The sequence below is a fragment of the Sporolactobacillus sp. Y61 genome (assembly GCF_040529185.1).
In the GTDB taxonomy this organism is placed as follows: Bacteria; Bacillota; Bacilli; order Bacillales; family Sporolactobacillaceae; genus Sporolactobacillus.
The window spans coordinates 288,358-403,700 of record NZ_CP159510.1; the positions used below are offsets into that span (position 1 = coordinate 288,358).

Genomic DNA, 115,343 nt, shown 5'->3' on the forward strand with positions numbered 1-115,343 from the left:
GATTCACTCAGTATTTTTCGCGGCACGTCATGCTGGTATTCACCCACACCGATGGATTCCGGGTCAACCTTGACAAGTTCTGCAAGCGGATCCTGCAGCCGCCTTGCAATAGAAACAGCACTGCGCTCTTCAACCTGCAGATTGGGGAATTCTTTCCGCGCCAGAGTAGAGGCCGAATAGACACTTGCTCCCGCCTCATTCACCATGATATAAAAAATTTTTCTGTCACGCATTTCCTTAAGGGTCTCCGCAATGAAAGATTCCGTTTCCCGGGATGCCGTTCCATTTCCGATGGCAATCAGATCGACATCATAGGTCTGAATCAACGAAAGAACCTTCCGTCTGGCCGCAGTCCGCTCTTCTTTCGGTGGCGTAGGATAAATCACGGATACGTCCATCAGTTTTCCTGCAGGGTCCACAACAGCAAGCTTGCAGCCGGTGCGGTAGGCGGGATCCACACCGAGAATCGTCTTTTCTTTCATTGGGGGCTGCATAAGCAGTCCACGAAGATTTTCCGAAAAGATATGTATCGCCTGCTGCTCCGCCCTTTGCGTCAGCTCCTGCCTGAGTTCCCGCTCTACAGCAGGGATAATCAGCCGTTTGCAGGCGTCCTCCGCAGCTTCGGTCAGATAACGGGCAGCGCTTGTTTTCCGGTTTCTGATCAGGAGCCGGCACGCGGTTTTCATCAGGTTATCCATCGAGGCATCAACTGAGACACGCAGGATTCCCTGCGCTTCTCCACGATTGACAGCGAGTATCCGATGCGGAACCATGCATTTGGCCTGTTCCCGATACTGATAATACATTTCGTAGACCTTTTTACTGTCCTTAGCCTGGTTCTTTCCCGGGCTGGTCGCGATCACGCCTTTTTCAAAAATCTCCCGGCGCGCCAGTGCACGAAGCTCAGCATTTTCTGAAAGCCGTTCGGCAAGTATGTCTTTTGCTCCCTTAATGGCTTCCTCAGCAGTGCGCACGCTCTTGTCTTCCGAAAGGTATTTCGCCGCCTCTTCAGCTACCGGGGTTTTAGGCAGTGATGCCAGCCACCCGGCCAGCCGCTCCAGTCCTTTTTCAGCAGCAGCCTGGGCACGTGTCCTCTTTCTGGGGCGATAGGGCAGGTAAAGGTCTTCGATGTCCCGGATCCGCTCTGCTTGCAAGAGCTTGCGTTTTAAGTCCGGATCCATCCTGCCCTGCTCTTCAATCTGTTTTATAACTTCTTCGCGGCGTTTTTCCAGCCGGCAGGCACGCACATAGGCTTCCTGTATGTCTCCGATACGGACTTCATCCAGACCGCCGGTCATTTCCTTCCGGTAACGGGCGATAAAAGGAATGGTATTGCCCTTTTCAAGCAGGCGGATCACCTGTTCAACCTGTTTTGTGCGAATAGCCAGTTGATCCGAAATTCTGCGGCAGATGTTTTCCATACATGTCCCTCCCGCTTTATTTTACCAGAATCTCAGTGAGCATACTCGCACTTCAGTGGTGAGATCTCTACTTTGATTGATCAAAAGGGGGAACTATTGTTCTATATTAAACGAAAGAATCTTTAAACAGCTTAGAAAGGAGGTCTCCTTCATGGCAACCCAAAGAAACAGAAATAAGAGGTTCATCCATTGAACTGGATAAACCTCTTATTTCCATCGGCGGATGATCAAAAATCCACCAGACTCAGGCTGATTTGAATGGCTTTATTGACATGACCCATCATTTCTTCATCAAGATGTGTAATCTTGTCAGTCAGACGCTGTTTATCGATTGTTCTGATCTGTTCCAGAAGAATAACCGAGTCCCTGTCAAAACCGTACTTTTTTGCGTCAATCTCCACATGAGTTGGAAGTTTTGCCTTCTGTATCTGTGCGGTTATCGCCGCAACAATGACTGTCGGACTGAACCGGTTTCCTATATCGTTTTGTATCACCAGAACCGGTCTGACACCACCCTGTTCCGAGCCCACTACCGGGGAAAGATCCGCAAAATAGACGTCGCCACGCTTTACTATCAAGCTCTCACACCCCGCTAACGGAGCGTTCCAGAGTAATCTCTGCCTCCTCTTCAGCAAGAAAAGCCTCAGAAGCGATGTTCAGATTTATTTTAGCCATCTCCATGTAGCCCTGTCGCATCAGATCACGGACATAGCCTTTATTCCGTTCGCGTACGTACATTCCGATCGCGCGATGGAGAAATTCGTTCCGATTCACGTTATCTCGACTGGCAATGCCATCAATTTCACTCAGCAAATGTTGCGGCAAACTCAGCATAATTTTTTCCAGATTCGACTCAGGCATGCCTGCACCCCCACCACTATGATCCGATTTTTTTATTTTTATCTAAAAATTATATTAACATGTTCCCAATCGGTTTGCAAAGCAGATTTCGGCAAAAATCGCCTGTATTATATATTTTTTTGAATTTTGTCATACTATTTCATGGATTCCTGCAGCATCTGTCCGGTTGACACGGCCTGCCGCTTAATCCAAAAGGCCAAGTACCGGATTCAGGACATCCGTCTTCTTACCGCCCTCATGAAAAATTCTCGGTACGCGCGGCTGGATCATACATGTCACTTCATAGTTGATCGTTCCCAGTTTTTTTGCGATTTCATCCGCGGTAATCTCCTCAGACCCCTCTCTTCCAATCAGTGTCACTTCTGTTCCGACAGGAAATTCATGAGGCAACCGGCACATCAGCTGATCCATACAAATTCTTCCGACAATCGGACATCTGTGACCTGCGACAAGAAGATCTGATCCGCTCAGCGCCCGAAGCCATCCATCGGCATAACCGATCGGAACCGTACCGATCCACTCGGCTGAAGGAGACTGATAGCTGGCCCCGTACCCGATGGATGTCCCCTTTTCTACCTTTTTCACATGCATCAGCCGGCTGTGCAGGGACAGCACGCGTTTCAGCGGAAAAGGCAGCTTCTTTATCATTTCCGGAGACGGAGAAAGGCCATACATCGATATGCCGTAGCGGACCATATTGAAAAGATGACGCTGTTCAGCCGGATATTTAAGGGTGGCCGCGCTGTTGCCGCAATGGATCACCTTCGGCCGGACGCCCAGTTCAAGAAACCAGTCAATCATCGTTTCAAAACGGTTATACTGTTCATTAAAATAAGTCTCATCATCCTGATCCGCGGTAGAAAAATGCGTAAACAGACCCTCTGCAGTGAACTTGCGGTCTGCCTGAATCACCTCAGCGAATGCCGCCGCCTCTTCTTTATTGCGGATGCCGATCCTGCCCATGCCCGTATCACAGGCAATATGGATCAGGACCGGATCAGACAGTGAAGCAGGGAGCGCTTCTTTTGCCTTCTCCACCCATTCTTTTTGAAAAACAGTCAGTGAAATTTTGTACCTGGCTGCGATTTCTGCGTCTTCCGGACGGATCGGAGACAAGACCAGTATGGGTGCTTTAATTCCCGCCTTTCGCAGTGCAAGTGCTTCATCAAAAATAGCAACAGCGAGCCAGCTGGCTCCGTTCTTCAGTGCCGTCTCAGCAATACGTACAGCACCATGCCCATACGCATTGGCCTTAACAACAGCCATCAGCATCGTTTCTTCAGGAATAAGCGCCCGCATACGTGCCACATTATAGCCGGCAGCGTCCAGATCTATGTCTGCCCACGTTTCCCGGTAGTAAGAGCTTTTCATGAATATGTCCCAGCCTTTATCTGCAAGTTAATAACCCGTTATCTCCGATATGCTGCCGGATTATTTTCGTATTTTATTGATATTCATCTGACTTGTGCCGAATCCCGCATGCATTTTTTACATACATGATTCGGGCAGCATCATGAGACATCACCTTTCTATTTAATCACTTATACAAAAAAAACGGAAGGGTCTGTCTTGTTCGGGGGACATGCAAGAGGTTCTAAAAAGAAAAAAACCCGCAGACCATTGCGGGTTGGGGGAGTCTCGTTTATTTAATAACCGTACCATTTACTGATTGCGCGATGGCTGTCATTTCCTCACGGGTCAGTTTTTCTGAAGCAAGGAAGTAATCTGTTCCGCCCTCCGACCAGGACAGCGTTCGTTCTCCTGCAGTGCCGACCGCAAAGCCGAGATTTGCCGGGTCGCCGGAAGCAAAGGTCGGAACAACGGAAAGGCCTCTTTTACTCTTTGTTTCTATCAGGGTAAAGGGCTTTTTCCCGCCGTATTGCAGAACATACTTTTCACCTGATTGGGTGACTTCCGGCTTCATGGCAGACAGTTTGGTTCCGGAAATCCGGGCCGTCGGATACTGAACTTTGAAAGAGGTCTTTTCGGCAGAGGTCTTCCTGCTGCCCTTTTCGATCTGCGATGCCGTCATGTTCTGCCGGACATCGAACGTTTTTTTATCTAGAGACGGATTGACTTTAAAATGGGTGAATTTAACCGACACGATCACATTCTGATCCTTATCCTTCACCTGAACATTGTCCGGCGTCAGATCTTTTTTCAGCGTAATCGTCTGGTTGGCAAGTTGTGTTGTATTATAATTCGTTTTTGTATCAAAAATATATTTATTGTCCTGTGCTTTAAATCCCGGATTCGGATCATTCAGGATGTCGTTTGCAACTGAGTGATACAGATAAGCCTGGCTGCGGTTATTCGGCCATGTACTCTCAAACTGATAACTCTTGTTCAGTTCCGGCGTCAGGACAAACACCCCGTCTTTATTTCTGATAATCATTTGTTTATTCGTCTTTTTGTCGTCGCTGAGTGCGACCCGGTACTGATTCGGCTTCTGAAAAGAAATATTGGCTTTATACGTCTGCTTCTTTCCATTATGCTGGAATGTCATTGTTGCGTCCGCCTGATAGCTGCTCAGTCTGTCCATTTTCTTTCTCAGGTCTCCGGTAACACTTTTTTCGGACTTTGCTCCGCATGCAGACAGAAGAACACTGAGCAGCAGAACGGTAATCAGTCCGACTGACGACCACTTTTTCATGTATATCCAACCCCTTTGCCTCATTTCGGTGACAAAGGAGGGGTTCTACACGTCGTATGCTGATAAAGCGCATGCAAGACGGGAGGAAGCTGTTCAATCAGGTCTGTCGCCAGGACATCAAGTGCAGAATGCCCCTCATGTACCAGGCTGTCCGCCAGCAGGCCATGTATATACACCGCATTACATACCGCATCCATCACCCTCTGATGCTGCAGAAGGAAGGCCAGAAGGATTCCGGTCAGGACATCGCCCGACCCCCCTTTGGCAAGGGCTGCGTTTCCTGTCGGATTCACCGTCTGGGTCCCGTCCGGCGCGGTGATGATCGTATACCTGCCCTTCAGTACCAGTGTCGTTCCGTATTTCTCTGTGAAAGCCTTAGATGCGCCGAATCGATCGCTTTCCACTTCACGGACCGTTGAACCAAGCAGCATCGCCATTTCTCCGGGATGCGGGGAGAGAATGACCGGGCTGTTTCTTTTCTTCAGTTCATCAAGCATGCCGGATAAATGATACAGCCCGTCCGCGTCAATCACGCAGGGAATCTGATCGTATTCCAGCACCTTTCGGACGAGCCGCGCTTTCTCCGGCTCCCTGCCGAGCCCGGGTCCGATTGCAATCCCCGACAGGTTGTGAAAATCCAGCTCATGCCGCGGCATGAACAGGGTCTCCGCAAGCCGTGCGGCAATGATTGGCCGGATCGGGTCCGGCACGCTGACTTTCAGCAGGCCGATACCGGACCTGAGTGCGGCTTTAGCCGCAAAAAATGCGGCTCCGGGCATCTGAGGCGCGCCGGCAATAATCAGTCCTCTGCCGTGCGACCCTTTATGAGAGAAAGGATCGCGCCGCGGCAGGGTCCGCCTGACTTCCTCCTCCGACCGGATGGTTCTTCTGACGCCGCATGCTCTGACGGAGACGTCCGGAATGCCAATTGAAAGAACACGGACCTTTCCAAAATGCCTGGCGGCAGGCTGAACAAACTGGGCCAGTTTCGGACAGGCCAGCGTCATGGTGACGTCGGCGTTCACGGCGCGATGGGTGAAGTTTTCCCCGTCCGCCGGTACCCCGCTCGGCAGATCCACCGACACCACTTTTCCCGCTGCCTGATTGATCCTGTCAATCACCCTGAGATAGCCAGGATACGGGCTGCCGTGAATTCCGGTTCCAAGCAGTGCATCGACAATCAGATCCGCCTGTCCGAGGCTCGTCAAAAATGCCTCTTTCTCCTCCTGGATCCGGCGTACTTTCCCGCCTGAGGCAAGGTAAGCCTTCATGTGGCAGGCGGCATCGCCTTTAATCTCCGACGGATCGGGTAAAATCCAGGTTTCGGACGTCACTGCCGTATTGAGCAGATAACGTGCCACAACGAATCCATCTCCGCCATTATTTCCCTTGCCGATGACAAGAACGACACGCATTCCTTCTTTCAACCCCGGGACGAGCGCCTGAAACACCGCCCGGCCCGCATTTTCCATCAGCAGCGGTCCTCCCAGCCCGATCTGCTGAATGGTGTAACGATCAATAGCTTGCATTTCTTCCCGTGATACGACGTGCACAATAGTCCCTCCCAGCGTAGTACACTATATGAGACAAGGTCCCTTAATATGCAGACTTGCCTGACGGGCTTTCAATCACAACAAAAGCTGCTGCGGTCTGCCCGGTATGTGTGATGGACACATGTATGGATTGTTTTTTATGCTGCACTCTGTGATCGTAAATCACCGGCTGACCTTCAGCGTTATTGAGTACACTCAGATCCTGAAAAGACAGCCGTCTGCCCAGCCCTGTACCTGTTGCCTTGGCATAGGCTTCTTTTGCTGAAAAACGTCCGGCAAGATATTCTGTCCGTCTGCTGCCCTTCAGCTTCATATAAACACTTTGCTCCTCCGGGGTCAGCACGCGGCGGATGAACGCCTGGTCATCTGTATGCTTTTCGATCCGATCCAGTTCCGTCAGATCGACACCGATTCCTGTAATCATCCGGATCGCCGTTCCCTTCTTCTTTTCATCCGTTGATTCTGTCCGCACGCTACTGAAAAAAGCATTTTTGGGCGAATATGTATCTATACCCTGTTCTCACTCGTCATTTTCATGACTACCCTTATCAAACATTTTACCCTATACTGGATAAAGAATCATGTCAAAAGGAGGAACATCCTTTGTTTATTCGAAACGAGCCTTTCAGATTTTTCCTGAAGCATTATCCCGTCACTTCACTGATTCTGGCGGTTAATCTTTTGATTTTCCTGGTTCTGTATATATCAGGTACCTGGCATGTGGCACCGGTTTTTGCCTATAACGTGTTTCAGTTTATGGTCGGTTCGAACGCCATGATCCTTCAGGGGGCCTGGTGGCAGCTGATCACGCCGATTTTCCTGCATATTTCATTCTCCCATTTCCTGTTTAATGCCTTCTCTATTTTTCTTTTTGCCCCTGCTCTGGAGGCGCTGCTTGGCAGACTGAAATTCCTTCTGGCCTTTCTTGGAACGGGAATTATCTCTAACATCGCCGTCCTTTTTCTTGAATCTCCGGGGTTCAGTCACAACGGCGCCAGTGGAGCCGTATTCGGACTGTTCGGTATTTACCTGTATCTGGTGATCTTCAGGAAGGAGTTGATCCCGCGGCCGGATCAGACAATCATTATTGTTCTTCTCGTTCTTGGACTGATCAGTTCTTTTCTGTATCCGAATATCGATATAAAGGGGCATCTGACCGGATTTCTTGCCGGACTTGCGCTTGCACCCCTGCTTTTTCTGAATGTACGGTTCAGGTCATCCCGAAAATGATGAGGAAAACGATTTTCCCTATGAAAATATTGAATTTCTCGTAAAAATTAGTCATACTGGAAGTAGATTCGCACTCACTGAAAGGAGATCTTTACATGGCATTCGTCATAACTTCCGCCTGTGAAAATGAAAAAGCCGGAGAATGCATAGAAACATGCCCCGTTGATTGTATTGTCGAAGGGAAGAAGCAAATGTACATCGATCCGGATGTCTGCATTGACTGCGGCGCCTGCGAAGCGGTCTGCCCGGTTGAAGCGATTTACCCGGAAGATGAAGTTCCGGACAATGAACAGAAGTACATTCAGATCAACCGTGACTTTTTCAAAAACAGATAAATGTTTCCTTTAAACCAGAATCCCGCTGTATCCGTTGCAGCGGGATTTATTTATGCCGTTCATCCGATGTCTGACTATGATGGGGAGAAGCGGAGACAATTTTTGCACTTTCAACAATCGCTGTCAGTATGGTTGCGCGGGACTGTTCGGTCATCAGACCCGCTTTGGTGTACATCAGTCCTGTCCGCTGCCGGACATAGTGCGGTTTCAGCCGGTTCAGACTTAAAGCCAGAACATCCGCCCGGCATTCATCACAATGGCAGGACAGATTAAGATACTGCCACTGACTGTCCAGCAGATCCTGAACAGCCTCTTCCATCATATTATGGACATTCATGGCCAGACCTTCTTTTCCCATTCTTACTCACCGTATTATACTCGCATCGTAACATAGAAGCGCGACAGACTCAAGATCGTAAAAACGGTGCTGGCCTGTGCGGGTGCCACATGAGCGTCAGGGGATCAATGCAGCCGGAAGTCGGCAGAGATTATTCCAGTATTTTGACTTTGACTGTCCGTCTTCCCCATTGGAGCGCCGTCTGATTATCCTTGAAAAAAACGTCAATCCTGCGTCCCTTAATCGCTCCCCCGGTGTCCCCGGCTACGGCATGACCGTAGCCTTCTACATACAGCTTTGTGCCGAGCGGAATCACCGCCGGGTCAACTGCTACAACCTTTGCATTGGGGTTTGCCCGCAGATTAATACCTGTTGCCGTTGTTCCGGAGCACCCGCTGCAAAAGGCGGTATAGGCTGTGCTGTTCGCATAAAATTCCCTGATGATGGTGACTTTCTCCCGTTCCTTTTTTTCAACTTTACCAGTGGGTGAGGACTTCCCCGTTTTTTTCGATGTTCCTCTCTTCAGCTCTTTGAATACCTGCTGATCCGGCCGGACGTTTTCCCCTTTTTTCTGCCGGATCAGCAGGTTTTCTATACTTTTCCATGTTTCAGGTCCGGTGACCCCGTCGACGGTAATTCCCGTTTTCTTTTGCAGTACGGAAACCCCCAATCCGGTGCCGCGGCCATATATTCCGTCTACTTTTCCCTCATAATAGCCGAGTTTTTTCAGCATCTTCTGAAGAGAACGGACTTCCTGCCCTGCTGAGCCTGACCGAAGCGGACGAACCTTCCCTATGACCGCATCAAAAGCCTGCCTGGTCTGCACATCCGACCATCCGCTTTCTGTCATCCCGCTCAGAAGCTGCAGATGTCTGACCTTCTTCCCGGAAAAAAATGCGATTCTGCCCGAGGGCGGATAGTGACCGATGGCTTTCAGCAGGGATTGGATCGTATAAATTTCGTCACGTTCCGGTCTGTAGAGATCTTCTGGAGCAACTTGTCCGGAGGTGACCTGAGGGACCATGAAAATTGAAGAACCAACCGTGGCCGCAACCGCCGCACTTTTTGCCAGAGCATTTCCGGTATACATAGGTGACTCCTCCTGTCTGTTGTTTTCTATCTACTTCTATGACAGGTGAGCATGCTCAATACTTTACAATCAGATGACAGGACAGCCGCCTTTATTCTCTCCGGCGTTATTTCTCCTTAAGGGCATGATCCACAGCCTGTTTCAGTATCAGATAATCCTGTGATCCTTCAACATAGTGTCCGTTGACAAACACAGCAGGCGTGCCTGGAACGCCGAGATCTTCAGCCAGCTGATTATCCTCTGCTATTTCTTTTTTATGCGTCTGGTTATCCAGAGCACTCTGGAAGGCCCTGACGTCAAGAGAAGGAACGGTTTTTTTGGCAATACGGGTCAGGAGATCTTTGGTGACCCAGTCTTTATCGGCGTTTTCATCACCCTGGGCTTCATAAAGCGCTTTGTGAAATACCCAGAAACCCTGAGGATTCTGGTGATAGACTTCTTCAGCCGCGCTGGCTGCCAGAACAGAGCCCGGTCCAAGTATGGTATAGTTGATAAAATAGAAGCTTGCCTTGTTAGTATCGATATATTCTTTCTTAAGCTGGGAGACCACATCCTGTTCAAAAACCTTGCAATAAGGACAACGATAATCAGCAAATTCAACGATTTTGACCGGCGCATTAGTACTCCCGATCAGTGGCTGTCCTTTATAATTAATTTGAACGGTTTGTTCGGTTCGATAGGCTGGCGGTTCTTTTTTTGCCTGGGGCTGACTTGACTCCAGATATTTGTAGATCATGATGGTGATCGCAGCGACCAGCACGACAACGACTACAAGGCTGAAAAGGACGATCCTCCGCCTTCTTAAAGCCATTTCCTGATCTCCGTTTTTCCGGGAACTCTTCTTATTTTTTCCAGACATGTGCGCACCCCTTTTTCCTGTATCACATCATTGGCCGATCTATGTCCTGACTGATCACTCATTTCGCTGATATAATGATTAACGAATATGCCCAGGCTGTAAACAGTGCGTCCGGGCAAGAGATACGCCAGACCCGGCTGTTGGAGTGAAACGATTGATGGATCAGATACAAGCCTTCTTTAATGCGTATGGATATCTTGCGGTTTTTATTTTTCTTTACTGTGGTCTGATCGGTATTCCCGCAGCTGAAGAATCCTTTATGCTTTTTGTCGGTATTACGCTCCGCGTCCCGGTTTCCGGATACACGCCCAGTGTGGTGCTCTGCGTCCTTATGGCGGCGCTGGGTTCGGCATCAGGGATGGCCACTGCTTATCTGATCGGCTACTATATCGGTGAGCCGTTCCTGAACCGGTATGGTAAATATATCGGACTGACACCAGAGCGATGGAAAGTGGCCAGGAATCGTTTCCAGAGGCATACCTTTCTCGCCATTATCGCCGGGTACTTTATTCCCGGGATCCGGCAGATTAATCCCTACCTTGCCGGAATCAGCCGTGCACGATTCCTTACTTTTCTGACAGCCGCTCTGACCGGTTCATCTATCTGGGCTTCCCTGTTTATTTTTTCCGGGTATTTTCTGGGCAGCCAGATTCACCGGTTTCTTGATTTCGGCCCCGAACACCTCATTGTGATCGGCGCCGTGCTGTTCATCGGCTTTGCGGTCACAACTTTCGTCCAGCTTAGAAAAAAATAGATCCTTCATCCTGCCGTGCCCTGCCGCTTCTTTCAAATTATAGCATGACAGGCTGAACCGTCTCTAATGATTGATCCCTCAATGAAAAAAAGCAGAAAAAAGCAGCCGGAAAACCAGCTGCCTGATCCCGGAGCATCTCTGTCCCGTCATTTAAAAAGTGAGGCGATGGCGTCAAAAATAGCACTAAAGAAGTTGCCGATGGCTGTCAGTACTTCTGCGAAGAAACCTTTAGCCTGGTCTGAACCGGCCACTTTATTGAGCTGATCTTTGACCTGCTGCATCTGGTCGCCTACCTGGTTCCAGTCGATGTGAATGGTTCGCATTTTATCAAACAGATCAATCAGCTTCTGGATATCTGCATCATTCAGGTTCACATTGACCTGGTTTACGGAATCGCGGACAATCTGTTCGACATCCGCGCGGGAATCCGGCGTGTTTTTCGCCATCTGATCCTTGATCTCTGTCACCAGTTCCGCTGCCTTCTGCTTGCCGACCCCGTCTTTATTACCGATTTCAGAAGTGACGACGACTTCCTCGTTGGCCACCTGTTTCTGCTTTTCCGGGATCACTTCCCCGGTCTTCACTTCATACGCTTTGATCATTCCGGTCAGCGCAGCGGTCCCCGAAACAGGAAAGGGCGCTGTGATATATACATCTGCATCTTTCACACCGGCCGTTGCCAGCGCATTGATGTACATGTCTTTCGTGACATAGGTAATGTTATGCGTCCTTGCACTCAAGCCTGAACCCTGTTTGCCCAAAGTAATTTTCGACGAACTGATGGCACGGGTTCCGATCTGAGACGGCGAGAGATACTTGTCGAGATACTTGTGCTCCTCACTGTTGGTGACTTCCACAATCTGTGCCGAATTCTGATCAATATCCATTTCGCTGATCATCGCTTTTCGCTGATCAGGTGTCAGATTTGCGCCAAGCGTGACGATGACGTCGCCCGGCGCGCTGTCGGCAAACGCCTGCGCCGGTCCGAATGCACTGATGACAATCATGGCAGTTAACGCCATCACGAGAAGTTTTTTCATAGCCTTTTCCCTCCGGTTGATCCCCTGCAAACTTTTAAATCACCTATTCTATTCGCCGCAAGCCCGGATTAATTGCACGTCATGAAACGAGCCGCATGCGGAGGATAGATTCATTTTACCATTCTCGAGCAGCGGCTCAAAGTCTGCCGGGACGTACCGAAAAAATGTCTGCACGGTATGGCCGTGCAGACACTGAATTCCATATCCCGTTTTTTAAAACTTACCTTCCTGCATCAAACTGATAAACTTTCGTTTCATAAGGCCGGAGCGTGACGCCCAGGTCATCGTCATAATTGCCGATCAGTTTCTTCTGTGCCGCTGCCTGCCCATAGTCACGGGAAAGTTCATGATCGGTAAAATTACTGATCACAAGCAATTTTTCCCCCTTATAGTGGCGCTGATAGGCAAACACTTCATTGTCATCCGGATCAAGCTCCTGATAGTCACCATAGACAATCAAGTCACTGTGATGGCGCAGCTGAATTAATTTTTGATAGTAATAGAAAACGGAGTCCGTATCTTTCAGTTCATCCTGGGCATTGATCTTCTCGTGATTCGCATTTACGGACAGCCAGGGCTCGCCATCCGTGAAACCGGCATTTTGTGAACGATCCCACTGCATCGGCGTGCGGGCATTATCCCGTGACTTAGTCGCCAGGTAACGCATCATGGTATCATGGTCCACCAGGCGTTCCTGGTCGACCAGCTGATGATACGCAGCGAGCGATTCAATGTCCTCATACTGGGACAAATCCGTGAAATGGGAATTGGTCATACCCAGCTCTTCGCCTTGATAAATGTAGGGCGTACCCTGCATCATATGAAGTGTCGTACCCAGCATCTTGGCGGAACGCACGCGGTATTCCGGGGTGTCATTTCCAAACCGTGAGACGGCCCGTGGCTGGTCATGATTGTTCCAGTATAAACTGTTCCAGCCCTTGCCGTCCAGTGCATACTGCCAGCGGGATAAGGAAGCTTTAAGGTCGGTCAGCTTCACGGGCTGATCATTCCATTTCCCAAGACGCGGATCAGGATTAGCCGCCAATGTCACATGATCAAACTGAAAGACCATGTTTAACTCTCCGGCGTCAAGCCCGGTGTACTGCACCGCATCTTCAGGTTTGGAACTCGGCATCTCCCCGACGCTCATGACATTGTAACGGGCAAGGACTTTGTCATGCATTTCTTTTAAATAGTCGTTCAGTTTCGCCCCATCCGCCACCAGCGGTTCGGCATTGCCGTACAGCGCATGTTCAGGATTAGGTGCATCCGGCAGGCCCTCCGGCTTCGAGATAAAGTTGATCACATCCATCCGGAAACCATCGACACCCTTATCCAGCCAGAAACGCATCAGTTCCCAGACTTGTTCACGCATGCGGGGGTTTTCCCAGTTCAGATCAGGCTGTCCTTCAGCAAAGAGGTGAAGATAATACTGCCCGGTCTGTTCATCATATTTCCAGGTTGAACCGCCAAAATAAGATCCCCAGTTATTCGGTGCTTTACCCTTCTTGCCGTCACGCCAAATGTAAAAATCCCGGTACGGATTATCCTTCGATTTTCTGCTCTCTTTAAACCACTCATGCTGATCAGAAGTATGATTGACAACCAGATCCATCAGAATTTTTATCCCTGATTCATGCGCTTTAGCAACCAGCGTGTCGAAAGTCTGCATATCACCAAATTTGGGTTGAATATCACGATAATCACTGATGTCATAACCATTATCTTTGTCCGGAGACTTGTAAATCGGATTCAGCCAGATCACATCTGCACCCAGTTTTTTAATGTACGGCAACCGTTTGATCACACCGCCCAGATCACCGATACCGTCACCATTACTGTCTTGAAAGCTGCGGGGGTAGACTTGATAGACAACTGCCCTCTGCCACCAGTTTTGTTTCTCCATAACATAAGACTCCTTTTTCTTATTAGATTTTTTTAAGCATCTGCATAATTTTTCTTAACAACGGTACTCGACTGCGGCTTGTCTTCATGAATGGCAGAAACCGCCACGACCCCAAGCAGCATGGCAATACCGGCGATCAGGATCATTCCCGGCATTGATTTCCCAATCAGCGGGAAGAAGGCAAAGCTGGCTACCGAAGCAATAATTTGCGGCAGACAGATTCCGCAGTTGAACAGCCCCATGTAGGCGCCTTCATTTTTGCCATTTAATGACGAAGTAAAGATGGAGAACGCCTCTGTCTGCATCGTCAGATAGCTGACGCCGATCAGACAGAACGGCAGAATCATAAGATATTGATTGTGCGTGAAAAAGACCAGGATAAAGCCGGCCGCACCACTGAGCAGGCCGACCCGCAGCCAGAATTTCCGCTTAAACTGACTGGTATGGGAAAGAACTAAAAAGCCCCATGCTACTGCAGCCAATGACGAAACACAAGTGAGAACGCCATACCAGTTTCCGGCGGCCTGATAACCGGCAGATGTTGGATCTGTCGTGCCCCATACATTTTGGGCAATGGCTCCCGTCGCGTAAGTCCAAAGATATTGGAAGGCAAACCAGTCAAATAACTGCACAAGTGATACTTCCCAGAATGCCCGTGGTGCGTTCCTGACCAGATGCCATAGCGAAGGACTGTCTTTATGCGCATTGGGCTTGATGTGATGATAAGTGGCATAGGTTTTCGGATCGTACTCCTTCACTGAAATAACCGTATAAAGCGAGGTCAACAGCAACACACCGGCACCAATATAAAACGCCAGCCGGACAGATAGCGGAACTTCACCGCGCGGCGCTGTATTGGCAACACCAAATACCGTCAGAACAAATGGAATAATCGTTGCAATAACGCCGCCCAGGTTACTGAAGGATTGTTGCCATGACCAGGCGAGATCCTTCTGTTTTTCATTCACCATATCCCCGATAATCATTTTGAACGGCTGCATGCAAACGTTGCTTGACAAATCCATAAACAGAATGGCGACTGCACCAAACAGCAACGCAGCAAATGAAGCATAACCAAACCCTAATGACCCGGAATTTGGCAAAAGGATCATGACAAGCGCAGCAACTGGTGCGGCAATCAGCAGATAGGGCATCCGCCGGCCCAATCTATTGGACCAGGTCTGGTCTGAATATTTTCCGACTAATGGCTGAACAATCATGCCTGCCAGTGGGGGTAAAATAAAAAAATAACCCAACTTGGTGGGATCCGCCCCGATTGTCTGAAAAATCCGTCCCATCTGTGAGAATTGCAGTGAAAAAGCCATATTGACACCAAAAAATCCAAAAGTCATCGCAAATATGGTCATCAGGGACAGCCGCGGTAAAGAATTGGATCTGCTGTGTGTATCCATGGTCATATACCTCCTCTTGATGTGTTAAAGTAAAGAATCTATTCAAAACAGGTTCTGTATGATCCTTAAAGGAATCGCTTACAATTAGAAATATAGCACTAAAAGCAAACGTTTGCAATACCTATACATCAATATTACAAACGTTTGCATAGTTAAGGCTTTTTATTGTCTAATTTACTTGCATGACTTATTATTTAAATAAAGGTATTCTTGTCATCGTACGGCCCATATGAAGAGAGGTAATTTCTATGCGTGTGACCATTAAAGATATCGCGGAAACGGCCAAAGTTTCCCCATCCACCGTTTCACGTATTTTGGCGGGTAAGACCGATAACTATGCTTCAAAAACCGTGAAACGGGTTTGCCGAATTGCGGTTCAGATGGGTTATCAGAAAAATACTGCAGCAAGAGAGCTGGTCACACGGAAAAGCAATGTGCTGGCGGTCATTGTCTCTGAAACCCGGACGAATTTTTCAGAGGAAATCATTCAGGGGATCCATCAGGTTGCTTTAGACAAAAATTTGAGCGTCATGATCGTTTATGCAGGAGAAAGTGATCAGGGCCGGCAGCATCGGGCCATTAAGACGGTTATTGAACGCGGCGTACGTGCCATCCTATTACTTGCCATTGTCCCCGGAGAAGACAATACCCGTCTCCTGCATGCCAGTCATATCCCTTTCATTTTTTTAGCCACGGCCCTGGGCAGGAAAGATCTCCCGTTTATTTCATCTAATGATTTTGATATCGGCTATCAGGCAACGGACTATTTACTGAAACGGGGGCATGTTAAAATTGGCTTTGCCGGCCTGAACCTGGGCACTTATGTCGGTGATTTACGCTTTCAGGGTTACCAGTATGCCTTTCAGAAAGCGGGCCTGGACTGGCAAAACGAGTGGATCAAGTCCGGCAGGTGGAGCTATCAGGACGGCGTACGCGCCATGAAGGCCTGGGGTAGAGGGACAGAACTTACCGCAATTATCGGGGCAAGCGACCTGGTTGCTATCGGCGTCATGAATACGGCCCTGGATTTAGGTATGGCGGTTCCCGATCAATTATCCGTTCTTGGCATTGACGGGACCTCCTTATGTCACATCGTACGGCCTGAGCTCACTGCAATCCGCCAGGCTTTTTATGAGATGGGACGGCGGGGTGTTCAGAGGCTTATGGATCACGCCGGCATTGAATCCGCATTTACATCTATTGATATCCTGCCGGGCGGCAGTGTCACTGCACCGCGGAGTTAGGGGCGCACTAAAAAACCATTGTACCGGGAGAGCTCTCCGTTACAATGGTTTTTAATTCTTTTCACTGATTATGGGGCGCCCTCAGGCGATGCATCAAGAGAGATGCGTGTTCTCCACCGACACTGCCTGATCCAACGTGTTCGTCGTTCCCCGACCGCGCATCAGTGCCAGTGCCCGTTTCTCCTTTTCTTTGTCAAATGCCTTCTCACTCTTGGATACGACAATCGTTGCGATACCGTTTCCGATCAGATTGGTGATGGCCCGTGCCTCACTCATGAAACGGTCGACACCCAGCAACAAGCCAAGTCCGGCAAGCGGAATGAGATCCATCGCTGTCAGCGTCGACGCCAGAACAATAAATCCGCCGCCAGTAACCGCTGCAGCACCCTTGGAAGTCAGCATCAGGATCAGAATAATCGCAATTTGCTGGCCGAGATCAAGCGGTACCTGAAAAACCTGGGCGAGAAAAATGACCGACATCGTCAGGTAAATCGACGTCCCATCCAAATTAAATGAGTAACCCGTGGGAATGACCAGCCCAACGACAGATTTTTCACAGCCGAGGCGCTCCATCTTATCCATCATTCTCGGCAGTGCGGCTTCTGATGAGCTGGTTCCGAAAACAAGCAGCAGTTCATCTTTGATATATCTCAGATAGGTGAAAAGATTGAATCCGGCAACCCTGCAGATCAGGAACAGTACAACGAAAATAAATAGCGCCATCGTCGCATAAACCGAAAGCATCAGTTTAATCAGCGGGCCAATCGTCTGCAGGCCGAAATTGCTGATGGTGTAGGCCATCGCACCGAATGCGCCGAGCGGTGCCGCGTACATGATGTATCCGATGATTTTAAAGAAGACATGCGAAACCTGATCAAAAAAGTCAACAAGCGGACGCCCGTGTTTGCCGAGTGCCGACAGGCCGAATCCGAACAGCACCGAGAAAAAGAGCACCTGGAGGATATCTCCCCGGGCAAAAGCATCGATCACATTTCCCGGAACAATATTGAGGAAAAATTCACCCCAGTTCATCTCCGATCCACCACTGGATGTGAATTTCGAGATATCCCCGCGGGGCATCTTATCCGGATCCAGACCTGACCCCGGTTTAAGAATATGAGACACAATGAGCCCGATGATCAGGGCGATCGTTGTCACGACCTCAAAATAGATCAGTGCTTTTCCCCCGACCTTGCCCACCTTCTTCATATCACCCATTCGGGATATTCCGACGACAATCGTCAGGAAGATGATCGGGGCAATCACCATTTTTACCGCCTTGATAAAAGTTGTTCCCAGTACTTCAAGATGGGAACCGACGTCTGGAAAGAAGGCGCCTGTAAGAATACCCGCGACGATCGCCACCGCTACCTGAAAGGTCAGGTTTTTCAATAACCGCACAAGAACATCTCCTCTGTTGATAACGTTTTCATTTTTTGCAAAGCAAAAAAAGGCTGATAATGTGAACTTTTTGTGTATTTATTATATCACATTTAATCAATTAATCCATACTGATATAATATTTCATTTGATTCCACAGAAGTGAAAATCAGTTCCCGTGCGGTGCAGAAAACAGGCCGGCATCGCTGCCAGGTGGCTCTGTAAATTAGACGGAGAAATTCCGCCTATCCTAGTAAAAAGAAAAAAGGCGAACTTCAATAGACGGAGGAATTCCGCCTATTGATTCAAAAAAATGAAAAGGGGGTATTTTTCATTGCCTAAACGGAATTTCTCCGCTTATCATACTCTGAAACCTGTTCTATTCTGCCTTTAAGCGGAAAATCTCCGCTTATTAAAGACGACTCCCATTTCCAATGATGATCCTGTTAATCATCTGCTTCATGCGGCTGGCGCGATCCATTCTGTTCTAAGCGTCACCCCATGATGACAGGATCAACACGTCGATTCAGGTTGGCTTTAAACTCGCCACAGCTTCTCAATTTTGGGCGATTTCAGCCGAAACGAAAAAGCCTGTCCCACACAGGAACAGGCAGCACCTATTCATCATTATTTTTCAGACGGAATTTCAAAATCAACTGCGAGGGAATCTACAAGTCCAATTTCTTTCATATAAGATACCACCGCCTGATGCTCCGGTGACGGAGTGTAGTGCTCATGGTCGGCTTTCGTCGGGAAGCGAACGGTCAGGCCCAGAGAATAGCCCTTGCTTCGCGTCGAGTAATTCTGCCCGGCCTGAATATCGATAATTCCCGGCAATTCATGGATTAAATGCCGCAGCCGCCGTGCGGCTTCCTCTTTCTGCGCTTCTGTTGTCCTGTCGCTGAACTTGAACAGCACTATATGTTCAATCAAGATAAACACCCCTTTTCATAAAATAGATGCTTCGTCTATCCATCATATCACGATTCTGGAGTCTGATGTCTTTTTATCGGGCACTGTGGCTATGCAGCCGGGCAAGGTCAGGCAGGATACGTTCTTTTTCTTTTACATACTGAATCAGCTCAACCGACATCGAGTACCGGCTCAGCGGCGTAATCAGATAAATACCGCGGAAGTACTGCATGGCCGTATCAATCAGTTCTTTTGCAATCGCGAGTCCCGTTTGTCTTTCTTGCGCTTTACCCTGCTCTGCGGCCAGCGCCATCCGCTGCCGAACCTCATCGGTCAGCTGAATACCCGGCACTTCGTTATGCAGAAATTCAGCGTTACGCGACGAGGTCAGCGGCATAATGCCAAGGTACACCGGGGCCGATACCCCGCTTAATGTCTGACTGATTTCAACGATCCGCTTTTTATCAAAGACCGGCTGAGAGATAAAATAGTCGGCGCCACAGTCGATCTTCCTTTTCAGGCGCTGAACGGCACGGTCGAGATTACGGACATTGGGATTAAAAGCCGCGGCAACTCGAAAATGCGTGGGATGACGGAGACTTTTTCCTGAATAAGAGATGCCCCGGTTAAACTTTTTCACCAGTTCAATTAATTGCATGGAGGACAGATCATAAACAGAGGTCGCTCCGGGAAAGTCACCGATCTTTGTCGGGTCTCCAGTCACAATCAGCAAATCATGAAGTCCCAGGATATCCAGCCCCATCAGATGGGACTGAAGGCCAATCAGATTGCGGTCACGGCAGGTCAGATGAATCAGCGGCGGGATGGTAAAATGCTCTATAATCAGCCGCCCGATTGCTGAGTTACTGATACGCGGTGACGCCAGCGAATTATCGGCCATGGTGATCGCATCAGCGCCTGCATCCTGCAGGGCCCGGACCCCTTTAAAGAACTTATCAGTCTTTAAGTTGCGCGGGGTGTCGTATTCGACAAATACAGAACGGCCACTGATCGCTTTTTTATAAAGCGGCGTCTCGAGATCATTTTCCCGGACGGTGATCTGAATCGATTCGACGGGTTCGGTAACCGATTTAGTTACCAGTGGCTCAAGTTCGGAAATGCCCTGCCTGAAAGCTGCGATTTGTACCGGTGTCGTCCCGCAGCAGCCGCCAAGCAGCCGCACTCCTTCATTTCGGAATTTTACCGCATATTTTTTAAAATATTCCGGCTTGGTCTCATAATACAGCTTTCCGTCACGGTAATCCGGAAGACTGCCGTTCGGGTAAGCAGACAGGAAAGCGTGCTTCGGAAGCGGGATGCCGCTCAGAGCCTGAACCATATGAAACGGACCCAGTCTGCAATTTGTCCCGACGATATCGGCTCCGAGATTTTCAAGTTCGGACAGGGCGGAGGCAAAAGGAAGTCCATTTAGCAGAACACCGGGCTCCTGCATTGACACATGGGTGATAATCGGCCGATCGGTCATCTTTCGCGCGATCTTCAGCACATGACGCAGTTCATCAAAATCATAATAGGTTTCAAGAAGCAGACCATCTACACCACCGTCAAGAAGCGTTTCCGCCTGTTCACGAAAGCTATCTGTAATCTCGCTGAGGCTCGAGGGCTGCTGCCTGAGGCCGCGAATCCCCCCAATCGTACCGACCACAAACGTTTCCGGCCGGGCTGCACTTCTGGCCAGTTGAACAGCCGCCGTATTGATGGACCTAACCTCCTTTTCAAGTCCGTACCGCGCCAGTTTAATCGCGTTCGCCCCGTACGAATTAGTCTGAATCAGATCTGCTCCTGCGTTGATATAAGCCTCATGGACGTGGCGGATATCATCTGCATGTGAAAGATTCATTTCCTCAAAACATCGATCAATGCCATAGGAATAAAGCAGAGTCCCCATCGCGCCATCACCGATCAGTATTCTTTTCTTTAATTCATTCAAGATAGATGTCCGCAAGACACTCCACTCCTTACTGCGCCATTCTTACTTTTTCTTACTGCTGAAAGACCCCTCCGGAGGTCACAGATCAGGTCCTCTGAGTCTTCAAGGCCGACGGACAGCCGAAGCAGTCCGCTGCTGATTCCGGCGTCTTTCTGTTCATCCGGTGAGAGCTCCGCATGGGACATTCTCGGCGGATAAGACAGAATCGACTCAACAGCACCAAGGCTGACTGCGAAAACCGGGATTTCGACCCTGTCAACGAAAAGCCGCGCACCGGCCTCATTCCCCAAATCAAACGACAGAACCGCACCTCCGGATTCTGACTGACGGGCCTGCACGGCGTGCCCCGGGTGGTCAGGCAGGCCGGGATAATAAACATGCCTGACCTCAGGCTGCTCAGCCAGAAATCCGGCAATTTTACGGGCAGATGCCGCCGACCGGCGAATGCGGACGTCCAGCGTTTTCAGTCCTCTGAGCAGAAGCCAGGCGTCCTGTACACCGAGGACGGCACCCAGCGCGTTTTGCAGAAAATACATTTTTTCCGCAAGTTCCTCACTTCCCGCCACGGCAAGCCCGGCCACAACATCGCTGTGACCGGAAATGAATTTGGTTGCGCTGTGGAGGACCAGATCGGCGCCAAGCGCAAGCGGACGCTGAAATACCGGACTCATAAAGGTATTGTCTGCGAACGTATAACATCGATGGGCTCTGGCAATCTGCGAGATTGCGTGTATATCCGTAATCCTGAAAGTCGGATTGGACGGCGTTTCAATATAAATCACTTTCGTATTCGGTCGAATGGCCCGCTCGACCGCATCCGGATCTGTCATATTGACAAAAGTATGTTCGATGCCAAGCCTGCCCAGAACCTGCGTCAGAATCCGAAACGTCCCGCCGTACACATTCTTCGGAACCACCGCATGATCACCGGAAGAAAGCAGCAGAAAAGCTGTCGAAATCGCCGCCATGCCGGAGGAGAAAGCAAACCCGCGGACACCGCCTTCAAGACGGGCAATGGCCTGTTCCAGCACTTCCCGCGTCGGATTGCCTGATCGGCTGTAGTCATACTTTCCGAACTGATCAAAACTTTTCTGATGAAACGTCGATGACAGGTAGACCGGTACATTCGCCGCACCGGTCTGTTTATCAACTGCCACCGACTCCCGGATCAGCCGTGTCGAAAATCCGAAAGAATCAGCCATGAACCGCCGCCCCCTTCTGTAAAGACCGGAACGCCTGATCCAGATCAGCAATCAGATCATCCGGGTGTTCAATTCCCGCCGACAGGCGAAGCAGCCTGTCGGACAGACCGTATTTCAGCCGCAAAGCTTCGGGAATATCGGCATGCGTCTGTGTCGCCGGATAGGTGATCAGACTTTCCACACCTCCCAGACTCTCAGCAAAAGTAATCAAGTGAAGGGCTTTGAGAAACGGCTCAATATACGCTTTCTTCGTCAGTTCGAAGCTGACCATGCCGCCTTTTCCCGGATACAGCACTTTTGTGACAAAAAGCTGCTTTCCAAGCCAGGCAGCAAGACGCCCGGCATTCTCCTGGTGCTGCCTCATGCGCAGGGCCAGTGTCTTGAGACCGCGTATCAGAAGCCACGAATCAAACGGATCCAGAACCGCACCACAGGAATTGTGATACACTCTCAGCCGTTCTGTCACTTTTTCCGAATTGGATACAACCAGTCCGGCCAGTACATCGTTATGCCCGGCCAGGTACTTGGTTGCACTGTAGACGACCAGGTCTGCCCCCTCGGCGATCGGTTTCTGCAGCACCGGAGTATAGAAGGTATTGTCTACAATCAGCAGTAAATGATTTTTCTTCGTGATATAAGAAAGTTCAGAGATATCGACTTCATGCATCAGCGGATTCGTCGGTGTTTCAATGAACAGCGCTTTAGTCTCCGGACGGATGTCAGCCGCAAGTTCTTCAACGCTTTCGCCGTCCCAGTAAGTAAAGGAGAGGTGAACCTGTTTTGCGAGGATTTCAAACAGACGGTACGTGCCGCCATAAAGGTCACGCGAGGCAATAATGTGGTCACCTGAACTGAAGAGTGAAAAGACAAGCTGAATGGCACTCATACCAGAACTACAGGCAAAACCTTCCTGCCCGCCTTCGATTTCGGCAATCGCCTTCTCGAGGACGGATCGTGTCGGATTTCCTGTTCTGATATAATCATAGCCCTTGGAAATGCCAATGCCCTGATGCCTGTATGCCGTCGATAAATAAATCGGTATATTCACCGCTCCTAACTGGTCAAACCCATTCCCAATCTGCGTCAGCTTCGTTTCCGTCTGATAGTTTGACATGCTCAGTTCCCCCTTTATATATTCAGGGATATCCGGTGCCCGGCTAAAAAATAACAGCCTTCTTCGGAAAGAAGAAGGCTGTTTCACCAGGTTTCTTCTTATCCCTCAGACTCCTTGTTTGGTCTGCTGGAATTAGCACCTTGTCGCCTGCTTTCGGCGACGGTTGCTGAAGCGTCATCGGGCCAGTCCCTCGACTTCTCTTGATAAGAATGGTTTTATTCATTCGTTTTCAGTTGATAATTAGTTTACAATACTTGAATGGTATTTTCAAGATCTGTTTTCTATCCTTATGCAGAACAGTCAGATTTCATGATGCAGGAAACCAATGATCGACCCGTTCAGCTGGGTCAACCGTTCATTTTTTCTGCCAGTTCTTCCGGATAAAGACGCCCCGGCCGGATTCAGCAATTTCTCCGGCATAGCGCTCCGGATTCTTTCGGTAGAACTGCTGGTGCTCCTCTTCAGCCGGATAGAACGTCGCAGCCGGCAGGATGCGCGTGACGATCGGTTTCCTGAATTTTCCGCTTGCTGCCAGCGCCCTTTTCGATTGTTCCGCCAGTGCCTTCTGACGTGCATTGTGATAAAAAATCGCCGTCCGGTAATTTGAGCCGCGGTCAATAAACTGGCCGCCGGCGTCGGTTGGATCAATCTGCCGCCAATAGAGTTCCAGCAATTTTTCATATGGAAAAACGTCCGGATCATATGTAATCTGTACCGCTTCCATGTGGCCGGTCGCGCCGGACTTAACCTGTTCATAGGTCGGATCGGCGACATGTCCGCCTGTATAACCTGAGACTACTTTGATAATCCCGGGAAGTGTATCAAAAGGTTTCACCATGCACCAGAAGCATCCCCCAGCAAAAACCGCCTGCTCCCTCTGTTTACCTTTCATCTGTATCATCCTCTTTATCGCGAGTCAGCTGTTTCGCCGTTACGTCTTTTTCAAGCGGCAGCCGGACTGTAAATGTGGTTCCCTGATTTATGGCGCTGGTTACATCAATTTTACCATGATGCCTGGCAACGATCCAGGAAGCGATAGATAGTCCGAGCCCTGTCCCGCGCTCATCGCTCCGTGAGGCATCTGCCTGGAAAAAACGGTCAAATACGTGCGGCAGATCGGCTTCTGAAATTCCGACTCCGCTGTCTGAAACAGAGAGGCGGGCCATTTTCCCGTCTTTATCAGCCCGAACTGAAATATGACCTTCCGCTGATGTGAATTTCATCGCATTGTCCAGAAGGATGACCAGCAGCTGATGAATGCGCTGCTCGTCTCCGGTGATCACCAGGGTTTCGCAGGCGGTCACGCGAAACGCTTTTCCCTCAAATTCAGCCATTTCCGCAAATGGCTCACTTACTTTTTTCACCATCAGCTGCAGATCCAGCGGTTTCAGATTGACTTCCAGACGATTGGCATCTGAGCGGGCCAGAGTCAGCAGATTGCCAACCAGTTTCGACAAACGCCGTGTCTCACCCAGCATGACGGCAATGTCCTCCCCGCTCTCCTGAATCTTTTTCCGGGGCTGCCTCAGGAGCCCTTCAATCTTCAACTGAAGAATTGACAACGGCGTTCGCAGTTCATGAGACGCATCAGCAACAAACCGGTTCTGCTTATCCCAGGCTTTCTGAATCGGACGGAGCGCGCCTCTCGCCAGAAAATAGCCCACTATAACAGATACGAAGGCGCCTGTCAGAAGTCCGTAAATAATGATCGACAGCAGTGTGTTCAGCAAATTGCGTTCGACGCTGACATCCATCGCATAAACCGCAGTATACGACTCGCCCTGGATTCGAAGTGTCCTAGAAATCACATGATAAACATTTCCATGTGCGTTTTTTTCCTCTACTGTTCCTTTATTTCCCGGAAGAAGCGGTTTGAAGAATGTGATCGTTTCTTCGTCCGTTAAGGTATCGCCGAAACTCGACAGAAAAAGTTCTCTGTCCTTATCCATAATCAGACCGATCACACGCGGATTCCGCGACCGCGGATCAGCTGGTTCAGTACCATCGAGCCTGCCCTGTAAGACAAAGACACGATCAGGTTCCATCCGCGATAGCATTTGATCGGCACTTCTGAAGGTCACGGCTTTTTCATAAAAATAGATGACCCCGCCGAGCAGTGCCAGCATCAGGATCAGAAGTACCGTATTCAGTCCAGTTAATTGAATCAGTGTTTTTCGAAACATCCGGGTCCTCACTCACTTATCGGTAAGCATATAGCCGATTCCTCTTACCGTCCGAATATCGTTACCGTAACCATAGTCTTTCAGCTTTTTCCGGAGCTGATGAACATAAACTTCGACAATACCTTCCGTCGTATCCGAATCAAACCCCCAGATCCGGTCGAAAATCTGCTGACGGGTGAGAATCTGATCCGCATTTTCTATCAGGTACTCGAGCAGCTCATATTGTTTCGTTGTGAGCGGCAGCTCATTTCCGTCTGCGGTGACCTGCTTGCGCTTATTATCCATTTCAATGCCCTTATACTGAAGCACATGATTCAGCGAAAGAGGTGAACTTCGCCTCAGAATAGCTGCCACCCGCGCTTTCAGTTCCTGATTCTGAAACGGTTTGACAATGTAATCATCGCCTCCAAGGTTCAGCCCTTTGACACGATCATCCAGCGCATCTCTGGCAGTCAGGAAAATGACAGGGGTATCAATATTTTTTTCGCGCATCTGCTTCGTGACCTCGAAACCGTCCATTCCGGGCAGCATCACATCCAGAATCAGTGCGTCATAAATATCCTGTTCCGCCATATACAGAGCGTCTTCTCCATTTTCTGCGGCGTCTACCTGGTAATCTTCCGACAGCAGGCGCACAATCTCTTTTAATAACTGCTTATGGTCTTCAACAACCAGGAGCCTCATATGCTGTTCCTCTTTCTTCTGATTATCCTTTTGTTTCTTCCATTTTACACATGATGGTTCTGTTTTTAAATGCCTTCCTTCATTCCGTCCGCAGCGCATCGATCGGATTCAGCCGGGATGCTTTCCAGGCCGGAAAGACACCGAAGACCATCCCTACTGCCGCGGAGAACAGAAAGGTAAAGGTCATCACTGAAATGGAGAATACGACCTGAGTACCAGTGAACGTCGCATAAATTCCCGCAATGGCAGCGCCGAGTGCGATCCCGAACAGTCCCCCGAGCATACTTAAAACTCCGGATTCAATCAAAAACTGAAGGAGAATATCTTTTTGTCTGGCGCCGATTGCTTTACGGATACCAATCTTCCGTGTCCGTTCCGTCACAGAAACGAGCATAATATTCATGATTCCGATCCCGCCGACAAGCAGGGAAATACCAGCGATCCCGGCAAGGAGCATCGTCATGGTATTAGTGACCGAGCTCATTGCTTCCATGACATCCTGCTGGTTAACGACACTGTAGTCATCTGAACTGCTGTATGTCCGGCTCAGAACACTGCTGACGCCTGCCATGGCCAGGTTAACACTGTTACTGTTTTCCGCCTGAACATAAAATTGTGAAATATATGTAGTCTTCATCAGCCGCTGTGCTGTGGAAAAAGGAATGAAGACTGAATCGTCGCTGCTCTGACCCATGGACCCGCCTTTGGCATTTAATACACCAATGACATGATATCTCCCGCCATTAATCAGGATACTCTTATTAACAGGCGACGTGTTGCCGAACAGGGTCTCAGCAAGTGAACTTCCCAGAACAACATTTTTCTGCCGGAAGCGCTCATCGGCATCTGAAAGAAAACTGCCCTCCTTCACGGTCAGCTGCCGGATGGACTGATAGTCACCTGTTGTCCCGATGACCGAAGCATTGGAGGTTGTTCCTCCGTATTTAATCGTATATCTACCATTCAAAACAGGTGCCGTCTGTTTCACACCGTACACATCGTTTACCTGATCAAGATTGTCCATTGTAAAAGGCGTGTCACTGTTTGAGATACTGACCGTGATCAGATTAGTCCCCAGTCTATTTACACTGTCGGAAACGGATTTTCCTGAGCCCTGTCCGATGGCGAGCAGGGCAATCACAGAAGATACGCCAATAATAATCCCGAGCATCGTCAGCGCCGCCCGGATTTTATTTGCCCGGATATTTCTGAAAGCCATCTTCATTGACGTCATCAGATTCATTAGATATGCTCCCCTTCCTGCAGCTTCCCGTCACGTATACTGACTGTTCGGCCCGCCTGTCTCGCCACATGCAGATCATGGGTAATCAGAACAATGGTCCGTCCCTTACTATTCAGTTCTTTTAACAGATCCATGATTTCCGAGCTTGTCCGGCTGTCAAGGGCTCCGGTCGGCTCATCGGCAAGCAGAATCTGAGGCTCTCCGGCAAGCGCCCGGGCTATGGCCACCCGCTGTTGCTGCCCTCCGGAAAGCTGACCCGGCAGGTGACTGGCCCGTTTCTCAAGGCCCACCTGACTCAGACATTGCAAAGCCCGATCACGCCGTTCCTTCGTTCTGATCCCGCGATATAAAAGAGGCAGCTCAACATTTTCAACGGCGGACAGTTTGCTCAGAAGGTTGAAACTCTGGAATATAAATCCAATGTTTTTATTCCTGATTTCCGCCAGCCTGCGATCATTCATCTGATCAGTTGAATGACCGTCGATACGGCAGGTTCCTCCATCTGGTTTATCAAGACAACCCATCACATGCATCAAAGTGGATTTACCCGATCCTGAAGGACCGACGATCGAAATAAAATCCCCCGCATTGACGGTCAAACTGACGTGATTCAGCGCATGAACCACATTTTCTCCCATCCTGTAGCTCTTTTCAATCTGATTCAGTTCGATCACCGGTTCCGTCATTGACCGTTTCCACCTCCGCCATTCATCCTCATGCGCATGCCCTGTTCACTGCCAGGTCCCTGTCCGCCTCCGTTCATGCCCGGCAGGTTGGTTTGATTCTGTCCGGATGAAGTTGTACCGGACTGTTTTGAAAGCGCGGAGAGCTGAATCCTGTCACCCTGTTCAAGGCCGCTGGTAATTTCAATATACTGATCATTATGAATCCCCGTCTGAACGGCGGTCTGGCTCCCGCGCTGCTGATCCATCGACATGCCGCGTCCGGAAAATCCGTTCTGTTCCTGATCTGATGCCTCAGTACCTGAAGAACGATAAACATAATACTGACCGCCTGCCTCGTGTACAGCTCCGGACGGGACGTACAGTACATGATCCTTCTTCTCGATGACAATGCTTGCTGTTGCAGTCATTCCCGGTTTCAGGCCGGAAGGTTTATCGATATGAATGGTGACATCAAATGAAGATACACCATTCGTATTGCTTCCTGTCCGCGCAATAGCGGTGACTTTACCGCTGAATGTCTTATCTGAGAAGGCATTGACCGTTACCGATACACTTTGCCCCTTCTTAATCTTTGAAATATCCAGCTCGTCAATCTGAATGACCGTATTCAAATCACTGTAATCCGTCAAATGGAAAACAGCACGTCCCGCGGAGAGACGATCCCCTTCATACACCTTGACACTGGTTATTGTCCCATTGTTCGGCGCTTCAAGGGTCGTGCCGTCTGTAAACGTCAGAAGGGTATCTCCCTTCTCCACCGTATCGCCTGAGGAGACATTGACGGAATCAACCGTTTTTGAAGCATCATCCGAATCAATCAGAATATCCTCATCCGTAGCAGGTTCAAGCTGTCCGGATCCACTGACATCTGACGAAAGCGTCCCTTCCTGTACAGTTGTTATCGGATACAGCGTCTGTGCTTCAATTGTCCTGTCCCGTGAAAGCAACCAGAACGTACTCCCTCCTGCCACAAGAATCACCGCCAGAAAAATCATCCAACCCTTTTTCATCAATGACTGCTCCCTTCACTGCTTGCCTTTAATTTTCTATATCCACAGTGTAGAGCGCCTATCTTAAAATTTGCTTAAGGAAAAACACCCCGTGACATCACCCGGGGTGTTCCGTTCATTCCATTTATTCATTTCTGTCGGGCAAAGGTCCGGGATGAGCCGCCCGGCGGCGCAGGAAAAGGGTAAAAAAAGGAGGAAGTACAATACAGATCGTCAGGACGCGCAGGACCTGACAGGATACGACAAATGCGGCATCTGCATGAAGGACAACAGAGGTTGCCGCCATCTCCGCTATGCCGCCCGGAGCAAAAGCGAGTATCGAAGTGATTCCCGCAACACCTGTGAAATGTGAAACAATCAAAGCAAAGAGAATCATGCAGGAGGTCAGAGCGATCGAACCAATCAGTCCGATCAGCGTAATCTGTCCGAGACCGACGAACATCTCCCGGCTCAGCCGCGAACCGACAGCCGATCCGATCAGAACCTGCGCCAGAATAATCAGATCCTGATGCCACCAGATTCCTGCCTCATGCAGGCTCGTCATGGAAAGCAGAATCTGCGCGGCTGAGGTGCCGATCATGCTGCCGATCAGCCACGGGGCAGGCATATGAATTTTACGCCCAAGGAAAATACAGACCGCAGACAGTCCGGCAGCAAACGCAAGGCCAGGAAAAAGGCTCCCTTCCGGAATCGCCGATCCCGCTGTCACCGAACCAGAGCCGGCCCCGATCCAGAGAGACAAAGCCACAGGGATGCTGCTGACGACCAGAATCACACGCAATGTCTGAATCACGCTGACCACTGCCTGATTTGCCCCGGCATCTTCCGCAATGCCGATCATCGATGACAGTCCGCCGGGTGTTGTAGCGTAAAGACTGGTCACAAGATCCGACCGGCTGAATCGATACAGCATGAATCCGGTCAGGAGAGCGAGAAAAATGGACAGAAGTATCATAAGCAGAATCAATAATCCATTTTCCCGGAAAACGCGAATCACTGATGCATTTACCTGCCGCCCCATCTGGACGCCAAGCAGCACCTGCCCGGTCCGCAGCCAGACGCGGCCAGTTTCTCCTGTTCTGATCAGTGTACGGGTAAACTTCGGAAACCCGATGCCCAGCCAGCCGGAAACAAGCAGCGTTCCCACCATCCAGCCAATGGAAAGACCGGTCAGCGACAGCAGAAAACCACCCGCGCCACTGATAAGCAGATACATCATGTGACCTGTCATGCGTCGAAATCTCCTGGCTTCCATTCTGTCCCTCCTTTCCACTTATTTTTTAAACCGATAAGGCACGGTTGCAATGACCACATCGGACGTCTTGATCAGACCTGCTTTGATCAGGACGCCGGACTGGTTATGCAGCAGACTCTGCCACCACTTTCTCGTATAAAACTGCGGGAAGACAACGGTGACCGTCGCCCCATCTTTATCCGCTTTATACTTCACGGTCTGGACAAAACGGACAAGCGGGTTGGTAATAGTTCGATAAAGCGAGTAAATCGTTACCAGCCGGATGCCTGTGTGCCACTCATTCCACTCTTTTTCAATTTTTCTGATCGCCTCGGGACTGCTGCCGACATAAACAGCAACGACATTACCCGACAGGGATTTGGCATAGTTCAGTGACTGTTCCACAACTTTTGTGATCCCGGCAATCGGAACAATGATCACATTGTCTGTTGTTTTGATCGAACGCAGCGAAACGGAGATATCTACCCTAAGTTCATCGGCTACCTGCAGATAGTGCTGATGTATTTTATGGAAAACACTGACGACAACCGGAACAAAGATGAAAACCGGCCAGATCTGGGTGAATTTCGTGACAATAAAAATGATCAGAATCAGGTAGCAGATCAGCGCACCGACGAAATTCGTTACCAGCTTACCGACCCAGCCCTTCGGTTTGTTCTTCATCCAGTGAACAATCATTCCGGTCTGGGACAGGGAAAAGGGAATAAACACACCGACAGCATACAGCGGAATCAGATTTTCAGTCCTGCCGTTAAAGATCAGGATCAGAACAATCGACAATGCTCCGAGAGTGATGATCCCATTTGAAAATCCGAGCCTGTCCCCTTTAACTGTGAACGGCCGGGGCATGAATTTATCTTTTGCCAGGTTAAAGGCAAGGAGCGGAAAAGCTGAGTAGCCCGTATTTGCCGCAAGCACCAGAATCAATGCCGTTCCGACCTGAAGAAAATAGTAAAAAATATTGCGTCCGAAGATCGCTTCACCCATCTGCGACAGCACAGTCTGATCAACCGCCGGCTGGATGCCGTACCAGTAGGCAATAGAGACTGTTCCTGACAGGAGAATGGCCAGAATGCCACCCATCATCAGCAGCGTTTTTGCGGCATTTGCAGGAGCGGGCGCCTTAAAACTCGATATAGCATTTGAAATAGCTTCAACACCGGTCAGTGCAGTACAGCCGGACGCAAAAGCCCGCAGAAGAAGAAACAGGCTGATTCCCATAACCGGGGTACCGATTGCAGCATGCGGCTGCACAGGTGCGGCACTTCCCGTTGCAGCTCCGAATGCACCTGCACCAATCACAAAAAACATCATCAGAACGAAAAAATAGACAGGGTACGAGAGCAGTGTAGCCGAATCTGTCAATCCGCGTAAATTCAGAAATGTGATCAAAATGACAATAAGTACCGCAATAAGTACATGGTGCTCATGAAGTACGGGAAATGCCGATGTGATGGCATCGGTACCTGCAGAGACACTGACCGCCACGGTCAGAATATAATCAACCAGCAGGGCACCGCCGGCAGTCAATCCAAAATTGACACCCAGATTTTCCTTGGCGACCATATAAGCACCGCCTCCGCCCGGATAGGCGAAGATAATCTGCCTGTAGGAAAGCACCAGAGCAATAAGCAAAACCAGGACACCCAGTGTGATCGGAAGCGAATACCACAGTGCCGCGCTCCCTGCTGCGATCAGAACGATCAGGATCTGTTCCGGTCCGTAGGCAACAGATGAAAGAGCATCTGAAGACAGTACGGCAAGTGCTTTAAATTTATTTAATTTCTGCGAAGTAGCTTCAGTTGATTTAAGCGGCCTGCCTATCAGCAGGCGTTTAATTTTCGAAAACACAGTAGATTCACCTGAATTCCCATTTAATTTACCCATTGTTCTTTCCCGGCTGATCCGACATACCTCCATCCATGTCAAATGGTGTGCATCATTTCCCGGGAAATGAACAGCATACGACAGCATTTATGCTTATTCTTTCAAAAAAAGAAGAGCGCTACACATCAGGCTCTTCTTTTTAGAGGAAATGACAGGATCATAACGGTCATAATAATGCAGAATGCCCCAAACCAGTCGAAGACGGTAAAGGGTACTTTCATAACAGCGACACTGACTACAGCAGCTGACAGCGGCTCAGCGCAGCCGAGCAGACTGGTTTCTATCGGTTTAAGGTACTTCAGACTGGCCAGATACAGGTAAAAAGCCAGCAACGTGCCGAAAAGAATGACGAAGGTTATCCCCGCCAGCGTTTCACGGGACCACTGGCCGTGAAAAAGCCAGGGCGGATAGAACAGACTCATTGCCGTACCCCCGATAATCATGCCCCAGCCAACAACGGGAGCAGCTCCCCATTTTTCCAGCAACTGTGACGGCTGCATGGAATAGATGGCTCCGCCAAGCGCAGAAAGCAGGCCCCAGAACAGGGCAGCGGGGGCAACCGAGAGCTGGCCCGGGTGACCCTTCGTCACAATAAAAAACACCCCTGTCAGGGCGAGTACAATAGCTGCTCCTTCTGTACGGGTTGGCCTTCTGCGCCATCTCAGGATCAGATAACTCATGATCAGTACCGGACTCAGATACTGCAGCAGGGTCGCTGTGGCGGCATTTCCCGCCGCTACCGCCTCAAAGTATGTGTACTGAGCACCGATCATCCCAATCAATCCGAAAATAAACAGATCCCGGACCGACCGCTTCTCTGTCCAGATTTTCCAGACCGCCCTCCGATTTGAGGCAGCAGCCCATAATAAGAGAAGGAAACCTGCGCTGAGCATACGGACTGACGTCAGCCATCCCGGATTCAGCAGCTTTTCATCAAAAAGATACTGGGCCGCATTACCTGACACTCCCCAGAGCACGGCTCCGCTCAGAACGAGTGCCATCCCTTTTGCTCTTCCGGAAGATGCGTTTCCGGCCAAAGAATCCGTTTTTCCTGCCAACATGTTCTTCCCCCTGTACACATGTATCCTCATACTAATCAACATCTCACAGGGCGTCAATAACCACAAACGAGGATCATACGGCTAAATCGTGAACAGATATATGAACTTTTGTTTCCTGTATGTAAATACGGTTTGTTTTATGTTAAAAATGGCAAGATGAATTCTTTCATTCTTTTTTCATGCTACATTAAAATAGAGAGTAGCTCTGATTAAATCTTATTTTTATTTGATCTCGACAAATTTCTGAGGAGGCTAACCATGAGAACTGCGATTTTCGCCCATCGCGGAAGTAAAGCCAACCGTCCGGAAAATACACTGGCCGCTTTTGAAGAGGCTGCCCGTGTCCAAAGTGACGGTATTGAACTGGATGTACATCTGACGAAAGATCAGGAAGTCGTGGTGATGCATGATGAGAAAGTAAACCGGACAACCAATGGCACAGGTCAGATTAAACAATTTACCCTGCGCGATCTGCAGGAGCTGGACGCCGGGTCCTGGTTCTCCGGGAACTATAGGAAAGAAAAAGTACCGACACTTAAAGAAGTGCTGGAGCTTCTTTCCGATTACAGTGGCGTGATCAATATTGAATTGAAAACAGACCGAAATGTTTATCCCGGATTGAAGAACGTGTTGTCCGGATCGTCGACGCGTACCGTGCAAATCTTCCGGTCGTCTATTCATCTTTCAATCATGAATCCCTGATCCGACTGAAAAAGACCGATGCTTCAGCAGATGTCGCCCTTCTGCTCTGGGAACGCCTGGCTGAGCCATGGCGCTATACACAGCAGGTTGGCGCGACCGCTCAGCATCTGTGGGAGCCTTCTGCCTTTTCTGACACGGCCAAACAGCTTCACCAGCATAACATTAAGGTACGCGCCTGGACCGTCAACAAACCGAAGCATATGCAGCTGGCTTTTCAGATGGGACTGGACGCCCTGATCACCGACTATCCCGAAGTCGCTCTTGATCTGAGAAAAAGCTATGAAACAGCGGGTAAAAAACTTCATTAAACAGGGGCCATTCTGTCATTATTCTGCATCTTTAACTGATGAGACACATCAGGTTACAATAGAGGCGGAATAATGTATTTTTTTACATTCCAATTTGTAAACGTTTACAACATAGGGGGGATGTTATTCGTGCGGAAGAGGTTTCAACTTTGAAGAATCACAAAAGCATCTGGACGCTGCAGAAAATGAATTTCTGCAGGGCCACAAATGGCAGACTGAAACGATACAGAAATCAAATGACGGGCATACACCAAGTTTTCTCATGGTTCATGCCCAGGATCACGTGATGACCGCTCAGGCTGAACTGAACCTGATTAAACGTCTGGTGGCAAACTACAAAAAAATATCAAGCCTGGAAAAACGAGTAGAAGCTCTGGAAAAAAAGGAAACATGATCTCACTGCTTCGAAAAAAACCCCGGACCCACATAACATCAGGTACGCATTCCTGTCTGGAGATAGCTGTCCATCAGACAGGAACCGTACCTTTTTTTTAATCATTTTTTTCTTTCCATCGTTTCAACATGTCCGTCCGGATAACCGATCAGAGTCTTGTCCGTCATATCAATGAATAATCCATGCTCAACCACACCGGTCACATGATCCAGTTCATCCGCAAGTGCTTCAGGATCATCGATCTTCCCCAGGTGAAGATCGAGAATATAATGATGGGCATCCGTCTCAAAGGGAGTGCCGTCCGTGTTCAGACGCAGCTGAGGATGATACCCTTTTTCCTGCATCATCTTTTCAATCTGCTTCCAGCCGAACGGAATCACCTCAATCGGCAGGGGAAATGTGCCAAGCTGCTGCACTTTCTTCCTGCTGTCGACAATCCACAGCCGTTTATCTGAAGCCTGTGCCACCATTTTTTCATAGAGCAGGGCCCCGCCCCCGCCTTTGATCCCGTTCATACACTGGTCAACTTCGTCCGCACCATCCACAGTCAGATCGATACGATCCACATCGTTGAGTGACTCCATCGGGATTTTCCAGTTTTCAGCCAGATCAATGGTTTTCTGCGATGTTGCCACCCCTGTGACAGACAGACCGGAAGCCACCTTCTGAGCCAGTGCTTCAAGAAAGAAATAAACTGTTGAACCTGTCCCCAGTCCAACCGTCATACCGTTATGTATTTCATCAACTGCCTGGTACCCCGCGGCCTGTTTTCCGTTCATGAGAGTCCTCCGATATCCTTTTTTATTCAGCATCTGATCCACGACTATTGTATTTCTATCTCCCGTCGCGCGTCAAGGAAGCACCAGGCGATCTGCCACCAGTCCTGAAAAGGTGCATGATGTTTTTTGTGCCCATCCATTGACTTCGGTCGCTCCTGTAATTATAATAGTTACAGGTGGTGATAGAAATGATTAATTCACGTGTGGCTGTCGCCATCCACACTCTGGCTCTGATTGCTTCCCGCCCACATGATGATTTGCCATCTGATTATATCGCATCGAGCGTGAATACCAATCCGGTCGTCATCCGACGGATACTGGGTATGCTGAGAAAAGCCGGCCTGATCCGGACATCGGTCGGGAAAGCCGGGGCAGCTCTGAGGAAGTCTCCTTCTGAGATTTCCCTGCTGGATGTCTACCGGGCTGTGGAGCCGTCGAGTGAACTGTTCGCCGTTCACGCCAACCCGAATCCGCACTGTCCGGTTGGCAAAGGGATCAATGCAGTACTTGAAGAAGCATTTCATGGCGCCCAATCGGCGCTTGAGAAAAAGCTGAAGGCACAAAGCATTCAGAATATACTGGATCATCTTTTCCCTGCTGAATGATTTTTGTGCCTTCATCCTGTAACTATATCAGTTACAAAAATCAGCAATTTACCGTCGCCTGTGAATTCGGGCCTATTTATCGAGTATCAGACGCGTAAATATAAAAAATGAGTTATTGAGGAGAGGATTTACATGTCAGAATGGACGATCGATACGGCACACACAGAAACATCTTTTTCAGTAAAGCATATGGGACTGTCAAATGTCCGGGGGAACTTCGAAGTGACAACGGGAACCGTGACCACAGACAACAGTGGAAAAATTACGGCGATCGACGCGAAGGTGGATGTTGCAAGCATTGACACAAGAAATGCCGATCGCGACAATCACCTGAAGAGTGCAGATTTTTTTGAAGCGGAAAAATTCCCGGAAATTCGTTTCGTTTCCACATCAATCACCAGCAAAGATGAGGACGAGTACACGATCACCGGAGATTTATCGATCAAAGGTATCACCAAATCGGTGACATTCGACGCCGAAGTCGGCACGCCGATCGACGACCCATACGGTCTGAAACGGAGCGGCGCAGGTCTGTCCTTCTCAATTGACCGCCGCGACTTCGGGCTGACCTGGAGCCAGGCGCTGGCTAACGGCAGCCTGGTTGTCGGAAATAAAATTAAAATTAACATTGATGCCGAAATCACACAGAACCCTGCAGCTTAACGTAATAACAAAAGAGGAGGATCAGACGCCTAAAAGCGCTGGTCTTTTTTTATTCTTTCTGAACAGCGGATTACGGTCAAATCAATCAATAATCTGATTAGCCAGATTGATCAAGGTTTGCTTTTGCGCATGATTATTTGAATGGGTAACATTGTAAATGATATCCTGATATTTAAAATATAAACTCTTTCCTGCATAATAGCCGCTCACTTTTTTGTGAAGACTGACTTTGTCCGCTCCATCCGAAGAATATGTTGCATTAAAGTTGTTCGCATAGACCATGACCATGACCTGACCGGATTTTCTGTGCCGGATGACCACACAGTAAAATGGGCCATAATGTTTTCCCCATTATTTTTTTTCATCCGTGATTACAACCTGACTGAACCCCTTAGACTCGAAGGGAAGTTTTTCAGAAAGCTTCATTTTGAAAGGCTGGGCTTTAAGAGCCTCATCAGCGGAGCAACAGTTGCTCATAACTTGACGAGTCCGGCAGATCATCATTGTCAGTCGCTACAGTTGTTTGAATGAAAAGCAGAGTTGAAATGATGCAGGCAATCAGGATCATTTTTCATTCAAATAGTGTAAAGTGTATTTACCGGCGGGGAATTGCTCACCTGCAATATAAAAACCCGAATGATGAGTCTAATGATATAGACATATTTCTAAAAAGGGACTAAATCTTTTTGCTGGAGTCAGGGACAAATGATAAATGAATTTGATAAGGAATGGTTCCGTTATAAATATTAGAGAACTACGCCGTTTTTATGGGAAAATAGTACGGACAGCTTTTTTCATCTTCGCTCAAAATAGGATTCAATAATATACAGACATGATCGATCGTTTGTTGTGGTAAAGACAAACTCCACTCGGTTCGGGAATATTCCAATATTTCCAGATGAGGCTGGTCTTTGTCCCGGTCATGCGCGTTGGTGTCCCGATCAATTGAATATCAGTCCAATTCGTTGTCATAGCTGCACGGCAATACCGTATCTGACCCCCTTCTTAAATTGATCCAGGACGAGTGGGGCATACAAGTCCTGGGCAAGGTACAGTTTCGCCTTCTCTCCCTTACGGTTCGGCCGAACTTGATATTTTAAAATAATGGTGGTCGATTTTGATGGAGACAGCCGGCGCAGCTCACTTTTATTAAATGTTCCGGTCATGGTCTGATAATAATCCATACCATAAGTAAGTTTTGTCTCAACAATTCGTGAAATAGAAATATCCTTGTTTGAGCTGTTACGCACCTCCATCGTCACTGTTGCCGGTACAAATTGAAAACCATTTTAGAATATTGTGACCAAGATGAATAAAAGAAAATATTTGTTTGTTCGTTATCTGGTGAATTACTGTGTTGGGGGCTTCGTGGCCGTTTATCGCAATGCTGGATAAATCAATAGCCAGAAAATATGTAAAAGCCAGTAAAGCCAACCTTACTGGTAAATATCTTATCGCCATCAAGATTCTTTCTGATTATGAGATTCCCTATTACTGGGATTTCACGCAATTTTTCACCCTGTTTTTAACCGCGGATTACATATTTCATGATTTCCGGCAAAATCAACTGTACGTGCTGCTCAGATGCCGGTCGAAGCGAAGGTATATCCTGTCAAAAATCATGTGGATCATCTTTCAGAACCTAATATTTCATATTTATGCAATCACTGCGGTCGTCCTTTCCTTTGTCTTTACTGTTTTAATCTTGATGGTTTCCTGGGTGGCAGGGGGATTGATGGTTGGATTTGACAATACCTGGTTAAATGCGAAAGGGATGGTATGGTACTATACCTTTAGATGATATAAGGTAACAACTATTGGTATACATGGAATCAAAACTATTTTGGAATAAATAAGAGAAATGAAAGTGAATCCGGAAAGGCAAAAGCCTCGCTCAGAGGTCAAATATATCTGTTTGAAGCAGCTTTCCACAGCACAACTGCATATCTTAACCTTTATGTTGGTGAAAACAGTTACAGTTCTACTGGCAGTTAATTAAATATTGATTCAGCAACTCTTAGAATGGAGAGATTCTTTGGATCAGTTATCTTTGGAGCTTTATATACCACTAATTATTTCCATTATATTAATCGTGCTGCTTGTTAGATGGCTGCTGAATAATTTTAGTAATCGAAGATAGTTTTTCTGGACGCCACCTTTGCTCTGTCGGATATCCCCCATCCTGGACGGGTTCCGCGCCCCGGCGGGCTCCCCAATCAAAAAAAATTCATAAAACTGATGGATAGTTTTTTCTGCCACTACCGAACTCGGTCAATATTGAGTTGTGGGAAAGCAGCCGTTCCTGGAAAGCCTCTAGTCCGAGGAAGTACTACATATACGATTTTCTGTGATCTGCAGTACCGTTTCTCGACCCTTGATCCCCTTACTTTTCTGAATGATAAGCGTTCCCAGTGCCAGACGAACCGGGTGAACGGGTCCACCGGGCTTGTAGCCCTCTGCACACACCGTTTATTGTGTCAAAACTAAATCTGCTTTTCTATGAAATAACCTTTCCCCGGTTTTAGTGGGAATTCCCCCCTTTACTGGTTAATTAACGTTTTTTCACCATTAGCTGAATTGGACGTTTCTGCGCTCTGACAGAGCCAATTATAGTGAATGACTCGGCTATGAATGCCGGGTTTCTGGGAACACAGCTCGCCTGCTTTCGAAAATGCTGAAGTCGAGGCATTCCTCTCATTCTCCCTTTTCTGACTCTGCCTCGCACCGCCTGATCCATTGCTCGACAAACTGATCATGTGGCAGAATCCGTTCTTTCAGGTCGCTGATGAACACAATCTGTTCCTCTCTGCACCATCTCAGGCAGGTTTGATAGAGTTTGATGTCAATCGGATCTTCATCCCAATATACGGGAATAAGTGAGATACCGCTTGCGTCATACAGATAGGCACGTGTATGGCCGTCTGTGAAGAAGACCGTCCCGCCGATTTTTTTAATGGGCAGGGGGAGATTTCCTCTGACATTAAGCGGGTCAAACTGCCCTTTTAATCGATCAATTTTTGACTGATCCAGGTACATCTGACTAGGGCGGATCTGGTACAAATCAAGGAAAAATTTTCGCAATATCCTGACCTTCTTCTATCAGACTTTTTTTCTACTAACAAAAATAATATAAATAAGTAAAGCACCAACGTCACAGACCAGAATCAGCAATGCCATCGGGAAGTAGGTCCTGCTGCCACCCAGCCCGACCAGCGGCGACAGGATACCCCCAATCATGTTCATGCCAAGGCCCAGTATCGCAGAAGCACTTCCGGCTGCCCTGCCCTGCGACTGCATGGCGAGCGAAAAAGCCGTTGTGTTCACGAGGCCCACCATCGAAACGATAAGGAAGAGCGGGATGATCACCGCAATCAGCGGAGCCGGATGAAGCAGCAGGCTGGAAAAAAGGGCAATGCTTCCGGCAGCCGCAATCTGCGTACCCGTACGCAGAATCTTTTTCTCATCCACATGTCCGGACAAATTGCCCGCCACCTGGGACATGACGACGATACCCAGACCGTTCGTTGCGAAAAACAGGCTGAATCCGAACGGTGTAACGCCGTACATGTCCTGAAGAACGAAGGAAGATCCGGCGATGTAGCAGAACATGGCACCCATGACGAGGCCTTGGACCACAGCGTAGCTCATAAACTGCCTGTCCCGACAGATGCGCCCCGTCTCAGAGAAGGTGGCACCAATCCCGCCATGGATTCTTCTTTCTTCCGATAAGGTTTCCGGCAAACCGATCAGTGTCCCGAGAAAAAGCAGGAGTCCGATGATACCCAGCACGATAAATACACCGTGCCAGGTTGTGAATCTCAGGATAAATCCGCCGATGATGGGCGCAATGATCGGAAAAATACCGTTGACCGCCATCAGCATGGAAAAAAACTTCGTCAGTTCTGTCCCGGAGTATAAATCTCTTGCGATGGCACGTGAGATGACGAGTCCGGCTGCCCCGGAAAGTCCCTGCAAAAGCCTCAGTATGATCAACCAGACAACCGAATCAACGAAGGTACAGAGAAAAGAAGTGATCACAAATCCTGCAAGACCGGCCAGCAGCGGGCCACGCCTCCCGTGACTGTCGCTGAATGGACCGATTATGATCTGTCCGACTGCAAGACCGATCAGACAGGCTGTGATGCTTAACTGAGCAAGCGAAGTCGTCGTATTCAGATCGCGGGTCAGTGAAGGCAGCGACGGCAGGTACATATCCATCGACAGAGGACCAAACGCTGAAAGAGCGCCAAGAATCAGCACAAGCCAGACATGCTGGGATGGTTTTATTGTACTTCCCTGTCTACGTTCGGTTAAAGCGATTTTCACAGAACAACAGCCTTTCCAAAAATAACTACTGTTATCATAGCAGAATCAGAGAACAAAGGATGAAAAAATATTCATACAGGACCCGTTTACTGAATGTCATGCAGCGAGCGAAGAGTATGATCCGGCTGGCTGCTCGGCTTTTTCAGCGGGATTCCCTGTGATTTCAGCCGGATTAGCCCTTTTTTCAGCCGGATCCCTGGTTATTCAGCCGGGTCCATGATAATTCAGCCAGATTGCCTGGTTATTCAGCCAGAGCGGTGTCCATCGACTAGCCCTTTATTCGGCACGATTCCCTCTGATTTCAGCGGGATTGGCCTTTTTTTCAGCGGGATTGGCCTTTTTTTCAGCCGGAATGGCCCTTTTTTCAGCCGGGTCCATGATAATTCAGCCGGATCCCTGATTATTCAGCGGGATTGACCCTTTTTTCAGCCAGAATGCCTGGTTATTCAGCCAGAGCGGTGTCCATCGACTGACCCCCTTTATTCGGCACGATTCCCTGTAATTTCTGCCGGAACCCAGAGTTAGTCCTTCGCGCCTGTTTGATGCATTCAAAAGTGTAAAAAAAACACCGAACACGGGTTGGCCGTAAACGGTGCTCATTTATTTGACCTATTTAAAATAATAGGGAGGTCAACGGTTTTCATTGACGCCGAGTTTTTCTTCGGCGAGTTTCAACTGCTTTTCAACCTGGTGCGGGGCGGTGCCGCCTTCGCTTTCGCGGGCGCGCATCACGTTTTCCGGCTGCAGATCTTCAAAAATATCCTTTTCAAATAAAGGACTGAACTGTTTGTACTCGTTAAGATCGAGTTCCAGTAAATACTTTTTATGTTCAATGGCGTAAAGCACCATTTTACCCGTAATCGCATGGGCCTCGCGGAACGGCAGGCCCTTTTTCGCCAGATAATCGGCGATGTCCGTTGCGTTGGAGTAGTCCTTCTCAACGGCGTGGCGCATCCGGTCCTTTTTGACAGTCATCGTCTCAAGAATCGGGGCAAGGAGCTGCAGCGCGCCGGTCAGCGTTTTGACCGTATCGAATATGCCTTCCTTGTCTTCCTGCATATCCTTGTTATAGGCGAGCGGCAACCCTTTCAGTACGGTAAGCAGTCCGATCAGATGGCCGAACACGCGTCCCGTCTTGCCGCGCAGCAGTTCGGAGACATCCGGATTTTTCTTCTGCGGCATGATACTCGATCCGGTGCAGAAGGCATCGTCCAGTTCGATAAACTGGAACTCCTGGCTGCTCCACAGCACCATCTCTTCCGACAGGCGGGAGAGGTGGACCATGATCAGCGAACAGGCGGACAAAGCCTCGACGACAAAATCACGGTCGCTGACGGCATCCATGCTGTTCGGATAGATGTCGTTGAAATCAAGCAGTTCGGCGACGCGGCGGCGGTTGATCGGGAAGGTCGTCCCGGCCAGGGCGCCTGCACCAAGCGGCAGCACATTGAGCCGTTTCAGGCTGTCTTTCAGGCGCCCCTTGTCCCGCTCAAACATCCAAAAATAGGCAAGCAGGTGATGGGCAAATGAAATCGGCTGTGCACGCTGCAGATGAGTGTACCCCGGAAGGATCGTATCCACATTGGTCTTCGCCTGTTCGAGAAGGGCGTATTGCACATGCTCCAGCAGTTCGATCAGGTCATGGGTCTTATTCCGCATGTACAGATGCATGTCGGTCGCGACCTGGTCATTGCGGCTGCGACCGGTGTGCAGCTTACCACCAACCGAGCCGATCTCATCGATCAGCATCCGTTCAATATTCATATGGATGTCTTCCTGATCGACTGAAAACCGGGCTTCGCCCTTTTCCACTTTTTTCAGAATTGTCTTCAGACCCTGCTGAATGACCGCCGATTCTTCCGGTGTAACGATCCCGCACTCGCCAAGCATCGTCACATGGGCGATGCTGCCTTCAATATCTTCTTTTGCCAGTTCCTTATCATAGGAAATCGACGCGGTGTATGCGTCAACCAGCTTATTGGTTGACTTCGTAAACCGGCCGCCCCACAGTTTCGCCATGATCTGCCTCCGTTTCCGTGTGATTCTTGTGTACTTCGGCGTTGACCTTCGTCGGAAGCCCCCATAGCTTGATGAAACCTACAGCCGCATTGTGATCGAAGGCATCACCCTTGGTATAGGTCGCAAGCTTTTCATTGTAGAGGCTGTTCTCCGAAGCACGTCCGACAACGACATGATTGCCTTTGAACAGTTTCACGCGCACTTTACCGGAGACAACCTGCTGCGTCTGCTTAACAAACGCCATCAGGGCTTCGCGAATTGGTGAGTACCAGAGCCCGTCATAGATCACCTGAGAGATTTCCTTATCTATCAGCGGTTTGAACTTCGAAACTTCTTTCGTCAGGGTAATCGTCTCAAGCGCCTGGTGCGCATTGATTAAAATCACGCCTGCCGGGCTCTCATAGACTTCACGGGATTTGATACCCACAAGACGGTTTTCAATATGATCAATCCGTCCGACGCCATGCAGGCCGCCCAGTTTGTTTAATTCTTTAATGATGCCAATGAATGGCTTTTTTTCTCCGTTCAGGCCGCAGGGAATACCCTCGTTAAATTCAATTTCCACATATTCAGCTGTATCCGGTGTTTTCTCAATCGGGTTGGTCCAGGCAAAGGCTTCTTCCGGCGCTTCATTCCATGGATTCTCCAGTACACCGGCTTCGCAGGCACGTCCCCAGATGTTGGCGTCAATAGAGAAGGGATTGTCAAGATCGACCGGAATCGGAATCCCGTGCTTTTCCGCATATTTGATTTCCTCGTCACGGGTCATCCCCCATTCACGTACCGGAGCGACCACTTTGAGTGTCGGATCCAGCGCCTGAATCGCGACTTCGAACCGAACCTGATCGTTTCCCTTGCCCGTGCAGCCGTGAGCTACAGCCGTTGCCCCTTCCTTATGAGCCACATCAACGAGCAGTTTCCCGATCAGCGGACGGGAAAGTCCTGAAGAAAGTGGATAGACGCCTTCATACAGTGCATTCGCCTGAAGCGCCGGTGCCAGATAATTTTCAGCCAGCAGTTCTTTAGCATCCACAACGTACGATTTAATGGCACCGACATCGAGTGCCTTTTGTTTAACCCGATCCAGATCCTTGCCTTCTTCGCCGACGTCAATACTCAGTGCAATGACGTCATAGTTATATTTGTCCTGAAGCCATTTAATGCAGACCGAAGTGTCCAGACCGCCGGAATAAGCAAGCACAATTTTTTCTTTTGCCATGAGAGAAATCCTCCTTTAATTGTTTTCAATCTATGATTTATTTGTTTTCCATCAGACATTTAAGAATCGCTTTATGAGCATGAAGCCGGTTTTCCGCTTCGTCGAATACCACAGAGTGCGGTCCGTCAATAATCTCCGGTGTGACTTCTTCACCGCGATGGGCCGGCAGACAATGCATAAAAATGTAATCCGGTTCGGCCAGTGCCGCAAGCGTATCATTCACCTGATACCCCTGAAAATCATGGAGCCGCTTTTCTTTCTCATCTTCATCGCCCATGCTCAGCCAGGTATCGGTAATGATGATGTCACAGCCCTCTGCGGCTTCCTGCGGGGAGTGGGTCAAGGCGATCCGACTGCCATTCTCTGCTCCGCGCTTTACTGCTGCGTCAAAAATGGCCGGATCCGGTTCATAGCCTTCAGGGCTTGCAACGGTCATGTCCATGCCGACCGCCGCCGCACCTTCCACCAGAGAATGTGCCATGTTGTTGTACCCGTCGCCGATGAAGCAGGCTTTTAACCCCTTCAGCCGCCCCTTATGTTCATAAATCGTTAGCAAATCCGCCAGCACCTGAGTCGGGTGGTGGGTATCGGTCAGCCCGTTAATCACAGGGACGTCAGCATATTTTGCCAGTTCCACCACTTGATCATGATCGAAGGTCCGGATCAGGATCCCGTCGACGAATCGGGAGAGTACCCTGGCCGTATCCGGGATCGTTTCTCCGCGCCCGATCTGAATGTCACGGCTGCTGAGAAACAATGCCGATCCGCCAAGCTGGTACATGCCGACTTCAAAAGAAACGCGTGTCCGTGTGGATGATTTTTCAAATATCATGGCCAGTGTTTTGCCTTTCAGATAAGGGTGCGGGATATGCTTTTTGGTCAATTGCTTCATATCATAAGCCTGTTTTAATAAAAGATGCAGTTCATCCGCCGACAGTTCGGCAATGGTGAGAAAATCTTTTCCCGATAACTGAAAAATAGAATCTTTCTGCTCCGTCATGTCACTTCTCCTTGTTCGTCGTATAGGTCAGTGTCCGATATTCATCAAGCGTGTGGACGTTCAGCGTGAAATCTTCGTCTGCCGCATCCACAGCTGCCTTCAGTGTATCAAAGCAGGTGTAAAGCGGGATCTGGTAGCGGAGGGTCAGCGACCTCAGTTCAAATCCGAATGATTCGGTATTTCTGCCTGCCGTCGGGATATTCAGGACAGCCGCTGTATCACCCTCGGCAAGGAGGCTCTGAACGGCTTCGGCATGTGCTTCAATCCTCTGGACACGGATACCTGAGGATTTGACGAATGCTGCTGTCCTGCCTGTCGCCACGATTTCAAAACCCTTTCCCGCCAGCCTGCGGATCAGATTCAGGCTTTCCGGCCGCTCCCGGTCCGTAATGGAAATAAGCAGCTTTTTCCCCCTCTGTGAACCGGAGAAGGGATTTTCTTCCCCCGAGAAAACGGCTTTTGTAAAAGCTTCATGGAGCTTCTCCCCCATGCCCAGCTGTTCACCGGTTGATTTCATTTCCGGTCCGAGTACAGGATCTACGCCCTTCAGCTTGGTAAATGAGAAAACCGGTGCCTTGACCGACCAGAATTGAGGCGCGTGGCTATAGCCGCCTGTAAGCCCGAGCGCTGCAAGCTTATCTCCCAGCTGGATGGCAACCGCCTTCTCGACCATCGGAATACCGGTGACTTTACTGATAATCGGTACCGTCCGTGACGCCCGGGGGTTAACTTCCAGCACATAAACCGTTCCGTCCGCGATGACAAACTGGATGTTGATCAGTCCCCTGACATGCAGTCGGCGGCAGATCTTTCGGGTATCTGCGGCAATCTCCTTCTTCATGTCCTCAGTAAGCGTAAAAGAAGGAAAAACGGCAATACTGTCACCGGAATGAACGCCTGCCCGCTCAATATGTTCAAATACACCGGGAATCGTCACTTCTTCGCCGTCGCTGATGGCATCGACTTCACATTCGGTGCCGGGCATGTAGCGGTCAACGAGCAGCGGAAAGGACTGAGCATTCAGGCTGTGTTCGCTGTGCATGTAATGTTCCAGCTCACCCGGCTGATGAAACAGAAACATCGATTGCCCGCCAATGACAAAGGAGGGACGAACCAGGATCGGAAAACCAAGCTGTCTTCCGGCCTCGCGCAGATCCTCAAGGCTGCTGACGCTTGTTCCTTTAATATGCGGGATCCTGAGTTCGGTAAGCAGATCATAAAACTGTTCCCGGTCTTCCAGTTTTTCAATCGCTTTTGTCGAAGTACCCAGAACAGGAATACCGGCCTGCTCCAGCGCCTCAGCTACATTCACAGCGGTCTGTCCGCCAAACTGAACCAGTGCACCGCGGACCCCTTCTTTTTCCGCCACATTAAGAATATCTTCCGGCGAAAGCGGCTCAAAGTACAGCCGGTCAGCTGTCGAATAATCCGTGCTGACTGTTTCCGGGTTATTGTTGATCACTACCGCTTCATAGCCCAGCTTTTTCACGGCAAGTGTGGCCTGAACGCAGCAGTAATCAAATTCAATACCCTGCCCGATCCGGATCGGCCCGGATCCGACAATGAGGATTTTTGGCTTCCCGTCGACTTCCGCTTCGTCGGCCCCCTGCCAGGTGGAGTAATAATAAGGCGTCTCGGCCTCAAACTCACCCGCACAGGTATCGACCAGATGATAGACCGGCTTTAAACCGATCGCCTGTCTGCGCGCCCGAATGCTTTCTTCCTTTATTCCGAGGAGTTCAGCAAGACGCCGGTCACCGATATTCCATCTTTTCGCCTGGACCAGGCTCTCGTCGGTCAGCCCGCGTTTACCCTGTTTCCGAAGCGCAGACTCGAAGTGGATCAGCCTTTTTATCCCGTTCAGAAACCATGAATCTATTTCGGTCAGCTGATGCATCTCATCCACCGTGCTGCCGCGCCGCATCAGTTCGGCAATGGCAAACAGCCTCAGATCGGTCGCCTGCCGCAGGTGTTCCCTCAGAGTCTCCTCGTCCAGATGGTGACAGGACGGATCATCCAGACCGCTGAAACCCATTTCCATTGACCGAATGCCCTTATTCAAAGCCCCTTCAAACGTCCGGTCGATCGCCATCACTTCCCCGGTCGCCTTCATCTGTGTGCCAAGACTGTGATCGGCTTCCGTGAACTTATCGAACGGAAAACGCGGAATCTTGACAACGATGTAATCAATTGCCGGTTCAAAAGAAGCATAGGTCGTACCGGTAATCGGGTTCAGTATTTCATCAAGATAAAAGCCGATGGCACATTTAGCAGCTACGCGGGCAATGGGATAGCCGGTCGCCTTTGAGGCGAGCGCCGATGAACGGCTGACCCGCGGATTCACTTCAATGATGGCATATTCATCCGATTCCGGATTCAGCGCAAACTGAATGTTGCATCCGCCGACGATCTTCAGTGCCCGGATAATTTTCAGTGAGGCATTGCGCAGCATCTGATACTGGACATCGGAAAGCGTCTGTGAAGGAGCGACCACGACACTGTCTCCCGTATGGACCCCCACAGGATCCACATTTTCCATATTGCAGACAATGATACAGGTATCGTTTGCGTCACGCATGACCTCATACTCAATCTCTTTCCAGCCCTTGATGCTCTTTTCAATCAGTACTTCATGGATCGGGCTGAGATTCAGTCCTCTGTGGAGCACAAGATCAAGATCCTGATCGTTATAAGCAAAGCCGCCTCCCGATCCGCCCAGTGTATAGGCCGGCCGGATAATCACCGGATAACCGATTTTGCGGGTAAAGGCGAGACCGTCCTCATAGCTGCGGATGATTTTTGATTCAGGGATCGGTTCATGAATATCAATCATCAGCTTTTTGAAAAGCTCGCGGTCTTCCCCGTGCTGAATGGATGAGACGGACGTGCCGAGCAGTTCCACGCCGTATCTGGCAAGAATCCCCTTTTCATAGAGTTCAACCGCCAGATTCAGCCCGGTTTGTCCGCCAAGCGTGCCGATCAGTCCATCCGGATGCTCTTTAATCATAATCTTTTCAATAGCCTGTACGGTCAGGGGTTCGACATAGGTCCGGTCAGCGATTCTGTCATCCGTCATGATCGTTGCCGGGTTGCTGTTAATCAGCACCACCTCAATACCTTCTTCTTTCAGGGCAAGGCAGGCCTGCGTGCCGGCATAATCAAATTCCGCTGCCTGACCAATCACGATGGGGCCTGAACCGATGACCAGCACTTTTTTTATATCAGTACGTAACGGCATGAGTTACTTCACCCTTGTTCTGTTTAATCGTCTGCATGAACCGCTGAAAAACCGGATGGGTATCATCGGGACCAGGGTGCGCCTCGGGATGAAACTGAACCGTTTCAATCGGAAGCGTGCAATGTTTCAGCCCTTCTATCGATCCGTCATTCACATTCTCATAACTGACATGAAACACCTGACTGTCTATGCTGCCTCTTTCCACCACATAGCTGTGATTCTGAGAGGTCATCCAGACCTTACCCGTTGCGCATTCCCGGACCGGATGATTCGCCCCGCGGTGACCGAACAGCAGCTTGCCTGTTTTCGCCCCGTAAGCCAGTGCGATCAGCTGATGGCCAAGGCAAATACCAAGCACCGGATAATGAGCGGTGATTTTCTTCAGTTCACGGAAATGGGCTTTGAGCTGTTGCGGATCGCCCGGTCCGTTACTGAGCATGATGCCGTCCGGATCCAGTCGGGTTATCTCCTCATATGTTGTATTGAACGGAACAACGGTTACTTTACAGCCTGCGTCAAGCAGGGCTGTGAGCATTGACTTTTTATAGCCGTAGTCAATCAGAACAACATGCGGACCGTCTCCGGGATAAACAACCGGTTTCTTCACGGAAACACGACTGACCTCGTCGTGAGGAAGCGGTTTTCCCCAGTCAACAGCTGATGCATCCGAATGATCCGTAATGACGGCTTTCATCGTTCCGCTTTTTCTGACTGTTCTCACGACCGCGCGCGTATCGACTTCTGAAAGTCCGGGGACGCCGGATTCCTTCAGCCACTGATCCACCGTTTTGAGAGACTGATAATGACTGGGCAGATCACAGAGATGGCTGAAGACGACGCCCTGCATGTGGATCGCAGAACTCTCACTATCGTTACGATTGACTCCGTAATTTCCGATCAGCGGGTAACAGAACGTCATAATCTGTCCGGTATAGGAGGGATCCGTCATGATTTCCTGGTACCCGGTCATGCTGGTATTAAACACAATTTCACCAAAAACAGAGGCCTTGCTGCCGACGCGAACACCCGGAAACACATCACCCGACTCGAGAATCAGATAACCTTTTTTCAACATCAGCACCCTCCTCTTAACTGTTTTTCAAAACATCATCCAACGCGTAAATAAAGCGATCTATTTCATCTTTTTGCGTCACCAGCGGAGGCAGGATCCTCAGGACCTGCTTCCCGGCCGTCAGAATCAGCACATGATGTTTCTCCCTGAGCCTGTTGACGGCGTTTATTGCCGGGAATGTTGTCACGACGCCGATCAGAAGGCCTTTCCCGCGAACCGTTTCGATTTTATCCGGATACTTCTCCTTTAAAGCCTCCAGTTTTTCATTTAGAGAGGCAGCATTCTCCCGGCATTGTTCGATGACATGCTGTTTTTTAAAGGCTTCCAGAGTGGCAATGCCTGCCATCGTTGAAAACGGGTTGCCTCCGAACGTCGATCCGTGTGTGCCCGGTGTAAACACCTGTGAGACTTCCTTTTTGGCCAGGAAAGCGCCAATGGGAATACCGGAACCCAGTGCTTTGGCTACCGTGATGACATCCGGTTCGATGTGATATTGCTGGTAGGCAAATAATGTTCCCGTCCGGCCGAATCCCGTCTGCACCTCGTCGACCATCAGCAGGATCCCCTTCTTCTGACACACTTCGGCGAGCGCACTGACCCATTCAGGATCAGCAGGGATCACGCCGCCTTCACCCTGAACCATCTCCAGCAGGACGGCGATAGCATCATCATCAGCTTCCAGTGCGCGGACCGCTGACATATCGTTATAGGGAAGGTAAGTGAATCCCGGAACCAGCGGCCCGAATCCGTCCTGTATTTTTGCCTGCGCTGTTGCCGTCAGTGTAGCCATCGTCCGGCCGTGGAATGAATGATTAAAAGTGACAATATGACCTTTTTCTTTTTTATTGATTAAATGAGCATAACGGCGGGCCAGTTTAATGGCCCCTTCGTTCGCCTCGGCACCACTGTTGCAGAAGAACACCTGATCACAGCAGGTCAGGTCGGTCAGCATACCGGCCAGCTTTTCCTGAGACGCGATGTGGAAAAGATTGGAACAGTGCCAGAGGGTATCAAGCTGCTTCTTAAGTACCGCGCCGACCGCATCGGGAACATGGCCTAATGCACAGACGGCAATGCCTGACGTATAGTCCAGGTATTTATTTCCTGCATCATCCCAGACATAGGACCCTTTTCCTTTGACTATGGTGACCGGAAAACGCCCGTAGGCGGACATCACCGGAAAAACTTTCTCTGTTGATTGGCTATCAGGCATGGAGTGCTTCCTCCTCAAGAAAAATTTTTGTCCCTGCTTTGATTCCTTTTGTATAGTCGGTGAGACATTCAGGTGCCAGCCCGTTGACAATGACCACTTCCGGGACATGATGTTTCAGACTGTCGACCGCTGCCATGACTTTCGGAATCATCCCGCCGCTGATCTTCTTCGTGTGAATCAGCTGGGCAATCTCCAGATCTGAAACCTTGTCGAGCGGCACCATTTTACCCTTCTGTTCAACCATAATTCCGGGAACATCACTGATAAAGCATAATCTGCCGTTCAGTGCGCCGGCAATGGCCGCGGCAGCCTGATCTGCATTGATATTGTAATGTTGCCCGTTGGCATCCATCGCTATCGGGGAGACAACCGGTATAAAGCCTTTAGCGCTCAGGCAGGTGATCAGTTGTGTATCGACAGCAGCAATTTCCCCGACAAATCCCAGGCTCCGGGGCGCAGCCGGTTTTGCTGTCAGCAGATGACCGTCAATCCCGCTCAGTCCGACTGCCCTTCCGCCGGCTCCGCAAATATTCGCTACGATTTTCTTGTTCATCGAACCGCTCAGTACCATTTCTACGACTTCAAGTACTTCATCCGTCGTCACGCGCAGACCATTGTGAAAAGTGGTGGGAATAGCCAGCTTTTCAAGCATTTGCGAGATGGCCGGACCGCCTCCGTGCACGATCACCGGTGCCCATTGGCCTTCTGCCTGGATCTTCTGAATGCTCCGATAAAATTCAGGGGTCAGTTTCTCAAAAACGCTGCCGCCACATTTAATCACCAGATACCGTTTCATTGTCATCCTCCTGTCTCTTGTATTTTTTATCTTTATCTTACGACCGATAAGACGCATTAACTTTGACGTAGTTATAAGTCAGATCGCAGCCCCAGGCAACAGCCTCGCCGCTTCCCTCGCCCAGATCAGCTTTTATGATAATACTGTCCCGATCCAGATACGCCTTCGCCTGCTTTTCATCAAAGACTGCCGGCATCCCCTTCTCAAACAGCAGCATATCTCCAAGTTTCAATGTAACTTTGTACGGATCAAACGGCTCGCCGCTGTATCCCATAGCGCAGACGATGCGGCCCCAGTTGGCGTCACTGCCAAATACAGCCGTCTTGACCAGACTCGATCCGACTATCGTTTTACTGATGACCTCAGCCGCCTGTTCATCTTTTGCACCCGTCACCCGGACTTCAATTAATTTGGTTGCCCCTTCGCCGTCGCCGGCAATGAACTTTGCCAGGCCCTGACAGACCGCCTTCAGTCCGGCGAGAAATGCCGGCCAGTCCGGATGAGCAGCAGTCAATGTTTCGTTTCCTGCCATGCCATTTGCCAGCACCAGCACCATATCATTAGTACTCGTATCGCCATCGACGGTAATTCGGTTAAATGTTTTTTGTGTGACCTGAAGGAGCGCAGAATGAAGGTCGTCAGGTGAAACAGCCGCATCCGTTGTCACAAAACCCAGCATCGTAGCCAGATTGGGTTTAATCATACCCGAGCCCTTGCAGGCGCCACCGATGGTAATGGTTTTCCCGCCGGCTTTAAGCCGGACGGCCAGGTGTTTCGTATGCGTGTCGGTGGTCAGAATCGCTTTTTCAAAGGGCGCTTCCGACGTATCCAGTGAGATCTTTTCAATCCCTTTCTTCATTTTGTCCATCGGCAGCTGCAATCCAATCACACCGGTTGATGCAACAGCAACATAATGTTCAGGAATCTTCAGATGTTTCGCCATCCATTTTCTTGTGGTGAAAGCATTTTTGATCCCCTGCTCTCCGGTACAGGAATTGGCACTCACTGTATTGACGAGCACGGCCTGAAGTTTCTGTTCCTCCTGCAGGCTCGTTTTCGTGACCTTAAGCGGGGCCGCCTGAAACAGATTCGTTGTATAAACGCCCGCTGCTGCCGCGGGTTGCTGTGAATAGATCCAGCCCATATCCGGCTTGCTCTTTCTCAGGCCGATATGCTGTCCGCCGGTAATAAAGCCGGCCGGTGATCCGACGCCCCCATTTTCGATTTCTGTTATCTTTATTTGCTGTTCCATCGTATTTTCCATTTTCATTCTCCCTCTCACGGGTAGATCGGGGTATACCGGAGTCCGGTTGTCTCCTCCCAGCCCTGCATCATATTCAGATTCTGGATCGCCTGGCCGGCGGCGCCTTTGACGACATTATCAATGACTGAAACAATGGTCAGCCGCCTCGTCCTTCCATCTACGTGCAATCCGATATCGCAGTAATTTGATCCGGCTACTTCTTTTGTTGCCGGCCATGTGCCGAGCGGCCTGATCCGGACAAATGGCGATTTTTTATAAAAGTGCCGGTACATTTCGATAAATTCTCTCGTCGAGTAACCTTTGGCAAGATTCGCGTAAATCGTACACATTAATCCGCGCGTCATCGGAATCAGGTGTGTGGTAAAAGTGATGGACTGCCTGTACCCGCTGATCGCCGCCATTTCCTGTTCAATCTCCGGTGTGTGCTGGTGCGTTCCCAGCTTGTAGGCTTTGACACTTTCATTCACTTCGCTGAACAAATTCCCGGTTGCCGCTTTCCTTCCTGAACCGGAAACACCGGATTTCCCGTCAATAATGATGGATCCTTTTTCAAGCGCCCCGTCCTTCAGTGCCGGAGCCAGGCCAAGCAGTGAAGCTGTCGGGTAGCATCCGGGGTTGGCGATAAAATGAGCGGATTCAATCTGCCTTCGGTTAAGCTCCGGAAGTCCGTAGACAGCATCGGCCAGCTGAGCGGCGGCCGCCGGTGTTTTATGATACCAGGTTTCATATTCGGATGGATTCTTTAACCTGAAGTCTCCCGAGAGATCAATGCAGGTCAGCCCCCGTTTCAGGCACTCCGGAAGCAGCTCTTTACTGACGCCGGCCGGTGTGGCAAAGAAAACGACATCCACCCGCTCAGCCAGGACGTCCGGATCAAAAGCTTCAAGTGGTTTTTCAAGAATTCCTGAAAGATGTGGATACAGCGTTTCAACTTTTTCACCCTGCGTTGTGTGGGAAATCAGCATCTCCACCTGAACCGACGGATGATTCGTCAGAAGGCGGATCAGCTCTGCTCCACCATATCCATTTGCGCCTACAATACCTGCTTTCACCGGAAAAGCCTCCATTTTAAATGGTCGCATTTTTCAAATATTGTTTCCTTCACTAATACTTCAGAGAAGTGAATCACGACTGTATTTTTTCCCAGGGTTACCGTGGCCTGATGAGAAAAACTGATGAAGCCCGTCCTCTGAGGTCGGCTGTGTCTTAGTCTTTCTCAGTAAATTAAAAACGCCCGCCTCTTTTACTTAATAAAAGAGACGAGCGTTGATCACATACCCGCGGTACCACTCTGGTTATTCCCTGAAAAAACGGGAATCTGCTTTGGTTCTCTGTAACGGGAATTCCCGGATGATCCTACATACCCCTTCAGACCATCACCTCAAAAGTGCGGTTCACAAATCCCGCTGTACCGGCTCTCACCCACCCGGCTCGTTGTTGCAGCTGAAATTTGCTACTCTCTTTTTCATTGGTTTTCTTTGTCATTGTTTCTGACTGTGTGCTATTTATTATACAGTGACCGTTCAGGAAGTCAACCCTTTTCGAAGATATTTTTTTAATTTACTTTTCCTTTTCCAGCGGTCTTGAAGATGTACGTTATGATTATGTTATAATGAGAAAGCTTGTATTTTTTTATTTTGCGAAGAAAACCTGCTGACTGGCAAGTCGCAGCTGTTGCTTAAGGACTTCGTTTTTCTGATACTTTTTAAAGGGCTGGTGAAGTAATTGGTTGAAATTATTATTGCAATAATTATGGGTGCCATTGAAGGGCTGACCGAATTTGCCCCGGTTTCCTCAACCGGACATCTGATTCTGGCCGGACACCTGATGAACTTTGAAGGTGACACGGCAAAAACATTCGAAGTGATTATTCAACTTGGATCGATTATGGCTGTGGTCGTCCTTTATTGGAAAAGATTGTGGAGTTTATTTGGATTTTACCGTAATGAACCCAAAAGCGGACCCAGCCATCTGAATCTCCTGCACATCATTATCGCCGCTATCCCCGCCGTCATTTTAGGGGCTCTGCTCCGCGATTTTATAAAAGCTGTCCTGTTCACACCGGAGAGTGTAGTGATTGCACTGGTTGCCGGCGGCATCCTGATGATTTTTGCCGAACGACTGGCCGCCCGCAGAGTGGACAGGGGAACAACAGAATTATCCTATACTCAGGCACTCATTATCGGGCTTTTCCAGTGCCTGTCTCTCTGGTCCGGCTTTTCCCGTTCCGGTTCAACGATTTCCGGCGGGATCATTGCCGGCGTTGAGCGAAAAACGGCAGCGGAATTTTCATTCATTCTTGCTGTGCCGATTATGATTGGTGCAAGCGGCTATGATTTGATTAAAAGCCTTTCCTTCCTGCACGTCAGCGATATTCCGCTGTTTATTGCAGGCTTTCTGACCGCCTTTATCGTCGCGATGCTGGCCATTGTCTTCTTTCTGAAACTCCTGCGGCGGTTCACTCTGGTTCCGTTTGCTGTCTATCGTTTTATCCTGGCTGCAGTCTTCGGACTGTTTATGCTTCTGTAATTCATTTTCATCCCGCAGTCTGTGTCCCGCCCAACGGATCCCGGCTGCGGGTTTTTTTACTTATTTTTCCGCTGAATCTGAATCTATAGTGACACCTTTTGATTTCTGAAAAAATCCGCTGCCGGAGAGATGATCCGTCCGATTCAGGTTTTTTCAACTCCTTGTGATGATCATCCGGCCAATTTGATAAAAATCATCGGGTCCATTAAAGTTGTCTCCGATGCTATTGTTCAAACATTTGCGATACAATGATAGAAGATTCCAGTTTAAGCAGGAAGGATGATGGGATTGAGTAAAAGCATTTGTGTTTATGCCGGTTCGAATCTGGGTACAGATCCTGAATATGCAAAGAAGGCGGCCAAACTCGGTGAAATCATCGCACGAAAAGGGTGGCGCCTCGTCTATGGGGGATCTTCGATCGGTCTGATGGGTGTCATTGCCGATCGCGTGCTATCCCTTGGCGGTAAGGTCATCGGTGTCATGCCGCGCGGGATGATTCTGGGAGAAATGGCTCATGCCGGTCTGACAGAACTTCTGGAAGTCGACGGGATGCACGCCCGAAAAGAGAAGATGAATGAACTTGCAGACGGGTTCATCGCTTTGCCGGGCGGGATTGGAACTTTTGATGAATTATTCGAGATCCTTTGCTGGGCACAGATCGGCCTGCATCATAAACCCATCGGTCTGCTGAATGCTGACGGATACTTTGATCCGCTGATATCACTGATTCAGCACAGCATCGACCATCAGTTTGCCGATCAGTCTAACCTGAATCTCCTGACTGTGTCTTCTGATCCGGATTTGCTGCTTAAAAAGATGGAAAATTATGTTCCTCCAAAACTGGGAAATAAATGGAGACAGCTCAGCAAGGGCACTTTAGAACGTAAATAGGATAAATGAACGAGCACGGACCGGGGTCCGTGCTCTGTTTTTACAGAATAAAAGTCCGGAATGCTGAAGATCGGCTCTGACGGCGCCAGGGGCCTTGCTTCTCAGTTCCGATATTCAGGTACATCAAAGATCTGCGTGTATTTTGTTATTTTCCTGTACATGTTATCAATCATTGGTGTCTGCTTAACTGCCCAGCCAGGGTCCGTCGCGTATTGATGTGCCGCATTCCCCATGACCAGGGCATCCGGATTCCAGCGCATCTTGTACAGCGTATCCTGTCGATATGCCCGATTGTAAATATAATGGTCGGCGATCCAGGCGGCACCGCCTTCTATTGCTTTTCCCGGGGTGGTCCAGCCATGACTGTAAGCGTATTCTGCACCAGCATTTACGGCATTGCCATCATAAGCACCAATACCGAACATATTGTACACCTTCGTGCCATGTATGCGGACACCTTTCGCAAGACTGGATGTGCCGTTCCCGGTCTCAAGAAGAGCATGGGAAACAAGATAAACTTCATTTACTCCATTATTTTCAGCAGCTGTAATAAATTCTGCCGCATAACCGGAGAGAATACCCCGGCCCGCTAATATGGTCTGCATATCCCGCATATTCAGGTTGGCGAGGGAAGACAGCTGAAGAAACTGATAGTATTCCGTCGAACCTTTTGAGAAGTTTCTGGGGTTAAGGTAATAAGCCAGGTTGCTGCTGCCATTCACTTTCTGCTCCTTCTGGAGTGCCTGACCGAACGAAACAGGATATTTGGTTGTGATGTACACCGTGTCCCCTTCCTGTTTCGTTACCGTTTCTTCTTCCCTGATAAAGTCTGCGTAGACATATCCGTCACGACCACCATAGCTGACTTTTAACCATCCATTTGCCCCGGTCAGTATTTCCACACGTGTGCCAGCCTGCAGTACCCGAATGACATCATAAGACTTACTCGGACCCTTTCTGAAATTCAAGCCTGTCGTGACCACACCATACCGCGTGTCCTGTTCCGGATAATCTGATTCATCAGATGGTGACGGTGCAGGCGAATTTTCACCGCTGCCGCCATCAGAAGGTCTCGCCACAAAATCACCCGACACATACGCCGTGCCGCCGTTGTATTTGATCTTCAGCCAGCCCCCGCCGGCCTCGCCTGTCACGTCGACTTTTGTTCCCTTTTTCAGGGTCGTCAGCCGTTTATTCGAAGTCCCAGGGCCGGTCCGCACGTTCAGATTCTCCGTCGTCGTCCCGGTGTAGAGGGTCTTCAGAGGAGCAGAGGAGCCCTTTCCCGCGTTCGGCTTCGTCACAAAATCACCCGACACATACGCTGTGCCGCCGTTGTATTTGATCTTCAGCCAGCCCCCGCCGGCCTCACCTGTTACGTCGACCTTTGTTCCCTTTCTCAGTGTCGTCAGCCATTTATTGGAAGTCCCGGGGCCGGTACGTACATTTAGATTCTCCGTTGTCGTCCCCGTGTAGAGGGTCTTCAGAGGGGCAGACGGAGTTTTCCCTGCGTTCGGCTTTGTTACATATTTGCCCGACACATACGCCGTGCCGCCATTGTACTTGATCTTCAGCCAGCCGCCGCCGGCCTCACCTGTCACGTCGACCTTTGTTCCCTTTTTCAGTGTCGTCAGCCGTTCATTCGAAGTCCCGGGGCCGGTACGTACATTCAGATTCTCCGTCGTCGTCCCCGTGTAGAGGGTCTTCAAAGGAGCAGAGGAGCCCTTCCCCGCGTTCGGCTTCGTCACAAAATCACCCGACACATACGCTGTGCCGCCATTGTATTTGATCTTCAGCCAGCCCCCGCCGGCCTCACCCGTCACGTCGACTTTTGTTCCCTTTTTCAGTGTCGTCAACGGTTTCCTGGAGGTCCCGGGGACAGGTCGCACATTCAGATTATCCGTCGTTGTCCCGGTGTAGAGGGTCTTCAAAGGAGCAGAGGAGCCCTTCCCCGCGTTCGGCTTCGTCACAAAATCACCCGACACATACGCTGTGCCGCCATTGTATTTGATCTTCAGCCAGCCCCCGCCGGCCTCACCCGTCACGTCGACTTTTGTTCCCTTTTTCAGTGTCGTCAACGGTTTCCTGGAGGTCCCGGGGACAGGTCGCACATTCAGATTATCCGTCGTTGTCCCGGTGTAGAGGGTCTTCAGAGGAGCAGACGGGTTTTTCCCCGCGTTCGCCTTCGTCACAAAATCACCCGACACATACGCTGTGCCGCCGTTGTATTTGATCTTCAGCCAGCCGCCGCCGGCCTCGCCTGTCACGTCGACCCTGGTTCCCCTTTTCAGCGTCGTCAGCGGTTTCCTGGAGGTCCCGGGGACTGGCCGCACGTTCAGATTCTCCGTCGTCGTCCCGGTATAGAGGGTCTTCAAAGGAGCAGAGGAGCCCTTCCCCGCGTTCGCTTTCGCCACAAATTCACCCGACACATACGCCGTGCCGCCGTTGTATTTGATCTTCAGCCAGCCGCCGCCGGCCTCGCCTGTCACGTCGACCTTTGTTCCCTTTCTCAGTGTCGTCAGCCATTTATTGGAAGTCCCGGGGCCGGTACGTACATTTAGATTCTCCGTCGTCGTCCCGGTGTAGAGGGTCTTCAGAGGAGCAGAGGAGCCCTTTCCCGCGTTCGGCTTCGTCACAAAATCACCCGACACATACGCTGTGCCGCCGTTGTACTTGATCTTCAGCCAGCCGCCACCGGCCTCACCTGTTACGTCGACCCTTGTGCCTTTTCTCAGTGTCGTCAGCCATTTATTGGAAGTTCCGGGGCCGGTACGTACATTTAGATTCTCCGTTGTCGTCCCCTTATAGAGCGTTTTCACTGATGACATCCGTTCAGTAAAACCGGCAGAAGACCCGCCTGTTTTTATGTATTCTGCTGATACATAGGCCGAGCCATGACGGAAGTCAATCTGAAGCCAGCCAGACGCAGTTTTTCCGGTGACGGTAACTGTTGCGCCCGGTTTCAGCGTAGTCAGTATCGTCCCGCTTTCACCGGGAAGAAAACGGACATGCAGCCAATCGGTGGTCACACCCTGATAAGGTGAAACTTTCTGAACGGGCTGAACAGACGGCTGAGTTGCCGCTTTTGCCTTTGCAACATAATATCCATCTACAAAGGCCGTTCGGTTATTATGCTTGATCTTCAGCCAGTGGCCTTTCTCACTTTTTCTATCCACGCCGATCACGCTGAATGTATCTCCTCTGTTCAGCATGCCGATCTCATCTTGATCCGTTCCCGGCGTACTTCGAATATTCAGATTAGTCTTAGCCTGACCGGTATACGCCTTGAACGAGTCTGCAGAAGCTTCTAACGGGTTTACGGCCGACACCGCGGCTACAGCAGCGGCTGTGGTCACGGCACCCAATATTGTCAGGTTGCGATTTGGATTCATGGCATTGCACCTCTTACCAGCTGGTTTAATCATTAATTGAGAATAAAAAACTTTTTTCATTTACGTTTCTCATTAAATAAAGAAGTACGATAGTCCGGCGATCATAGCTGAATGCTTTAGATCCGTAACTTTGCGTCACTGTTTTTCAACAGTTTTGCCCTTTAGAAAAAAGAAATGGTCTGAGTATTACTTTCATTTTATCATGATTGGTCATATTTACCAAGATTGCATGGGCTTCTCTTTTTAAGCAAAACAGTGATTCTATGATTTATATCGGTATGATTCACCTGAAAGTTTATCTGATACTGATTGCCTGATTACCGAATTGCTCCCATGCCTCAATAAACGCTGCTTTTTCTGACTGACTCCCCTCATGATCAGCAAGCGGATCATTGAAGAAGATATGTTCTCTGTCATAACCGGTTACCAGAACAGAATGCTCCTGGAATGTGATGCGTATATCTCCCTCTTCCGTATGCCAGTTTCTCCATGCGGAATCCGGTACCGGCCGGAACTGAATACTTGTAATGACCCAGACAGGGTTCCCACTGGAAATCTCCTTTTCAACATCCGTCCAACTGCTTCCTGAGAAATCATGTACACGATTTCCCAGATACTTTTCCGCGAGTTCAGCTACCGGGCCGTGATATACCGCAAAGCCCGGATGATTCCTGTCCCCGCGATACATATTGCCGACAAAACCTTCGTTCGGGTTGCCCATATATCTTCCCGCCTGAAAGGGAACTTTCTTCATTTCCCCGGCCAGTTTCATTTTGTCCGTAACAACCCCTGCGTCACGCAGCAGCATCGTAAGGCTTGTCACTTCGCATCCATTGGGCAGTTCCGGCAGCTGTCTGATATGGGGGGCGGAAAGTTTTTTCTCTACATCCGGGCCGTCATAAACGTGATTAACGAATTGCTTTATGGGATTTTCCTGTTGCGGGTCCTGTTGCGGGTCCTGTTGCGGGTGATCTTCCGGGTCCGCTCTGCTATCTCCGACTACTTCCACTAATCCGGTTTCCCCGAGTACAAGCATGATACAAAAGAAAACGATCAGGAGCATCAGTGCAAAAACACGTCCCTGGCTTGGCATCACTGAATACCTTCTTCCCTTTGCCGCTCAGACGGACTTATTCTTTAGATCAATAAACCGGAGCAGATGATAAATCGTTTCAATCGCTGTAACCGGTACTTGTTTCGCCCGCGCGGTTTTGATCACAAATCCAAGGATCGCCTCAAGCTCCATTTTCCTTCCATGTTCCAGATCCTGAAGCATGGATGTCTTGTGATTCTGTACGTCCTTGTTGGGCAGAAGGACTTTTTCTGCATAATCACGGTTAATCGTAATACCCACTGCGGCCGCTGTACGGATATATTCTTTTTTAACTTCGGCTAAAATCGGGAACAGATCGGCATCGTTCAGCGCTTCACCGACCCGAGTCCGGGTCAAAGCCGTCAGTGGATTATAAATAATGTTCCAAAGGAGTTTATCCCATTTAACCTGACGAATATCCGGGGAGACATGAGTATCCACTCCTGCCTGGCGGAACATCTTGCTCAGCCATTCCAGAGATGGGGCAGCCTCTCCGGTCTTCCATTCGCCGATAATCAGTTTTCCCTCACCGACATGATCCACAACACCGGGCGCTTCCCGAATCACGGAAATGAATGCGGAACCGCCGGCAACATGCTCTGCACCGAAAACATCGACGAGCTTTTCTTCATTACCGATGCCGTTTAACAGGCAGATAATCTTTGTAGATGGCCCTGTGAGCGCCTTCAGCTCCGGAATACATTGATCCAGCGCATTGGATTTCACGGCAAGCAGAATAAAGTCCAGATCATCCACCGGTTGCAGATGATCTGCATCCAGCACCTTTACCGGCAGTGAGAAATCTCCGTTAATGCTGTGAACGATCAGATCATGTTGTTGTAAATAGTCACGCGTCTTTCCTCTGGCTGCAAAAGCAACATCCAATCCCTGTTTCGCCAGTACACCACCATAAAAACAGCCTATGGCTCCCGCACCAAGTACCGCAATCTTCACATAAATCTCTCCCTTTGATATGACACGAACACGGTCCATCATCTTATTTATTCCATTTTACAGCATTCCGCAGATGAATTCTGCTATCGCCATCCTGCCTGCGCCTTTTCTTACCTCATTTATTCATTATATAATAAGTCTGTCTGTCTACTTAGTGAAAGCAGGTGAAGGGCATTGGATGAGATTGTAATATACTGTGACGGCGGCTGCCGTGGCAATCAGAGTGACCGGAATGTCGGCGGATGGGGAGCTGTACTCACCTATCACGGCCGGACAAAGGAACTTTATGGCGGTACGCGAAATACAACCAACAATATTATGGAACTGACTGCTGCGATCCGGTCGCTGGAAGAGCTGAAAACCGATCATATTCCCGTTTCTTTTTATATTGACAGTGCTTATGTTGTTAACGGCATGAACAGCTGGGTCACCGGCTGGACGAAAAAAAACTGGAGAACGGCAGGCGGTCAGCCTGTCAAAAACAGAGAATTATGGCAGCGGTTAAACGCACTGGCACAGAAGCAGCATCAGATTACTTTTAATAAAGTCAAAGGTCATCATGGTGTGGCGCTGAATGAACGTGCGGACCAGCTCGCCAATCAGGGAATGGACGAAGTGGAATCCGCAAGATAAGACCTCTCTCCTGCAGGCATGTAATAACCCGCGTTGAACGGATATTTTCCGAACAGCACGGGTTCTATTTGTGTTCCAAAATCAGCAGTTCATGCCGACTTCATTGCCGGTCCATACCGCATTCATGATATTGGCCGGCCGGCCGGCGTCACCGATTAAATACAGATCGGCTATTTTTCCATGAAGCTGATTAAACAGTGTCTGATCTGCACGGAATCCCACAGACATGACGATAGTATCTGCCTGTACCAACTGTTTTTCAAACTGCTTATTGGCCAGAACAGCACCTTCCGGGGTAATTTCAATCAGAGAACTGTCCGTGATCCTGTTTACCTGAAATTTATTCAGTAAATCCAGGAGCATGATTTTATTCATATGGGGAATGGGCTTTCCCCCGCCATTCGTTAATATGTCACTCTGGGCCTCAACGATGGTCACTTTCTTACCCTGTTCGGCGAGATATAGTGCCGTTTCGGAACCCACAAGTCCTCCGCCGACGACAAGTATATTTGATCCGGCCTCTTTGGTCCCTTCCAAAATCTCGATCGCAGTGGCAACATTATTTTTCTCCGATCCGGGGATATCCAGACGGATCTCTTTTGCCCCGGTAGCCATGATCACCACATCCGGCCGCTGTTCTTTAACAAGATTCTCTGTAACCTGAGTGTGAGTCAGAACGTTAATATTCAGCCTCTCCAGTTCATTTTTATACCAGGCAATCAGCCGTCTGTCATCCACCTTAAAACCGGGAACCGAGCCCGGAACAATTTGCCCGCCTAATCGATCGCTTTTTTCATAAATCGTCACCTGATGTCCGCGAATGGCAGCCACTCTTGCTGCTTCCATTCCGGAAACGCCGCCACCGACAACCATGACTTTCTTTGAAACAAGAGCCTTTTCCGGGACATAGTATCTTTCTCTGCCGCAGGCCGGGTTCACGGCGCAACTGAGCGGTTTTCCTTCAAATCCACGCCCGAGACAGCCTACATGACACCCGATACAGGGCCGGATCTCTTCCACCTGGTTATTTAGTACCTTCTTCGCCCAGTAAGGGTCTGTGAGCAGCGGCCGTCCCAGACCAATCATATCCGCTGCCCCGTCTTCAAGCGATTTTTCCGCGGTTTCGGGTACGCCCAGTTTTCCCGCAACAATGACAGGGATATGAACCGCCTTCTTTAATTCTTTTGTATAAGGCAGATAGAGTCCTTCTTTCTGGTAAATCGGCGGATGCGACCAGTACCAGGCATCATATGTGCCGACATCCGTATTTAGCTCATCATAGCCGGCCTCTTCAAGAATTTTTGCGGCAGCGATCCCTTCTTCAAGATCACGGCCTTTATCTACATAGTCCTCGCCCGGGAGACCGCCCTGACGCCAGTCTTTGATACAGCTTTTCACACTGTAACGTACACCGACCGGGAAATCTGCCCCGCATCTTTTTTTAATCCCCTGGACAATTTCAACCGGAAGCTGAAATCGTCCTCTTAAATCACCGCCATATTTGTCGGTTCTTCTGTTGAATAAAGCAAGAGTAAATTGATCAAGGAGATAGCCTTCGTGGACCGCATGAATCTCCACACCATCAAATCCTGCTTTTTTTGCTATGTCGGCGCTTTCAATAAACTTTTGAACGATCCATTCCACTTCATCGGTCGTCAAAGAATTGCAGGTCACCGATGGATCCCAGTAATTGGGTATAGCTGATGCTGAAACCGGCGCAGCAGTGAGCAGGGCTCCCGGGACGCCGCTTCGTCCAAAGCCCATGGTCAGCTGCAAAAAGATTTTTGATCCGTAAGCGTGAACGCGTTCCGTCATTTCAGCAGAAGTCATAAGAAATCTTCCCGGGTTCTCTGAAACAACCGGGATAATCCCCGAAACAACCTTATCCAGCTTATTCTCGACTTTGGTGATACTCGTAATAATTAAGCCTGTTCCGCCTTTCGCCCGTTCAACATAGTAATCTATTGCCCGCTGGCTGTAACATCCTTCATTGTCCACCAACCCAAATGCGCCCATCGGAGCCATAGAGATCCGGTTTTTCACTTCCACTTTGCCTATCTTAATCGGTTGAAACAAGGACTCGTACATTTGCTTCGCCTCCATGTGTGTATGCGCTTACATATCGGTTATATCATTAAACAGCCAATTTGCATGTTAAATTTTTCACAAATTATGGTAGCGATTACATCCTTTTTTTAATGGCGCGCCTGATGTTTATGCGTCATGCCTGCCCGGACGATCTATCGCTGATATAAAGAAAAACATGCCGGCCGGCAGATTACAGACGCTGCCGGAGGCCTGGTTTTGCTGAGCCCTTTCTCAATCGGTTTGTACTTTCTTAAAGTCAAAAAAAAGCCCGGCATACGCCAGACGGGTTTAATGTAACTGCAGAACAATTTTGTCTGCCTGTATGGATTTTTTCACGTTAATGACCCGCTGATTTTCCGAGCCGCGGAATTTCAGTTTCAGATTTCGTTTGTCTCTTTCAAAAGGACCGTCAACCAGCACATCAATATGATCCAGCATCTCTCTGCGCTTTGGATCCCGCAGCAGATCTTCAAAATGAAAACCGGTCCAGCACCAGATGTCTTTGCCCGGGCACTCGCTGTTCACCCGTTTGACAAGACGGGTCAGCGTCTCCGGATGATCGAACGGTTCACCGCCGAGCAGCGACAGGCCCTGAACGGGTCGGGCGGGATCGTTCAGATCCGCTATAATTTTATTTTCAGTTGATTCCGTATAAGGCTTTCCAAAGTTCGGATTCCAGGCCACCGCATTCCAGCAGCCCCTGCAGTGAAAATGACAGCCGCTGACAAACAGAGAATGCCTGATCCCCATTCCATTCAGAAAGTCAAACGGTTTATAATCAGCATAATTCATAGTTAAAGAGCCGCCACCCGGCAGCCTGACCTCCCTTATCGTTCCGATGAACTCAGCACTGCTGTTTCTTCCGGCTGTTGATTTCTTTCAGACGGCCCTTGATCGGCTTGCGCTGGATGACCGATCCCAGGTAACCGCAGAGGCGGCGGATGCAAGACGTTGTTGCCGGATCATGGTTACCGCAGTCCGGACATTTAAAGCCTTCTGCCGTTGCTTCAAATTCGCCTTCATAGCCACATGCATAGCATTTATCGATCGGCGTGTTCGTCCCAAAATACCCGATCCGGTCATACGTGTAATCCCATACCGTCTCGAGTGCTTCCGGATTATTCACCAGTGACGGGAACTCGCAATAGTGGATAAACCCTCCGGCTGTGTAGGGCTCGTAATCTTTTTCAAAATCTATTTTTTCAAAAGGATTGATTTTCTTGCGGACATCATAGTGAAAGCTGTTCGTATAGTAATCCTTGTCTGTGATGTCTTTGATGCTGCCGAACCGCTCTTTATCCAGCCGGCAGAAACGGTCGGTCAGACTTTCAGAAGGGGTCGCGTAGACGCTGTATGCGTAGCCGGTTTTCTTCTGCCACTGGAGTGAAACCTCTTTGAACCGCTTAACGATATCCAGTGTAAAGGCTTTCGCCTCTGCATTGTGTTCCCACTCCGGTCCGTAAAAGACGGTGGCCGCTTCATACAGTCCGATATAGCCCATCGAAACCGTAGCACGGCCGTTTTTAAAAATATTCGACACAGATTCATCGGCAGCAAGGCGCTTGCCCGTTGCCCCATACTGATAAAGAATAGGCGCGTTTTTCGCCTGAACCTTGTCCAGTGTGTGAATACGGAATTCAAGGGCGCGGCAGACCAGATCAAGCCGTTCTTCGAAGAGGGCCCAGAACGTTGTTTTGTCTCCTCCCGATTCAATGGCGATCCGCGGAATATTCAGCGTTACAACGCCCATATTATTACGGCCGTCGGTGATATATTCGCCATTTTCCTGATAAGAAGGCAGGAAGGAGCGGCAGCCCATCGGTGCTTTAAAGTCACCTGTAACGGCGACAATCCGGTCATAATTCAGGATATCCGGATACATCCGTTTCGTCGCGCACGCAATCGCCATTTTCTTGACATCGTAGTTCGGATCCTCCGGTTCAAGATTCAGTCCGCGTTTGATTGTAAAAACAAGCTTCGGGAACACGGCGGTTTTGTGATCACGTCCAAGCCCGATCATTCTCACTTTCAGGATGGCTTTCTGGATCTCGCGTGCAAACCATGACCGGCCGAGACCGAAATTCAGGGTAAAAAACGGGGTCTGTCCATTCGAACTGAACAGCGTATTAATCTCATATTCCAGCGACTGCATGGAATCATAGATTTCCTTTCTGGTCATCGCATAGGCGTAGTTTTCCTGCTCTCTCGTATCGGAAATCCATTGTTTCGCCGTTTTCAGGTATTTCTGAAAACTGATTTTTGCATAAGGCTCGAGCACTTCGTCTGCCCGGTTAAAGGACGTGCCGCCATAAATGTTGGAAGATACATTAGCTACAATCTGCGCGACAAGCGCCGTGGCTGTTTTTATCGATTTGGGCTGTTCCACGTCGGCATTACCGATTGAAAAGCCATTTTTCAGCATCCCTCTGAAATCGATCAGCATACAGTTATACATGCTGAAGAACGGTGAGTAATCCAGATCATGGAAATGGATCATCCCCTGATTGTGCGCATCCGCAAATTCCCGGGGCAGGATGTGACGCAGGGCAAAGTCTTTTGCCGTAACACCGGCGAGCAGATCCCGCTGCGTATTAAAAACTTTTTCATCTTTATTCGCATTTTCATTTGCGACGTACTCATCCATGTTGATTAAATCCCGAATTTTATCATCCAGAGTTTTTTCCTTAATTTCCGGTTCTCTGATCATCCCGACCACCCTTTGCAATAACTCATGTACACATTATAAAACAATATGTAGTGGGATCAAGGGTGATTATGGTACAAGATGTTGACATACAACCGGATTTTCGCCCGTTTACAGCATAGCCGCGCGGAAAAAGCTCTGAACACATAATTGTGACATGTTTGCGAACGCCTCATGATCAGGGTCAGAAAAATATTTTCCCCATCCGTCAGGCCGCTTACAGGCTTATGATGCCCAGCAGCAGTGCTGCAGCGACCATGACAAGCGCAGTACCAAACGCCCATTTCAGAAAGCCACGCTGCAATTCACCCAGTTCAGCACCGACCATACCGACCAGAAGATAAGTGGAAGGAACAAGCGGACTGAACAAATGAACGGGCAGGCCGAGAAGCGAGGCGCGGCCGATCATGGCCGGATCCACCCCGAACGAGGCTGCTGTTTTGGCAATCAGAGGCACAATACCGAAATAGAAGGCATCGTTCGACATGAAAAAGGTGAACGGTCCGCTGATTAACGCGGTAATCAGCGCCCAGTACGGCCCCAGGGATGCCGGGACATGATCGATTAACACCGCTGCCAGGGCATCAACCATTTTCGTTCCGGTGAAAACGCCGGTAAATATCCCTGCTGCAAAAATCATGGAAACTACAGCCAGGGCATTCCCTGCGTAAGCCTGCACGCGTTCCTTCTGCAGTTTCAGATTCGGGTAATTGATCATTGCCGCGAGCGCAAAAGCAAGCATAAAGAGGGCAGGAACGGGAATCAGTTCCATGATCAGGCAGACAAGCAGAAGAATCGTCATGATCCCATTAACCCATACGAGTTTCGGCCGCTTCAGATCGACTGCTTCAGCTGATGCCGCCTGTTCCTCAAGTGTCCGGCCGTCAATTTTCAGCACACCGATCCGTTTTCGTTCTTTGCGGCCCATATAGAAAGCAATAAATAAGACGAACAGCAGCCCGGCAGCCATAGCCGGAATGACCGGAATGAATACAGCCCCCGTCGTCTGATTCAGTGAAGCCAGAACGCGCGCGGTCGGGCCACCCCAGGGCAGCAGATTCATCACTCCGGAAGCTGAAATCGCAATACCTGCGAGAATAATCGGTTTCATGCCGATGCGCTTATAAAGCGGCAGCATGGCGGAAACCGTGATCATATACGTCGTTGTTCCATCGCCGTCCAGAGAAACAACTGCGGCAAGTAAAGCCGTACCCAGCGCAATTTTCAGCGGATCACCCTTAACAACCTTCAGGATCCGCATAATGAGGGGATCGAAAAGGCCACTGTCAATCATGATCCCGAAATACAGGATGGCAAACATAATCATGATACCGGTCGGCGCCACGCCCTGAATCCCTTTCAGCATCATGCCGCCGATATCTTTCGAGAAGCCGCCGATAATCGCAAAGAAAGTAGGGACAAGCATCAGTGCAATCAGCGCCGATAATCGTCCGGACATGATCAGATACATGAAAACAACAATGGTCAGAAAACCAAGAAGTGCAAGCATAAGTCATTTCGCCCTTTCCGTCCAGCTTTTTATCAGAGTCGAAATCTATTTTTTGACTGTTATATAACAAGTTGACTATAATTATAGATGCCGAGTGTGATAAATGCCACTATTTTGTAAACGCATTCATTATATTGTGAAAGGATGGAAAACATGACAGTAACCGGAAGTCCTTTTAAAACAGATCAGGTGCTTGAAGACATTGCCACATATACTGCTGCACCGACGCCATTCAGTGAGACAGCACGGACCACGGCCAGATATGTCCTGATGGATACGATCGGGTGCGGCATCCTTGCCCTTCGCTTCCCGGAATGTACCAAACTGCTTGGACCCATCGCCCCCGGAACGGTCGTTCCGCACGGGGCCCGGGTTCCCGGAACCCCATATGTCCTTGATCCTGTTCGTGCGGCCTTTAATATCGGCTGCATGAACCGCTGGCTGGATTATAATGACACCTGGCTTGCAGCCGAATGGGGACATCCGTCCGACAACCTTGCCGCCATTCTGGCAAGCGCCGACTATATCAGCCGGCAGAACCGTTCGAAAGGAAAGCCTGCCCTTGTCATGCGTCAGGTTCTTGATGCCATGATTAAAGCACACGAAATTCAGGGGGTACTGGCCCTGGGCAACAGTCTGAACCGGCACGGACTCGATCATGTACTTTTTGTTAAAGTTGCCTCCGCTGCCGTCTCCTGCGCCCTGTTCGGGGGAAATGAGAAAGAGATCGCTGCCGTGGTGTCGCAGGCATGGATTGACAGCTCGAGTCTCCGAACCTACCGCCATGCTCCCTCAACAGGTTCACGCAAATCCTGGGCAGCAGGAGATGCGGCCGCCCGGGGTGTTCAGCTTGCACTCATGACCCTGCGCGGCGAGATGGGCTATCCGCGCGCTCTGTCTTCACCGAAATGGGGCTTCCAGGATGTTCTGTACGGCGGTAAGCCCCTGCGCCTTGATCGACCGCTGGGTGCCTATGTGATGGAAAATGTGCTTTTTAAAGTTTCCTACCCGGCCGAGTTTCACGGGCAGACCGCGCTCGAAGCGGCGATCCGTCTTCATCCGGACGTAGCCGACCACCTTGACGAGATCGAGAGAATTGAGATTATCACCCATGAATCAGCCATCCGGATTATTGATAAAACTGGACCGCTGCACAATCCCGCCGACCGCGATCACTGCATGCAATATATCGTCGCCATCGGTCTGATTCATGGAACACTGAATGCGGGTCATTATGAAGATGAGGCATCGCGTGATCCACGGATCGACCGGCTGCGCGGGAAAATGGACATTCGTGAAAGCAAAGCGTACAGCAGGGACTATCTCGATCCTGAGAAAAGATCTATTGCCAGCAGCGTCCAGGTGTTCTTCACGGACGGATCGGAAACACCGCGTGTGGCTGTGGAATATCCTCTTGGCCATAAAAAGCGCCGTGATGAGGCGTTCCCGTTAATCATGGATAAATTCAGAGAAAATCTTCGCACACGTTTCCCGGAAAAAAGAGTGAACCGGATTCTTCAGTTGAACAGTGACGAACAGCGCCTTCTGTCGATGCCGGTGGATGAATGGATGGAGCTTTTTACTTCAATCGAATCGAGGGGATCATATGAGCTGGATAGTTGATCGGACGCCCGCTCAGAACGTACTTGCCGAAAATTTCCGTCGTTTAATGAATGACCGGAAACTGTTACAGATTCCGGGGGTCCATGACGGCATGACGGCTTTAATCGCGAAAAAAACAGGTTTTAAAGCACTGTACCTTTCAGGGGCAGCCTATACCGCGAGTCGCGGCCTCCCGGATCTCGGGATGATTTACTCCAGTGAAGTGGCGGACAAAGCGAAGGAACTGATCCGGGCTTCCGGATTACCCCTGCTTGTCGATATCGATACCGGCTACGGCGGTGTGCTCAATGTCGCCCGGGCGGCAAAGGAAATGGAGGAAGCCGGTGTGGCCGCCGTGCAGATTGAAGATCAGCAGATGCCGAAAAAATGCGGGCATCTGAATGGAAAGCGACTGGTCACCTCAGAAGAGATGCAGCAGAAAATCCGGATGCTGAAACACATCGCACCCGGTCTCATTGTCGTTGCCCGGACCGATGCACGCGCCGTTGAAGGAATGGACGGGGCCCTGCGCCGGGCCGGAGAATATGTGGCTGCCGGGGCAGATGCGATCTTTCCCGAAGCTTTTATCACCGGAGAGGATTTCAGACGGATGCACAGCGCGGTCGACAGGCCTCTTCTGGCCAATATGACGGAATTCGGAAAAACACCTTATTACACTGCCGATGAATTTGCCTCATTCGGCTGCAGTATGGTGATCTACCCTGTCACATCCATGCGTGCAGCCGCCGGGGCATGCACGCGCGTCTTCCAGGAGATCCATGATCGGGGAACACAGAAAGAGGTCCTTGATGCGATGCAGACCCGCGCTGAATTATATGACACGATCGGGCTGGCTCAGTATGAAGCGCTTGATCAGAACATCGCTAAAACGGTATTGCCGGTAACAGGCAGGGAAGATCAGTGACGCACTTTGTCCGGGTCAGGAAAAGTTTTCCACCGGACTTAAGGAAACGTTTTTTCGAGATATTTACAGAGTCCGTTTTCCGCATTTGAGCGGTCCGTGACTTCATCAGCATGCCGTTTCACATGCTCAGGGGCGTTTTTCATCGCAACCGAGTGCCCGGCGACCCGGAACATGGGCAGATCATTTTCCCCATCGCCAAAAGCAAGCGCCTCTGCCGGATTCAAATGAAAATGCTTCAGCAGAATCTCAATGCCGCTCGCCTTGGATACGCCCTGATTATTCACTTCGACATTATTTTTCGAAGAGGAGAAATGTTCGAACGGGATCCGTCTGCTGATTGTTTCCAGTTCTTCAATCCATGACCGGATGACGGAAACATTCCGGCTGAAAAAATACATTTTGCTCATATTCTCCCGGTCTTCAGGCGACAGGTGATCAAGCCAGATCATATCTCTGTACACAGCATCCTTACGCGACAACCATTCGTTAATATGTACAGATTCCGGCCGCTCGCCCCGGATTAAGCGTTTAAAGCAGGGTCTGTCGCAAAGAAGTGCGGCACGGCCTCCACTGACCGGGTGTAACTGGTAATAAAGCTGTTTTTTCTCAGCACGCTGCAGCAGTTCACTGACCAGTTCAGCAGGCAGCGCATTCTGATAAATGTTTGTTCCCCCTGCAAAAACAGCCATGCCGTTCGCCGTAACCATGCCGTCAACGGGGAAATCCGCAGGCAGAATGTTGCAGGCTTCACTGTACGACCGCCCTGTGACGGCAAAAATCCGGACACCGCGCGCCTTTATTTTTTTCAGACAGGCCGTCAGTTCTGCGTTAACTGTATTGACCGGCGTCAGTACTGTACCGTCAAGATCTGTCAGTACCGTCTCATACACATGGATCATTCCTTTGTTTATTTTCTCCTGATAAAAGCGCGGGAAGGCCGTTTCCCGCGCTTTTTACCGCTGCCGGAAAAGTCAATCTGAGCATATTTCCGGCAGGTTCAATAGACCATCCATCGATCTGTTCCCGTACCTTTTTTACCAACAGTGATGATTATAGCCGCCGTTTACCCTCGCTGCAACACGCGCCAAATCGTTGCAGCTTCTGCATATAGAGATGCCTTCACCCCGACTGATACCCGAATGTGCCACGCGAGGTTTGCGACCAGAGGGAACAGATCAGGCAAATTTTCGTCCCTGCTTTTTTACCGGTCGCCTTCTGCCGATCCCTTTTCTTCTGATGATGAGCGTTGCCGTCCGGGAATGCCCGTTCAAATCATTTTATTATATAATAAATTTATTCCGATATCATTCAGGGAGCGGGTCATATGGAACTCAGAAACCTTAAAACCTTTCAGACGGCCGCCACATGTCTGAATTTCACGAAAGCAGCGAAAATCCTTAATTTTTCTCAGCCGACCGTTACGTCTCAGATTCGTGCACTGGAGCAGGAGATCGGTTCTCCGCTTTTCTTCCGGATCGGCAGGGAAACCTTTCTCACCCGTCAGGGGCACATTGTGAAAAAATACGCAGAGCGCATATCCGGATCCATCGAAGAAATGAAGCAGGCCCTGAAAAACAGCGATTGCTCCGGAAATCGAAAGCTGGTCATTGCCGCGTCTGAAACCTTTTGCACACATTACTTTCCCCCGATCATCCGAGCTTACCTGAAGGAGTTCCCCGATGCAGGAATCAGAATGATCACCTGTAACAGTAACGAAGTCATCGATGGAGTGAACCGTAACACGTTCGATATCGGCATTATTTCTGACGTATATCATAAATCAGGCATTACCAATCTCGTGATCTCGGATCGTGAGGATCTGATTCTGATCGTATCCAGAAAACTTCATGAGACGTATTCCCGCTCCGATCTTTTCGCCCGTTTTCCTTTTATCCGCTATGAGATCTCCGGCCCTTTCCGTGAGCAGATGGACAGCTTTATCCGCGGGGCCGGACTGAATCCGAAGCACATGATCGAAACGAGCAGCCTCGAAGCGGTTAAAAGTGCCGTTTTGAATGATATCGGTGTCGGTCTGATTGCCCGCAATCTGGTGGGTAAGGAACTTTCCGGCGGACAACTGGTTGAAATCAAACAGAATAAGCCTGTGGTCAAAATCCGCACCTCGCTGATTATTGCGACGCAGAAGATGAGTGATTCCCGTACCGCACGCCTCGTCGAGCTCATCAGTCTGAACTGGAACGGTATCCAGGCCTGACGCCTTACTTTGCTGAAAGAATCCCCTCGGTCACGCTGCGGATCAGTTTCGGAACCACATTGTAGGAATAAGGTTTATACACACGCTCCATCCAGGTATGTGCCCGTTTCCCGTATACTCCGATATCAAGAACAGGAATATTCAGTGCGCGGATCTTTTCCAGCGGCAATTTGTATGGCCGGCCCCAGCCCGGAAAATTGTCGATAATCCTGTCGGTTTCTTCCGCCGTTTCACTCATCGACAGGTAGCTGCTGTCGGCAAGGTAAGGAAAAAATCTTTTTTTGGCAAAGGGCTCTCCGGTCTCCTCCGAGGCCTTCGACAGAATCCGGTCCAGCAGACGATCGCAGCGGGCTTCCTCGGGTATCTCCTTTCGAAGATAATTATGCGGACAGTAGGGCGGGGCAAAGAAGACGATGACTTTCGGCCGTTTATCCCCGGCAGCCGACTCGAGGGCTTCGATAATTTTATAGCTGTTTATACGAAAATCTTCCGTCGGGTGTTCCGCAACCGTCTCTGCGATGATTTTTTCCACATCTGCTCCTTTTGCAGCGACCTCCGCGGCAAATTCGCTGTACGTCAGGACTTCGGTCTGCCAGTCGGGCAGAGGTCCTTTCAGCCCGCAGTTACTGGAAAAATCCTGATACTGTTTTTCCAGGAAACGTGCAAGATCCGTGCATGCCTGCTCCGCGGTCTGCTTCAGCTGATCCAGCACGGCTTGCGGCGTGCGCTCATACAGGAAACAGTTAAAGTACAGACGCGTGGTTCCTGCTGTCTGGACATTATAAAACGCCTTTTGATCACGCAGATACAGACAGGAGGGCGGAAGGACCACTTCACCCGGAATCCGCTCCGCCACATCCATATTGTTGTTCAATGCTTCATTAATTTTACTTGCAATCAGTGTCGGGTCAATACCGGAAAGGGTTTCCCCAACATGGGTTTCCCGCCCCCGGATATAGAAACAGCCGAGCAGTTTCCCCGCCGAACCGGTGTAGACATAGCGATTGGGATCCCCTTTATACAGCGGGCTGACAAAATCGCCGTTGATCGCAAGAACATAGTCGAGCTGTTTCTCCTCCTTCAGCCGGATCAGTTCATCAACGGCTTCCATTACGCCCTCATGATCATTCTCCTCAACAGGATTAAACATCACGAGCAGATTCCCTTTCAGCTTCTCACGGTGCTCCGTATAATAAAGCAGGTTGCTGAGATGCACGGCGTCGCCGCTTTTCATATCGAGCATCCCGCGTCCAAAAAGCCAGTCCCCGCTTGCCGCGTCTTTCTGCACATCCGGATCCTTATCATAATCCCTGAAATAGTTAAGCAAATCATCCGGATCCAGCGCATGGGGCTCAAGTGCACCGAAGTCATCGATACCGACCGTGTCCATATGACCGTGGTAAATCACTGTTTTCGCTGTGGGTTCCGCACTTTCAAGAAAGGCAAAGACATTTTTTCTCCCCAGCGCATCTCCTTTCAGATCCTGAGTCCAGACCAGATCGGGGTGCTTCTGAAACCAGGGATAAGAGCGGAGGATCTCCACCAGTTTATCCGCCATATCGACTTCCCCCGTGGTCCCATTGACACTTTTCACCCCAACCAGTGTACGGGCGATCTTTTCAATCCGGTCCGCCTGCTTCAGGTCTTTCAATTGCTGATACATGTCCATCCTCCTCCTTTATTCCTCAATACGATCCCGCTGCAGCACGAGCGATGAGCAGTGGATGCCTCCGCCCATCTTATTCAGTTCGTCGACCGGGATAGCAATCACTTCTACACCTGCTTTTTCCAGTGCTTCAATCGTCCGCACACCGAGTGAAGTAAACAGAACTTTTCCCGGTGCAAGGCACAGGCAATTCGTTGTCATCGGCGGATCGAGCGGATCCGTATAAATCAGTTTAATCCCCCGTTTCTGCAGATCCTGCAGAAACCAGTGCGGAACGTTGTCGGGATCGACCAGTGCTTTATCAACGTCAACCATGTTAAAGACTTCATCCAGATGGATCATACTCGATGGAAGATCAATCACCACCAGTTCCATCCCCTGCCAGGAAAGAATAGCACGCATCTGATCAATGCCCGCCTGGTTGACACGGATCGAGCGGCCGGTGATCGCCGTCTTCCTGTCGAGTACGGCGAAGCTGCCCCCTTCAAAAAAACCTTCGCCCTGAATGGATGCGAGGACCGGCATGCCGATCTTCGCCGCCGTTTTCAATGTCCTGCGGGTTTCGCCGGCTCTGAATTTCAGGGCAAAGCGGGCCAGAACCAGCCCGCCGGGAATGACCATGCCGACATCACGGGCAAACAGATTATTCGTCAATAATTCCCCGTCATCCTCCAGCGGAATCACCTCTACGCCCTCTTTTTTCAGAACTGAGGTCATCTGGTCATGCTGGTCCTGCATTTTAGCCAGATCAGGCAAATCTTTTCCGAGACAGTAGCTGGTAATCTTTCCGCTCTGATCACGAAGAATGCGCGCCTGTAATGCCGGCTCATAGTGCGCTTGATTCAATTCCAGGATTTCGTTTCCCGGCCTGTGGACAAATACTTTACGTACTTTCCCGACTGCATTGGTATTCCCCCAGTCGCTTCCCCAGTATGTCTCCAGAAGAGAACGGCTTTCAAACGGTTCTTTCACCATATTTTCATCCAGAAATTTATGTAAAACAGACAAAACGACCACCCCTCTATATCCAGTATTTTCCTGATGGAATAAAAGCTGACAAAGATCCGCTTCTTTAATCATAGTATAAACGATTGAATCAGGAAATTTAAAATTTTCAATACCATCAATCAGAATATTTTATAGGTGAATTGGTATCAGCTCATGATCTTCAAGAGGCCGGTTCCTTCTGCTCCCGCATTGCCGCGTTACAGACAGCCGGGGGGTTGTCAGAAATCATATTTTTGTCAGATTATTTGCCTGAATTAAATAGTATTGTCAGATTCTCTGACAATATGTTTGACGTTCTTCCCTCATTCGTTTATTATTAAGTGCGTAAACTTCATCCTTTCTGTTTTCGTATATCCTTAATGATACGGTTTGAGGGTCTCTACCGAGGAACCGTAAATTCCCGGCTACGAAAAAATATGCATGCATATTTTTTCGTAGCCCTTTTTTTGTTCCTATTCTACTGGAGGTGCGGAAAGTGACAAGAATACTGATTAAAAATGCCGGGCTGATCACGATGAATGCAAACGAGGACATACTGAAAGGCGATCTGCTGATTGACGGGGACCGGATTGTCTCTGTGGGTCCGGTCGTTCCGGAAAGGACGGCTGACCGGGTTATCGACGCATCCGGACGGACAGTGATTCCGGGTTTTATTCAGACGCATATCCATCTGTGCCAGACCCTGTTTCGCGGGAAAGCCGATGATCTGGAACTCATGGACTGGCTGAGAGAGCGGATCTGGCCGCTCGAAGCCGCGCATGACGCCGAATCGATCTACACATCGGCCCTGCTCGGGATTGGTGAACTGATGGCAGGAGGGTCAACCACCATTGTCGACATGGAAACGGTACATCATACCAGCGAAGCCTTTGAAGCCATCGCCAAAAGCGGCATACGCGCACTCTCAGGTAAAGTCATGATGGATAAGGGGGATGAGGTCCCGGCCGGGCTGAAGGAAAAAACTGCGGACTCGATTCAGGAAAGTGTCGACCTGCTGGAGAAATGGAACGGGCATGACAACGGTCGGATCCGTTATGCCTTCGCCCCGCGTTTTGTGATCTCCTGTACGGAAGATCTGCTCCTTCAGGTTCGGGATCTGGCGGATCACTATGGCGTGTTCGTCCACACGCACGCATCAGAGAACCGCGGCGAAATTGCCATCGTTGAACGGGAAACAGGCATGCGCAATATCATTTATCTAGATCATCTTGGGTTGGCCGGAAAGCGGCTGATTCTTGCTCATTGCATCTGGTTGTCCGAAGAAGAACGCGAGATCATTCAAAAACGCGGGGTTCACGTCAGCCATTGTCCGGGATCAAACCTGAAGCTCGCTTCCGGTATCGCGTCAGTCCCGCAGATGATCGCGATGGGGATCCATCCCGGTCTTGGTGCAGATGGCGCACCGTGCAACAACAACCTGGATATGTTCCAGGAAATGCGTCTTGCCGCCCTGATTCATAAGCCGGCAAACGGACCGACGGCAATGAATGCCCGCCAGGTCTTCCGCATGGCAACAATTGACGGCGCGCGTGCTGTCGGCATGGCCGACCAGATCGGCAGTCTTGAGCCGGGAAAGAAAGCCGATCTGGCCATTCTCAATCTCAATCAGTTTCACAGCAGTCCGTCATTCGGGACTGACCCCATCTCCCGCATTGTTTACTCAGCCATCAGTACGGACGTGGAAACCACGATCATTAATGGAAAAATCGTTATGGAAAAACGGCAGATGAAGACCATGGATCCGGACCTGGTCCTGAAAAGTGCTGAAAAGGCGATCCGCCGACTCATGAAACGGACCGGGTTGCGCGTATAAAAACCGGGGAACGTCAGAGTACGGTGGTTTGCCGTCCGGCGGATAGAATACACCACCCCGGGCAGAATAATTGAAAGGCTTTTCAATACCTGATTTAATAGAAGAGTAACCTGCCACAGAGGCTTCGCTTTTTTGATCATTTTTTCCAAATAAGGAGGAATTCAATGAGCCAGTATGAATTGCCTGAACTCGAATTTTCCCCCGACGCCCTTGAACCGTACATCGATAAAGAGACGATGATCCTGCACCACGATAAACATCACCGGACCTATGTCACCAATCTGAATGCGGCTCTTGATCAACATCCTGAACTGAAAGATCATTCGCTGACTGACCTGATTGCCCATGTCGAAAAAATTCCGGAAGATATCCGGACCGCCGTGCGAAATAATGGTGGCGGGCACTATAACCACAGCCTGTTCTGGAAGATCCTGATTCCGGGAGGGGCCCATGAACCCGCCGGAAAACTGAAAGAAGCCATTGAGAGCCAGCTCGGCGGATTTGACACGTTCAAATCGCGTTTTTCCGCAGCTGCTGCGGGACAATTCGGTTCCGGATGGGCCTGGCTGACGCTGGACGAGCGAAATCTGCTGCAGATTACCGGCACACCAAACCAGGACAGCCCGCTAATGAAACAGGAGAAGCCGATTCTTGGAATCGATGTCTGGGAACACGCCTACTATCTCAACTATCAGAACCGGCGTCCCGAATATATTAAAAATTTCTTCCAGTTGATTAACTGGGACTTTGTCACTGATGCCTACGAAAAAATCCTGAATAAAGGGTAACAGCGACAGGAGGTGGCCCGGCGCCTCCCGGCCTTTTCATGCTATAATACTTCCCCTGACCCTTCCGCGTGAAGTATCATAGTATTGAGGAAGTGAATGAAATGACCGAAGGACTGGGTCTGATCCTGATAGAATGTTGCGACTATAATCTGTTAACGACGCAACACCTGAAAAAAATTGCCGCGCACCCGGAAGTGGCCGTCATGCATTATGACTGTCTGAATGTCTGCGGCATGTGCAGTCTGCGACCCTTCGCCATCGTCAACGGGCAGCGCATCTTCGGAAAAACAGTGGATGAATGCCTGGACAAAATCCAGAAGAAAGTAAATGAAGAACTGGCGAAACTGACATAAGCGCTAAAAAAGGCCTTCCGACGGATCGGAAAGGCCTTTTATGATTCATATAAAAATTTCACACAGACCGCCTCGGGAACCTGAATCACCGATCCGGTTTCTGTCAGCCTGCCACTTTCAACGTCCCGCTCAAAGAGCACGACATTTCCGGAGTACTGGTTTGCCGCAATCAGAAAATGTCCTGATGGATCGATTTCAATATCACGTGGCCAGCTACCGCCTGCCGATACATACCCGGCAGGCGTTACTTTTCCCGAATCTGCTTCAGTCTGAAAAACGGCGATGCTGTTATGTCCGCGATTCGAAACATAAACGAACCGTCCGTCCGGACTTATTTTTACGGCTGCCCCGCTGCTTTGTCCGCCATAATCTGCAGGCAGCGTGCCGACAGCCTGGGATATGGAAAATTCTCCTGTTGCAGCACGGAAATCCAGGGTAAATAACTCATTACTCAGCTCGGAAACAACATAGGCGACCGGTGCTTGCGGGTGAAAAGCAATATGGCGTGGACCGGTTCCTGCAGGAAAGTCAAGCAGGCTAAGCACCTTCAGTCGCTGACCATCGATCTGATAAGTCGTCAGCTGGTCCGTTCCGAGATCAATGGTAACAATGTACGGTTGACCGGGCGTAAAATCGGCAAAATGGACGTGCGGTCCTTCCTGTCTGTCCGGATTGGCACTTGAACCCTGATGATAATCCGTATCCACGGGCGAGGCAATACCGGTCCCTGAATCAACCGGATAAAGGTCTGCCGTTCCCCGGTGATAGTTGCCTGAAAGAACATATCGATTGTCCGGATCAACAGCGACATAGCAGGGAGCAGCTCCCTCAGAAAGCTGCTCACCACTTTTTTTCAGCCTGCCGTCTTCAATACGCCAGGCAGCGACGCCGCCGGCACGACCTTTCCGGATCACCGAATATAAGTGCCGATTATCCCTGCTGACAGCAAGATATGTCGGATTGCCCGCCTCCGCGGCCACTTCGGGCTGAGACAGCGTCTTTTTTTCCGTGTCCAGTTTAAATGTATAAATGCCCTTACTTTCCTCTCTAGTATAGGTACCGACAAATCCTCTGATGGTGCTCATAAAATCCCCTCCCTCTGTTTTCCAGACGAAATTCTGTAAATACACAAACTGATGAAGCATTTAATGAATGAGAAGAGCACGGCCAGACTCATCAGAATCAGGTAACAAAAATTAAATCGGCCGATCCCGTCCATCATCCGGTCATGCAGCAGTGGATCTAGGATAACGCTTAACGTATTGGCGACAACAAAAAGCAGAAGCAAAGCGCCCGCGCCGCCTGCTGCACCGCGAATATCCTCGCGGCTGAGCGACATATGTGATGCGATGCACAGGGCAAGGATCACAAAGATCCAGAATCCGGGATTCGTCAGATGTTCCATTGAAAACAGTCCGCGAATCACAGCCAGAACGGCTTGTCCCAGCCTCAGCCAGCTTTCTTTTTCCGCAACCAGAAATACCGAGTGATCCATTGTGATCAATCGAAAGATCTGCTCAAAACTGTCCGGGACCAAAACGCGGATAAACAGCAGAATCGCCAGGCCTCCTCCGAAAAGAGGGGCCAGTCCGATAAACAGATTTCCCATCCGCTGGTACAGACTGTCGGGGTTATACGCATGATGCACATAACCAATGGTCCCATCCGGACTTGCCGGCTGCAGCAGCCTGACGGCAGTCACTTTATGACCAAAAAGCAGGCAAAGAACAGCATGGCTGATTTCATGGATCGGCGTACCCAGCCAGGCGGTCATGTATATCCCCTTCATCCCGAGTGAGTGGATCATCAGCGTATTAGACCAGCGTTCCAGATAGCCGAGAATGAATCCACCACACACCAGTCCGCCTGTCAGGGAGATAAAGGCCACCAGACTCTCCCAGAGAATCGACAGAGCAAGAACGATAAAACCGGAGATGAACATGAATCAGCGACGTCCGAGCTGCTGTTTTTCGAGGAAGGGTTTCAGTCTCATTCGTGCGGGAGCGGATAGACCGCGTGCAATTTCTGCCGTCCATGTATCGTCCCGCCGGTTGTCTGTCCGCGTTTTATAATACGTCCTGACCTTCTGATCATAGGTATCCATCATTTTTTCCGGAATATCCTTCTTGTACGTGTTCTTATGGAAGATCACTTCAAGGGGCAGGCGCGGCTTTTGTTCCGGCCGCTGATCCGGATAACCTACTGCGAGTCCAAAAAACGGAAACGTCCCTTCCGGCAGTCCAAGTAAAGCTGCCGTTTTATCTATATCATTCTGAATACTGCCGATAAAACAGATCCCGAGGCCCATGGATTCTGCAGCCACAGCCATATTCTGGGCCGCAAACGAAGCGTCACCGAGCGCAACAATCAGACGCTGAGTCGTATCCAGAATAGATGTGTCCGCACCCTGTTTTTCGCCAATTTGTTTATTCCGATACTGATCAGCGACAAAGACAAAAAAGCAGCCGTTTTCTTCGACGTACATCTGGTTGTTGTCTGCTATGATCCTTAACTGTTTTTTGATTTCAGGATCGTCCACACCAATGATTGAATAGGACTGGGTAAAACTGGAGGTCGATGCCGCCTGTGCACTTCTTACAAGCAGATTGATCTGATCTTCAGTCAGCGGTTTATTTTTAAACTTACGGATGGATCGATGATTTAACAGTGTTTCAATCACAGGATTCGCCTGCATGAATAACCTTCTCCTTCCAGCATATGTTCCTCTCTATTATACTTTTCCCGCGCGCCGGCTGCATGAATGGTGTTCGGACATAGGGTTTCCAGAATGACTCCAAAGTAAAAGAAACAGCGGGAGGAGGCTCCCGCTGCTTCATCGAGTATCAATTATTTCGTCAGTTCTTCAGTCAGCGGCGGCACAATCTGCTTCTTTCTGGACATCACGCCTTTCAGAGTAGCCTGATTATGATCAAGCGTGACATGGAAGGCATTCTCAGCGGCAGAAGCTGCTTTACCCAGGACCAGCGCTTTGGAATCACTGGTCAGAATATTCGTTACAGCGAGTACGAACAGGTCCAGATTTTTGTTATCAATTTCCTTCTGGATCGCCGCCTCAAGTTCTGCCTTTCTGGACAGTGCGTCATCAAAGTCAACCACGTTAACCTGTCCGATTTCAACACTGAATTTACCCATTTTAAAAGGCTTCATATCGAGCGTGATCAGCTCATCTGCCGATTTATCGCCGATATTGGTACCGGCTTTCAGCATCGTGAGACCATAAGACTCTGCGCTGACTCCGGAGAGTTGTTCCAGTTCCTTCGCCGCTTTGACGTCCTCTTCAGTGCACGTCGGTGATTTGAACAGCAGGGTGTCCGAAATAATTGCGGACAGCATCAGTCCGGCAATCGTTTTCGAGATTTCGACGCCGTTTTCTTTGAAAATCTTAACTAAAATTGTGGCGGTGCAGCCAACCGGTTCCGCCCGATAGTACAGAGGCGCCTTCGTTTCAAAATCGGCAATTCGATGATGATCGACAACGGAGAGCACCTCTACATCACGGATATCGTCGACGCTCTGTTTCGGTTCGTTATGGTCGACCAGATAAACGGCAGGGACTTCATTTGCCACGGTTTTAACCAGTCGCGGCACGGCGACATGAAAATGATTCAGAACATATTCTGTTTCGCCGTTCAGTTCGCCAAGACGTACGGCTTCAACATTCTCACCCAGTTTGTTCTTCAGATCGGCAAAAGCAATCGCCGAACAGATGGCATCTGTGTCAGGACTCTTATGCCCGAAAACAAGCACTTTTCCCATTTTTTCTACCCCTTAATCACGTATTATTGGCTACTCACAGAAAATCCGTTTATAGTCTCTAAATAAAACCATACCTTATGTGTTGGAGAGTTTCAATAGCCGGGAGCGTGCCAGACTCTCCGTACCGTTAATTTCTTCAAATCAATCTCAAAAACATCCGGATTTGACAGCTGCGCCCAGTCCTCGAAGCCATAGCCGCTGTCAAAAGACTGCAGCAGCAGAACAAGGAGATTTCCATGCGTGACCACAATCGTACTGCGCTCCTGCTTTTGCTGCAGATCCCGAATCACTGCCAGGCCCCTTTCCCGGGCTTCTCTGCCTGATTCCCCGCCTGGAAGAGAAAAATCTGGATCATGAAAGGATTGATTCAGTTTTTCCAGCCAATTTTGAACCGGCTTCCTGCTGAGCCTTCGTTCAGCCAGACGACCGTCTGTAAGGACTTTCATTCCCCTGACTTCAGCCGTCGGAGTGATGGAATCGATCGCCCTCCGCCAGGGGCTGGATACAATGGTATCCACCTCAATCCGACTGAAGAACCTGGCGAGCGACTGAGCCTGCTCGCTACCTCGAGTTGTCATCTGCGCATCCGGATCCTGCCCATTCGCTTCGCAGTGCCTGACAAGATAAATTTTTTCCATATTAAGTCATCCTTTCTGTTACTGGAGATCCCGGGATTCATCGTTCTGGTAAATTTTTCGCAGGACAGAAAAATAGACACTGATCTGAACGAGAGGGATCAGCATAATAATGAGAATCGGATAGGCCGGAAAATAATCATCAAAAAGCGGGTAAAAACACATCAGACCCGCGCAGACAGGTGCAATCAGCCACAGAACGGCAAAAGCGCGCCGGCAGGCCGCAGCGTTGATCGCCGTTTCTCTTTCATCTGCAGACGGCAGAATCAGCGGATACAGCCAGAATGATAGCCTTTCCTTCTTCTTATTTTTAAACAGGAGACAAGTGACGACCACAGAATAAATCAGAAGGGGAATCCAGAACAGCATATTAATCGATATCGTCCATTCGGACGCTGCGCTCTCAATGATTCTGGCAAACTGCTCATTTGCCGAAACCAGTGGAACAAGCGCAAGGGCAAAGAGGACAATTCCTGTCAGGCACAGGATATAAGATACAGTGAGCCGTTTCATTTCCGATCATCTCCTTTTTCCAGTTGAAAAACTTCCTCCATTTTTAAATCAAACACATGGCAGATCTCCAGCCCAAGGAGCAGTGACGGAACATAGTCCCCTTTTTCAATAGATGCAATCGTCTGCCGCGTCACACCGACCCTTTTGCCCAGATCGGATTGGGTCCAGTTATACCTCGCCCTCAATTCTTTTACACGATTTCGTAAGCAGCTCAAGAAATCACCTCAGTGATGGAAAAACAGTTAAACATTATGTTAAGTATAATTAACATATACCTGTCTGTCAATCCTGCTGATCGCCCTTTGATTTTTTTCCCTCTCCGATATTCCTTTACATTATATATGAGTTTGTTCCACTGTTTCCCGCCAGCGGCTCCGTTCTCCCCGGCCCTTTTCCCGAAAAAATTTTCGTCCTTTCTTAAGCATAAATAAACAGCCTGTCCGGATTCATGGACAGGCTCTGTTAAGCAAGCAGTCAATTTATCTCTTATTTTTTCTTCAGGCTTCGGGCAAAGGCATTCCCAATCGACTGGATACACTGAACAAGGATAATCAGAACAATAATTACTGCATACATGACATCCGGCTGGAAACGCGTATAGCCAAACTGATAGGCAAGATCACCAAGACCGCCGGCCCCGACAAGCCCTGCCATCGCTGTCTCGCCGATCAGGCCAATTGTGGCGATTGTCAGCCCGAGCACGATCGGCGCACGGGTCTCGCGGATAATGACCGACCAGACAATCTTCGGAGTGGAAATCCCCATCGACTGATAGGCCTCAATCACACCGCGATTCACTTCAAGCATCGCCGACTCCATGAGGCGGGCAATGTAAGGCGAACAGGAAACAACCAGCGGGAAAATGACACCCTTAACACCAATGGTTGTTCCCACAAGCGATTTGGTCACCGGAAGAAGCAGGAACAGCAGGATAATGAAAGGAATCGAGCGAATGACATTGATCAGTGTATTCAGGAAGGTATAGACCGTTGAATTTTCGACCTGACCGCCTTTGCGCGTCAGAATAAGAAAAACGCCGAGAGGAATACCAATTAACACTGAAAAGCCGAGAGCAATAAAGGTCATTTGCAGTGTCTGGAGAAAAGCCGTCCAGATCGCTTCACCCCATTGATTAAAAAAATCAGTCATGTCAGTCAGCGACCTCCTCAACGATAATCTGTTCGGCCTTCAAATAATTTGTCGCCTCACGAATCTGATCAGGATTTCCTTTGAGATGGACAAGCAGGTTGCCGATCGACTCCTGTTTTAACTGATCGATGCCGCCGGCGATGATACTGGGCAGTACATCAAAGCGGCGGGCCAGTGTCGCAAGTGCCGGATCTTTTGCTGATTCCCCGATAAAGGTCAGATGAACCAGTTTCCCTGTGCTTTTCAATTCCTGAAACAGCGGCGCGGGAATCCTGAATCGTGATTCATTGCGGACAAATTGTCTCGTCAGTGCCCTTTCAGGCCGGGCAAAAATGTCTAATACCGGGCCCTGCTCCACAATCCGCCCTTTTTCCATCACAGCCACACGGTCACAGATGCGTTGAATGACATTCATTTCATGGGTAATCAAAAAGACAGTGATTCCCAGTTCTTTATTAACCTTGAGCAACAGTTCGAGGATCGACTCTGTCGTGTTCGGATCAAGGGCACTTGTTGCTTCATCACTCAGCAGCACTTCCGGTTCATGAGCTAGCGCCCGTGCTATCGCCACGCGCTGCTTCTGACCACCGGACAGCTGGCCGGGAAACGCATGCATGCGATCCTGCAGGCCAACGACTTCAAGATACTTTTCCGCACGTGTCCTGATGACCTGTTTCGGTACACCTTCAAGCTTAAGCGGGATCGCAATATTATCATAGACATTTGCGGTCTCAAGCAAATTATATCCCTGAAAAATCATTCCGATTTTTCGGCGCATCTGACGCAACTTTTTATGTTTCAGTTTGAGAAGATCTGTTCCATCAACGAAGATGGAACCGCTCGTCGGGCGTTCAAGCAGGTTAATACAGCGAATTAACGTACTCTTTCCTGCCCCACTGTAACCGATGACCCCGAAAACCTCGCCTTTATTAAGGGTGAGCGTCACATCATCGAGCGCCTGAATTTTCGTCTTTCCTGTTACAAATGTTTTGGAAACATGATGGATATCAATCATTGAAGGGACTCCTTACCAGGCCGGCACAACGGAACCACCGAACTGTTTCTGAATATAATCTTTAACTTCCTGAGACTGGTAGTATTTTTTGATTTTGCCAATCACTTCATCATCTTTATTTTCCGTCCGGACAACAAAATAGTTCGGATAAGGATTATTCTTCAGAGGCTCATGGAAGATGGCATCCTTAAGAACGGTCAGACCGGCTCCCATAGCAAAGTTGGTATTAATCGCTGCAGCCGCCACTTCATCCAGCTGTTTCGGCAACTGGGCGGCGTCCATCTCAATAATTTCGAGATTTTTCGGATTCTCAACGACATCCCGCTTTGTCGCTGTGACGCCGGAACCTTTTTTCAATTTTATCACACCTGCTTTTTCAAACAGCTGCAGTCCGCGCAGCTCATTTGCCGGATCGTTGGGCACTGCAATTTTATCGCCCTTTTTCAATTGATCCAGATCTTTGATGGCCTTCGAATAAATCCCCAGCGGATAGGCAACAGTAGCAAAGGCATCGGTAATTTTATAATTCTTATTCTTGATCTGATCCTTCAGGAAAGGCATCGTCTGGTAACTGTTGGCGTCCAGACTGCCGTCATTCAAAGCGATATTCGGCTGGTTGTAATCGTTAAAAGACTTGAGATGGATCGTCAGCCCGTCCTTTTTAGCCAGTTTTACAACCTGCTCCATAACCTGCTGGTGCGGCCCGCTGGTCACCCCGACAGTCACCTCTTTCGTGCTCAGCTCGCCTGATGATGACCCGCTTCCGTTTCCACAGGCCGACAGTACAAAAACCAGTATAAAGATAAAAGCTGCTGATAGAACCTTACGCAAGTGTCTCATTTTCTTCCCCCCTGGTGCATCTGTTTGTTTTTTTCCGGTACATATATCCCTTATCCAGAATAAAAAAGGTAAAAAAAAAGCTTCTCCGATAAGAGAGGCTGTTCGTTTCCGAATTTCTCTTATCTCTCAGAATTTGCCACAGCGCATTCTGCAGGAATTAGCACCTTCATCGATAGATCATGAGGTTGCCGGGTTTCATAGGGCCTGTCCCTCCACCACTCTGGATAAGAAATATTTAATTAACCGATGGACTCATTTTACTATGAAATAAAAATTGTGTCAAAATAATTTTGTACTGGGCTTTTTGCGATGCTGATTTTTTTCATCACGCCAACATATTCAGCAGAGCTATACCGTTTGACCAGGCAAATCTTCTTCTTCTGCGTTTTGCGATCCCTTTCAAAGCCGCCACAGGCTATCTCCTATCTTGCGAGGGGTTTCATATCACTTTCTTCTAAATAAGATGTCTTGTCCTGAGAGCGAAAAGTAAAATAAGCGGATATTTTCCGGTCAGGGGCATAACGGCGCGCTTTTCGGGGAGTACATAAGGGGAGATTTTCCGATTAAGCCGGGCAAAAAGCTCCATTTCCCCGTTTCTCCAGTCAATAGGCGGAATCTCTCCGTCTATTCTAGCTATTCTTAAATTAAATGACTCAGTAAGCGGAATTTTTCCGTCTATTCATCTGAGCAGGCGCTTAATCGGATCCCCCCAACCGATAAGGGCGGATTCCGGGAAACCTTCCTCTGCACTTTTCATATGGGTGTAAATTGTCCCTGATTTTTGACCATACATGCCCCCTGTTTTGGGAGAAAATAATTTTTACGCAAGGCGCCCCCCAATCGCCATGAGCTTGTATCTTTTTATTTCCGTCAATCTTTATATGTCAATGATTCATATCTCATTATGATCCGTAAATCAGCCTTTATCCGTCATATTTCATAAATATTTAACATTTTTAAGCGTTTTCACTAGAATTGACCGGTTGACAGATTTATAATGTAGCTAACAAAGTGAAGGGTGATGGACACATATGACAGAAACAATAGCAGTAGAAAAACATGAAAAACTGGCAAAATCAGTAACTTCTCCCAAGAAGTTCATTGTTGGAAAAGGCATTTTAAAAAATATCAGTAATTATATAGCGCCCCTCGGTGATAACGCTTACTTTATATGTGATGAATTTATTTATGAACGTGCTGAGGAAGAGGGAGGCGCTTCATTTAAAAACGGCGCGAAGGCAACATTTGAAAAGTTTAATTACGAGTGTTCTGACGCAGAAATTACCCGGAACAGGAAACTCGCCCAGGCCTGCGGCGCCAATGTAATCGTCGGTATTGGCGGCGGAAAAACGCTTGACACTGCTAAAGCGACTGCCTACTTTGAAAAATTACCCGTTGTCATTTATCCGACCATCGCCTCAACCGATGCGCCATGTACGTCTCTGGCCGTTATCTATACACCGGAAGGACAGTTTGATCACTATCTGGATCTTCCCAGTAATCCGGATATGGTGATCGCCGATACTGAAATCCTTTCCGCCGCTCCGGCACGTTTCTTCATTGCCGGGATCGGCGACGGACTCACCACATACTTTGAATCCCGGGCCTGCTACAGAGCAGACGGGATCAATCTGGCTGCCCTTAAACCGTCTCTGATCGGTGTCGGCCTTTCAAAACTCTGTTACGATACCATCCGCCGTAATGCCGTTCCTGCCGTCCGTGCAGTCGAAAAAAGATTATCAACAACAGCTGTTGAAGCGGTCATTGAAGCAAGCATTTACCTCAGTGGTGTCGGAGCAGAATCAGGAGGACTTGCCGCAGCCCACGCCGTTCATAACGGAATGACCGCCGTACCCGCCCTTCATCGGGCGCAGCATGGCGAAAAAGTGACTTTCGGTCTGCTGACTCAACTTGTTCTTGAAAACGCACCAATTGAAGAGATGGAAGAAATTATAAAAATCATCAAAGCGGTTGGCCTTCCTCTGACATTGAAAGATCTCGGCGTTGATAAATTCAATGACGATGAATGGAGAAAAGTGGCCGAGATGGCCTGTGCCAAGGGAGATACCATGTGTAACATGCCATTTGCTGTGACGCCTGATGATGTCTTTAACGCCATTGTCACTGCCGATGCCATTGCCCAGTCCTATCATGACTGAGTGAAAGGTCACCCTTTTACCAGCGAAGAAAAGAGGACAGCCACAACATGGCTGTCCTCTTTTGGCGTATTCCGTTTTGCCGAAAAAATGATTCAGACCAGTCTTTTTCTGATCTGTGCACTGATAAAATCAATGATCGACACAAAGATAATGATCAGAATCAGCATCATGCCGACCTGTTCCCAGTTTCTCTGCATGGAAGCCAGAATCAGGGGCGTACCGATCCCCCCGGCACCGACAACACCGAGAATCGTCGATGCCCGGACGTCTATTTCATATCGATAAATGGCGAAGGACGAAAATTCCGGAATCACCTGCGGCAGAACACCGAACCACATGATCTGTATTTTATTGGCTCCGTTTGCTTTCAGTGCTTCGATGACCGTCATGTCAATCGATTCGATGACTTCGGAGTACAGTTTTCCGAGCATGCCAATGGAGTGTACGCCTATGGCAAGCACCCCGGCATAGGGACCGATACCGAATGAACCGACAAAGATAATCGCCAGAACAAGTTCCGGGAAGGCCCGGATAGCGTCCAGAAACAATTTGCCGAAATAGGAGAATCTTTTCAGCATATTATTAGCTGCGAGAAAAGCAAAGGGAATCGCGACTACGGCAGCAATCGCCGTCCCGGCATAGGCAATGGCCAGCGTCTGAAACATCAGCAAGGTAAACTCGCCAATGCGCCCCTGCGTCACCGGATCGAAGAACGTACCCCAGAACAGCCGTTTCAGAATACCGGAAGAACTAATCGAAGAACCGTGATAGGTCAGATCGGTCATCGAGAAGGCGATGATATAAAGTACAATCAGCACAAGGGCAACAATACCGAATGTGATTCTGCGTTTGAGATGTTTCGGTTTCTGCACGTCAACATAATTCTCATCCATCAGACCAGTCGCCTCCTCAATTGGTTACTGATCAAGTCGATAATAGCTACGGCAAAGAATGTATAAATAATGATGGTGGAGACATTCGCATAATTAAACAGTGAGAGCTGCTGCTTCAGGATCAGGCCAACCCCTCCGGCGCCAACGAATCCGAGAACAACAGATGCACGGACATTCAGCTCCAGCACATACAGGGTATATGAGGTGAACAGTGGCAGAATCTGAGGCATGGCCCCATACCAGATCACCTGAATGATATTGCCTCCCGTCGCCCGAATGGCTTCAAGCGGATCCGGGTTTATCGCTTCTATCGTCTCGCTGATCATTTTTGCCAGAATTCCGAATGAGAACACACATAATGCACAGATGCCGGAAAGGGGACCGAGTCCGATCAAAGCGACAAACAATACCGCCAGAATCAAATCCGGAATCGTTCGAATAATATTCAGAAAAAAACGTGTGATCTGATACAGCCATTTGTTCCGATTAATATTTCGGGAGGCCAGAAAACTGAACGGAAGAACAACAAGTGCTGAAAATGTTGTCGCCAGCAGGGCCATGTTCCATGTTTCGATCAGGCGTTCAATAGCCCGGGAAGTATAGCCCCAGTCCGGCGGAATCAGATCGTGACTGATAAACTGAATCACATAAGGAAGTCCCGAGAAAAACTTAACCGGTGAGGATCCGGATACACGGGCGGACAAGGCATACAGTGCAATGACAATGACAACAATGGCCGTCAGTATCCATTTTCCTCTCGCCGGCATAAGTGGAATTTTTACTGACTTTTGTTGAGAGTTCTGCGGCATTTAATTCACACTCCCGCGACGCATGTCGTTATCCTTTATCTTACGACCATAAATTTCTTCGAATGTGGTTTCAGAAACCGTGTCGACCGATCCGTCAAAAACAATTTCACCGTTTCTCATGCCGACGATCCGGTCTGCATACTCCATCGCCATATCAATAAAGTGAAGATTAACAATGGTCGTAATCCCGTCTTCCTGATTAATACGCTTCAAATCGCGCATGACCACATGGGAGGTCGGCGGGTCAAGACTTGCGACCGGCTCATCTGCAAGGATGATATTCGCCTGCTGTGTCAATGCACGGGCAATGCTCACCCGCTGCTGCTGGCCCCCGCTCAGTTCATCCGCCCGTGAGTAGGCCTTCTCAGCGATACCAATCCGCTTCAGACTGTTAAACGCCAGCTCCCTGTCTTTCTGTGAAAACAGCCCGAACATACTGCGTATCGTTCCGGTGTAACCCAGGCGTCCGGTCAGTACGTTTCGCAAAACCGACATCCGATTGACCAGATTGTAGTTCTGAAAAATCATGCCGATATTTTTTCTCAGATGCTTCAGTTCATGTTCCCTGTACCTGAGTGTATTTTTCCCATTAATGAGCAGTTCGCCTTCCGTTGGTTTCACAAGCTGATTAATGCAGCGCACCAGGGTTGATTTTCCTGCTCCGGATAAGCCGACAACAACCACAAATTCACCGGAATCAATTTTCAGATTGACATGATTCAATCCTCTGTGTCCGTTTGGATAGGTCAGCGAAATATCGCGAAATTCAATCATGTACATTCCCCTTTTTTATCTTGCTGATTACCGTTCTGCCCATACATTGGCAAAGGTGTACCTTCATCCTTCCTGATCCCGGGCCATTTCTCTTTATGTACTGATTATATTAAAAAAAGAGGGGAGCACCGACTCCCCTCTTTTTTCTGAAGCCCTGCTGATTATTCGAGCTTGTCTTTGAATCGCTCATATACTGTGCGAACAATATCGTAATCTTTATCGGTTGCTTCCGCAACGCCGTCCCAGGAATAGACATCGTTCATCACTTTCAAAGCCTCTTTATCGTCATTGATTGACATAAATGCGTTCTTAATTTTCGTTTTCCATTCTTCAGGCATATCTTTACTTACAGAAACACCATCATTAGGAATTTTATCTGTATAGCCAATGACTTTGAGCTTGTCCATAACATCCGGAGCATCTTTTTTGACAACGGTTCTTGCATCTTCAAAAGTGGTTGCAAAATCAGCCTGACCATTGTAAACGGCAAGAACTGCGCTGTCGTGTCCGCCGGCAGCCTGCTGGGTATAGAAGGTTTCCAGATTTTTAACACCCTTGTCCATCAAAAGTGAACCCGGGAACAGATAACCGGATGTCGACAGTGGATCCGGATATGCCCATTTCAGGCCTTTGGTTTTGGCAATATCGTCAACGGATTTGAGTTTAGAATTGGCAGAGACAACAAACTGTGCACGATAAGTATCCGATCCCAGACGAATCGCTTTGACAAGAACTTCTGCATTGGCACGGTCGGCAGCCTGAACATAACCGAAAGGATTCGTAAAGCCGATATCGATGGTGCCGCTTCTCATACCTTCAACAAGACCGGAGAAATCTGTCATGACCTGTGCTTTAACCGGCACGCCCAGTTTTTTCGACAGATAATCCGAAAGCGGCTTAACCGTGTCGGCAATCTGGTCAGCTTCCTGTGACGGAACAAACCCCATAGTCAGTTCTTTGATTTCTTTTTTGTTTCCGTTTGATCCTGAGTCTCCTGACGCCGAATCGTTATTGCCGCAGGCCGCAAGCAGAAAAACAAGGGCACACGCCATCATGACTGCCAGTATTTTCTTCACTTCATCTTCCCCCCAAAGAATATGTGTAAATTTTGACAAGCTTCTTTTTCATTATATACTAATCATTCTTACGTTTCGACTGTGTTTTGTTATTTTATTTATGTTTATTTTTAGATATCTGCGCATAAAAAAAGCTCCCTGATCAGAAGCTTTTCCGTGATTATTCTGTTCATTTGTCAGTCGACGGTGTCGCATAGCCCTCAGGGTGACTGCTGTGCCAGGCCCAGGCATCTGTCAGAATTTCCGGAATATTTGTATGTTCCGGTTTCCAGCCCAGAGTTTTCTTTGCCTTATCTGATGAAGCAATGAGTGTACTCGGATCACCTGCCCGGCGCGGAGCCACTTCAGCAGGGATCGGCTTTCCGGTAACGTCCCGTGCCGCCTGGATAATGTCTTTTACTGAGAAGCCTTCGTTTGAACCCAGATTGAAAACATCGCTCTTTCCGCCATGAATCAGATAGCTGAGTGCAAGCCGGTGGGCAGCAATCAGATCTTCAATGTGAACGTAGTCACGAAGACAGGTTCCATCTTTTGTCGGGTAATCATCACCGAAAATCAGGATTTTTTCCCGCCCGCCGGCAGCTACCTGAAGTACGATCGGGATCAGATGCGTTTCCGGGTGGTGATCCTCCCCAATATTTCCTGATTTGGCTGCGCCGGCGACATTAAAGTAACGTAAAGCGACATAGCGCATGCCGTACGCGCGGTCACACCACTTCATCATCTTTTCCATGGTCAGCTTGGTTTCACCGTACGGGTTCGTCGGCTGCGTCGGCATATTCTCGGTAATCGGTACCTTTTTCGGCTCCCCGTAAGTTGCTGCTGTTGAAGAGAACACAATGTACTTTACATGATTTTCATGCATCACTTCAAGCAGAATCTGCATGCCGTATACATTGTTATTAAAATATTTCAGCGGCTTTTCCACGGACTCGCCGACGAGCGAATTGGCAGCAAAGTGGATCACGCCCTGAATGGACTCCCTTTTGAACACGGAATCGAGGAATGCCTTGTCACGGATATCACCCTCATAGAATTTCGCCTGCGGGTGCAACGCTTCCCTGTGTCCGGTCTGCAGATTGTCGACAACAACCACATCTTTTCCTGCATCAATCAGCTGATGAACCGCGTGTGATCCGATATAACCGGCACCGCCTAATACTAAAATCGACATGAACTGATACCTCCCGTATGTATAAAGCCTTCTTTATTATACTTCAAGTCCGTCTTACATTTATGAGAAAGTTATCGTTTGATAAATTGCAGATTAATCGATGACTGAAGGGCCCGTTCAACATGTTTCTTGTGCTTTTGTGCAGCCTGTTCTTCAAAATAGGCATCATCATGGTAAAACACCGAAAAATGGAGCTTTTTCTTCGCTGTCTGCTGAACGGTGACTTCATCAACGACGTGTTGTCTTGTCCGGTCAAAATCGTGAGCAAGCCGCAAAACCGCTCCCAGCGTTTCATACATTTTCAACTCATTTTTACTCACTATTTTCGCAAAGGGAGCGGCAAAGTCAAGCAGTTTTGAACGATTCTTGAAAGAAGCAATCAGGGCAACAGCCAGTCTGTCGGGGTGACTGATGCCGTTAATATTAATATTGGTAAGCAGATAGAATGTATGGGCACTGCTGGACTCATTATTTACATATTCGCCTAAATAGGCCAGATCGGCGCTGTGCGAGAGCAGCCAGGCCGACCGTTTCTCCGGAAATGACCGACTGATAAATGGAAGAATGCCGTCAAAGATCTGAAAGGCCAGTTTTTTGACATAGTTCGTGTGATGATAATCCAGATTAAAGTTCCGCCTTAAATGGCGAATACTTTCATTAAGGACATAAGGAATTTGGTTCATCCCCCGCTGCCTGAGCATCCACTCATAAAAGACGCCTTCCCTGAGCCCTTCACCGCTCAGAATGAACTGATCACCCTGATTCAGTTTTACCAGCATATTAATGACTGCAGAAGCCGGAAGAATGATGTCCGCTCTGTCTTTGGAAAGCCCGTCCATCGATTCCCGCTCGCTCAGGGACATCGATGCGAGTTCGTGAGTCAGGTGGTTCAGCCGGGCCCGCGGAAGGGTGTACTGGTGCAGGCCCACCATCGGATAATGCTGCTGCATCTGATCAATCCGCGCCAGATTACGGGCCGTTCCGCCGATACCAATAACCGGAAGATTCTGATTGACCAGCCAGTCATAAGCGGAGAATGTCTTCTTCAGAAAATCTTCCAGCTTATCCCGTGCTTTCGGATCCCCTCCGGCGTAATATGTCTTATAAAGGGTCACCGCCCCAAAGGCGAATGAATGGGCATGGATCATCTCCCGGTTGCGAAAGACGGTCACTTCCGTACTGCCGCCGCCAATATCGATTGAAATTCCGTTTTCGATATAAGTTGAATTAATAATGGCATAATACCCGTAATAAGCCTCTTTCAACCCGGAAAGCAGGCGGATCGTGAGACCTGTGCGCTCTTTAACCCGGGCGAATACCTGATCCCGATTCTTCGCCTTTCGCATGGCGGCAGTTGCCACTGCATCAATAGCTGTTATGTTTTTCTCTCTGGAAATGATGGATCGAAACCGTTGAAGAACCGTTAACAGAATGGAAATACCGGTTTCACTTAATTGATCATGTGCATCTATGTAGTTGCTCAGTCTGGCTACTGCTTTAAAATTCAGCAGCTCTTCAAAAAAATAATGCTTATCTATGCCGATGACCACCAGCCGGATGGAGTTCGAACCAATGTCAATCATGACATGTTTCTGTACGATCTCCATAAACTCCCTCCTTTTCACTCCCTTAAAAGTATAGCGCATTCGGAAGTTTTGTGCCGCTCACAATGGATGAAGGATTAATGTGAACGTTCGGCAGATGTTTCTTCCTGCTTCCCGGCAGATGCGTCAGTCTGATCATCCTTTCCTTTTGTCGTCTGTGTTTTTTTCATTTTATCGGGATAAAGAGGAAGCGCGACCTCGCGTTTTGTCAGCTCGTTTTCAATCGCGCGGACCATCTGTCTGATCACGGCCACCCGCGCATACCATTTACTGTTGGCAGGAATGATATGCCAGGGGGCGAAGCTGTTGTCTGTCTTCGCGAACATCTCTTCCGCCGCAATTTGGTAATCCTTCCACTTCGCCCGGTTACGCCAGTCCTCTTCAGTGATCTTCCAGCGCTTTAATGGATTGGCCTGCCTTTCCCGGAAACGCTTCAGCTGTTCATCATTACTGATATGGAGCCAGAACTTTTCAATAATATAGTGATCATCGGTCAGCAGTTTTTCAAAACAGTTGATTTCATCATAGGCCCGCTGCCATTCCTCTTCCTTTGCAAATCCTTCAACACGTTCAACGAGCACCCGTCCGTACCAGGAGCGGTCAAAGATGGCGATTTGCCCGTATTGAGGAATTTTTCGCCAGAATCGCTGCAGATAATGATATCTTTTCTCATGGGGTGCCGGAGCAGCAATGGAAGACACCCGCACCCCTCTGGGATCAAGATTGGCAACGGCCCGTTTGATGGCTCCGCCTTTGCCCGCGGCATCCCATCCTTCAAATACAAAAATGACTGCTATGCCACGCTCGACAAGGACATGCTGCAGCGTCAGCAGTCTCAGCTGATACTTTCTGAGTTTCTTTTCATATTTCTTTTTATTCTTCATTGTTTTTGTCAGATCAACATGATCCAGACGGGTTTCCTTCACTATTTTTCAACTCCCTTTCATATCTTTGCATCGTTTATCCTTTATCATTTGAAACATTTCATCCATCTGACGTTCAATCCTCCGCTGTATGTCCGGATCAGGCAGAGGATTTTCAGCCTGTTTATCCACTTTCCTGTCTAAAAGATAGACGCCGGGGAGCGGTTTTCCCTTCATAAATGCGAGGACCGGCTTCAGGGCAAAGTCCAGTGCCATGAAATGTTTCTCCGTCCCCCCGATCATCAGTGGAAGAACTGGCTTTCCTCCGAATACATCTCTGGGCAACAGATCAAGCAATGCCTTTAATATGCCCGTCATAAAAAGATTGTACACGGGTGAAGCAATAACATAGCCGTCCGCCTCAGACAGCGCTTCCAGCATCCCGTGAAGTGGCTCCCCGCGATAATCCGGCTGAAAAAACTGCCCCGGGGGAAGATCACGTACCGAATAAGTGCTGACCCTGACGCCACGTTTTTCAAACTGTTTTCCTATATAATTAAGGACCGTATCGGTTCGGGAGGCGGATGCCGGGCTTCCCGAGATCATGACAATTCTATCCATTAATTCTCTGCCTCCATTCAACCCTGCTTCAACGGACGATTCTTAGTCAGATTATGAATAAATCCGGATTATGTTGCTGCAGGCATATTTCGTCTTCTGAAGGCCACACTAATCAGGACGGTTCATCCGTCCAAACTATAACAGAAAGCTGTGAATCACCTTGGCGGAAAAAAAACATTCAGAAGAAAAGCACAACTCCAACGGTCTTGCATCCCGTGCATTCAGCGAAGAATTAGCTCAGCCCATGGATGAACATTCGGTCGAAGAACGGGAACGCGCGCAGCGTACCGGCGACGAATATGGCTCTGATTCCAAAAAAGAGCACAGCGAAAAGAAATAATTTAAGAAAAAAGGATCTGCGGCATGCTCCGCGGATCCTTTTTTATCCCGCATTAACAGTAAGACGCCCCCTCAGGGTACGAGTTCAACTGACAGTCAGTGGCGGATGAAGAAAATCCCCACTGTCTGACGTTTCACTTTATTCAGGATGCAAACCCATGGAAACCTGGAAAACCTGACTTAAGTATAACAGAAGTGGGATATCGATCGGCATGATCTGCTTCTCAATTTTTGAACGAATGGATCGGCGATGGAATACGCCCGCCCCGTGCAATGAAATCTGATGAGGAGTATGGGCTGACGGCCATAACCGGTGCATGACCGAGCAGACCACCGAACACCACCTGATCCCCGACTTTCTTTCCCGGGGCGGGAATGACACGTACGGCCGTCGTCTTATTATTGATCACACCGATTGCCGCTTCATCCGCTATCATCGCTGAAATGGTTTCAGATGGCGTCTCACCGGGAATCGCGATCATATCCAGACCGACTGAGCAGACCGCCGTCATCGCTTCAAGTTTGGACAGACTCAGCGACCCCTTCTCCACCGCCTCAATCATGCCGGCATCTTCCGAAACAGGTATGAAGGCCCCACTGAGCCCGCCGACATGACTGCAGGCCATCACGCCGCCCTTTTTCACCGCATCATTTAATAAGGCAAGGGCCGCCGTCGTACCATGTGTGCCGGCAGATTCAAGTCCCATTTCTTCAAGAATACGGGCGACCGAATCACCAACAGCCGGAGTCGGTGCAAGCGACAGATCAACAATACCGGCTGGAACACCCAGCCGCTGCGAGGCCTCATGCCCGACAAGCTGCCCCATCCTTGTAATTTTGAAGGCAATTTTCTTCACCGTCTCGGAAACGACATCAAATGGCTTTCCTTTAACCTTCTCAAGTGCCCGTTTCACAACACCTGGTCCGCTGACGCCGACATTCAGGATGCATTCTGCTTCGCCGACACCATGAAAGGCACCGGCCATAAAAGGATTATCCTCGACAGCATTGGCAAATATGACCAGTTTTGCACAGCCCAGACCCTGATCATCCGCTGTTCGTTCAGCCGTCTTTTTCACAACCCGTCCCATTTCAGCGACCGCATCCATATTAATACCGGCTTTTGTCGAACCCACGTTAACTGAAGAGCAGACCCGCCCGGTTTCAGCCAGGGCTTCAGGAATGGAGGCAATCAGCTTACGATCCCCTGAAGTACAGCCCTTCTGCACCAGTGCACTGAATCCGCCGATAAAATTAACACCTGTTGTTTCAGCTGCTGCATCCAGCGTTTTCGCAAAAGCTGTATAATCCTGATCCTGCGATGCACCGGCAACGATGGACACCGGGGTCACTGAAATCCGTTTATGAATGATCGGGATGCCAAACTCATTTTCAATATCCTCACCTGTACGCACCAGGTTTTCAGCCAGGCGGGTAATCTTGTCGTAGATCTTATCCCGTGCCCGTTTTCCATCACTGTCTATACAGTCCAGTAATGAGATGCCCATCGTAATCGTCCGGATATCAAGCTGTTCTTCCTCGATCATCCGGATGGTCTCTAATATCTGTTTTGTTTCCATTTTCTCTGAAAACCTCCGTATGCATTATAAGCTGTGCATTGATGTAAAAATTTCTTCCCGCTGGACCTTAATCTGAACGTTTAATTCAGTACCCTTTTCTGTCATCGCCTTTTTGATATCACCAAAATGTTCTCCGGCCTCTGTCAGGTCAAGAATCATCATCATCGTGAAATAGCCGTTCATAATCGTCTGCGACACGTCAAGTATATTCACATGTAAGTCGGCCAGTTTACCACTGACTCCGGCTATAATTCCCACCTTATCCTTACCGATAACCGTTAAAATTGCTTTCACCTTCGACACTCCCTGTCTGATCTTTTTATCTGCCTGAACCCGGCGACTGAGCATTGACAAAAACGCTTTATTTATATAAGATTATAACTGTCTTTTAAACGAAAATCAGAATATGCGGGTGTAGTTTAATGGTAAAATTAGAGCTTCCCAAGCTCTCGTCGTGGGTTCGATTCCCATCACCCGCTTCACTTACCAGGGAACGGAGATCTGTCCGTTCCCTTTCATTTTCCCTTTTTTCGCTTCCGTTCAGATGCTCGTGACCTTACCGAACGATTTCAGGTGATCAATCCGGTTATAGTCAACAATGTCCCATGAATCACCCTGTGAGCGAATATGGCTGATGCACGTATTAAACAATTTGGTTTTTCCTGTGCCTATCTCTCCGCTTGAAAGCGTGGCAAGGATTACATTAATCAGTCCGCCATGAGCAACCAGGAGAACAGATTCATCCTGATACCTGCCGCGAATCTGATCCAGACCGGCCATCACACGTTTCTGAATTGAGCTGAATGGCTCCATGCCCGGGATATGTCCATCGGGAAAATGGCTATCTCTTTCATTTACTGTCATTCCAGATGCCCGTCCATAATCCTTCTCAATAAAATTACTGTTGACAAACAGTGGTAAATGGCCGACATAGTGGTTACAAATCAACGCCGTTTCTTTTGCCCTTAACAGCGGGCTGGAATATACGGCCGAAAATGTCGAACCCCTCAGGTACCTGCCGACGATCATCGCCTGCTGCTCGCCCCTCTCATTCAGTGGGATATCCTCCCGTCCCTGCAGTTTTCCCATCGCGTTCCAGTCTGTTTCGCCATGCCTTACGAGGCATATTGCCGTCATCGTTCATCCTCCATCTGTCTGTTACCTGAACACAGCTCAGAAAGCCTCTGTTTTCTGAGCCTGTGCTACAGATATTTTTTGATTTTTTGACCCGTTAAAAACATTATAACGAAAATATACCGTCCGTGTTTCATACAAAAAGAAACTTTTTTTATTGATCAGAGATTCGTCCCGCAGGTCAGCCTGCTGATCCACAAAGCTGCGCGATATGATAGCGAAGCAGCGACACCATCGTTTCCGGAGTGAGCCGGTCCGGGCGCAATAAGCCATGTACCGCCAGACCATCCAGAAGGGCATACAGTCTTTCAGTTTCCAGCCGGCGGTTGATAGCCCGGCTGATCAGCCCGGAGCCGGAAAGCCGGTCGATGACTATCGAACAGGCTAAACGCAGTTTATCATCCATTTCATCACATAAAGATCTGAAAACCGGACGATGGATCACTCCGGCCGTAAACGCATACCACACCTCCATTTCCAGCCGTTGTTCCTTATTAAGGGGTAAAAACTGACTTAAAAGCTGGACGGATCGTTCTACCGGTGTACCGGAAAAGGTAAGCTTCTGAAAACGTCCTTCAATCCTGTCTATGACCAGCTTCATGGAAAATAACAGCAGATCTTCCTGGCTGTTGAAATAGTGGCGCATCGCTCCCGCAGATAAGCCGGCTTCATGAGAAACTTTTCGGACCGTTGCGCCTGATATACCCTCATTTCTGATTGTACGCCAGCAGGCTTCTGCTACTTTTTGTTTTCTTTGATCATGATCTACTTTTTTTGGCATATCCAAAGTATAACATGGTTGATTTAAATCATACAGTTGTGTTAAAATGTTTTTAACACATTTGTGTTAAATTAAACAGCGGGGAGAAAATGGTATATGATTTATTGGTTTATCATCGCGGATGAGATCAGTTTCTGGTTATTCATTTTACTTGGATTAATCACCCGATACATTATGAAGAAAGAAAAACTCAGCCTTTTCTTTTTTATTTCCACGCCCTTTCTGGATCTTCTTCTTCTGATACTGACTTTTTTCGATCTCAGAAGCGGTCATCCTGCCAGTTTCGCTCACGCTCTAGCAGCCATATATATTGGTGTCAGTATCGCCTTTGGTTCGCAGATGGTCAAGTGGGCTGATGTCCGTTTTGCCCATCACTTTGCCGGTGGGCCCGCGCCGGCAAAGAAACCGAAGTTCGGAAAAGCACATGCCAGATGGGAAAGACAGGGCTGGTACCGTCATTTGCTGGCCTGGTTCATTGGGTCAGGACTGATGCTCGTCGTTTATTTCCTGTCCGGGCATCCCGATCAGAATGAAGTGCTTTTTAAAACCGCCCGTCTGTGGCTGATTATCCTCGCTGCCGATTTTATTATCAGTTTCAGTTATACCCTGTTCCCGAAAAAAGACGCGCAAAAATCCACATGGTGAAAAAGCGTCTGCCAACTGGCGAATCGAGCGGCGCCAGTGTTCATTTGTTCTGATCCTTTTCCCGCGAAAAATTTTGATATAAAAAAGCCGGTCACCCACAATAAAGGGACCGGCGATATTTTTGAATGACAGGATAAGAGCAGCTCCGGATCAGCAGCCTGGCTGACTCAGTCAGGCTTTCTATCTTTGTCCCTTAATATAAGGTACCCCGTCCGCCTTTGGTGCTTCCGCCCGGCCGACAAATCCGGTCAGAACGATCAGAGTCAGCACATAAGGCGCGGTCAGCATGATCACCGACGGCAGCTGATCAAGATATGGAATTTGCTGGCTGGTGATGCTCAGCGCCTGTGCAAATCCGAAGAACAGAGAAGCGCCCATTGCCCCTATCGGATGCCATTTCCCGAAAACCATCGCAGCCAGTGCCAGGAAGCCCTGACCGGCAATCGTCGACACATTATAGTTGGAGGTAATAGTGACCAGGTAAACCGCACCGCCGATCCCGCCGAATAGACCACTTAACATCACACCCATATACCGCATCTTCGTGACATTAATCCCCAGCGTATCGGCAGCAGCCGGGTGTTCACCTACTGAACGCAGTCTGAGCCCAAACGCCGTTTTATAGATGATATACCAGACCACAAACGCAGCCAGTATGGCCAGATAGGACGTATAGGTCACCTGCTGGAAGAAAATCGGACCGATGAAGGGAATATCCTTCAGCACGGGGATACTGATTTTATCAATGTTGTTTTCAATATACGGTGTCTGTCCCTTCCCGCTGAAGATCATCTTAACAAGAAAAATGGTCAATCCGGCCGCCAGAAAGTTCAGTGCCACACCACTGACCGTCTGATCTGCCCGAAAGCTGATCGAGGCCACCGCATGAATCAGGGAGAACAGCCCGCCGGCGATGCCGGCAATAAGAATGGCGAGCCAGGGAGATGCAGCCCCTGCTCCCGCCTGCTCAAGACCAAGCGTGCAGACAGCTGCCGTAAAAGCACCAATGGCCATCAGGCCTTCCAGACCAATATTAACGACACCTGACCGCTCTGAAAAAACACCTCCGAGCGCAGTAAAAATCAGAGGGGCTGCTGTCAGTAAAGTGGAAGGAATGATAATCGTCAACACTTCAAAGAAACTCATTATTTATTCCCCCTTCCTGCAAACCGCAGCCAGATCCACTTTATGACATAACTGGAACCGACAAAGAAGATGATCAGAGCAATAATGATTTGAATGAGTTCAATAGGAACACCGGCAACAGACTGCATCGTCATGCCTCCGGTCTGCAGGCCGGCAAACAGTGCACCGGACAGGACAACGCCGACCGGTGTGTTTAAACCGAGAAGCGCAACGGCAATGCCATTAAAACCAATGCCGGTAAATGCCGAATTTATCGTCATATATTGATAAGTACCAAGGCCTTCCATGGCTCCGCCAAGTCCGGCAAATAATCCGGACAGCGTCAGAGACAGAATGATATTTCTGCCCACGTTCATCCCGGCATATTTTGATGCATCCTGGCTAAAGCCGACCGATCGCAGTTCATACCCTTTAGTCGTCTTCCACAGGATGAACCACATGGCGAAGACGGCAAGTATCACAACGATAAATCCCCAGTGCAGCCGTGAACCCTGTGTCAGGTTAGCCAGCATCGGTGAGGCCAGTGAAGCTGTTTCGGGAATCGTCGGTGTCCGTTCACCTTCTGTATACAGGAAATTCTTGATGATATAAGCCGTCGTATATAAGGCAATGTAATTCATCATGATCGTCGAGATGACTTCATGGACCTTGAACCGGGCCTTCAAAAGTCCGGGGATAAACCCCCAGAAACCTCCGGCAACTCCGCCGGCAATAATGCTCAGCGGCAGCAGAATGAATTTCGGCAGACCATCAAGAAGGATCGCGCAGGCAACAGAAGCCAGCCAGCCGGCCATCAGCTGCCCCTCAACACCGATATTAAACAAACCGGTCCGGAAAGCGAAGGCTACGGCAATACCGGCCAGAACAAGCGGAATCATTGCCCTTATGGTTTCACCGCTATAGTATGGCTGGAGAAAAATCGATTCAATGATGGACTGATAGGCAAGAATCGGATCGTAGCCGGCTATCAGCATAATGACTGCACCGCAGATCAGGCCAAGTATAACGGATAAAATCGGAATCATCACCGTCATCCAGTTTATTTTCCTCAGCCATCTGTTCATGACCTGCCCACCTCACTCTTACGTCCGGCCATCAGAAGGCCCAGCTGTTTTTCATCTGTTTCTTCAGGATTGACGATATCAATAATACTGCCTTCATAAATGACGGCAATACGGTCACTCAAATGAAGAATCTCATCCAGTTCAAATGAAACCAGTAAAACTGCCTTTCCTTTTTTCCTCTCTTCGAGCAATTTACCATGAATAAACTCAATCGCGCCGATATCGAGCCCACGGGTCGGCTGCGCAGCAATCAGCAGTTGCGGGCTTCGGTCCACTTCACGTGCCACAATGACCTTCTGCTGATTCCCGCCGGAAAGCGAACGGGCAAGCGTTTTAGCATCAGGCGTCCGGATATCGTATTCTTTAATTAATTGCCTGGCTTTCTTTGAAATCACTTTATTTTTCAGAATGCCCCTTTTCGCGTAAGGCTCTTTGTAATAAGTCTGCAAGGCAAGATTCTCTCTGACCGTGAAGTCCAGGACAAGACCGTGTTTCTGCCTGTCCTCCGGGATAAAACCAAGCCCTGCCTCAATAATCCGGCGTGTCTTCTGATTTGTGACATCCTGTCCGTTGATACGGATCGTGCCGCCGTGCGTTTTTCTCAGGCCGGCGATGGCTTCAACCAGCTCCTCCTGTCCGTTCCCGTCAACACCGGCAATGCCCAGAATTTCACCGCCATGAACAGTCAGGTTGAGGTCGTTCACTGCTTTGACTTTTCTTGAATCCAGAACGTTCAGGTGATGAATCTCCAGCACCTTTTCTTTTGGCTCGTATGGGGAATCATTAAGCTGAACATTCACTTTGCGCCCAACCATCATATTCGCCAGATCACTCGGGTTGGTCTCATCCATATTGACCGTGTCGATGACTTTCCCCCGGCGGATGACCGTGCAGCGGTCACAGGCTTCAAAAATTTCTTTAAGCTTGTGGGTAATCAGAATAATTGATTTCCCTTCCCGAACGAGCCGTTTCATGATCGCAATCAGTTCTTCAATTTCAATCGGAGTCAGAACGGCTGTCGGTTCATCAAAGATCAGGATGTCCGATCCGCGATACAGGGTCTTCAGAATTTCGACGCGTTGCTGCATACCGACTGTGATATCTTCGACCTTTTTCAACGGGTCGACGTCAAGCCCGTACTTTTCCGATAATGCGCGGACAATTTTAACTGCTTTAGCAAGGTCAAGCCGTCCGTGTTTTTTGGGTTCCTTTCCGAGAATGATATTTTCAGCAACCGTAAACTTTTCAATCAGCATAAAGTGCTGGTGAACCATACCGATACCAAGACGGTTCGCATCATTCGGATCGCTTATTTTTACTTTCTTTCCGTGGACATAAATCTCGCCTTCGTCCGGCTGATTAAGCCCAAACAGGATATTCATCAGCGTGGATTTTCCCGCCCCATTTTCGCCGAACAGAGCGTGGATCTCTCCTTCTTTGACCTGGAGGGTGACGTCGTCATTGGCCACAATCCCCGGAAAAACTTTTCGGATATGTTTCATTTCAATCGCGCAGGGCATCCTTGTCCCCCCTCTCAGATTATGTACATGATGCACGCATGCGTCCGTCATCGTTTCAAACTGTTTTCAGGCAGGGCATCCCATTTGCAAAAAAGCAGCGAACAACAGCAGAAACCAGCTGCTATTTTCACTGTTTTTTTTTACCCATCATTATAAATGATGGATGGGGTAAACCACCCGCCCCATCCATCAAAGACTGCCTTTCTTACTTCAGACCGGATTCAAAGGTCTTGTATTCAGCATCAGTGGCGGGAACTTTAATATCTCCATTGATAATTTTCTTTTTGTAGTCTTTTACGGCATTCAGTGTTTTTTCAGAGACATTGTCCGTTGTTGGGGCAATACCCACACCATCTTCCTTCAGGCCGTATGCAAGAACTTCGCCGCCCGGAAGTTGCCTTTAAGTGCTTTGGCTGATACGTCATAAATCGCCTTGTCGACACGTTTAACCATGGAAGTCAGCGTGACATTTTCAGGCATACCCTGATCATGCTGATCCTTGTCGACACCAATGACCCAAACCTTTTTACCTTCTTTTTTCAGGTTCTTTGCTTCCGTGAAGACCCCGTTACCTGTGTCACCGGCAGAAGCATAGATAATGTCTGCACCCTTGGTATAGAGTGTCTGGGCGATAGCACGGCCTTTGTCCGGTGCATTAAAGGCTCCGGCATACTGAGCGTAAACTTCCGCCTCAGGATTTACCGATTTTACGCCGGCCTTGAAGCCATTTTCAAATTTCTTGATCAGTTCGGAATTAATTCCACCGATAAAGCCGACTTTATTTGTTTTTGTCGTCAGACCTGCGACAACACCAACAAGGAAGGACCCCTGCTGTTCCTGGAATGTAATGCTTGCTACATTTTTCAGAGGCTTGTTGTTCTTATCTACAGCAACAGCATCAATGAGACCGAGCTGTGCTTTCGGATTCTGCGCAGCAATTTTCTGAATATCATTCTGCATCAGGAATCCGATCCCGTACACAACATTGAAGTTCTGGTGTACCATCTGATTCAGATTTGGTGAATAATCAGATGGCTGGCTGGATTGCAGATATTTAATATCTGTTCCAACCTTCAGATCATTGTCCTTGCCGAATCTCTGCAGACCTTCCCATGAAGTCTGGTTGAAGGACTTGTCGTCTACTCCGCCCGTGTCCGTAACCATTCCGACCTTGAAGTTTGCTTTATCTGAAGAACCGGAACCACTCTTGCCGGCGTTATTTCCGCATCCGGCGAGGACAGTCGCGAGAACGACGATGCAGGCAATAACAATTGCCATTCTCTGTTTCAACACAAAAAAACCCCCTGTTATGTTTTATCACGATCCACAAATTTAACTATAGCTTATCCAAAAGAAAAAATAAACATAAAAAATATGTAAAAACGAAAATTAAACAAAAAATACAAAATAATGTTCGTCTTTTCAATAACCCGTATCTTGTAATGGCTTACAAGGCTGTCCTCGACCCTGCAGAATAAGAACAGAAGAAAACCGGGTTCTCTTATACATCTCTGATTTAATAGTATAATAGAAAGAAAAAACAAGAGCGAGGGATAAATCATGGAACATTTGCTGTTTATTGAGACAGGTGTCGGGATTGATGTCCATGGTCAGAGTGTGACAACTGCCTCAGTCCGTGCCGTTATTGATGCCATTCACAGAAATTCACTGCCGGGAATTACTGCTCTTCTCCCGGAAAATGATCTGAACAATATGAAAGTCCATATCCGGCTGGCTGTCCCGCTTGACAAGGACAAGCTCGATCTGGAAAAAGTGAAGGCGGAAATCCCCTACGGAACAGTCACTGTCACGGTCATGGACGGGGGTATGGCTGCGCCAAGCGGCATTTTTCTGAAGGAAAAGAACGATAAGAATGATCTGATGTATATCGTTAATGCCTCGGTAGAAGTCGGTTATTGACCCGTTTCCGATATTTACCATTAACACACCGCATCCGGCAGAACCTTTTCCGAATGCGGTGTTTCCCGTCTTATTTCAGAAATTTTCTCAGTAAAAACACCATACCCAAAGTGAAAACAGAAAAGATCAGAACGAGAGCATTAAGGTTATACGCCGGTTTGAAACGGGTACCCTGCCTGGAAATTTCATATACGCCAAACGGGCGAACAGAGAGATAGCCACCTCCCCCGCCACCACTGGCCCGATCGGGCGCCGTATCCTGTTCACCGTACAGCCCGCCGCCTCCTCCACCGGTCACCCGCACGCGTGCCACGGGAATGACCTTTTTATCATCCAGCTGGACGGGTTCACCAAAAACCGCAGTGACGTTTTCTCCTTTAACGGTATTCAGAAGCCTGTCGGTAAAAGACCCGGTCACCTGTTTATCTGACTGACGATCCTGAACCTTCTCCATAGTATGGTTCCTCCTTTTTTCCTTAACAGCATGCTGCGATTTATCCCACATGGACGGATATGTCCTGTGCACCCGAAAGGCCCCAATTGATTGAAGTTTCACTTTATTATGACTGAAAAACATCTTGCTCGCTGCAGTGAAAACGCTGATACAGTTTTTCCCGGTGCGCACGGACCAGATCTTCAAGGCTCAGGTCATACAGATTGGCAAGGATGACCAGATTGCTCAGCACATCGCCCATCTCTTCAGCCAAATTCTGCCTGATCTCTTCCTTTGATTTTCGCGCCTCTTCCGGATGATGATCCCTGCCAATTTCACAAGTACGGACAGCACGTGAGACTTCACCAACCTCTTCCATCAGAAAACCAACTCTGATATAGGGCGGCAGATCGCGCCATCCCTGTCTGCTGTAAAACTTCTTTTCCCATTCCTGCACATCACGTAAATCCACACATGACGCCTCCTGTACGACCCTATCGGCTTTCTTATAGTTTAACACGTGAAAAAGCTGGAAGCTATTTATATATGGAAGAAGCGGTACTTTCATGTGTCTTTACACCTGTTATTTTTCTATTTATAATAGGGTCAAGGTTAAGTTCACATGATAAGAAAAGCGCCCGGATATTTCCGGATAACGCAATTATTGAATCCAGGGGGATAATATGTCAGCAACTACACATAACGACGTTTTTACGGGATCCGTGAACCGGCAATCGGAAAGAAAGCTACTTGGCGTGGCCGGGCTGGCCTGGCTGTTCGATGCCATGGATGTAGGAATGATTTCATTTATTATGGTTGCGATTGGAAAAGACTGGAGCCTTGACGCCTCACAGCTGGGCTGGATCGGGTCTGTCGGATCCATCGGTATGGCTGTCGGGGCCTTCATCTTCGGTATGCTGGCTGATCGGATTGGAAGAAAAAATGTACTGATCCTGACCCTGCTTCTGTTTTCCGTTGGAGCGGGACTGTCCGCTCTCGCCACGGGGATCGGCATCTTCCTGATTCTCCGTTTCTTCATCGGTACAGGGCTGGGCGGTGAGCTTCCCGTTGCTTCAACACTTGTCTCGGAAAGTGTACCGACCGAAAAACGCGGACGCACTGTCGTGCTGCTCGAAAGTTTTTGGGCTGTCGGCTGGATTGCCGCTGCGCTTGTTTCCTATTTCATCATCCCGGATTACGGCTGGCGGGTTGCCCTCATTATCGGTGCCATTCCCGCATTTTATGCCATTTATCTGAGGTGGAATATCCATGATTCCACAAAATTTGCAGCAAAAAAGAATGAGAAACAGAATCCGTTCAAAAATATTGCTGAAATCTGGTCAAAGCCTTATGCCAGACGGACGGTTATGCTATGGATTCTCTGGTTCAGCGTGGTATTCTCCTATTACGGGATGTTTCTCTGGCTGCCGAGTGTTGTTGAAGCGAAGGGATTCAGTATGGTCAGAAGTTTCCTGTATGTCCTCGTGATGACGATCGCACAGCTGCCCGGTTATTTTACAGCGGCCTGGCTGATCGAAAAATGGGGCAGAAAAGCTGTTCTGATCGTTTATCTGCTTGGCACAGCTGTTTTTGCTTATTTCTTCGGTATTGCAGAATCCCTTCCAATGATTATGGTTTCCGGCATTCTGCTGTCCTTCTTTAACCTGGGGGCCTGGGGAGCTCTTTATGCCTATTCTCCGGAACAATATCCGACCCTCATCCGCGGTACCGGTACCGGTATGGCTGCCGCTTTCGGGCGAATCGGCGGTATTTTCGGTCCGTTAATGGTCGGATATCTTCTCCTCCGTCAGGTATCCATTGGCGTCATCTTTACGATTTTCTGTGCCTCCATCGTCGTTGGGATTCTGGCGGTACTGTTTCTCGGAAAAGAAACAAAGAATAAAGAACTGGCCTGATCCCATTACATCGGACAAAAGTCAAGTCTCCCGTCACCGGGAGACTTTTTTATTCCTGATTTTTTTAAGTTTCAGGATCAGGAAGGGGATATAGAGGATGTGAAAAACCAGCAGCATCACGCCTTCCATCGACAGCAGATACCATGGCCACGGCCCGAGAAAATCCAGAAGAGAAGCGGACGGCTTATGCATCAGATACAGATAATTGGCACCTGTCATCCGGTTAAAAAAGAAAATGATTATGCCGTATACGTTAACCAGAAAGAAGGTTATCCAGATCCATCGATAAACCGGGCGATAGCCTTTTATCAGAATCAACAGCAGGCAGGCCGCAATCATTCCCGCATGCGCCGTAAAAAATTCAATATAACGGAAATGAGGGAAAGTATATGCCCCCAGATCCGGAGTCAGCAGTGCCTGCAGCGAACTGCCGATGCCTGCGAAATAGAGAAAGTAAAACAGCCGGCGGCTCCCGCTGATCAGCATCACAGCAGCAAGGATGACCGCCAGATCACTTAACTCTATGGGAAGGGACGATTGAAGCGACCATTTTCCGAATGAGAGGGTCCAGATCTGAAAGCTTATTTCAGTCAGAAGAAGGATGGCGGCAAGAACGATTCTCACCGCAGAACTTCCCTGAGACTTCCTGATCCGCAGCGTCAAAAGACACAGGCAAATGATGAGCAAACCCGCAATTCCAAGTGTCGCCACATGTTCAACTGAAAAAAGGTCGAATGATTGTTTTTCCTCTACAGGATTCAGATACTGACCCATGAGTCCACACTCCGATCACACTCATGAACACAGTCTGCCCATCGGAGAAACAGCTCATGCATCCCTATTAAATTAACTTATTGTTCCTGCAGCGGCTCCTTCTCGGCATATGATCGTTTCAGAAAGAGACTCAGAATCAGGGAAACGACGGCAAAAATCAGGGCAATCAGGAAGGCACGGTTCATCCCGAACACCATCGCCCGGAGCAGCTGCCCCGGTGCACCGGCATTGGGAGCATGACTCAGATAATCCTTCTGACCGGAAACCATGATCCCGACAAACAGGGCCGTACCAATTCCTCCGGCAACCTGCTGCAGAGTATTCATGATTGCCGTCCCGTGCGAGTATAACTTTTTCGGCAGCTGATTGAGCCGGTGGTTGATATCGGCATCATGACCATGGCCATACTGATCATCAGCAAACCATATAAAACGATGAGATAAATCTGGCTGACGGACGTCGTCAGTCTGGTGAACAGCAGAACAATGACATTCATCAAAAGAAGGCCTGGAATAACCAGCCATCTCGGACCCAGTTTGTCAAATAAGCGCCCCATGACAGGTGACAAAAGTCCATTAATCAAGCCGCCAGGGAGCAGAGTCAGTCCGGCGCTGAGCGAAGTCAGAAGCAGCACTTTCTGCATATACAGAGGAAGCAGGATCATCGTCGCAAACAGGGTCATTAATAGCAGAATCAGAACAATCATAGAGAGGGCATACATAGGGTATTTAAACACCCGCAGATTAAGGACCGGTTCATCAATGACCAGTTGTCTCCAGATAAAGAGCCCCAGCGAGATGACACCTGCAACGAGCAGGGCGAGGCCGATCCATCCGCCCTCTGCACCCGAGCCCATACCATAAACCAGGCCGCCGACCCCTACCGTTGAAAGCACGATAGAAATGACTTCGACCTTTGGTTTTGTCACTTGAGAAACATTCTTGAGATAAAAGCAGGCAAAAATAATCGAAAAAAGAGCGAGCGGAATGACAAGAATAAAGAGCCAGCGCCATGAGAGAACAGAAATAATCAGTCCGGACAGGGTCGGACCCAGTGCGGGGGCGAACATAATCACAAGACCGATCAGTCCCATCGCCGCGCCTCTTCTATCAGGCGGATAGATGTAAAGAATGGTGTTCATCATCGTCGGCATTAAAAGTCCTGCACCGGCAGCCTGGATGACCCGTCCCAGAAGCAGTATACCGAATCCAGGAGCAACGGCACAGATCACTGTCCCGGACAGGAACAATCCCATCGCACCGAGGAACATCTGACGGGTGGTAAACCACCCGGTAAGCAGCGCTGAAACGGGCATCAGAATACCGATAACCAGCATGTAGGCAGTTGCCAGCCACTGAATCGTAGTTTCAGAAACCTGAAAGCTATCCATCAGATCTGCAAGCGCAATATTTAAAAAAGTTTCATTTAAAATGGCGACAAAGGCGCCAATAATCAGGGCAAACGTAATGGGTCCTCTTTTTATGTCCTGATTCTCTTTCGCTTGGGTGGTTTGCATCATAAGTATCAAAAGCTCCTCTTCCTATTTTTCAGACAGAAAAAAGCAGCGAAGCGCAACAGCGTTTCGCAGGGTTTTCTTTATTCCCGCATGAACGGGCAGTAAGACCCCCACCTCAAAGTCATGAGGGGGAAACGAACAGGCCCCGGGTACTGCCCGCAACAGCCCGATGGGTTCAACGAACAATCAGCGGGGAAGTGAGGCAGGCTAAAAACGAGCGCATCCTGTGCGCCCGAAAAAACCTGCTGATTGAAGTTTCACTTGGTCAGTTTTTCCACATCAAATATTCTCTCATTTATTTTCTGTGATGAAAAGAATTTTACTCATTATCGTATTCGTTTCGTTTTCCAATCATATGAAAAGCGCAGACGAAATAGCCTGCGCGTTTTCGTACATGACATTATATAAAAGGGAAGACTACCTCTGTGCTGACCAGTACCAGGAGTCCGAATGCGACCGATGTCCGTCACGTGTATCATCTTTCAATCGGACCAGCTGTGATGAGAGATCCATGAACCAATCACGGTCGGAAGTGATCAGAGCAATATCGGCCATACTACGGATCTGCTGACTGTTAAATGGTAAAACCGGAAAAGGTCTGACCAGGTAGTTCAGCGTCTCAACAACCCGACCCACAGTAGATTCACGATCGCATGCAACGACATGAACCTTCACTGTGCCTTCATGATTGTCAAAGTCAACGACATAGCCATGCATTAATTCACCATTCACAGTTCTTCCCTTCACCCAGTCGCCTTTTTTCCATGCTGCTTTCTGCTGCATCATACTTCACCACCGATCTTGTTTTTTTGAATGATCGGATTCACCTGTACTGATCCGGAAGGAACAAATTCCTGCCCGGATCGATCAGAGGAACCGTTCCGTATCTTTCTCACTTGTTCTAACAGATTTTCCAGCGTCCATTGCTCCAGATAGTTTTCCAGAATCTGCTCCGCCCCGGAAAAGGCCTGATTCATCACCTGCTGAATGCCGGACGTATCCGGGTCATCCATACAACCGGATGAACACCAGCTGAGTTTGAGTGCGGCGCATGAGGTTGATCTGTAAATCCGCGCAAGCGTACACGTACCAGGATCACAGTCCAGCCGATAACCCCCGCCCAGACCTTCCTTGGTTGATACGAGTCTTCTTTTACGCAGGATACTCATAATCTTTCGAATTCTGGCCGGATGTGTGTGCACTTTCCGGGACAATGATTCACTGTTCCAGAGATGATCAGGCGCACTTGCCAGCAGAATCAGACAATGAACCGCAATGGTAAACTCACTATTCATGTTCTGGATTCCTCTTTTAGAAGATTAGTGTAATTATAATAGATACAGTTTAAAAAATCAATGGAAATTGATTGAACAAAAAATCCCATCCCGCTTTTCGGGACAGGCGACTTAAACATCGGATTTTTACCCGGATATACTGGAATCCGGTCTCCGTACAAAAAAGGATAGGATCAGCGCAGCCAGGCAAAAAACAGAAGCTGTGAGAAACGCAATATCCACGCCGTGTATCATACCGGCAACCCCGAACCTGGCCGGATTGAGCGTTGCCGCCGCCATAACAGTAAATAAGACGGCTGTCCCAATGGAACCGGCAACCTGACGCATCGTATTATTCATCGCTGTACCATGCGGAATCAGTCTGGCAGGCAGCTGATTCAGTCCCGCCGTGGTGGTGGGCATCAGAACCATGGAAAGAGCAAACATCCGGATCGCATTGATTACGGCCAGATACGTAAACGTCGTATGCTGGTCCATCCTGCTCATCAGCAGGGTCATGACCAGAAGAATACAAAGACCGGTGATGGTCAGTCCGCGCGCACCGATTTTATCAAAAATACGGCCGGTGACCGGTGACATGATGCCCATGACCAGTGCACCGGGAGCAGCATCAATCCTGATTTTAATGGCGAAAAGCCAAGCATCGTCTGCATAAAGATGGGTAAAATAGTCGTTCCTGAAATGAATACCGCAAAGCTCAGCATCCCGATCGCCGTCGTCAGGGTGAAAACGGAATATTTAAATACGCGGAATTCAAGTATCGGTTGTTTCAGCCGGAACTGTCGCCGGATAAACACGATCAGTGCAACCGTGCCGCTTAGCAGGGTCAGCAGGACTTGCGGATGTGTCCAGCCTATACTGCCGGCAACGCTTGAGCCATAAAGCAGTCCCCCGAAACCAATTGTCGACAGGACAATGGAGAGCACATCCATTTTCGGATAGCTCAGTTTCGTTACATTCTTCAGCACAAAATAGGCTAAAATCAGATCGATCAGTGCGACGGGCAGTACAACATAGAAAAGCACCCGCCAGGGGTAATGATTCACCAGCCAGCCGGACAATGTCGGTCCAATAGCCGGGGCAAAGCCGATGACAAGGCCGAAAATGCCCATCGCTGTGCCGCGCCGATTAACCGGAAAAAGAATAAACATAACGGTCATCATCAGTGGCATCATGACGCCGGCCCCTGCCGCCTGGATAATCCGCCCGATAACCAGCGGGATAAATCCCGGTGCCACAGCACACACCAGCGTCCCCGCCGCAAAAGCCGTCATCGCGCCAAGAAACAACATACGCGTCGTAAATCGTTCTTCAAGAAACGCGGAGATCGGAATCATGATCCCGTTCACGAGCAGAAAAACAGTCTGAAGCCATTGCACAAGATTCGGTGTCAGATTCATTTCACGCATAATGCTTGGCAGTGCCGTCACAAGCAGGGTTTGATTTAAAATGGTAATGAATGCTCCGGAAGCAAGAACAAGAATAATCGGTGCGATTCGATATTCAGTACCGGAACCCACATTTTTATTTACAGTTGAATCCATTATTTCACTCTTCTCTTATTTCTTAATCACCAACGTACACGTTCGTGCCTGTGACCTGATATACATCATAACATCATAACACGAAATTTGTTGGGCTGAAAGATTTTTCCTGCATGAACGGGCCGTATCCCCTCAGGGTCATGCGGGGATACAAGCAGGACCGGGTGGGGCTCAAACTGACGGGAGATGACAACGGATAAAAACGAGGGCGTCCTGTGCGCCCGAAAGCCCCACTGATCGAAGTTTCTTTTATCATTTTTCAAATGCGCTGCGGCAATTTTTTTTCAGAGTAATAAAAAGCCGTCTGCATCTGCAGGCGGTTCTTCGCGATTTAATGGAAATTTCCGGCAGAAATCTCGTGCCTTCCATAGTCTGAATTAAAGGGCTGATCCTGTCCATCATGGGTGACATTTAGATCAGGATGGATCACACCAGCCGCACGAACCAGACAATCGACAGGATCTTTATTTTCTGCTTAATAAGCGGAGATTTATCGCTTAAATGCAGAATCAAACGGGTTTCAGCGTATCATAAGCGGAATTTTTCCGATTAGACAATGAATAATCTCTCATTTTCATGTTTCTTGAGTCAATAGGCGGAATTTCTCCGTCTATTGAAACTCGCTTATATCCTTTTTACTAAGTTAACCGGAATTCCTCCGTCTACTGAAACTCGCTTGTATTCTTTTTCCTGAATTAACCGGAATTCCTCCGTCTACTCATTTATTGAGCCACCGGGCAGCGATGCCGGGCCTGTTTTCTGCGCAACGTCCGCAACCGCCGGGCAAAAACACAAAGCGGGTCATTTTTTCG

The 115,343-nt window shown here is 49.1% G+C and carries 103 protein-coding genes, 1 tRNA gene, 6 pseudogenes, 4 riboswitches and 1 other annotated feature (1 of these 115 running past the window's edge); of the genes and pseudogenes, 25 read left to right on the plus strand and 85 right to left on the minus strand.

What is annotated here, in order from left to right:
* The 7 genes from ABNN70_RS01470 to acpS all read right to left on the minus strand — a co-directional run.
* Positions 1-1,421, minus strand: the 5' portion of a protein-coding gene (locus tag ABNN70_RS01470; protein ID WP_353948519.1) for a Tex family protein. Its footprint begins 751 nt before the window's first position; only the first 1,421 of its 2,172 coding nucleotides appear in the window; it begins with the start codon at positions 1,419-1,421; its stop codon lies beyond the left edge, outside the window.
* Positions 1,422-1,648: 227 nt separating this feature from the next.
* Positions 1,649-1,999, minus strand: coding sequence for a type II toxin-antitoxin system PemK/MazF family toxin (locus ABNN70_RS01475; protein ID WP_129930422.1), 351 nt, complete (start codon positions 1,997-1,999; stop codon positions 1,649-1,651).
* 4 nt (positions 2,000-2,003) lie between these two features.
* Entirely contained in the window at positions 2,004-2,282 is a 279-nt protein-coding gene (locus ABNN70_RS01480; RefSeq protein ID WP_129930421.1) for an antitoxin, read from the minus strand.
* Positions 2,283-2,465: 183 nt separating this feature from the next.
* Positions 2,466-3,653 carry an alanine racemase gene (gene alr / locus ABNN70_RS01485; protein ID WP_353948520.1) on the minus strand — a complete coding sequence of 396 codons (1,188 nt, stop codon included), beginning with the start codon at positions 3,651-3,653 and terminating at the stop codon, positions 2,466-2,468.
* Positions 3,654-3,924: 271 nt separating this feature from the next.
* Entirely contained in the window at positions 3,925-4,935 is a 1,011-nt protein-coding gene (locus ABNN70_RS01490; protein WP_353948521.1) for an outer membrane lipoprotein carrier protein LolA, read from the minus strand.
* 20 nt (positions 4,936-4,955) lie between these two features.
* Entirely contained in the window at positions 4,956-6,488 is a 1,533-nt protein-coding gene (locus tag ABNN70_RS01495; protein WP_353948522.1) for an NAD(P)H-hydrate dehydratase, read from the minus strand.
* A 43-nt stretch (positions 6,489-6,531) separates the two neighbouring features.
* The gene (acpS, locus tag ABNN70_RS01500; RefSeq protein WP_353949353.1) at positions 6,532-6,912 is read right to left on the minus strand and encodes a holo-ACP synthase; all 381 of its coding nucleotides are present in this window, start codon (positions 6,910-6,912) and stop codon (positions 6,532-6,534) included.
* Between the two features lie 179 nt (positions 6,913-7,091).
* Here acpS and ABNN70_RS01505 point away from each other — a divergent pair, with 179 nt between their 5' ends.
* Both ABNN70_RS01505 and ABNN70_RS01510 read left to right on the plus strand, forming a co-directional pair.
* Positions 7,092-7,718: a rhomboid family intramembrane serine protease gene (locus ABNN70_RS01505; RefSeq protein ID WP_353948523.1), complete on the plus strand. Its 627-nt coding sequence runs from the start codon at positions 7,092-7,094 to the stop codon at positions 7,716-7,718.
* A 95-nt stretch (positions 7,719-7,813) separates the two neighbouring features.
* Positions 7,814-8,053: a 4Fe-4S dicluster domain-containing protein gene (locus ABNN70_RS01510; protein WP_129930411.1), complete on the plus strand. Its 240-nt coding sequence runs from the start codon at positions 7,814-7,816 to the stop codon at positions 8,051-8,053.
* 46 nt (positions 8,054-8,099) lie between these two features.
* Here the strand turns inward: ABNN70_RS01510 and ABNN70_RS01515 are convergent, their stop codons facing one another.
* The 3 genes from ABNN70_RS01515 to ABNN70_RS01525 all read right to left on the minus strand — a co-directional run bounded on the left by ABNN70_RS01515 (position 8,100) and on the right by ABNN70_RS01525 (position 10,339).
* Positions 8,100-8,411 (minus strand): late competence development ComFB family protein, encoded by a 312-nt coding sequence (locus ABNN70_RS01515; protein ID WP_353948524.1) that lies wholly within the window; start codon positions 8,409-8,411, stop codon positions 8,100-8,102.
* A 130-nt stretch (positions 8,412-8,541) separates the two neighbouring features.
* Positions 8,542-9,480 carry a 3D domain-containing protein gene (locus ABNN70_RS01520; protein ID WP_353948525.1) on the minus strand — a complete coding sequence of 313 codons (939 nt, stop codon included), beginning with the start codon at positions 9,478-9,480 and terminating at the stop codon, positions 8,542-8,544.
* Positions 9,481-9,586: 106 nt separating this feature from the next.
* Entirely contained in the window at positions 9,587-10,339 is a 753-nt protein-coding gene (locus ABNN70_RS01525; protein ID WP_353948526.1) for a DsbA family protein, read from the minus strand.
* A 157-nt stretch (positions 10,340-10,496) separates the two neighbouring features.
* Between ABNN70_RS01525 and ABNN70_RS01530 the strand changes: the two genes are divergently transcribed.
* Positions 10,497-11,093, plus strand: coding sequence for a DedA family protein (locus tag ABNN70_RS01530; RefSeq protein WP_353948527.1), 597 nt, complete (start codon positions 10,497-10,499; stop codon positions 11,091-11,093).
* Positions 11,094-11,239: 146 nt separating this feature from the next.
* On the opposite strand, the gene ABNN70_RS01535 is transcribed toward ABNN70_RS01530, so the two are convergent.
* From ABNN70_RS01535 to ABNN70_RS01545, 3 genes are all read right to left on the minus strand, one after another.
* Complete coding sequence (locus tag ABNN70_RS01535; RefSeq protein ID WP_353948528.1) at positions 11,240-12,133, minus strand: DUF1002 domain-containing protein; 894 nt, start codon at positions 12,131-12,133, stop codon at positions 11,240-11,242.
* A 220-nt stretch (positions 12,134-12,353) separates the two neighbouring features.
* Positions 12,354-14,039 (minus strand): alpha-glucosidase, encoded by a 1,686-nt coding sequence (locus tag ABNN70_RS01540; protein ID WP_353948529.1) that lies wholly within the window; start codon positions 14,037-14,039, stop codon positions 12,354-12,356.
* 32 nt (positions 14,040-14,071) lie between these two features.
* Positions 14,072-15,451: an SLC45 family MFS transporter gene (locus tag ABNN70_RS01545; RefSeq protein ID WP_129930398.1), complete on the minus strand. Its 1,380-nt coding sequence runs from the start codon at positions 15,449-15,451 to the stop codon at positions 14,072-14,074.
* 248 nt (positions 15,452-15,699) lie between these two features.
* Here ABNN70_RS01545 and ABNN70_RS01550 point away from each other — a divergent pair, with 248 nt between their 5' ends.
* Positions 15,700-16,695 carry a LacI family DNA-binding transcriptional regulator gene (locus tag ABNN70_RS01550; RefSeq protein ID WP_353948530.1) on the plus strand — a complete coding sequence of 332 codons (996 nt, stop codon included), beginning with the start codon at positions 15,700-15,702 and terminating at the stop codon, positions 16,693-16,695.
* A gap of 93 nt (positions 16,696-16,788) precedes the next feature.
* On the opposite strand, the gene ABNN70_RS01555 is transcribed toward ABNN70_RS01550, so the two are convergent.
* From ABNN70_RS01555 to ABNN70_RS01620, 14 genes are all read right to left on the minus strand, one after another.
* Positions 16,789-18,096, minus strand: a complete 1,308-nt coding sequence (locus ABNN70_RS01555) for a dicarboxylate/amino acid:cation symporter (RefSeq protein WP_129930394.1) — start codon at positions 18,094-18,096, stop codon at positions 16,789-16,791.
* Between the two features lie 606 nt (positions 18,097-18,702).
* A complete protein-coding gene (locus ABNN70_RS01560; RefSeq protein ID WP_353948531.1) occupies positions 18,703-19,017 on the minus strand; it encodes a Dabb family protein in 315 nt (104 codons plus the stop codon).
* 64 nt (positions 19,018-19,081) lie between these two features.
* Positions 19,082-20,953: a bifunctional homocysteine S-methyltransferase/methylenetetrahydrofolate reductase gene (locus tag ABNN70_RS01565; RefSeq protein ID WP_353948532.1), complete on the minus strand. Its 1,872-nt coding sequence runs from the start codon at positions 20,951-20,953 to the stop codon at positions 19,082-19,084.
* Positions 20,935-22,140 (minus strand): cystathionine beta-lyase, encoded by a 1,206-nt coding sequence (metC, locus tag ABNN70_RS01570; RefSeq protein ID WP_353948533.1) that lies wholly within the window; start codon positions 22,138-22,140, stop codon positions 20,935-20,937. Before metC ends, ABNN70_RS01565 begins: the two co-directional genes overlap by 19 nt.
* A complete protein-coding gene (locus tag ABNN70_RS01575; RefSeq protein WP_353948534.1) occupies positions 22,133-23,254 on the minus strand; it encodes an aminotransferase class I/II-fold pyridoxal phosphate-dependent enzyme in 1,122 nt (373 codons plus the stop codon). Before ABNN70_RS01575 ends, metC begins: the two co-directional genes overlap by 8 nt.
* Before the next feature lie 95 nt (positions 23,255-23,349).
* Positions 23,350-23,464, minus strand: a riboswitch (SAM riboswitch).
* 145 nt (positions 23,465-23,609) lie between these two features.
* The gene (gene msrA / locus ABNN70_RS01580) at positions 23,610-24,146 is read right to left on the minus strand and encodes a peptide-methionine (S)-S-oxide reductase MsrA (protein ID WP_353948535.1); all 537 of its coding nucleotides are present in this window, start codon (positions 24,144-24,146) and stop codon (positions 23,610-23,612) included.
* On the minus strand, positions 24,136-25,437 hold the full coding sequence (locus tag ABNN70_RS01585) for a HAMP domain-containing sensor histidine kinase (protein ID WP_353948536.1): 1,302 nt from the start codon (positions 25,435-25,437) through the stop codon (positions 24,136-24,138). The genes msrA and ABNN70_RS01585 overlap by 11 nt, the downstream gene beginning before the upstream one ends.
* A 12-nt stretch (positions 25,438-25,449) precedes the next feature.
* Entirely contained in the window at positions 25,450-26,121 is a 672-nt protein-coding gene (locus tag ABNN70_RS01590; RefSeq protein ID WP_353948537.1) for a response regulator transcription factor, read from the minus strand.
* 79 nt (positions 26,122-26,200) lie between these two features.
* A complete protein-coding gene (locus ABNN70_RS01595) occupies positions 26,201-27,364 on the minus strand; it encodes an ABC transporter permease (protein WP_353948538.1) in 1,164 nt (387 codons plus the stop codon).
* Complete coding sequence (locus ABNN70_RS01600; protein WP_353948539.1) at positions 27,364-28,050, minus strand: ABC transporter ATP-binding protein; 687 nt, start codon at positions 28,048-28,050, stop codon at positions 27,364-27,366. The genes ABNN70_RS01595 and ABNN70_RS01600 overlap by 1 nt, the downstream gene beginning before the upstream one ends.
* Positions 28,047-29,060, minus strand: coding sequence for an efflux RND transporter periplasmic adaptor subunit (locus ABNN70_RS01605; RefSeq protein WP_353948540.1), 1,014 nt, complete (start codon positions 29,058-29,060; stop codon positions 28,047-28,049). The genes ABNN70_RS01600 and ABNN70_RS01605 overlap by 4 nt, the downstream gene beginning before the upstream one ends.
* A 124-nt stretch (positions 29,061-29,184) precedes the next feature.
* Complete coding sequence (locus ABNN70_RS01610) at positions 29,185-30,315, minus strand: AbrB family transcriptional regulator (protein WP_353948541.1); 1,131 nt, start codon at positions 30,313-30,315, stop codon at positions 29,185-29,187.
* Positions 30,316-30,333: 18 nt separating this feature from the next.
* Positions 30,334-32,166 (minus strand): APC family permease, encoded by a 1,833-nt coding sequence (locus tag ABNN70_RS01615; RefSeq protein WP_353948542.1) that lies wholly within the window; start codon positions 32,164-32,166, stop codon positions 30,334-30,336.
* Positions 32,167-32,327: 161 nt separating this feature from the next.
* Positions 32,328-33,263 carry an EamA family transporter gene (locus ABNN70_RS01620; protein ID WP_353948543.1) on the minus strand — a complete coding sequence of 312 codons (936 nt, stop codon included), beginning with the start codon at positions 33,261-33,263 and terminating at the stop codon, positions 32,328-32,330.
* A 258-nt stretch (positions 33,264-33,521) separates the two neighbouring features.
* On the opposite strand from ABNN70_RS01620, the gene ABNN70_RS01625 reads away from it, so the two are divergent.
* The 3 genes and pseudogenes from ABNN70_RS01625 to ABNN70_RS01635 form a co-directional block, all read left to right on the plus strand.
* The gene (locus ABNN70_RS01625; RefSeq protein WP_353948544.1) at positions 33,522-33,965 is read left to right on the plus strand and encodes a glycerophosphodiester phosphodiesterase family protein; all 444 of its coding nucleotides are present in this window, start codon (positions 33,522-33,524) and stop codon (positions 33,963-33,965) included.
* Positions 33,902-34,177, plus strand: a pseudogene (locus ABNN70_RS01630) (glycerophosphodiester phosphodiesterase family protein); the annotation flags it as partial. The gene ABNN70_RS01625 and the pseudogene ABNN70_RS01630, both read left to right, overlap by 64 nt.
* A gap of 250 nt (positions 34,178-34,427) precedes the next feature.
* Positions 34,428-34,667, plus strand: a pseudogene (locus ABNN70_RS01635) (PTS lactose/cellobiose transporter subunit IIA); the annotation flags it as partial.
* Between the two features lie 101 nt (positions 34,668-34,768).
* Here the strand turns inward: ABNN70_RS01635 and rpiA are convergent.
* Positions 34,769-35,446 (minus strand): ribose-5-phosphate isomerase RpiA, encoded by a 678-nt coding sequence (rpiA, locus tag ABNN70_RS01640; protein WP_353948545.1) that lies wholly within the window; start codon positions 35,444-35,446, stop codon positions 34,769-34,771.
* A 188-nt stretch (positions 35,447-35,634) separates the two neighbouring features.
* Between rpiA and ABNN70_RS01645 the strand changes: the two genes are divergently transcribed.
* Entirely contained in the window at positions 35,635-36,051 is a 417-nt protein-coding gene (locus ABNN70_RS01645) for an Rrf2 family transcriptional regulator (protein ID WP_129930382.1), read from the plus strand.
* A 132-nt stretch (positions 36,052-36,183) separates the two neighbouring features.
* Positions 36,184-36,714: a YceI family protein gene (locus ABNN70_RS01650; protein WP_129930381.1), complete on the plus strand. Its 531-nt coding sequence runs from the start codon at positions 36,184-36,186 to the stop codon at positions 36,712-36,714.
* A gap of 81 nt (positions 36,715-36,795) precedes the next feature.
* On the opposite strand, the gene ABNN70_RS01655 is transcribed toward ABNN70_RS01650, so the two are convergent.
* Positions 36,796-36,996: a hypothetical protein gene (locus ABNN70_RS01655; protein WP_353948546.1), complete on the minus strand. Its 201-nt coding sequence runs from the start codon at positions 36,994-36,996 to the stop codon at positions 36,796-36,798.
* A 686-nt stretch (positions 36,997-37,682) separates the two neighbouring features.
* On the minus strand, positions 37,683-37,964 hold the full coding sequence (locus tag ABNN70_RS01660) for a hypothetical protein (protein WP_353948547.1): 282 nt from the start codon (positions 37,962-37,964) through the stop codon (positions 37,683-37,685).
* Positions 37,965-38,071: 107 nt separating this feature from the next.
* On the opposite strand from ABNN70_RS01660, the gene ABNN70_RS01665 reads away from it, so the two are divergent.
* Complete coding sequence (locus ABNN70_RS01665) at positions 38,072-38,515, plus strand: hypothetical protein (protein WP_353948548.1); 444 nt, start codon at positions 38,072-38,074, stop codon at positions 38,513-38,515.
* Positions 38,516-39,408: 893 nt separating this feature from the next.
* Here the strand turns inward: ABNN70_RS01665 and ABNN70_RS01670 are convergent.
* From ABNN70_RS01670 to argC, 12 genes are all read right to left on the minus strand, one after another.
* Complete coding sequence (locus ABNN70_RS01670) at positions 39,409-39,795, minus strand: hypothetical protein (RefSeq protein ID WP_129930517.1); 387 nt, start codon at positions 39,793-39,795, stop codon at positions 39,409-39,411.
* A gap of 18 nt (positions 39,796-39,813) precedes the next feature.
* Positions 39,814-41,034: a multidrug effflux MFS transporter gene (locus ABNN70_RS01675; protein WP_353949354.1), complete on the minus strand. Its 1,221-nt coding sequence runs from the start codon at positions 41,032-41,034 to the stop codon at positions 39,814-39,816.
* A gap of 390 nt (positions 41,035-41,424) precedes the next feature.
* On the minus strand, positions 41,425-41,640 hold the full coding sequence (locus ABNN70_RS01680; protein WP_353948549.1) for a hypothetical protein: 216 nt from the start codon (positions 41,638-41,640) through the stop codon (positions 41,425-41,427).
* A gap of 30 nt (positions 41,641-41,670) precedes the next feature.
* Positions 41,671-43,059, minus strand: coding sequence for an argininosuccinate lyase (argH, locus tag ABNN70_RS01685; protein WP_353948550.1), 1,389 nt, complete (start codon positions 43,057-43,059; stop codon positions 41,671-41,673).
* A complete protein-coding gene (locus tag ABNN70_RS01690) occupies positions 43,016-44,278 on the minus strand; it encodes an argininosuccinate synthase (RefSeq protein WP_353948551.1) in 1,263 nt (420 codons plus the stop codon). Before ABNN70_RS01690 ends, argH begins: the two co-directional genes overlap by 44 nt.
* Before the next feature lie 37 nt (positions 44,279-44,315).
* A complete protein-coding gene (gene argF, locus ABNN70_RS01695) occupies positions 44,316-45,278 on the minus strand; it encodes an ornithine carbamoyltransferase (protein ID WP_353948552.1) in 963 nt (320 codons plus the stop codon).
* 1 nt (position 45,279) lies between these two features.
* The gene (gene carB, locus ABNN70_RS01700) at positions 45,280-48,516 is read right to left on the minus strand and encodes a carbamoyl-phosphate synthase (glutamine-hydrolyzing) large subunit (protein WP_353948553.1); all 3,237 of its coding nucleotides are present in this window, start codon (positions 48,514-48,516) and stop codon (positions 45,280-45,282) included.
* A complete protein-coding gene (locus ABNN70_RS01705; protein WP_353949355.1) occupies positions 48,500-49,588 on the minus strand; it encodes a carbamoyl phosphate synthase small subunit in 1,089 nt (362 codons plus the stop codon). Before ABNN70_RS01705 ends, carB begins: the two co-directional genes overlap by 17 nt.
* A 16-nt stretch (positions 49,589-49,604) precedes the next feature.
* The gene (locus ABNN70_RS01710; protein WP_353948554.1) at positions 49,605-50,801 is read right to left on the minus strand and encodes an aspartate aminotransferase family protein; all 1,197 of its coding nucleotides are present in this window, start codon (positions 50,799-50,801) and stop codon (positions 49,605-49,607) included.
* A complete protein-coding gene (gene argB / locus ABNN70_RS01715; RefSeq protein ID WP_129930505.1) occupies positions 50,794-51,597 on the minus strand; it encodes an acetylglutamate kinase in 804 nt (267 codons plus the stop codon). Before argB ends, ABNN70_RS01710 begins: the two co-directional genes overlap by 8 nt.
* A 37-nt stretch (positions 51,598-51,634) precedes the next feature.
* Positions 51,635-52,861: a bifunctional glutamate N-acetyltransferase/amino-acid acetyltransferase ArgJ gene (argJ, locus tag ABNN70_RS01720; protein WP_353948555.1), complete on the minus strand. Its 1,227-nt coding sequence runs from the start codon at positions 52,859-52,861 to the stop codon at positions 51,635-51,637.
* 14 nt (positions 52,862-52,875) lie between these two features.
* A complete protein-coding gene (gene argC, locus ABNN70_RS01725) occupies positions 52,876-53,913 on the minus strand; it encodes an N-acetyl-gamma-glutamyl-phosphate reductase (RefSeq protein WP_353948556.1) in 1,038 nt (345 codons plus the stop codon).
* Positions 53,914-54,113: 200 nt separating this feature from the next.
* Positions 54,114-54,339 (minus strand) — a binding site (T-box leader).
* A gap of 247 nt (positions 54,340-54,586) precedes the next feature.
* Here argC and bacA point away from each other — a divergent pair.
* Positions 54,587-55,390 carry an undecaprenyl-diphosphate phosphatase gene (bacA, locus tag ABNN70_RS01730; RefSeq protein WP_353948557.1) on the plus strand — a complete coding sequence of 268 codons (804 nt, stop codon included), beginning with the start codon at positions 54,587-54,589 and terminating at the stop codon, positions 55,388-55,390.
* A gap of 288 nt (positions 55,391-55,678) precedes the next feature.
* Positions 55,679-56,281, plus strand: coding sequence for a TIGR00730 family Rossman fold protein (locus ABNN70_RS01735; RefSeq protein WP_353948558.1), 603 nt, complete (start codon positions 55,679-55,681; stop codon positions 56,279-56,281).
* Between the two features lie 101 nt (positions 56,282-56,382).
* Here ABNN70_RS01735 and ABNN70_RS01740 read toward each other — a convergent pair whose 3' ends face one another.
* From ABNN70_RS01740 to ABNN70_RS01750, 3 genes are all read right to left on the minus strand, one after another.
* A complete protein-coding gene (locus tag ABNN70_RS01740; protein ID WP_353948559.1) occupies positions 56,383-59,670 on the minus strand; it encodes an SH3 domain-containing protein in 3,288 nt (1,095 codons plus the stop codon).
* 85 nt (positions 59,671-59,755) lie between these two features.
* A riboswitch (cyclic di-GMP riboswitch) is annotated at positions 59,756-59,839 on the minus strand.
* Between the two features lie 126 nt (positions 59,840-59,965).
* Entirely contained in the window at positions 59,966-60,763 is a 798-nt protein-coding gene (locus tag ABNN70_RS01745) for a C39 family peptidase (protein ID WP_353949356.1), read from the minus strand.
* Positions 60,764-60,790: 27 nt separating this feature from the next.
* The gene (locus ABNN70_RS01750; RefSeq protein ID WP_353948560.1) at positions 60,791-61,717 is read right to left on the minus strand and encodes a 2-dehydropantoate 2-reductase; all 927 of its coding nucleotides are present in this window, start codon (positions 61,715-61,717) and stop codon (positions 60,791-60,793) included.
* A gap of 183 nt (positions 61,718-61,900) precedes the next feature.
* Here ABNN70_RS01750 and rnhA point away from each other — a divergent pair, with 183 nt between their 5' ends.
* Positions 61,901-62,350, plus strand: coding sequence for a ribonuclease HI (gene rnhA / locus ABNN70_RS01755; RefSeq protein ID WP_353949357.1), 450 nt, complete (start codon positions 61,901-61,903; stop codon positions 62,348-62,350).
* 81 nt (positions 62,351-62,431) lie between these two features.
* Here the strand turns inward: rnhA and ABNN70_RS01760 are convergent, their stop codons facing one another.
* From ABNN70_RS01760 to ABNN70_RS01775, 4 genes and pseudogenes are all read right to left on the minus strand, one after another.
* A complete protein-coding gene (locus tag ABNN70_RS01760; protein ID WP_129929407.1) occupies positions 62,432-64,438 on the minus strand; it encodes an FAD-dependent oxidoreductase in 2,007 nt (668 codons plus the stop codon).
* A gap of 288 nt (positions 64,439-64,726) precedes the next feature.
* Positions 64,727-65,230: an anaerobic ribonucleoside-triphosphate reductase activating protein gene (gene nrdG, locus ABNN70_RS01765; RefSeq protein WP_353948561.1), complete on the minus strand. Its 504-nt coding sequence runs from the start codon at positions 65,228-65,230 to the stop codon at positions 64,727-64,729.
* 52 nt (positions 65,231-65,282) lie between these two features.
* Positions 65,283-67,130: pseudogene (gene nrdD / locus ABNN70_RS01770) on the minus strand (anaerobic ribonucleoside-triphosphate reductase); the annotation flags it as partial.
* Positions 67,131-67,359: 229 nt separating this feature from the next.
* A complete protein-coding gene (locus tag ABNN70_RS01775) occupies positions 67,360-68,652 on the minus strand; it encodes a citrate:proton symporter (protein ID WP_353948562.1) in 1,293 nt (430 codons plus the stop codon).
* A 144-nt stretch (positions 68,653-68,796) separates the two neighbouring features.
* Here ABNN70_RS01775 and ABNN70_RS01780 point away from each other — a divergent pair, with 144 nt between their 5' ends.
* A complete protein-coding gene (locus ABNN70_RS01780) occupies positions 68,797-70,275 on the plus strand; it encodes a bifunctional 2-methylcitrate dehydratase/aconitate hydratase (protein WP_353948563.1) in 1,479 nt (492 codons plus the stop codon).
* Positions 70,259-71,179, plus strand: coding sequence for a methylisocitrate lyase (prpB, locus tag ABNN70_RS01785; RefSeq protein ID WP_129929402.1), 921 nt, complete (start codon positions 70,259-70,261; stop codon positions 71,177-71,179). Before ABNN70_RS01780 ends, prpB begins: the two co-directional genes overlap by 17 nt.
* A 38-nt stretch (positions 71,180-71,217) precedes the next feature.
* Here prpB and ABNN70_RS01790 read toward each other — a convergent pair whose 3' ends face one another.
* Positions 71,218-72,078, minus strand: a complete 861-nt coding sequence (locus ABNN70_RS01790; RefSeq protein WP_353948564.1) for an HAD family hydrolase — start codon at positions 72,076-72,078, stop codon at positions 71,218-71,220.
* Positions 72,079-72,503: 425 nt separating this feature from the next.
* On the opposite strand from ABNN70_RS01790, the gene ABNN70_RS01795 reads away from it, so the two are divergent.
* Positions 72,504-73,394 carry a LysR family transcriptional regulator gene (locus tag ABNN70_RS01795; RefSeq protein ID WP_353948565.1) on the plus strand — a complete coding sequence of 297 codons (891 nt, stop codon included), beginning with the start codon at positions 72,504-72,506 and terminating at the stop codon, positions 73,392-73,394.
* Positions 73,395-73,398: 4 nt separating this feature from the next.
* Here ABNN70_RS01795 and ABNN70_RS01800 read toward each other — a convergent pair whose 3' ends face one another.
* Complete coding sequence (locus ABNN70_RS01800) at positions 73,399-75,057, minus strand: M20/M25/M40 family metallo-hydrolase (RefSeq protein WP_353948566.1); 1,659 nt, start codon at positions 75,055-75,057, stop codon at positions 73,399-73,401.
* Positions 75,058-75,072: 15 nt separating this feature from the next.
* Positions 75,073-76,068: an arginine deiminase family protein gene (locus ABNN70_RS01805; protein ID WP_353948567.1), complete on the minus strand. Its 996-nt coding sequence runs from the start codon at positions 76,066-76,068 to the stop codon at positions 75,073-75,075.
* A gap of 326 nt (positions 76,069-76,394) precedes the next feature.
* Positions 76,395-76,495: riboswitch (purine riboswitch) on the plus strand.
* Positions 76,496-76,543: 48 nt separating this feature from the next.
* Here ABNN70_RS01805 and ABNN70_RS01810 point away from each other — a divergent pair.
* From ABNN70_RS01810 to ABNN70_RS01820, 3 genes are all read left to right on the plus strand, one after another.
* Positions 76,544-77,881 (plus strand): 5'-deoxyadenosine deaminase, encoded by a 1,338-nt coding sequence (locus ABNN70_RS01810; RefSeq protein ID WP_353948568.1) that lies wholly within the window; start codon positions 76,544-76,546, stop codon positions 77,879-77,881.
* A 164-nt stretch (positions 77,882-78,045) separates the two neighbouring features.
* Positions 78,046-78,669, plus strand: a complete 624-nt coding sequence (locus ABNN70_RS01815; RefSeq protein WP_353948569.1) for a superoxide dismutase — start codon at positions 78,046-78,048, stop codon at positions 78,667-78,669.
* A gap of 101 nt (positions 78,670-78,770) precedes the next feature.
* Positions 78,771-79,022 carry a DUF1450 domain-containing protein gene (locus ABNN70_RS01820; RefSeq protein WP_129929396.1) on the plus strand — a complete coding sequence of 84 codons (252 nt, stop codon included), beginning with the start codon at positions 78,771-78,773 and terminating at the stop codon, positions 79,020-79,022.
* Positions 79,023-79,060: 38 nt separating this feature from the next.
* Here ABNN70_RS01820 and ABNN70_RS01825 read toward each other — a convergent pair whose 3' ends face one another.
* The 10 genes from ABNN70_RS01825 to ABNN70_RS01870 form a co-directional block, all read right to left on the minus strand.
* Positions 79,061-80,107: a lactonase family protein gene (locus tag ABNN70_RS01825; protein WP_353948570.1), complete on the minus strand. Its 1,047-nt coding sequence runs from the start codon at positions 80,105-80,107 to the stop codon at positions 79,061-79,063.
* Positions 80,104-80,964 (minus strand): hypothetical protein, encoded by an 861-nt coding sequence (locus tag ABNN70_RS01830; RefSeq protein ID WP_353948571.1) that lies wholly within the window; start codon positions 80,962-80,964, stop codon positions 80,104-80,106. Before ABNN70_RS01830 ends, ABNN70_RS01825 begins: the two co-directional genes overlap by 4 nt.
* Positions 80,965-80,967: 3 nt before the next feature.
* Entirely contained in the window at positions 80,968-81,717 is a 750-nt protein-coding gene (gene nfsA, locus ABNN70_RS01835; protein ID WP_353948572.1) for an oxygen-insensitive NADPH nitroreductase, read from the minus strand.
* Positions 81,718-81,869: 152 nt separating this feature from the next.
* Positions 81,870-82,799 carry a manganese-dependent inorganic pyrophosphatase gene (locus ABNN70_RS01840; protein WP_129929393.1) on the minus strand — a complete coding sequence of 310 codons (930 nt, stop codon included), beginning with the start codon at positions 82,797-82,799 and terminating at the stop codon, positions 81,870-81,872.
* Between the two features lie 92 nt (positions 82,800-82,891).
* Positions 82,892-83,437 (minus strand): histidine phosphatase family protein, encoded by a 546-nt coding sequence (locus tag ABNN70_RS01845; protein ID WP_353948573.1) that lies wholly within the window; start codon positions 83,435-83,437, stop codon positions 82,892-82,894.
* Between the two features lie 18 nt (positions 83,438-83,455).
* Positions 83,456-83,947 carry a hypothetical protein gene (locus ABNN70_RS01850; protein ID WP_129929391.1) on the minus strand — a complete coding sequence of 164 codons (492 nt, stop codon included), beginning with the start codon at positions 83,945-83,947 and terminating at the stop codon, positions 83,456-83,458.
* A complete protein-coding gene (locus ABNN70_RS01855; protein ID WP_129929390.1) occupies positions 83,944-84,162 on the minus strand; it encodes a helix-turn-helix transcriptional regulator in 219 nt (72 codons plus the stop codon). Before ABNN70_RS01855 ends, ABNN70_RS01850 begins: the two co-directional genes overlap by 4 nt.
* 271 nt (positions 84,163-84,433) lie before the next feature.
* The gene (locus ABNN70_RS01860) at positions 84,434-85,096 is read right to left on the minus strand and encodes a methionine ABC transporter permease (protein ID WP_353948574.1); all 663 of its coding nucleotides are present in this window, start codon (positions 85,094-85,096) and stop codon (positions 84,434-84,436) included.
* A gap of 1 nt (position 85,097) precedes the next feature.
* A complete protein-coding gene (locus ABNN70_RS01865) occupies positions 85,098-86,111 on the minus strand; it encodes a methionine ABC transporter ATP-binding protein (protein ID WP_353948575.1) in 1,014 nt (337 codons plus the stop codon).
* Positions 86,112-86,123: 12 nt separating this feature from the next.
* Positions 86,124-86,951 (minus strand): MetQ/NlpA family ABC transporter substrate-binding protein, encoded by an 828-nt coding sequence (locus ABNN70_RS01870; protein WP_129929387.1) that lies wholly within the window; start codon positions 86,949-86,951, stop codon positions 86,124-86,126.
* Positions 86,952-87,067: 116 nt separating this feature from the next.
* Positions 87,068-87,182: riboswitch (SAM riboswitch) on the minus strand.
* A gap of 800 nt (positions 87,183-87,982) precedes the next feature.
* Between ABNN70_RS01870 and ABNN70_RS01875 the strand changes: the two genes are divergently transcribed.
* Entirely contained in the window at positions 87,983-89,110 is a 1,128-nt protein-coding gene (locus ABNN70_RS01875) for a glycerol dehydrogenase (protein ID WP_129929386.1), read from the plus strand.
* 92 nt (positions 89,111-89,202) lie between these two features.
* On the opposite strand, the gene phnE (ABNN70_RS01880) is transcribed toward ABNN70_RS01875, so the two are convergent.
* The 8 genes from phnE (ABNN70_RS01880) to ABNN70_RS01915 form a co-directional block, all read right to left on the minus strand.
* Positions 89,203-90,003: a phosphonate ABC transporter, permease protein PhnE gene (gene phnE, locus ABNN70_RS01880; protein ID WP_129929385.1), complete on the minus strand. Its 801-nt coding sequence runs from the start codon at positions 90,001-90,003 to the stop codon at positions 89,203-89,205.
* On the minus strand, positions 90,003-90,812 hold the full coding sequence (gene phnE / locus ABNN70_RS01885) for a phosphonate ABC transporter, permease protein PhnE (RefSeq protein ID WP_353948576.1): 810 nt from the start codon (positions 90,810-90,812) through the stop codon (positions 90,003-90,005). The genes phnE (ABNN70_RS01880) and phnE (ABNN70_RS01885) overlap by 1 nt, the downstream gene beginning before the upstream one ends.
* Positions 90,813-91,586, minus strand: a complete 774-nt coding sequence (gene phnC, locus ABNN70_RS01890) for a phosphonate ABC transporter ATP-binding protein (protein ID WP_353948577.1) — start codon at positions 91,584-91,586, stop codon at positions 90,813-90,815.
* A gap of 161 nt (positions 91,587-91,747) precedes the next feature.
* Positions 91,748-92,662, minus strand: a complete 915-nt coding sequence (locus ABNN70_RS01895; RefSeq protein ID WP_353948578.1) for a phosphate/phosphite/phosphonate ABC transporter substrate-binding protein — start codon at positions 92,660-92,662, stop codon at positions 91,748-91,750.
* Between the two features lie 169 nt (positions 92,663-92,831).
* Positions 92,832-93,836, minus strand: coding sequence for a UDP-glucose 4-epimerase GalE (galE, locus tag ABNN70_RS01900; RefSeq protein ID WP_353948579.1), 1,005 nt, complete (start codon positions 93,834-93,836; stop codon positions 92,832-92,834).
* A gap of 71 nt (positions 93,837-93,907) precedes the next feature.
* Entirely contained in the window at positions 93,908-95,443 is a 1,536-nt protein-coding gene (locus ABNN70_RS01905; protein ID WP_353948580.1) for a Ppx/GppA phosphatase family protein, read from the minus strand.
* A gap of 74 nt (positions 95,444-95,517) precedes the next feature.
* Entirely contained in the window at positions 95,518-96,366 is an 849-nt protein-coding gene (locus ABNN70_RS01910) for a UDP-galactose-lipid carrier transferase (protein WP_353948581.1), read from the minus strand.
* A 6-nt stretch (positions 96,367-96,372) separates the two neighbouring features.
* Entirely contained in the window at positions 96,373-96,924 is a 552-nt protein-coding gene (locus ABNN70_RS01915; protein WP_353948582.1) for an NAD(P)H-dependent oxidoreductase, read from the minus strand.
* A gap of 160 nt (positions 96,925-97,084) precedes the next feature.
* Here ABNN70_RS01915 and ABNN70_RS01920 point away from each other — a divergent pair, with 160 nt between their 5' ends.
* A complete protein-coding gene (locus ABNN70_RS01920; RefSeq protein ID WP_353948583.1) occupies positions 97,085-97,264 on the plus strand; it encodes a hypothetical protein in 180 nt (59 codons plus the stop codon).
* Positions 97,265-97,487: 223 nt separating this feature from the next.
* On the opposite strand, the gene ABNN70_RS01925 is transcribed toward ABNN70_RS01920, so the two are convergent.
* Positions 97,488-98,843, minus strand: coding sequence for a PFL family protein (locus tag ABNN70_RS01925; RefSeq protein ID WP_353948584.1), 1,356 nt, complete (start codon positions 98,841-98,843; stop codon positions 97,488-97,490).
* Between the two features lie 24 nt (positions 98,844-98,867).
* A complete protein-coding gene (locus tag ABNN70_RS01930) occupies positions 98,868-99,137 on the minus strand; it encodes an ACT domain-containing protein (protein ID WP_129929375.1) in 270 nt (89 codons plus the stop codon).
* Positions 99,138-99,251: 114 nt separating this feature from the next.
* Between ABNN70_RS01930 and ABNN70_RS01935 the strand changes: the two genes are divergently transcribed.
* Positions 99,252-99,322 (plus strand) — tRNA-Gly (locus ABNN70_RS01935).
* Between the two features lie 61 nt (positions 99,323-99,383).
* On the opposite strand, the gene ABNN70_RS01940 is transcribed toward ABNN70_RS01935, so the two are convergent.
* Together ABNN70_RS01940 and ABNN70_RS01945 are read right to left on the minus strand one after the other, a co-directional pair.
* Complete coding sequence (locus ABNN70_RS01940) at positions 99,384-99,980, minus strand: histidine phosphatase family protein (RefSeq protein WP_129929374.1); 597 nt, start codon at positions 99,978-99,980, stop codon at positions 99,384-99,386.
* 178 nt (positions 99,981-100,158) lie between these two features.
* On the minus strand, positions 100,159-100,758 hold the full coding sequence (locus ABNN70_RS01945) for a TetR family transcriptional regulator C-terminal domain-containing protein (protein ID WP_129929373.1): 600 nt from the start codon (positions 100,756-100,758) through the stop codon (positions 100,159-100,161).
* A 96-nt stretch (positions 100,759-100,854) separates the two neighbouring features.
* Here ABNN70_RS01945 and ABNN70_RS01950 point away from each other — a divergent pair, with 96 nt between their 5' ends.
* Positions 100,855-101,403, plus strand: coding sequence for a hypothetical protein (locus ABNN70_RS01950; RefSeq protein WP_129929372.1), 549 nt, complete (start codon positions 100,855-100,857; stop codon positions 101,401-101,403).
* Positions 101,404-101,583: 180 nt separating this feature from the next.
* On the opposite strand, the gene ABNN70_RS01955 is transcribed toward ABNN70_RS01950, so the two are convergent.
* From ABNN70_RS01955 to ABNN70_RS01970, 4 genes and pseudogenes are all read right to left on the minus strand, one after another.
* Positions 101,584-102,549 (minus strand): ABC transporter permease, encoded by a 966-nt coding sequence (locus ABNN70_RS01955; protein WP_129929371.1) that lies wholly within the window; start codon positions 102,547-102,549, stop codon positions 101,584-101,586.
* Positions 102,549-103,613 (minus strand): ABC transporter permease, encoded by a 1,065-nt coding sequence (locus tag ABNN70_RS01960; protein ID WP_353948585.1) that lies wholly within the window; start codon positions 103,611-103,613, stop codon positions 102,549-102,551. Before ABNN70_RS01960 ends, ABNN70_RS01955 begins: the two co-directional genes overlap by 1 nt.
* Positions 103,610-105,133, minus strand: a complete 1,524-nt coding sequence (locus ABNN70_RS01965; protein ID WP_353948586.1) for an ABC transporter ATP-binding protein — start codon at positions 105,131-105,133, stop codon at positions 103,610-103,612. Before ABNN70_RS01965 ends, ABNN70_RS01960 begins: the two co-directional genes overlap by 4 nt.
* A gap of 205 nt (positions 105,134-105,338) precedes the next feature.
* Positions 105,339-106,411 (minus strand): annotated as a pseudogene (locus ABNN70_RS01970) (BMP family ABC transporter substrate-binding protein).
* Between the two features lie 282 nt (positions 106,412-106,693).
* Here ABNN70_RS01970 and ABNN70_RS01975 point away from each other — a divergent pair.
* Positions 106,694-107,053 carry a Lin0512 family protein gene (locus ABNN70_RS01975; RefSeq protein WP_129929367.1) on the plus strand — a complete coding sequence of 120 codons (360 nt, stop codon included), beginning with the start codon at positions 106,694-106,696 and terminating at the stop codon, positions 107,051-107,053.
* A gap of 70 nt (positions 107,054-107,123) precedes the next feature.
* Here ABNN70_RS01975 and ABNN70_RS01980 read toward each other — a convergent pair whose 3' ends face one another.
* A complete protein-coding gene (locus ABNN70_RS01980) occupies positions 107,124-107,507 on the minus strand; it encodes a spore germination protein GerW family protein (RefSeq protein ID WP_353948587.1) in 384 nt (127 codons plus the stop codon).
* 106 nt (positions 107,508-107,613) lie between these two features.
* Positions 107,614-107,958 (minus strand): MazG-like family protein, encoded by a 345-nt coding sequence (locus ABNN70_RS01985; RefSeq protein ID WP_129929365.1) that lies wholly within the window; start codon positions 107,956-107,958, stop codon positions 107,614-107,616.
* Positions 107,959-108,169: 211 nt separating this feature from the next.
* Between ABNN70_RS01985 and ABNN70_RS01990 the strand changes: the two genes are divergently transcribed.
* A complete protein-coding gene (locus ABNN70_RS01990; protein ID WP_353948588.1) occupies positions 108,170-109,402 on the plus strand; it encodes an MFS transporter in 1,233 nt (410 codons plus the stop codon).
* Positions 109,403-109,435: 33 nt separating this feature from the next.
* Here ABNN70_RS01990 and ABNN70_RS01995 read toward each other — a convergent pair whose 3' ends face one another.
* The 5 genes and pseudogenes from ABNN70_RS01995 to ABNN70_RS02015 all read right to left on the minus strand — a co-directional run bounded on the left by ABNN70_RS01995 (position 109,436) and on the right by ABNN70_RS02015 (position 114,531).
* Positions 109,436-110,176 carry a TIGR02206 family membrane protein gene (locus ABNN70_RS01995; RefSeq protein ID WP_353948589.1) on the minus strand — a complete coding sequence of 247 codons (741 nt, stop codon included), beginning with the start codon at positions 110,174-110,176 and terminating at the stop codon, positions 109,436-109,438.
* Between the two features lie 77 nt (positions 110,177-110,253).
* Positions 110,254-111,692: pseudogene (locus ABNN70_RS02000) on the minus strand (MDR family MFS transporter).
* A gap of 417 nt (positions 111,693-112,109) precedes the next feature.
* Complete coding sequence (locus ABNN70_RS02005) at positions 112,110-112,475, minus strand: hypothetical protein (protein ID WP_129929361.1); 366 nt, start codon at positions 112,473-112,475, stop codon at positions 112,110-112,112.
* Positions 112,475-112,987, minus strand: coding sequence for an Rrf2 family transcriptional regulator (locus ABNN70_RS02010; protein WP_129929360.1), 513 nt, complete (start codon positions 112,985-112,987; stop codon positions 112,475-112,477). Before ABNN70_RS02010 ends, ABNN70_RS02005 begins: the two co-directional genes overlap by 1 nt.
* Before the next feature lie 126 nt (positions 112,988-113,113).
* Positions 113,114-114,531: pseudogene (locus tag ABNN70_RS02015) on the minus strand (MDR family MFS transporter).
* Positions 114,532-115,343 lie beyond the last annotated feature (812 nt).

Excerpts from the sequence above, each read along its gene's own strand:
- ABNN70_RS01480 (WP_129930421.1), bottom strand. The coding sequence starts at position 2,282 with ATGCCTGAGTCGAATCTGGAAAAAATTATGCTGAGTTTGCCGCAACAT.
- alr (WP_353948520.1), bottom strand. The coding sequence starts at position 3,653 with ATGAAAAGCTCTTACTACCGGGAAACGTGGGCAGACATAGATCTGGAC.
- ABNN70_RS01490 (WP_353948521.1), bottom strand. The coding sequence starts at position 4,935 with ATGAAAAAGTGGTCGTCAGTCGGACTGATTACCGTTCTGCTGCTCAGT.
- acpS (WP_353949353.1), bottom strand. The coding sequence starts at position 6,912 with ATGATTACAGGAATCGGTGTCGATCTGACGGAACTGGATCGGATCGAA.
- ABNN70_RS01510 (WP_129930411.1), top strand. The coding sequence starts at position 7,814 with ATGGCATTCGTCATAACTTCCGCCTGTGAAAATGAAAAAGCCGGAGAA.
- ABNN70_RS01515 (WP_353948524.1), bottom strand. The coding sequence starts at position 8,411 with ATGGGAAAAGAAGGTCTGGCCATGAATGTCCATAATATGATGGAAGAG.
- ABNN70_RS01520 (WP_353948525.1), bottom strand. The coding sequence starts at position 9,480 with ATGTATACCGGAAATGCTCTGGCAAAAAGTGCGGCGGTTGCGGCCACG.
- ABNN70_RS01525 (WP_353948526.1), bottom strand. The coding sequence starts at position 10,339 with ATGTCTGGAAAAAATAAGAAGAGTTCCCGGAAAAACGGAGATCAGGAA.
- ABNN70_RS01530 (WP_353948527.1), top strand. The coding sequence starts at position 10,497 with ATGGATCAGATACAAGCCTTCTTTAATGCGTATGGATATCTTGCGGTT.
- ABNN70_RS01535 (WP_353948528.1), bottom strand. The coding sequence starts at position 12,133 with ATGAAAAAACTTCTCGTGATGGCGTTAACTGCCATGATTGTCATCAGT.
- ABNN70_RS01540 (WP_353948529.1), bottom strand. The coding sequence starts at position 14,039 with ATGGAGAAACAAAACTGGTGGCAGAGGGCAGTTGTCTATCAAGTCTAC.
- ABNN70_RS01545 (WP_129930398.1), bottom strand. The coding sequence starts at position 15,451 with ATGGATACACACAGCAGATCCAATTCTTTACCGCGGCTGTCCCTGATG.
- ABNN70_RS01550 (WP_353948530.1), top strand. The coding sequence starts at position 15,700 with ATGCGTGTGACCATTAAAGATATCGCGGAAACGGCCAAAGTTTCCCCA.
- metC (WP_353948533.1), bottom strand. The coding sequence starts at position 22,140 with ATGGCTGATTCTTTCGGATTTTCGACACGGCTGATCCGGGAGTCGGTG.
- ABNN70_RS01575 (WP_353948534.1), bottom strand. The coding sequence starts at position 23,254 with ATGTCAAACTATCAGACGGAAACGAAGCTGACGCAGATTGGGAATGGG.
- msrA (WP_353948535.1), bottom strand. The coding sequence starts at position 24,146 with ATGAAAGGTAAACAGAGGGAGCAGGCGGTTTTTGCTGGGGGATGCTTC.
- ABNN70_RS01585 (WP_353948536.1), bottom strand. The coding sequence starts at position 25,437 with ATGTTTCGAAAAACACTGATTCAATTAACTGGACTGAATACGGTACTT.
- ABNN70_RS01590 (WP_353948537.1), bottom strand. The coding sequence starts at position 26,121 with ATGAGGCTCCTGGTTGTTGAAGACCATAAGCAGTTATTAAAAGAGATT.
- ABNN70_RS01595 (WP_353948538.1), bottom strand. The coding sequence starts at position 27,364 with ATGAATCTGATGACGTCAATGAAGATGGCTTTCAGAAATATCCGGGCA.
- ABNN70_RS01600 (WP_353948539.1), bottom strand. The coding sequence starts at position 28,050 with ATGACGGAACCGGTGATCGAACTGAATCAGATTGAAAAGAGCTACAGG.
- ABNN70_RS01605 (WP_353948540.1), bottom strand. The coding sequence starts at position 29,060 with ATGAAAAAGGGTTGGATGATTTTTCTGGCGGTGATTCTTGTGGCAGGA.
- ABNN70_RS01610 (WP_353948541.1), bottom strand. The coding sequence starts at position 30,315 with ATGGAAGCCAGGAGATTTCGACGCATGACAGGTCACATGATGTATCTG.
- ABNN70_RS01620 (WP_353948543.1), bottom strand. The coding sequence starts at position 33,263 with ATGTTGGCAGGAAAAACGGATTCTTTGGCCGGAAACGCATCTTCCGGA.
- ABNN70_RS01625 (WP_353948544.1), top strand. The coding sequence starts at position 33,522 with ATGAGAACTGCGATTTTCGCCCATCGCGGAAGTAAAGCCAACCGTCCG.
- rpiA (WP_353948545.1), bottom strand. The coding sequence starts at position 35,446 with ATGAACGGAAAACAGGCCGCGGGGTACCAGGCAGTTGATGAAATACAT.
- ABNN70_RS01645 (WP_129930382.1), top strand. The coding sequence starts at position 35,635 with ATGATTAATTCACGTGTGGCTGTCGCCATCCACACTCTGGCTCTGATT.
- ABNN70_RS01650 (WP_129930381.1), top strand. The coding sequence starts at position 36,184 with ATGTCAGAATGGACGATCGATACGGCACACACAGAAACATCTTTTTCA.
- ABNN70_RS01655 (WP_353948546.1), bottom strand. The coding sequence starts at position 36,996 with ATGGTCTATGCGAACAACTTTAATGCAACATATTCTTCGGATGGAGCG.
- ABNN70_RS01680 (WP_353948549.1), bottom strand. The coding sequence starts at position 41,640 with ATGAGCACCGTTTACGGCCAACCCGTGTTCGGTGTTTTTTTTACACTT.
- argH (WP_353948550.1), bottom strand. The coding sequence starts at position 43,059 with ATGGCGAAACTGTGGGGCGGCCGGTTTACGAAGTCAACCAATAAGCTG.
- ABNN70_RS01690 (WP_353948551.1), bottom strand. The coding sequence starts at position 44,278 with ATGGCAAAAGAAAAAATTGTGCTTGCTTATTCCGGCGGTCTGGACACT.
- argF (WP_353948552.1), bottom strand. The coding sequence starts at position 45,278 with ATGACGGAGCAGAAAGATTCTATTTTTCAGTTATCGGGAAAAGATTTT.
- carB (WP_353948553.1), bottom strand. The coding sequence starts at position 48,516 with ATGCCGTTACGTACTGATATAAAAAAAGTGCTGGTCATCGGTTCAGGC.
- ABNN70_RS01710 (WP_353948554.1), bottom strand. The coding sequence starts at position 50,801 with ATGCCTGATAGCCAATCAACAGAGAAAGTTTTTCCGGTGATGTCCGCC.
- argB (WP_129930505.1), bottom strand. The coding sequence starts at position 51,597 with ATGAAACGGTATCTGGTGATTAAATGTGGCGGCAGCGTTTTTGAGAAA.
- argJ (WP_353948555.1), bottom strand. The coding sequence starts at position 52,861 with ATGGAAAATACGATGGAACAGCAAATAAAGATAACAGAAATCGAAAAT.
- ABNN70_RS01740 (WP_353948559.1), bottom strand. The coding sequence starts at position 59,670 with ATGAATCCAAATCGCAACCTGACAATATTGGGTGCCGTGACCACAGCC.
- ABNN70_RS01745 (WP_353949356.1), bottom strand. The coding sequence starts at position 60,763 with ATGCCAAGCCAGGGACGTGTTTTTGCACTGATGCTCCTGATCGTTTTC.
- ABNN70_RS01760 (WP_129929407.1), bottom strand. The coding sequence starts at position 64,438 with ATGTACGAGTCCTTGTTTCAACCGATTAAGATAGGCAAAGTGGAAGTG.
- nrdG (WP_353948561.1), bottom strand. The coding sequence starts at position 65,230 with ATGAATTATGCTGATTATAAACCGTTTGACTTTCTGAATGGAATGGGG.
- ABNN70_RS01775 (WP_353948562.1), bottom strand. The coding sequence starts at position 68,652 with ATGCTTGCACTTCTTGGTTTTCTGACCATTGTTGTTTTCATGTATCTG.
- ABNN70_RS01780 (WP_353948563.1), top strand. The coding sequence starts at position 68,797 with ATGGAAAACATGACAGTAACCGGAAGTCCTTTTAAAACAGATCAGGTG.
- prpB (WP_129929402.1), top strand. The coding sequence starts at position 70,259 with ATGAGCTGGATAGTTGATCGGACGCCCGCTCAGAACGTACTTGCCGAA.
- ABNN70_RS01790 (WP_353948564.1), bottom strand. The coding sequence starts at position 72,078 with ATGATCCATGTGTATGAGACGGTACTGACAGATCTTGACGGTACAGTA.
- ABNN70_RS01795 (WP_353948565.1), top strand. The coding sequence starts at position 72,504 with ATGGAACTCAGAAACCTTAAAACCTTTCAGACGGCCGCCACATGTCTG.
- ABNN70_RS01800 (WP_353948566.1), bottom strand. The coding sequence starts at position 75,057 with ATGTATCAGCAATTGAAAGACCTGAAGCAGGCGGACCGGATTGAAAAG.
- ABNN70_RS01815 (WP_353948569.1), top strand. The coding sequence starts at position 78,046 with ATGAGCCAGTATGAATTGCCTGAACTCGAATTTTCCCCCGACGCCCTT.
- ABNN70_RS01820 (WP_129929396.1), top strand. The coding sequence starts at position 78,771 with ATGACCGAAGGACTGGGTCTGATCCTGATAGAATGTTGCGACTATAAT.
- ABNN70_RS01825 (WP_353948570.1), bottom strand. The coding sequence starts at position 80,107 with ATGAGCACCATCAGAGGATTTGTCGGTACCTATACTAGAGAGGAAAGT.
- ABNN70_RS01830 (WP_353948571.1), bottom strand. The coding sequence starts at position 80,964 with ATGTTCATCTCCGGTTTTATCGTTCTTGCTCTGTCGATTCTCTGGGAG.
- nfsA (WP_353948572.1), bottom strand. The coding sequence starts at position 81,717 with ATGCAGGCGAATCCTGTGATTGAAACACTGTTAAATCATCGATCCATC.
- ABNN70_RS01840 (WP_129929393.1), bottom strand. The coding sequence starts at position 82,799 with ATGGGAAAAGTGCTTGTTTTCGGGCATAAGAGTCCTGACACAGATGCC.
- ABNN70_RS01845 (WP_353948573.1), bottom strand. The coding sequence starts at position 83,437 with ATGGAAAAAATTTATCTTGTCAGGCACTGCGAAGCGAATGGGCAGGAT.
- ABNN70_RS01850 (WP_129929391.1), bottom strand. The coding sequence starts at position 83,947 with ATGAAACGGCTCACTGTATCTTATATCCTGTGCCTGACAGGAATTGTC.
- ABNN70_RS01860 (WP_353948574.1), bottom strand. The coding sequence starts at position 85,096 with ATGACTGATTTTTTTAATCAATGGGGTGAAGCGATCTGGACGGCTTTT.
- ABNN70_RS01865 (WP_353948575.1), bottom strand. The coding sequence starts at position 86,111 with ATGATTGATATCCATCATGTTTCCAAAACATTTGTAACAGGAAAGACG.
- ABNN70_RS01870 (WP_129929387.1), bottom strand. The coding sequence starts at position 86,951 with ATGAGACACTTGCGTAAGGTTCTATCAGCAGCTTTTATCTTTATACTG.
- ABNN70_RS01875 (WP_129929386.1), top strand. The coding sequence starts at position 87,983 with ATGACAGAAACAATAGCAGTAGAAAAACATGAAAAACTGGCAAAATCA.
- phnE (WP_129929385.1), bottom strand. The coding sequence starts at position 90,003 with ATGGATGAGAATTATGTTGACGTGCAGAAACCGAAACATCTCAAACGC.
- phnE (WP_353948576.1), bottom strand. The coding sequence starts at position 90,812 with ATGCCGCAGAACTCTCAACAAAAGTCAGTAAAAATTCCACTTATGCCG.
- phnC (WP_353948577.1), bottom strand. The coding sequence starts at position 91,586 with ATGATTGAATTTCGCGATATTTCGCTGACCTATCCAAACGGACACAGA.
- galE (WP_353948579.1), bottom strand. The coding sequence starts at position 93,836 with ATGTCGATTTTAGTATTAGGCGGTGCCGGTTATATCGGATCACACGCG.
- ABNN70_RS01905 (WP_353948580.1), bottom strand. The coding sequence starts at position 95,443 with ATGGAGATCGTACAGAAACATGTCATGATTGACATTGGTTCGAACTCC.
- ABNN70_RS01915 (WP_353948582.1), bottom strand. The coding sequence starts at position 96,924 with ATGGATAGAATTGTCATGATCTCGGGAAGCCCGGCATCCGCCTCCCGA.
- ABNN70_RS01925 (WP_353948584.1), bottom strand. The coding sequence starts at position 98,843 with ATGGAAACAAAACAGATATTAGAGACCATCCGGATGATCGAGGAAGAA.
- ABNN70_RS01940 (WP_129929374.1), bottom strand. The coding sequence starts at position 99,980 with ATGACGGCAATATGCCTCGTAAGGCATGGCGAAACAGACTGGAACGCG.
- ABNN70_RS01945 (WP_129929373.1), bottom strand. The coding sequence starts at position 100,758 with ATGCCAAAAAAAGTAGATCATGATCAAAGAAAACAAAAAGTAGCAGAA.
- ABNN70_RS01950 (WP_129929372.1), top strand. The coding sequence starts at position 100,855 with ATGATTTATTGGTTTATCATCGCGGATGAGATCAGTTTCTGGTTATTC.
- ABNN70_RS01955 (WP_129929371.1), bottom strand. The coding sequence starts at position 102,549 with ATGAGTTTCTTTGAAGTGTTGACGATTATCATTCCTTCCACTTTACTG.
- ABNN70_RS01960 (WP_353948585.1), bottom strand. The coding sequence starts at position 103,613 with ATGAACAGATGGCTGAGGAAAATAAACTGGATGACGGTGATGATTCCG.
- ABNN70_RS01965 (WP_353948586.1), bottom strand. The coding sequence starts at position 105,133 with ATGCCCTGCGCGATTGAAATGAAACATATCCGAAAAGTTTTTCCGGGG.
- ABNN70_RS01975 (WP_129929367.1), top strand. The coding sequence starts at position 106,694 with ATGGAACATTTGCTGTTTATTGAGACAGGTGTCGGGATTGATGTCCAT.
- ABNN70_RS01980 (WP_353948587.1), bottom strand. The coding sequence starts at position 107,507 with ATGGAGAAGGTTCAGGATCGTCAGTCAGATAAACAGGTGACCGGGTCT.
- ABNN70_RS01990 (WP_353948588.1), top strand. The coding sequence starts at position 108,170 with ATGTCAGCAACTACACATAACGACGTTTTTACGGGATCCGTGAACCGG.
- ABNN70_RS01995 (WP_353948589.1), bottom strand. The coding sequence starts at position 110,176 with ATGGGTCAGTATCTGAATCCTGTAGAGGAAAAACAATCATTCGACCTT.
- ABNN70_RS02005 (WP_129929361.1), bottom strand. The coding sequence starts at position 112,475 with ATGCAGCAGAAAGCAGCATGGAAAAAAGGCGACTGGGTGAAGGGAAGA.
- ABNN70_RS02010 (WP_129929360.1), bottom strand. The coding sequence starts at position 112,987 with ATGAATAGTGAGTTTACCATTGCGGTTCATTGTCTGATTCTGCTGGCA.